Raw genomic sequence first — 113,508 nt, 5'->3', positions numbered from 1 at the left:
CGCGGGCTCAGCGCGGGCTTGCCGCTGCGCGGCGTGCGGCCTGCCGATTCGGCATGCGGGTGCGTGTGCGCGCGGTGGCTGCGGCGCAGGCGGTAGCGCAGCAGCGCCACCTTGGCGCCGTAGCCCATCCACCAGTCGATGATGCCGCCCAGGGTGTTGCCCAGCGTGGCGACGGCGATCACCTGCCAGAACAGGTCGGGCCGGAGCTTGATGTAGGCGAATACGGCGGGTTCGGAACCCAGCGGCAGCAGCGTGGCGGATATCAGGCTGATCATGAAAATGGCCGACAGGCCCACTTTGGGCAAGGCCAGGGTTCCGAGCAGCCAGTCTAGCAGTCCTTCCATGGGGCGGGTTCGTTCTGGTGGGTGGCCGTCGATGATAGCATTGCCTTGAGGCGGGCCAGTCTATTGTCGCTGCGCCAAGCGGCAGATTAGGAGCCGCTGAATAAAACCCGATGCTGGCCCGCGGCTATCTGTGGCGCCGCTGGCACTGAAGGGATCGGTGCGCTCTGCCGCAGCCAGCTGCGCTGGGGCGGAGTGGAGCCAAGGCCGGCATCGGTCTGGATAATGGTTGGACAACTCAGAAATTTAGGCCAGTTTGCGGCGCCGGATGGCGCGGGCATGCTGGCTTTTTTCATTTGCTATGGTTAAACGGCATCCGATCAGGCATCCAGTGCGCATCCGGCGCGCCCGGACGCGGTGAATGGCAGGGCGGGGCCTGGTCTTTTCGCAACCTGGAGGGGAGAGAAGATGAAATCGTATGGCGCGGAGTTTCTGGGCACTTTCTGGCTGGTGCTGGGCGGCTGCGGCAGCGCGGTGCTGGCGGCGGGATTTCCCAATCTGGGCATAGGCTTCGCCGGCGTGGCGCTGGCATTCGGCCTGACGGTGGTGACGATGGCTTACGCGATCGGCCACATTTCCGGCTGCCACCTGAACCCGGCGGTATCCATCGGCCTGTGGGCGGGCGGGCGCTTTCCCGCCGGGCAATTGGCGCCGTACATCGTGGCGCAGGTGCTGGGCGCCATCGCCGCGGGCGCGGTGCTGTACGTGATCGCCAGCGGCGGAGCCGGCTTCGACGTGGCCAAGGGCTTCGCTTCCAACGGCTATGCCGAGCATTCGCCGGGCGGCTATTCGCTGCTGGCGGCCCTGGTGTGCGAGGTGGTGATGACCATGTTTTTCTTATTGGTGATCATGGGCGCCACCGACAAGCGCGCGCCTGCCGGTTTCGCGCCGTTGGCGATAGGCCTGGCGCTGACCCTGATCCACCTGATCAGCATCCCGGTCACCAATACCTCGGTCAACCCGGCGCGCAGCACCGGCGTGGCCTTGTTCGTCGGCGGCTGGGCGGTGCAGCAGCTGTGGCTGTTCTGGCTGGCGCCCATCATCGGCGCGGTGCTGGGCGCGAAGGTGTATCGCCTGATCGCCGGCGAGTCGGAGTAGCCGCCCGCCATCCGGCAACCGCGGCCTAGGCCGCGGTTTTTTTTCGCGCTAAGTAGCTGCCCGCGTGCCGCCTGTTCCGTGTTGTTCAGGGTATGTCAGGTGGGTTGCTGATGTTGCGATAGCTCCCCGGCGGGCATGGGCAGGGGGCGCTGGTCTATCAATAAAGCTCAGGCCGCGCGGCGGCCATTTCCGTCAGTCCGGAGGTCCCGATGCGATTTCATGTTTCGATGATTTTGGCGTGCTCCTGTTTCTATTCTCTGATAGCCGCGGCGTCGGACGGCAAGGCGCTTTACCAGCAAAACTGCGCGGTTTGCCATGGCGCCCACGCTCAGGGCAAGACTGGGCCGCGTTTGGCGGGAGACGCCAGCAAGTGGCGCAAGCAGTTATTCGAGAGGGCCGTGCTGGAGGGCGTGGATGACGAGGGCAAGGCGCTGAAGGCGCCTATGCCTCATTGGGGCAATAGCAGTCTGAAGGAGGATCACGGCAAACCGCCCACCAAGGAGGAAGTGGACGCGATACAAGCCTATCTCAAGACCCTGCATTGAGAAGCGCGGGCGGCATTCGGCCCGCTCCAGACATCTGGACGCATGCCTGTCAGGCCGGCGCAGTCTTGGCCGCGCTCAGCCGCGGCAGCAGGTCGGCGACGATCTCGCAGCAGCGCAGCCGGTCGGAAAAGTCGTGGCAGTCGACCGACAGCATGATCTCGTCCACGCCGGTCTCGTCCAGCAGCTTTTGCAGCCCGGCCTGCACCGTCTCCGGCCCGCCGAACACCGCCGCGCCCAGCCATTCGCCCAGGACGGCGAATTCCTCGCGCGGGCTCCACAGGCCGTCCATGCTGTCCACCGGCGGCGGCAGCGGGCGGCGGTCGCCGCGGATCAGGTTAAGGAATTTCTGGTACGGCGTGGTGGCGAGGCGCTGGGCTTTCTCCTCGCTGTCCGCGGCCAGCACCGGGATGCAGGCCATCGCGTACGGCTGGCTCAGCGCAGGGGAGGGCTGGAACAACTGGCGGTACAGTTTCAGCGCCTGATGCAGCTGGGCCGGGGCGAAGTGGGCGGCGAAGGCGAAGGGCAGGCCCAGCTGCGCGGCCAGCTGGGCGCCGTAGAGGCTGGAGCCCAGCAGCCATACCGGCACGTCGGTGCCGGTTCCGGGAATGGCGCGCACCGCTTGGCCAGCTTGTTCCGGCCCCAGGTAGCCGCGCAGCTCGGCGACCTGCTGCGGGAAGTCGTCGCCGGCGCCCAGCCGGTCGCGGCGCAGCGCGCGGGCGGTGAGCGGATCGGTCCCGGGCGCGCGGCCCAGGCCCAGGTCGATGCGGCCGGGGAACAGCGTCGCCAGCGTGCCGAACTGCTCGGCCACCACCAGCGGCGCGTGGTTGGGCAGCATGATGCCGCCGGAGCCGACGCGTATGCGCTGGGTGTGGGCGGCGATGTGGCCGATCAGCACCGCGGTGGCGGAGCTGGCCACGCCGGCCATATTGTGGTGCTCGGCCACCCAGAAGCGGGTGTAGCCCAGTTGCTCGACATGGCGGGCCAGGGCCGCGCTGTTGCGCAGCGCCTGGGCGGCGTCGCCGCCGGCGACGATGGGCGCCAGCTCCAGCATGGAGAGGCGCGGGGATGGGGAAGGGGTCATTCGATTCTGCCTGTGTTGTCGCGCGCGGACCTGGCCGGCGCGGGGATGAGGCCAGTATACGGAGCGGCGCCGTTCGTCTGAAGTAGGCACTTTCGGGTGGGATAGTTGCCTTTTGGTGCGTATGGTGGTGAAAGGGCCGGCTTGAATTATCCGGGTAAGGCCATATTTGAGAACGATTCCTGTTTAAGAAGGCAAGCATCATGACGAATCGCAGCAATCTGGACATCGTCCGCGCCACTTACGAAGGCAAGTCCGAAGACAATGGCCGCAATCTGCTGGCGGCGCTGGCGCCAGATGCGGAATGGACCGAGGCGGCCGGCTTCCCGTACGCCGGCACTTATGTCGGCCCGCAGGCCATCGTGGAAAACGTGTTCCAGCGGCTGGGCAGCGAGTGGGACGGCTACCGCGCGGCGGTGGACCGGTATTTCGTCGATGGCGACAATGTGGTCGCCCAGGGCTTTTACCACGGCACTTACCGCGCCACCGGCAAGAGCTTCACCGCGTCCTTCGCTCATGTCTATACGCTGAAGGACGGCAAGATCGTCAAGTTCGAGCAGATTGTGGACAGCGCCAAGGTGTGGGAGGCGATGCGTGCCTGATCGCGTCGCGCGATGAAAAACGGCCAGCTCCGAAGGGAGGCTGGCCGTTTTGTTTTGTCCAGGAGGGTCAGACCGGCTGCAGTTGCTCGCCGACGCCGGCGCGCAGCAGGCGCTTCACGATCATTTTCAGTACCACGCCGTACATGGGCAGGAAGAACAGCATGCAGATCAGTACCTTGAAGCTGTAGTCCACCAGCGCGATCTCCACCCAGTTGGCGGCCATGAACGGGTCGCTGCTCTTGTAGAAGGCAATGAAGAAGAAGGACAGCGTGTCGCTGATGTTGCCGAAGAACATCGCGGCCGCCGGCGCCGCCCACCAGGCCCTGAGCTGGCGCAGCCGGTTGAACACCTGCACGTCCAGGATCTGGCCCAGCGCGTAGGCGGCGAAGCTGGCCGCGGCGATGCGGGCGACGAACAGATTGAAATGCTCCAGCGCCTGGAAGCCCTGCCACGCGCCCTGATAGAACAGCGTGGACACCAGGTAGGAGATCGCCAGCGCCGGCACCATCGCCGCCAGGATGATGCGCCGCGCCAGCGGCGCGCCGAAGATGCGCACGGTCAGGTCGGTGGCCAGGAAGATGAACGGGAAAGTGAACGCGCCCCAGGTGGTGTGGAAGCCGAACACGGTGATCGGCAGCTGCACCAGGTAGTTGCTGGAGGCGATGATGGCGATGTGGAACATCGACAGCCGGATCAGCGCGGACAGGCGCTGCCGGTCGGTAAAGGCAAACATGGCTTCATCCTTTTTGCTGAATGGGGTGAGGGAACCCAGTGTGTATCCATCGGCATCGGCCGTTGCGTGTTCGCGCGGGGATGCCGGTCAAGGGGCGAGATCATACTCCGTTTTGTCTATACATGAAAATACTTTTGAATAATCAATGCGCTGGCGGCCTTGTGTGCCATATTTCCGGCACGGAATGATTTGTTGTTTGTTTGACAAAGAAAGCTATAAATATTCTAAGTAAATTCTCGTAAGTCCAGTTTGACGCGCCTGGCCTGCAAGGAGTTGGACATGACCATTACCAAGAGACTGCTGTTGACCACCGTGCTGGCGCTGCTGGCGATGCTGGCGCTGGGCGTGCAGGGTCTGTGGAAACAGCAGCAGGCCAATGACCGCTTCGACTACATGAAGATCAACACCTTCCCCAGCATCCACACGCTGGACGACGCCAAGGAGGCGCTGGCCGACGTGAGGCTGACGCTGGCGCGCAGCGTGGCGCTTTCCGATCCAGCTGCCAAGAAGGCGGAATTCGCCGCGCTGGCGGACCTGGACAAGCGTTTCGACGCGGCGCTGGACAAGTACGAGAAAGATTTGGTTTCCAACGACGCCGACCGCAAGCTGCTGCAGACCGACCGCGAGGACATGAAGCTTTACCGCCAGCAGCGCGACAAATACCTGCAGCTGCTGCAGAGCAACAATGTGGCCGAGGCGGACAAGCTGATGACCGGCGACATGTCCAACGAGGCCAAGGCGCTGAACCAGGCGCTGATCGATCACATCGAATTCAACTACAAGCTGGCCGATCAATTGAGCAAGGACAATGCCGCCGCCTATACCGCCGCATGGTGGCAGTCGGCGATACTGGTGGCGTCGGCCGTTCTGGTGTGCGGCTGGCTCAGCGGCCACCTGTTCCTCAACATCCGCAGCAGCCTGGAGCAGACGCTGAGCGCGATGCAGGCGGTCCGGACGACGCTGGATTTCCGCCTGCGCGCGCCGGTGGCGCGGATGGATGAGATCGGCAAGACCGCCACCGCGTTCAACGAGCTGATGGCCAGGCTGCAGCAAAGCTTCAAGGAAATCCGCCACAGCGTCGAAGAGATGGAGGGCGCCATCGTCCATATGGCGGAGTCTTCCGGCGACATCGCTTCCAGCTCGGTGCAGCAGAGCGAGTCGGCATCGGCTATGGCGGCGGCGGTGGAGCAGGTGACGGTCAGCATCAATCACGTGGCGGACCGCGCGCGCGAGGCCAACCAGCAGGCGCGGGAGGCCGGCGAGATCGCCGACCGCGGCAGCAAGGTGGTGCTGGGCACGGTGGACGGCATCAGCGCGGTGGCGGAGTCGGTGGGCGAAGCCTCCGAGCGCATCGGCAAGCTGCGGGAGGACAGCGTCACCATCGCCACCGTGCTGAGCGTGATCAAGGATATCGCCGATCAAACCAACCTTTTGGCGCTGAACGCCGCGATCGAAGCCGCCCGGGCCGGCGAAATGGGCCGCGGCTTCGCCGTGGTGGCCGACGAGGTGCGCAAGCTGGCCGAACGCACCGCCAGCTCCACCACCGAGATCTCCGCGGTGATAGACAAGATGCAGCAGGGCACCCAGGCCGCGGTGAGCGGCATGCAGGAGGTGGTGACGCGGGTGAACGAGGAGGCGGAAAAGGCGCGCGGCGCCAGCGACGCCATCCAGCAGATCAAGACCAATTCCGAGCACAGCATGCTGCTGATAGGCGAGATTTCCGGCAGCATCGTCGAACAGGGCAGCGCCAGCAACACCATCGCGCAGAAGGTGGAGCAGATCGCGCAGATGGCGGAGGCCAATTCGCGCGCCTCGTCCGACTCGGCCGGCTCCGCGCAGGAGCTGCGCAGCCAGGCCAGCAACATCCAGCGCACGGTGGCGCAATACCAGGTGTGAACCAGACAACGACAGGGATCGGGGAAGATCCGACAGGGCCGCGAGGCCCTGTTTTCTTTGGGCGAGCGGTTTTGCAGGAACCGCGATAAGCAAGCCAGGATTAATTGCTTAGCCGGGCGCGGCGCGCTTGTTAGATTGGAACGGTATTTCCAACTCGTACCAAGTGGACAAGCCATGGCGAAACCGCACGCATTCCTCAGACTGATCCTTTCCGCCGCATTGGCGCTTTCCGCCGGCGCGGCTGCGTCGGCCGACGCGGTCACTGTCGGCTATCAGACCGGCATCGATCCCACCAAGGTGCCGCAGGCGGACGGCGCCTACGAGAAAGCCACCGGCAGCCGCATCAACTGGCGCAAGTTCGACAGCGGCGCCGACCTGATCGCCGCGGTGGCCTCCGGCGACGTGGCCATCGGCAATATCGGCTCCAGCCCGCTGGCGGCCGCCGCCAGCCGCGGCCTGCCGATCGAAACCTTCCTGGTGGCCGACGAGATCGGCTCCGCCGAGGCGCTGGTGGCGCGCAAGGGCAGCGGCATCGCCAAGCCGCGGGACCTGATCGGCAAGAAGGTGGCGGTGCCCTTCGTCTCCACCACCCATTACAGCCTGCTGGCGGCGTTGCGCCATTGGGGCGTGGACCCGGCCCAGGTGAAGATCCTCAATCTGCGTCCCGGCGAGATCGCCGCCGCCTGGCAGCGCGGCGACATCGACGCCGCTTATGTCTGGGACCCCGCGCTCGGCAAGATCAAACCCGGCGGCGCGGTGCTGACCAGCTCGGCCGAGGTGGCCAAGTGGGGCGCGCCCACCTACGACATCTGGGTGGTGCGCAAGGACTTCGCCGCCGCGCATCCCGAGTTCGTGTCCCGCTTCGCCAAGGTGTCGCTGGACGCCATCTCCGGCTACCTGGCCGATCCGCAGGCCTTCATCGCCAACGCTTCCAATATCGCCAAGATCAGCCGGTTGACCGGCGCGGCGGCGCCGGATGTGGTGGCCGGGCTGAAGGGCAACCGCTTTCTGGGCCGCGACGATCAGATCGCGCTGCTGCAGTCGCCGTTCGTGGCGGCGGTGGGCAAGACCGCGGCATTCCTGAGGGCGCAGGGCAAGGTGGAGGCGCTGCAGCCTGACTACGGCCCTTACGTGACCAACCGCTTCGTCAAGACGGCGAGGTGAGCATGGCAGCCTTGACCGCAGACAGGGTGTCGGTTCGCTATCCCGGCCAGGCGCAGCCGGCGTTGGACGGGGTATCGCTGAACGTGGGGCCGGGCGAGCTGGCGGTGGCGCTGGGGCCGTCCGGCTGCGGCAAGACCACGCTGCTCAACCTGTTCGCCGGCTTCCAGTTTCCCGATTCCGGCAGCGTGCGCTTCGGCGGCGTGCCGGTGGCGGGGCCGGGTGCCGAGCGCGCGGTGGTGTTCCAGCAGCACGCCCTGCTGCCGTGGCTGAGCGCGCTCGACAACGTGGCCTTCGGCTTGCGCCTGCGCGGCGTGCCGCGCGCCGAGCGGCGGGAGTTGGCCGGGCGGGCGCTGGCCCAGGTGGACCTGGCCGAGGCCGGCGCCCGCTACCCCTGGCAGCTGTCCGGCGGGCAGAAGCAGCGCGTCGGCATCGCCCGCGCCTTGGCCGGCCGCGCCGGCGCGCTGCTGATGGACGAGCCGTTCGGCGCGCTGGATGCCTTCACCCGCGAGCAGATGCAGGAACTGCTGCTCAAGGTGTGGGCGGAGTCCGGCAGCAGCGTGTTCCTGATCACCCACGACATCGAGGAGGCGCTGTTCCTCGCCACCGAACTGGTGCTGATGTCGCCGGGGCCGGGACGCATCGTCAAGACGCTGCGCCCGCCGTTCAGCCGCCGCTGGCGCGCCGGCGACAGCGCGCGGGCGATCAAGTCCGATCCGGAGTTCATCGCGCTGCGGGAACAACTGCTGGCCGACGTGTTCGCCCAGCGCAAACAGGAGGCATGGGCATGAGCGGCATCGAAACCACCGCGGAGCGGGAGCTGTTGTCCGTTTCTTCCCGCATCGATGGAGGCCCGCGGCCGGGACGCGAGCCGTCCCGGCTATGGCTGGGCGCGGCCAGCCTGGCGGCCCTGCTGGGCGGCTGGTGGCTATTGGCGCATAGCGGCTGGGTGCCGGCGCTGTTTCTGCCCTCGCCGGAGGCGGTGCTGGGCAAGCTGTTTGTCGTCGCCGGACAGGGTTTCATGGACGCCACGCTGTGGCAGCACCTGGAGGCCAGCTTGCAACGCATCGCGCTGGCATTGGTCGCCGCGGTGGCGGTGGGCGTGCCGCTGGGCGCGCTGATGGGGCGCAGCCCGCTGGCACAGGGTTTGCTTGATCCGATGCTGGAGGCATATCGTCCGGTGCCGCCGCTCGCCTACCTGCCGCTGATCGTGATCTGGTTCGGCATCGGCGAGCTGTCCAAGGTGCTGCTGATTTTCCTGGCCATCCTGGCGCCGGTGGCCATCGCCACCCGCCACGGCGTGGCCCAGGTCGGCCGCAACCGGCTGCGGGCGGCGCAGAGCCTGGGCGCCAGCCGTTCGCAGCTGCTGTGGCTGGTGGTGCTGCCGGAGGCGCTGCCGCAGATCCTCACCGGCATCCGCATCGGCCTGGGGGCCGGCTGGTCCACGCTGGTGGCGGCGGAGCTGGTGGCGGCCACGCGCGGCCTCGGCTTCATGGTGCAGTCGGCGGCGCAGTTCCTGGTTACCGACGTGGTGGTGCTGGGCATTCTGGCGATCGCCGCGGTGGCCTTCGCGCTGGAGCTGGGCCTGCGCGCGCTGCAGCGCCGGCTGGCGCCTTGGCATGGACAACAAGGCTGAAGACTGATCGACAAAGATAATAGCGAGGAGATTCGCATGAGTTTGCAATTGACCCGCCTGAGCCCGGCGCTGGGCGCGGTGGTGGAGGGGATAGACCTGGCGCGGCCCTTGGACGACGAGCGGCGCCGGGCATTGAGCGAGGCGCTGCTGCGCCATCAGGTGCTGTTTTTCCGCGGCCAGGACATCACGCCGCTGCAGCAGCGCAATTTCGCGGTGCGCTTCGGCGACCTGCATACCCACCCGATCTACCCGCAGCATCCGGACGCGCGCGAGATCATGGTGCTGGACACCGACGCGGTGGATTTGCAGGACAACGCGGTCTGGCACACCGACGTCACCTTCATCGAAACCCCGCCGCTGGGCGCGGTGCTGGCGGCGCGGCAACTGCCGGAACTGGGCGGCGACACGCTGTGGGCCAGCGGCATCGCCGCCTACGAGGCGCTGTCGGCCAGCCTGAAAGCCAGGCTGGACGGCCTGAGCGCGGTTCACGACTTCGCCAAATCCTTTCCGCTGGCGCGTTACGGCCTGACCGACGACGACCGCCGCCGCTGGGACGAGACCCGGCGCAAGCATCCGCCGATCAGCCATCCGCTGGTGCGCATCCATCCGGAAAGCGGCCGCCGCGCGCTGTTCGTCAGCGAAGGCTTCACCGTCGCCGTCAACGACTTGCCGGAAGCCGAGGGCCAGGCGTTGCTGCAATTCCTGTTCGCCCACCAATCCCGGCCGGAGTTTTCGATACGTTGGCGCTGGCAGCCGGGCGACGTGGCGTTTTGGGACAATCGCTGCACCATCCATTACGCGGTGGACGATTACCGGCCGGCGCGGCGGGTGATGCACCGGGCGACGATACTGGGCGACCGTCCATACTAGGCGCGGCGCGCAAAACGCGGGTTCCGCTCTCAGGCGTTTGCCTGATGGTTTGAGGCGCGCTTCCGGCGACAAAGCCATCCCTCGGGGATGGCTTTGTCGTTTGAGGAGGGCGGAGCCCGGCCCCGCCGGGGGAGGGTTTGAGCGGCGTTCTCCGGGCGATGGCGCGATCCTGCGCGATGAAGCAGTTGAACTCAAAGCCGTTGGGCTTGCCGATCCGCATGCCCGTTTTTTGAAAGTTCCTGTCCGACAACCCGGCTACCATGCGGCAAAGCAATATCGGATGCCAATGGAGTTGAGCTCTGTTAGGTGTGGCTATAGGTTTCATCACTCATCGCATGGGAACACAAATATGTTTACTTCATCGATTTCCACACAGTCCATGTCTCATGTCCAGGCGCATTCCGATGTCGGCGGGCAGCCGGATCGCAGCCTGACCCGGCTGAACGAGGGCGAAAAGCAAACCATGCTGCAGTCCCGCGGCTATAGCGAGATGCTGAAGGAACGCACCGGCCACCACCTGTTGCTGACGGCACATCGCGGCACCGGCCCCACCAGCGTGTTCGGCTCCACCTTTCCGGACAAATACCTGCCGGAAAACAGCCTGCAGGCGATCAAGGCCGCCATCCTGGACGGGGCGGACGCTATCGAGATCGACATCTTCAAGTCCGGAGACGGCAAGGTGGTGGTCACCCACGACGACGAAATCTGGCGCAACGCTTTCGGGGCCGACCGCAGCGGCGCCCAGCTCCCGGCAGGGGAGACCAAGGAGTCTTACCTGGTCGGGCAGAAGACGGTGGCGGAGTTGCAAAAGATCCCGCTCGGCCGCAATGGCGAAACGATGCCGACGCTCGCCGAGGTGATGGAGCTGGTCAACGACGCCAACCAGACGCTGACGCAGTGCGGCAAGAATCCGATCATTCTCAATATCGAGCTGAAAGACGCCGGCGCCGTCACCGAGATGCTGGACCTGCTGGCCGAAGGCTCGAATGGACAGTCCGCCACGCCGCTGGAAAACATCGTGTTCTGTTCGTTCAAGCACGAGGCGCTGAAGGAGTTGAAGGAGCGGGCGGAGCAAAGAGGGATGATGGGCATCAATATCGCGCCCGGCATCAAGACCGCGGATCTGTTCGGCAAGGACAATATGAATCCGGACTTTTCGCTGAAGGATCCCGCCGCGGGCTATCACCCGCAAGCGATGGATAATCTGCGCGCGCTGGTGGAGGGCAACGGCTTCCAGGGCTATGACGGCATTTTGTGGGACCTGCGCCAGCCCATCGTCGATCTGGCGGTGGCCGGCAACAAGGCGATCCATGCGTCGACCTCCGACTTCCGCCAGTATGCCGACAATCGGGACTTCTCCCATGTGCTGCTGGAGTTGAGCAAGCGCGTCGACACCTTCTTCAAGTGCGACAACGTCGACGACGCCCGCAAGGTGCTGCTGGAATCCAGCATTCTGTTGAACGGCATCGGCATCCAGATGATGCACAAGCAGACGGAAAACGGCGAGGACTGTTTCTACTTCTATCGCCCGAGCGACCAGCAGGACATCAGCGGCATCCTGCAGAGCGGCGCCAACAAGCCGATTGCCTACTCCAAGCTGGGACGCGACTGAGGGCGGCCGGCGAGGCGAAACGACAAGGCCATCCCGCGGGATGGCCTTTTTGATCTGCGGCGGCGCGGATCAGCCGACCAAGCGCATCTTGAACTGCTTGCCCTTGATCTTGCCGCGGGATAGCTTGGCCAGCGCGTCTTCGGCGATGGCGCGGTCCAGCGCGACGAAGCTGTTGAACTCGAAGATGTTGATCTTGCCGATCTGGCTGCCGGCGAAGCCGGCCTCGCCGGTCAGCGCGCCCAACAGGTCGCCCGGGCGCAGCTTCTCGCGTTTGCCGCCGGCGATCTCCAGCGTCACCATCGGCGGCAGCAGCGGGCCGCCCGGCGCCGGGGTCAGCTCTTCGACGTCGGCCCAGGTCAGCTCGGCCTGCTGGTAGTTTTCGATCTGCACCAGGCGCTTGGCTTCGCTGTCGGTGGCCAGGGTCAGCGCCAGGCCGTGCTGCTCGCCGCGGCCGGTGCGGCCGATGCGGTGGATGTGCACTTCCGGATCGTGGGTGACGTCGACATTGATCACCACGTCCAGCTCCTTGATGTCCAGGCCGCGCGCCGCCACGTCGGTGGCCACCAGCACGGTGGCGCTCTTGTTGGCGAAGCGCAGCAGGATCTGGTCGCGCTCGCGCTGCTCCAGGTCGCCGTGCAGCGTCAGCGCGTGGAAGCCCTGTTCCTGCAGCTCGCGCACCAGCTCTTTGCAGCGCTCGCGGGTGTTGCAGAAGGCCAGCGCCGAAGTGGGGCGTAGGTGGCGCAGGATGCGGCTGACCGTCTCCAGCCGGGTTTCCGGCTTCACCTTGTAGAACCACTGCTCGATGTGGTCGGCCTTGTGCAGCGACTCCACCTTCACTTCCACCGGATTTTTCAGGAACTGCGCGCTGGCCTTGCGGATGTCTTCCGGATAGGTGGCCGAGAACAGCAGGGTCTGGCGGGTTCTCGGGCAGGCGCGGACGATGCCGACGATTTCCTCGATGAAGCCCATGTCTATCATGCGGTCCGCCTCGTCCAGCACCAGCGTCTTCACGCCGGTCAGGTTCAGCGTTTCGCGGAACAGGTGGTCCTGCAGCCGGCCCGGCGTGCCGACGACGATATGGGCGCCGTGCTCCAGCGAGCCGATCTGCGGTCCCATCGGCGTGCCGCCGGTCAGCGTCACCACCTTGATATTGTCGATGGCGCGCGCCAGGCGGCGGATTTCCTGCGCCACCTGATCGGCCAGCTCGCGCGTCGGGCACATCACCAGCGCCTGCACGCCGAACCAGCGCGGATTGATGCTGGACAACAGGCCCAGGCCGAACGCAGCCGTCTTGCCGCTGCCGGTCTTGGCCTGGGCGATCAGGTCGCGGCCTTCCAGAATGGCGGGCAGGCTGGCGGCCTGGATGGCGGTCATCTGGTGGTAGCCCAGGCTGTCCAGGTTGGACAGCAAGGGAGCGGGCAGGGGCAGGGTGGAAAAAGCGGCTGGTTTCACAATGACTTGGCGCGGTTGGCTAAAGGCTGGGCAGTGTAACAGCAGTGAGGCTCGCGGCCAAATGCCCGGCGCATTTTCGGTTGGAAAAACGCCCGGCGGGCCGGGCGCGGGGAGCACTTCTCTCGTTTTATCAGATGCCGCCGGTTTTGTTGGACGAAGTGATGATTCGCCTATCTTCGGGATTTTGAATCCGCTGCGCGGATGATGGCTTTTCATAGCCGGGGCTGCCTGTCGAGCAGGGAGGGGATATTTGTGTGGCCAAATATCCCCTCCACCCCTAAAAGCCACCCCACAGGCCTGGCCTGCGGCTTCCCGTTGGATCCCGTCAGGCCCGAGGCGCGGCTGAACTCACTACGTGTGAATCTATGATTCGCTCAGTGGTAATTTGCTAACGTCAAATCGCTCAAACAAACAGCCGCTTAATACCTCGGACCTGCCACCCGGCGGCAGGCCTGAAGGGGCAGGGGCTCATCGGATACGCGGTCTCTTGCAGATTAAGCACTAAAAACCGCGCAAAAGATGAGGAGCAGGCAGGTTCCAACCACTCACACCCGGAAACGCGACACTGAGTCGGTCAGCCGCTTGGCCAGCGCCTCCAGTTCCTCGGCCGCGCCCACGGTTTCGCGGATGTCGGCGTCGTTGGCGCGGGCCATGCCGGCGATGGCGTCGATATTGGCGTTCACCGTCTGGCTGGAGCGGCGCTGTTGCTCGGTGACTTCCACGATCTGCCTGAGGCCGCTGCGCACCTCGGCCACCGACTGGTTGGCCGCGTCCAGCACCTCGGCCACGCTGGCGGTGGAGTGGCGGCTGGCTTCCAGCGACTGCAGGCCGGCGCTCACCGCCTGGCGCACCGCGTCGGTCTTGTCGTTGAGCGAGCCGGTGACGGCGTCGATCTCGCTGGCGGACCTGGCCGATTTCTCCGCCAGCTTGCGCACCTCGTCGGCCACCACGGCGAAGCCGCGGCCCTGTTCGCCGGCGCGCGCGGCTTCGATCGCCGCGTTCAACGCCAAGAGATTGGTCTGTTCGGCGATCTCGCGCACTTCCTTGGTCATGTGGGTGATCACGGCGGTGGAGTTGACCAGGTCGCTCTCCGCCTGCGCCATCAGTTGCACCGCGCTTTCCACCTGGCCCACTTCGCGCTGCAGCCGGTGCAGGCTCTGCCGGCCCTGTTCCGAGCGCTGCAGGCTTTCCTCTGCGCCGCTGCTGACATGCTCGGCCTTGCCGGCGATCTCGCCGATGTGGGCGGCCAATTGCTCCACCGCCTCGGCGGCGGCCTGGGACTGGCTGTTCTGGCGGTGGGAGCTGGCGGCCAGCTGGCCGGCGCCGTCCGACAGGCGGCGGGACGATTGCGCCACCGCCTCGGCGCTGTCGCTGACCTGGCGCACCAGGCCGGCCACGGTGCCCAGCATCTGGTTGAACAGGCGGGCGGTGACGCCGATCTCGTCTTGGCTGCGCTCCGGCAAACGGCGGGTGAGGTCGCCCTCGCCCTTGGCCAGCTCGGCCAGGCCCTGGGACATTTCCCGCAGCGGGCGGGTGACGAAGCGGCGGATGAACAGGTAGACCACCGCCAGCATCGGCAGCGAGGCGAACAGCGCGAACAATATGCTCTGGGTGCGGAAGGCGTCGACCGCCGCATACGGCTTCTCCAGCGAAATCCGCATGCTGACCACGCCTAGCGGCGTCTTGTCGGCCACTTGGTGGCAGGCCAGGCAGTTTTTGCCCAGGTAGTTGGCGGAGGCCAGCGCCGGGTAGACCACGCGCAGGTGCTCGCCCAATTGCGGGGTGGATTCTATGGCGATATGCGGTTTGCCGTCGCGCAAGGCCGCGCGCTCGATTTCGTCTCCCGGCCGGGCCTTGTCGCCGGCGCTGCCGGGGCCGAACTGCTTGCTGACCGCGTCGCCGCGTATCACGCGCAAGTCGCGCACCGCCGACAGTTCGCGGATCTGGTCCAGGAACACGTCGCGCTGGCCGACGGTGCCGGTGATCATCATGCCGGTCAGGCCGGCCAGGGTCATCTCGTTCATGCTGTGGGCCAGGTCCTTGGCCTGCTCCACGGCGATCTCGCGGCTGGCCTGGGTTTCCCAGGCGATCAGGCCGCCCCAGGCCAGCACCAGACAGGTCCAGATCGCGCCGGTCAGGCGCAGCCAGATCGGCCAATCGGAAAATTTTCTCATCGCTTCCCGGGGTGGTGGGCCCCGTCTCCATGTGTGTGGCTTCGTTATTGTCGGCCGGATTGCGGACAGTCCCGGCTATGCCGTATGGATTCTGCTGGAGAACGGTAACCGGACTTCTGGTCTGGATCAAACATTGTCCGGAAAACGCTTGCCCTTGGGTTGGCGGCGGATTTCTGCAACAATCGCGCCCTTGCCGCCACGGCTATGGTGAAAATGGAACAGGAATACAGGGAATGGGCATGAGTGACAGCACAAGGCGCGGCGTCGCCATCATCGGCGGCGGTCCGGCGGGCCTGATGGCGGCCGAGGTACTGGCGCAGCGCGGTTATGCGGTGGATGTGTACGACGCGATGCCGTCGGTGGGCCGCAAATTCCTGCTGGCGGGCATCGGCGGCCTCAACCTCACCCATTCCGAACCCTACCCAGCCTTCGTCGGCCGTTATGGCGACCGCGCGGAACAGGTCGAGCCGCTGCTGAAAAATTTCGACGCCGACGCGCTGCGCGCCTGGGCGCATGGCTTGGGGGTGGAGACTTTCGTCGGCAGTTCCGGCCGGGTGTTTCCGCGCGAGATGAAGGCGGCGCCGCTGCTGCGCGCCTGGCTCAGCCGGCTGCGCGAGGCCGGCGCGCGCATCCACGTGCGCCACCGCTGGCAGGGCTGGAGCGCCGACGGCAGCCTGAAGTTCGACACGCCGGACGGCGAACTGGCGGTGCGCGCCGACGCCACGCTGCTGGCGCTGGGCGGCGGCAGCTGGAAGAAGCTGGGCTCGGACGGCCGCTGGATGCCGTGGCTGGCGGAAAAGGGGGTGGCCACCGCGCCGCTGCTGCCGTCCAACTGCGGCTTCGACGCCGGCTGGAGCGATTTCTTCGCCGACAAGTTCGCCGGCGAGCCGCTGAAGTCGGTCGGCCTGGCCTTCCAGGGCGGCGACGGCCGCGAATTCAAGCGCGTCGGCGAGTGCGTGATCACCCAGAGCGGCATCGAGGGCAGCCTGGTCTACGCCTGCTCGGCGCTGCTGCGCGACGAGATCGCCCGCGCCGGCTCCGCCACCTGCTATCTGGACCTGATCCCTGCCTGGGACGAGGCCCGGGTGCTGGCCGAGGTGTCGCATCCGCGCGGCTCGCGCTCGCTGTCCAGCCATCTGCAGAGCCGGCTCAACCTGAAGGGCGCGCGCGCCGGCATCCTGCGCGAATGCCTGGACAAGGAAAGCTTCCAGAACCCGGCCATGCTCGCCGCCGCGATCAAGCGTTTGCCCGTGACCGTGACCGCGGCGCGGCCCATCGACGAGGCGATCAGCACCGCCGGCGGCGTCTGCTTCTCCGCGCTGGACGCGCGGCAGATGCTGGCCGCGCTGCCCGGCGTGTTCTGCGCCGGCGAGATGCTGGACTGGGAAGCGCCGACCGGCGGCTATCTATTGACTGCCTGTTTCGCCAGCGGCCGCGCGGCGGGGCAAGGCATCGCCGACTGGCTGGAGGCGGCAAGATAGTTTTACTTGAGGGCGGCAGGCAGGTCTGACAAAATACCCGGATCGCATTTTTTCGCCCATCCCGGGCGCGATCCGCAACCTGTTTTTCTTGCTTGCCATGAGTGAAAAAAGCAATCCCTGCCAATCCTGCGGCGCGTGCTGCGCCAGCTTCCGCGTTTCTTTCTACTGGGCCGAGGCCGATGACGGCGGCGGCCTGGTGCCCGGCCATCTTACCGAAAAACTCAACGACTGGACCCGCTGCATGCGCGGCACCTGGTCCACCAGCCCGCGCTGCGTCGCCTTGCGGGGCGAAGTGGGCGGCAGCGTCGGCTGCGGCGTCTATCCGCTGCGGCCCAGTCCCTGCCGCGAAGTGGAGGCCGGTTCGGCGCAGTGCCTGAAGGCGCGCGCCAGCCACGGCCTGCCCGCGCTGTGGGAAGCGCCGGTCGCGGCCAACGAGGCCGAGCCGCTGCTGGCCGGCTAGGCCAGGCTAAGGTCGAAGAAAACTTTCAGCCTGGCCGCCGCGGCGGCCACGCAGGGCTCGCGGTCGTACAGGTCGAAGTGCGAGGCCCAGGCGATCAGGCACAGCTCCTTAGGCTCCGCGGCGGCGGCGATGGCCCGCTCGCTGAAGTAGCGGGTGTCGGCCTCGGCCCCGGCTATCATCAGCAGCGGCCGCGGGGCCAGCATATCGATGCGGGCGAAGGCGTCGAAGCCGGCCAGCGCGTCCAGGCCCGACACCACGAAACGGTTTTCCGCGTTGGGGTGGCGGCCGCGCGGCGTGCGGTAGTAGTCGTAGGCCTCGCGCAGCAGCCGCTGCGGCTGTTCGGCCGCGGCCTGCGCCGTTTCCGCCAGCGCGCTGCGGGTGGCGGCGGCTTCGCCGCGGTCCTGGGCGGTGCGGTCTTCGGCAGCGGCGGCGAGCAGGCTTTGCAGCTGTTCGGGCGTGCGGCTGCCGTTCAGGCCTTCGCGCAGCAGGCTGCCCTGGCAGACGGCGTTGACGGCGGCCACGGCCTTGATGCGCGTGTCGGTGCGGGCGGCGAACACCGCGTAGCCGCCGCCGGCGGCGATGCCCAGCGCGCCGATGCGTTCCGGATCGACATCGGGCAGGTTGGACAGATAGCTGACCGCCGACTTGATCCCCTCGGCGCGCGAATGGGGCGTTTCCAGATGGCGCGGCAGGCCCTCGCTCTCGCCCTGGTAGGCGGTGTCGAACGCCAGCGCGAGATAGCCGGCCTGCGCCAGACGCTCGGCGTAGCGCCCGGCCACTTGTTCCTTGACGCCGGTGAACGGGTGGCTGACCACGATGGCCGGGTAGCGCTTCTGTGGCTGGTAATCGGCGGGGCGGTAGAGATGGCCGACCAGTTCCAGGTCTTCGCTGAGAAAAATCACTTCCTGTTTCATATCGTCGTTCTGTTCGATTGCGAGGTTCAACGTGGGATCTGCTCCCAGCCGCCGCCCAGCGCCAGGAACAGATTGACCTGGTCCAGCGCCACTTGCGCGTCCGAGGCGGCCAGCGCCGATTCGTTGCCGGCCAGCGCGCGGTCCGCGTCCAGGCTGGCCAGGTAGGGCGCGCGTCCCGCCGCGTACAGGCGGCGATTGTCCTGCGCCGCGGCGCGGGCGTTGTCGCGCGCCGAGCGCAGGTCGGCGTTGCGCTCCAGGTCCTTGGCGTAGAAGGTCAGCGCGGTTTCGGTTTCGCGCAGCGCGTTCAGCACCACGCCGTCGAAATGGGCGAGCGCCGCGTCGGCTTCGGCTTCGGCCGCCTTCACCCGGGCGCGCGCGCCGCTGTCCGGAATGGTCCAACTGATCAGCGGTCCCAGGCTCCAGCGCCGGGTGCGGTCTTCGCCCGCGTGCTCCAGCAGGCCGGTGACGCCGGCCGACGCGCCCAGGCTGACGCTGGGATAGAGCTGGGCGGCGGCCACGCCGATGCGGGCGGTGGCGGCGGCGAGCTTGCGCTCCGCCGCGCGCACGTCAGGGCGGCGCTTGAGCAGCGCCGCGCCGTCGCCGACCGGCAGCGGCCGCTTCAGCCGCGGCAGGTCGGAGCAGGCGGCGGCGGGCAGCTCGGCCGGCGTCTTGCCCAGCAGCGCGGCCAGGCGGAAGCGGGCGGCGTCCTGTTCCGCCTGCAGCCGCGGCAGCGCGGCGCGCTGGATGTCGGCCTGGGCCTGGGCGCGTTCCACGTCGGTGGCGCGGCCCCGCCCGGCGGACTGCATGCGCTTGGCCACCGCCACGCCGCGGTTCTGCAGGTCGAGTTCATGTTTGGCCACCGCCAGCTGGTGTCCGGCCGCGCAGCCTTGCACATAGGCGCGCACGGTTTCCGCCGCCACCGTGGTCCGCGCCAGGTCCATCGCGGCTTCGGAAGCCTGGGTGCCGGCGCGGGCGGCTTCCTCGGCGCGGGCCAGTTTGCCGAACAGGTCGATCTCGTAGCCTATCTTCAGCCCGCCGTCGCCGACATTGGCCACCGGCAGCTTTTTCTCGATCAAATACGCCTCGCCGGAGTCTTGCGCGCGCTGGACGGCGGCGGACACGCTGGCGTGCGGGTCGCGCTCGGCGTTGACCGATGCCTCCACCGCCAGCGCCTTGCGCAGATTGGCGGCGGCGGCGCGGATGTCGGCGTTGGCGGCCAACGCTTCTGCCACCAGCGTGTCCAGCCTGGCGTCGTCATACAGCCGCCACCAGCCGGCGGGGACGGGCTGCTGGGCGAATGCCGGGGCGCTCGCGGACAGGAAGGCGGCGTTGGCGGCGGGCTTGCCCAGCGCGGCCTGCGATGGCAGATGGTAATCCGGACCGACGGCGGCGCAGCCGGCCAGCGCGCCGGCCAGGACCAGCGCGCTCAGCTTGCGCGCGGCTTTCATGAACGGCCTCCCTGGCGCACCGACACGGTGGCGGTGCGGCCGGCGATCAGCCGGAAATTGGCCGGCACTTCGTCCAGCGCGATCCGGACCGGGATGCGCTGCGCCAGCCGCACCCAGTTGAAGGTGGGGTTGACGTTGGGCAGCAGCGAGGCGCCGTTGCTGCGGTCGCGGTTTTCGATGCCGGCGGCGATGCTCTGCACGTGGCCGCGCAGCTTGCGCGATTCGCCCATGATCCGGATGTCCACCGGCTGGTTGAGCTCCACGCCGCCCAGCTTGGTTTCCTCGAAGTAGCCGTCCACGTGGAAGGAATGGGAGTCGACGATGGACAGCACCGCGCGGCCGCTGGCGGCGTAGTCGCCGGCGCGCGGGGTGCGGTCGTTCAGATAGCCGTCCACCGGGCTTTTGATCGTGGTGCGCTCCAGGTTCAGCCGGGCCAGGCCGACGGCGGCCTCGGCGGCGGCCAGGGTGGCCTCGCCCAACTGCACCTTGGCGTCGCCTTCCTCGCGGGCCTCGGCGGCTACCAGGTCGGTCAGCGAGTGGTTGCGCGCGGCCTCGCGGCGGGCTTGGGCCAGCGTGGCGCGCTGCGCGGCGAGGGCGGCTTCGGCCTGGCGCAGCGCCAGTTCGTAATGCGCGCGGTCCACCACGAACAACACCTGGCCTTTCTTGACCAGCTGGTTGTCCGAGACTTTCACTTCGGTGATCAGCCCGGACACGTCCGGCGCCACCTGCACCACGTCGGCGGCGATATGGCCGTCGCGGGTCCATGGCGCGTCGGTGTAGTAGATCCAGATATGCCGCACCACCACGATGGCGACGGCGACGGTGGCCAGGGTCAGCAGCACGGACCCGGCTTTGCGAATGCGGTTGTTCATGATGTCACCTGTGAAACAGCGCGATCGTGGCGCCCAGCACGATCAGGTAAAGCGCGAAATTGAAGAGGGAGCGGTGCCACACCGCGCGGTACAGGCCCAGGCGGGCCAGCGCGCGGCGCAGCAGGCTGCTGGCGGCGAAGGCGATGACCATCATCACCAGCAGGCTGGGGAAGTAGACCCCGTAGAAATTGACTTCGCCTATCATGGCCGGACTCCTGGAACAGGCGACGCCGGCTGGCAGCCTTCAGCGTCGGGGAACAGCGACACGCGCATCTCCACCAGCGCGCCTCGCGCCTCGCGCGCGGCCGGGGCGGGATCGGCCAGCGTGAGGGCGATGGCCGCGTCCAGCCGGCCCAGCAGCGCATCCGGCGCGTCCAGGTAGCGGTCGGCTTGGGCGCAGGCGCGGAAGTGCTCGCTGACGCCTTGCAGCGCCGCGTCCACCGCCTGGTGGGCGGCGCCGGCCAGGCGGTGCTCGTCGCGCTGCAGGTCCAGCGCGCTGAAGCCCACCCGCAGCTCGCGGAAGCCGGCCGACGGATCGGCGCCGTCTGCGGCCAGGCGCGGCGCCAGCAGCGACAGGCGGTCCAGCATCAGCGCCGTCAGCCGCGCGTAGTCGCCGCCGTGGCGGCCGGCGGCGTTATGCGCCAGATCGCGCCAGTTGGAGCGGATCAGGCGGCGCAGCGTCAGCTCCGCGCCGAAGGGGCGCGTGGTCAGCGTCCACACCAGCGCGAACAGTATGCCGGCCGCGCCGGCCAGATTGCTGTTCAGAAAGGATTGGAAATCGGCGTTGTAGCTTTGCTGCAGGCCGATCAGGTTGGCGGTGAACACCACCAGCAGCATCGCCACCGGGCCGAAGCGCGGCTGGGTCAGCAGCGCGCCGCCCAACAGGAAGGGCGGCGCCAGGCACAGCGCCAGCATTTCGAACTCGTGCACCGCCGGCAGCACGGCGAACAGCAGCAGGCCGGCCAGCATGGTGCATACGGTATTGACGACGAACATGGTGCGCAGCATCGGCGCCGGCTCGTCCATCGAGCCGAACAGGCAGCAGGCTATCGTGCCCAGGATCACCGCGTTGGCGCCGTCCTGCCAGCCCAGCGCGATCCAGACGAGGCAGCCCAGGAAGATGCCCAGCGCGGCGGTGCCGGCGGCGAAGGCCAGCAGGCCGTAGTCGTAGTGGCGGGCCTCCACGCCCACTTCCCAGCGGCGGTAGGCGGGCTTCCAGTCCCACAGCGGCAACCCGCGCGAGATCAGCGCGCGCAGCGTCAGGCAGTCTTGCCACAGGTTGACCAGCGATTTCAGCCGCATCCGCGCGGTGCCCTCCAGCAGCGACGGCCAGCCGCTGTCCGGCGGCGGCTGGTCCAGCCGGCGGCGCAGCGCGCGCGCCTGGCTCAAGAACCATGGATTGTCGGCCGGATAGCCCAGCCAGTCGGACACGTCTGCCATCAGCTGGAGCAAATCCGCGGACGCGCCGCCGGACGTCTTGCGCAGCGCCGCCAGCAGCTCGGACAGCGACGAGAGCAGCGGCGGCAGCATGCTCATCCGCGCGCGCAGCTCGCCTGCGGTGCGCTCGGCGTTGCGGCTGGTGGCGTCGTAGGAGAGGTGGGTGAGCAATTGGTCGAAGGCCAGCAGGTCGGCCGCCAGCCGGTTGCGGCCCGCGGACGGGGGCTGGGGAGCGTTGCCCAGGGTGTCGGTCGCCCAGGCCGCGGCGTCCCTGAGCCAGCCGTCCACGCGCGGGCTGAGCGCGGCGGACACGCGGGTGGGCAGCACCAGCGCGGCGACCACGCTGGCGCAGACGATGCCGAGGGCGATTTCCTCGCTGCGCGCGACGGCGATGTCGAACACGTTTTCCGGCGCGTACACCGCCGACAGCGCGATCAGCGGCATGGTGTAGGCCGGCAGCCGCAGCAGGTAATGACGCGGCGTGTGGTCCAGCATCGACAGGTAGAGCAGGGAGCCGGACCACAGCGCCACCACCAGGCTCAGCAGCACCGGCTCGTTGGCCAGCGGCGGCACCACGAACACCGCCGCCGCCGCGCCCAGCAGGGTGCCGAACACGCGGTACACCGCCTTGGAGCGGGTGGCGCCGATCAGCGGATGTGACACGATGTAGACCGTGCCCATCGCCCAGCTCGGGCGAGGCAGGCCCAGCGCCAGCGCGATGTACAGCGCCAGCATCGCGGCGGCGAAGGTGCGAGCCGAGAACAGCCAGTCGCGTCTAGCGGGCAGCGCGATCATGGCGTTTGTCCAGCATGGGGTCGTTGGGCGGCCGGGTTTGCGCGGCCTGCTCCAGCACGTGGAATACCCGCAGCGCCGCTTCCAGATCGGCCTTGCTGAGCGGCGCCAGCACGCGCGAGCGCAACGCGACCAGCTCCGTTTCTATCTTGCGGCTGAGCTCGCGGCCGGCGTCGGTGAACCACAGCGTTTTCACCCGGCGGTCATGCAGGCCTTGTTCCCGCCGCAACAGGCCAGCCTGGCTCAGCTGGTCTACGATGCGAACCAGGGAGGCGGGCTCCATGCCCAGCTCTTCGGCCAGCGCGCTGTGGCTGACGCCTTCGCCCAGCCGGCCGATGAACAGCAGCGCGGAGCCGCCGGATACCGAAATGCCGTGAACCGTCAGCGCTTCCTGCGCGATATGCCGCCACAGCACGCCCATCGGGCGCAGGCTGCTGGTCAGTCTCAGGCGTAATAGATCGATGTCTTCCATGGTGTTTGCCGGCCGGTAGGCCTGATGAGGATAGTGATGGTGTAAACGGATTGTAGCGGCAATTTTATTAATTAGCAAACTAACTAATTGACAGGCCGACATGGAGCCCGGGCGAGGACAAGGCGGTCTGCGGATATCGGCAAGCAAGGCCCGAACCGGCATAGGCCCGCGCATTGGGGGATTGGCCGCGGACAGGCGGCATTCTGCATGCGGCGGAATTGCCCGTTTCTCAGCTTGTCCATATAAACGTCACTTGAGAGCGGCGAGCTGCCATGCCATATTGTGCATTGCAGCAATTCTGGGAGCGGCTATGTTCAGGCGTGTGGAAGGCGAGCTGTCGCTGAGCCTGGCGCTTCAGGGCGGCGGCGCGCATGGCGCGTTCACCTGGGGCGTGCTGGATGCCTTGCTGGAAGCGGGGCGCTACCGCTTCGACGGCCTGAGCGGCACCAGCGCGGGGGCGATGAACGCGGTGGCGGTGGCGCACGGCTTGTGCCTGGGCGGTCCTGAGGCGGCGAGGGAGACGCTGGCCGCGTTCTGGCTCCGTGTGGGGGAGAGCTTGCCCGGGGAAATGGCGCGGCCCTCGCCATTCAGCATGGACTCAACCGTCTCGCCCAGCCTGAAGATGGCGCTGAAACTATCCCAATGGTTTTCGCCGTACCAGCTCAATCCGCTGGATTACAACCCCTTGCGCGACATCATCGTCTCGCTGTTCGATTTCGAGCGCATCCGGCAGGCCTCGCCGGTGCAGCTGTTCGTGGCCGCCACGCATGCCAACAGCGGGCAACTGAAGCTGTTCCGCAACGACGATCTGTGCGCCGACGCTCTGCTGGCATCCGCTTGCCTGCCTTCGTTGCAACAGGCCGTGATGATAGACGGCGAGCCTTACTGGGACGGCGGCTTCGCCGCCAACCCGGCGATCTTTCCCTTGTTCAAGTTCTGCCGCAGCGATGACATCCTGCTGGTGTTGCTGTCGCCGATGGCGCACGGCGAGACTCCGCGCACGGCCGAGGAAATCCAGCGCCGGGCGATGCTGCTGGGTTTCAACAGCGCTTTTCTGCGCGAGATGCGCTTGTTTGCGCTGCTGCGGGAGATGGCCGACGCGCCGGCTTACCTGCGCGGCCGGCTGGAGCGCCACTTGCTGGCCACGCGCTTCCATTTGATAGAGGCCCATGACTTGCTGTCCGAGCTCGACGCGTCCAGCCGGGCGTTGACCCATGGCCCGTTCCTCGCATGGCTGCGAGACGAAGGGCGTAAGGCGGCGCAGTCGTGGATGGCGGAGCACGGCGGCAAGGTGGGCCGCAGCGCCAGCGTGGACATCAACCGGCTGTTTCTCAAAGCCTGACGGCCTGCCGCTCCGGGCGTGGCAAGGCTGGAATGTTGATGGCATGATTGACGATCCCGGCCCGGAGTCCAGGGCAATCATCCACGCCTGGGCGCCATGCTTTGCCGGCTGGATGCGGAGCGGGAAATCATGGCGCGTGGCAACGCTTTCATGGAGAAGTCGATGCAAAAAACGATTCTGGCCGCGGATCCCTCGGCATCGGAACGGATCGATGCAAGGATCGCCGAACTCGGGGGCTGGCGGGGAGAGGTGTTGAGCGGGATGCGCAGGCTGATTCGCGAAGCGGACCCGGAGATTGCCGAGGAGTGGAAATGGAAGGGCACGCCGGTCTGGTCGCGCGCGGGGATCATCTGCACCGGCGAATCCTACCAGTCGGTGGTCAAGCTGACCTTTCTCAAAGGCGCGTCGCTGGATGACCCGGCCCGGCTCTTCAATGCCAGCCTGGATGGCAACGCGAGGCGCGCGATCGATATCCGCGAAGGGGACGAGATAGACCCGGACGCGTTCAAGGCGCTGGTGCTCGCCGCGGTCGCGCTCAATCTCTCAGCGGCCAAGCCCGGGCCGGGACGGCGCAAGCGCGATCCGGGCCGAGGCGCGCCGGAGGGCCGCCTCTAAGGCGGGTTGGCCAAGCTCCTGACGCCGACGCAGGCAGTGCAAGTCGTACGGCAAGTCGGCGCAACGCAGCATCAGGGGTTTTGTTAGCCGCTCTAAGCCGCGCCATCCCCGCCGCGGCCCGCCTTAGTTGCCGCCGGCCTCCTGCATGGCGGCGGCTTCGCGCAGCTTGTCCTTCTTGCTCTTGCGTTTGCCCTTGATGCCGCCATTGCCGTCCGGGTCGGTCAGCGAGGCGGCCGCGATGGCCGTCTCGGTCGGCTCGAAGCCGGCGATCCGTTCGCGCGGCAGCCGCAGCTGCTGGCGTTTTTCTATCAGCCGGAAATGGGCGGCGCAGTCTGCGCTGACGAAGCTGATGGCTTCGCCGCGGGCGCCGGCGCGGCCGGTGCGGCCGATGCGGTGGGTATAGTCCACCGGCGAGCGCGGCAGGTCGTAGTTCACCACCAGCGGCAGCCGGGCGATGTCGATGCCGCGCGCCGCCACGTCGGTGGCCACCAGCACCCGCAAACGTCCCGATTTGAGATCGGCCAGCGCCTGGCCGCGCTGGCCCTGGCTGCAGTCGCCGTGCAAGGCGGCGGCGGGCACGCCGTTGCGCCGCAGCTTGTCCGCCACCCGGTCGGCGGCCTGGCGGCTGGCGACGAATACCAGCGCCTTGTCCCAATCGCGCGTCGCCAGCAGGTGGCGCAGCAGCAGGGTGCGCTTGCCGGCGTCCACCTCGATCGCGCGCTGGCGGATGTCTGGCGCGGTGGCGGCGGCGTGTTCGATGTCTATCCGCAGCGGCTGCTTCAGCAGTTTTTCCGCCAGCGCGCGCACCGCGGGCGGGAAGGTGGCGGAAAACAGCAGGTTCTGCCGCGCCGGCGGCAACCGGTCCAGCACGCTGCCCAGCTCGTCGGCGAAGCCCAGGTCCAGCAGGCGGTCGGCCTCGTCCAGCACCAGGGTTTTGACGGCGGAAAGACGCAGCGCGTTGTGGTCGAGCAAATCCAGCAGCCGGCCGGGCGTGGCCACCACGATGTCGGCGCCGCCGCGCAGCGCCATCATCTGCGGATTGATCGATACGCCGCCGTAGACCACGGCCACTTTCAGCTTGCGCGGCAGGGACTGGGCGAGGTCTCGCAGGATGTCGCCGACTTGGGCCGCCAGTTCGCGGGTCGGCAGCAGAATCAGCGCGCGCGGCTGTCGCAGGATGGCGCGCGGGCTGTCCAGCCATTGTTGCAGCAGCGGCAGACAGAAGGCCGCGGTCTTGCCGGAGCCGGTCTGCGCGGTGGCCAGCACGTCGCCGCCTTGCAGAATGGCGGGAATGGCGGCGCTTTGGATGGCGGTGGGCCGGACATAGTCTTGTTCCAGGGCTGACTGGACCAGGTCGGGCTGCAGGCCCAGGGAAGCGAATGGCATGAATGAGGACGGCTGTTCAAATATGGGAGACGGGGCACGAGGGCCCGAGGCGGCACGAGTATCGGCCGCGGCGGCCGTCCGGTCAAGAAAGAACAGCGACTTGCCAGCGGGAAACGCCGTTTGCGGTTACTATCTGCTCTCTTCATCCAAAGTAAAGCCATTCGCAGATGCAAACAGAAGTCAAAGAGACGCCCCGCTACGCCATCGTGGCCTCGGTGCAGTTGCCGGAAGTCAGCGACGCCGAGTTCGAGGCCTCGCTCACCGAGCTGAGCGAGCTGGCCAAGACCCTGGGCTTCCAGGTGGTGCAGACTTTTGTGCAAAAGCGCAGCAGCTTCGACCGCACCGCCTATATGGGCGTGGGCAAGCTCGACGAGATCAGCATGTACGTCAAGCGCGGCATCCGCGCCGACGAGCTGGAGGACGAGCCGCAAGAGCTGGACGCCAGCTCGGTGGCGATCGACGCGCTGCTGGTGGACCATGAGATCTCGCCGTCGCAGGCGCGCAATCTCGAGCTGGCGGTCGGCTGCGAGGTGATGGACCGCACCATGGTCATCCTGGAGATCTTCCATCGCAACGCCCGCTCGCGCGCGGCGCGCGCCCAGGTGGAAATCGCCCGTCTCGGCTACATGGCGCCGCGCCTGCGCGAGGCGGCCAAGCTGGCCGGCCCGCAAGGCCGGCAGCGCAGCGGCATGGGCGGCCGAGGGGCCGGCGAATCGCATACCGAGCTGGACCGCCGCAAGGTGCGCGACCGCATCGCCGAGCTGCAGCGCGAGATCGTCGCCATGGAGTTGGAGCGCAAGACGCAGCGCGCGCGCCGCCTGGAGCGGCAGGGCCTGGGCCTGGGCGGCGTATCGCTGGTGGGCTACACCAACGCCGGCAAATCCACGCTGATGCGGGCGCTGACCGGCAGCGAGGTGCTGGTGGCCAACAAGCTGTTCGCCACGCTGGACACCACGGTGCGGGTGCTCCACCCGGAGAGCGTGCCGAGGGTGCTGGTCAGCGATACCGTGGGCTTCATCAAGAACCTGCCCCACGGCCTGGTGGCCTCGTTCAAGTCCACGCTGGAAGAAGCGCTGGACGCCTCGCTGCTGCTGCATGCGATCGATGCCAGCGATCCCGGCTTCCAGCGCCAGCTGGAGGTGACCGACGAGGTGTTGAGGGAAATCGGCGCCGACGACGTGCCGCGCATCCGCGTATTCAACAAGATTGACCATGTCGGCGACGAGGCCGAGCAGGCCGCCTGGACGGCGGAGCTGCGGCAGCGCTATCCCGGCTGCGTGGTGATGAGCGCGCTGCGGCCGGAAGATGTCGCGAGTCTGCGCGCCGCCATTGTTGCTTTCTTCCAGCAAGACCTGGTAGAGGACGAATTGCTGCTGCCGTGGTCGGCGCAGCAGCTGCGCGGCGAAATCTACAGCCACTGCCAGGTGCTGGAGGAGCGCGCCGAGGAGGAAGGCTGCTGGTTCCGCGTGCGCGGCGAGCCGGAAAAGCTGCGCAGCCTGCGCGAGCAGCTTAATCCGGGCTCCCAGGGGCGGGAAAAGGAATACTGGGAGGCCTGAGCGGCCGCCGCAGCGAAAAGAGCCTTGTCGAGCAAGGCTCTTTTGCATTCTCCATCCCGAATGGCGTGCCGCTGGCGCAGCAATCAGACTCCGGCCGGACTGGCTTGGATGCGATCGATCGGCCGACTTCCGCAGCCGGTCAGCCGAGAAGCAACCGCCCAGCCATCGCCACGAACACGCCGCCGAGCAAGCCTTTCTGCAGTTTCGCCGTGGCGCGGCGGCCTTTCAGGCGGCGGGCGAGGCCGCAGGCGGCGAAGGCATAGGCGGTGTCGAAACACAGCCCGACCGCCACCAGGATGGCCGCGAGCAGCGCGAATTGCGGCAGCACCGCGCCGTGCGCCGGCGACACGAACTGAGGCAGGAACAGCGCGCAGAACATCAAGGCCTTGGGGTTGAGCAGATTGGTCAGAAAGCCGCGCGCGATCGCCGCGCGGCCCGATTCCGTCACCGTGGGCGCGCCTTCCGGCGCAGGCTGGGCGCGCACCACCTTCCATGCCAGCCACAGCAGATAGGCCGTGCCTATCCAGCGCACCGCGTCGAACAGCAGCGGGTGGGTCGCCATCAGGGCGGCCAGCCCCAGGCCGGACATCATCACATGCAGGAAGCGCGAGGCGGCGATGCCGAGCGCGGTCAACAGGCCGGCGCCGACGCCACGGCTCGCCGATGTGGCCATCACCAGGGCCATGTCCGGTCCGGGCAGGACATAGACGGCGACCAGGGCGGCAAGGTAGAGCGACAGTACGGACAGGGACAGCATGGCGGGCTCCGGCACAGGATGGCGATGCGGCTAGTGTGCGCCCGGCGGCGTGAAATTGCTTTGCTTTCTCTTGCGTTGTCGAGCTAGATTTGGAAAGACTCTTTCTGTTTATAGGTTTTTTATAAATGAATCTTTCCAAACTGGGCTTGGATGATGTGGATGTTGCCTTGATGTCCCTGTTGCAGAAGGACGGGAGACTGTCCAATGCGAAACTGGCCGAGCAGGTGGCCTTGAGCGAAACGCCGTGCTGGCGCCGGCTGAAGCGGCTGGAGGCCGATGGCTATATCGAAGGATATCAGGCGGTGCTCAGCCGCAAGAAGCTGGGCTACGGCGTGCTCGCCTTCGTGCAGGTCGGCTTCGGCAGCCACATCGGCGACGCGCCGTTGCGTTTCGAGGAACAGGTACAGGCGATCCCGGAGGTATTGTCCTGCCACAACCTGACCGGCGAATGCGACTACCTGTTGCAGGTGGTCGCCGAGGATCTGGAAGCGTTTGGCGTTTTCGTGCGCGACGTGCTGCGCGAACTGCCGGGGGTGTCGTCCATCCGCTCCAGCCTGTCGCTGCGCGAAGTGAAGATGTCGGGCCGGCTGCCGGTGGGGCGCGGATGACGGCTCCGGGCTGAACAGAGGCCCGCGCTTGATCCGACCGCGCGGCCGCGGCGAGCCGGGCGGAAGCTTGCGCATCAGACCGCCTGCAGCAGGCCGATCGGGTTGCCTTCCGGGTCCTTGATCATGGCGAAAGTGTAGCCGTCCACGCTGGTGATGGGCATGTGCGGACTGCCGCCGGCCGCCAGCGCGCGGTCGATGGCAAGCTGCAGATCCTCCACCAGCAGATAGAAGCTATGCCCAGGCTCCATGCCGGCCACGCCGCTCACGGTCTGGCCGATGCCGCCCAGCAAGGCGCGCAATTGCGGCGGGAAGTGGACGTAGGCGAAGCCGGAGCTGCCGCTTTGGTAGCGCCAGCCGAACACTTCGCTGTAAAACGCCTTGGACTGGTCCTGGTCCCTGGCGATGATTTCGAACATCACCGCCGGGTGCCGGTTCTGGCAGCCGAGCTGCTCGGCCCGGGAGGCCTGGCCATCCTGTCCTCGAACGAAACCCTGCTGGCGATGCAGGAAGGTGACCGTGGTGTAGGGACGGCCATCGCTGCTGATGAAGCACTGGCCGTACTCGTCGACGAAACGCGTGAACGCCGCCCCTTTGACATGGGCCAGGAAAGCGTCTTCGCTGGCGTATTCCTCGAAGAACAGCAGGCTGGGATGGATGGCGGGAGGCAGCGATTGCAGGGCGGAGCCGGGGCCGCCTTCGGGCAGCGGGGTGTTGACCAGATAGATCAGCGTGCCCGGCTCCTGCTTCATGACTTGCTGCACATAGGCGGGCAGCGCGGCCAGCACCTGTTCGACGCAACCCTGGCGAATGAACCATTGCGAGACCAGGCTCACATTACCGCTTTGTCTGCTCGTCATGCCTTTTTCCTTTCTTTGGCTCTTCGCGCCTCATACGATGCGATCCGGGTTGTCTTGATCCACGCGCGGCGTTTGGCCGCGCAGCACCGAGTTGCCGCCGTACAGCGTGCGTTGATCCACCGGATCGGGCTCCAGCCAGTGGGTCTCGCTCATTTCGCCGTTCAGGCCGTAAACCGCCAGCGCGTTGTGGTAGACCACCTGCCGTATCGCGGCCTCGCCCAGGCCGTGGGCGGCCATGATGCGCGCCGACTTGGCCACCGCCAGCGGATCGGACACGCCCCAGTCGCAGGCGGAATCCACGATGATGCGTTCCGGGCCATAGCGTTCCACGATGGCGGCCAACCGATCGTTGCCCATCTTGGTGGAGGGGTAGATGGTGAACGCGCACCAATAGCCGCGGTCCAGCACCTCCTGCGCCGTTTCCTCGTTGTTGTGGTCTATCACGCAGCGCGCGGGATCGAAGCCGCAGGCTTCCAGCGTGTCCATGGTCCGCCGGGTGCCGCGTTTCTTGTCGCGGTGCGGCGTGTGGATCATGATCGGCAGGTCGAATTCCTGGGCCAGCTCGATTTGCGCGCGGAAGGCGCGGTCTTCCAGTTCGGTCTGTTCGTCGTAGCCGATTTCTCCCAGCGCCACCACGCCTTCCTTGCCCAGGTAGCGCGGCAGGACGTCGAGCACGGCATCGGCGAGTTCGCGGTTGTTGGCCTCCTTCGGGTTGAGGCCTATCGCGCAGTAGTGGCGGATGCCGAATTGCGCGGCGCGGAAGCGCTCGAAGCCGGTGATGGTCGAGAAGTAATCGACGAAGCTGCCCACGTTGGTGCGCGCCTGTCCCAGCCAGAACGCCGGCTCGATCACGGCGACGACGCCGCTGGCGGCCATCGCCTCGTAGTCGTCGGTGGTGCGGGCGATCATGTGCGCGTGAGGGTCGATCAGCATGCCGCCGGCGTCCGGCGCCAGCCGGCGAAACGCCTGTTTTTCCCCTTGCAGGCTTTCGGCCTGTTTCAGCAGGCCGCGCAGCATTTCCGGGCTCAGGGTCGCTCCGCAGCAGGGGCAGGCCGCGCTGCGTTCGGAAAACATCTCTTCGATTGCGTGCTGGATGTCGCTCATCTTGCTTCCCCCTTGGTTGTGTTTATTCCCGCCACTGGGCCAACTCCGCCCACTCGTCCGCGAACGCCGTTCCGGGCGGCGCGGGCAGCGCCAGCGCGCGCACCGCCTGATGCGGGCTTTCCTGCGCCGCCAGCCGCAAGGCCGGCATCAGGATGGAGCCGTCTCTCTCCGAGGCGAAGCGCTCGCGCAGCAAGGCGTGTCCGCGGGGGGAGGGGGACAACGCCAGCAGGCGCCAGATTTCCGGATTCAGTCCGCGTCCGGCGGCGGCGCGCTCCGCCGCCAGGTCGCACAGTATCTCGCCCAGTTCCTCGTCGGCGCGGCCGGCCAGCCCCTGGATCGGCCACAGCGGCAGGTCCAGGAAGAAGGTTTTGACCAGCATCTGGTTCCACGCCGCTTGCGGCAGCATGGCTTGCGGCCATGGATTGCGCAGGGCGAAGGCTGCGAAGACAGGGCGGATGCCGCTGCGGACCGCCTCGCCCGCCCGCGCCAGCAGGGCCGGGTCTCGCGGATACAGGGCGAATCCCTGGTACAGGGCGATCTGTTCCTGGATGTCTCCCTGGTTCGACAACTCGTCGAGCAGGGCGGCGAAGGCGGCGCCGTCGGGCAGGCGGCCGGCCGCGGCCAGCACCAGGCCCACGCGGGCCGCCTGGTCCACGCTCCAGCGGCTGGCGTCGAATCCGGGCTGCAAGACTAGGGCCGCGCTTTGCTCCGCGCCGCTCAATGCCAGGTCTCGTTTGCCCAGCTTGCGCGGCGCGATGCCCATGGCCTTGAACAGCAAATTCAACGGACGGTCGCTCGCGGTAGCGTGCGCCAGGTCCTGGCATTGCCGGGCGTACCAATCGCCATCGGCGCGGGCGTCCAGCCAGCTTCGCAGCAGGTTCTGCCAGGCTCGCCGGCTGGATTGCCACGCAATCCACGCACCGTCGGGCGATGGGGCTCGAGCCAGCGGATCCGACAGGGACGTCGCCGCAATGTCATGTTGGTCGCGCATGTTCAGGTTCCCGGAATGTAGGTTTGCAGCACGCGGGTGGCGCAGTAGGCCGCCGCGCAGGCGAGGACGGCGCCGGGGGCGGGTTGCGGCAGGCCGGCGGCCAGCGCCAGTCCATCCAGCAGGCTGACGGCGGCGATCATGCCCGCCACCGCCTGTCCGACGGCGCCGGGCGCGGCGCGCTTGAGCAGGCGCGCGACGGCGAACGCCAGCGCGGCGGCCAGGGCGGCGGCCAGCAAGGCGGTCAGCGCCAGCGCTTGCCAGGCCTGGGGCGTCGCATCCGCGGCAAGCCGGGCCAGCGCCAGCAGCGCGTAGGCCAACGGCGCCAGGCCGAGCACGGCCAGCGGCCAAAGGGCGCCGATCCGGTCCAGGCTTTCCTGCTTGGCGGCGTGGCTGAGGCCGACGATGTGCGCCAGCAGCAGGGCGGCGGCGAGGCATAACAGGGGCGGCGTGCCGCCGGCGAAGGCCGAGCCGACGCACAGGCACAGCAGGGCGCGGCAGGCGCCCATCAGCAGCGGGCTGCAGGGATTGTTCTTGTGCCAAATGTTGTACAGCACGATGGAGCAGGCCAGCAGCGCGCCGTAGGCCTGGCTGTAGCTGTTGCCGTACCGCCCCAGCAGCAGCCATCCGGCCAGCAGCATGCCGAAGCCGCAGGCGAAAACCGTTTGCGCGCGCGCCTCGCCGGAAGGGATGGGGCGTTGCGGGCGTTCGCGGGCGTCGATCTCGCGATCGAAGGCGTCGTTGAGATACATTCCTCCCACGTAGAACAGGCACATCGACAGCATCAGGCCGGGCAGGGCCGCCAGCGACTGCGCATCCAGAGGACGACCGCCGGATGCCGAGCCCAGCAGGGCGGCGGCCAGCGCGTTGCTGAGCACGGTGGGCAGATTGGAAACGCGGCCCAGGCGAAGCCAGACCGGCATCGACGAAACGGCTTCACCGCTCATGGCGCAACTCCTTGAGGACAGCATGCAGTTCGAGCGCGATGGCTTGGGCCTTGGGGATTTCGCGCAATTGGGGCGGCAAGACGTCCCAGGTATAGGTTTCCACCTCGAGATGGGCGCTGACGGGCTGCCGGCTCAGCATAGCCAGCACCGCGTCCAGGCTGTCGCGGGTGCTGGCCAGGCCTGCCTCGGGCGGCGCTTGCCAGAACAGCGGCACATGGCAATGCACGCGCCATGCTTCTCCCTGGATGGCATCAGCGGGCAGGGCCAAGGCTTGCGGCAGGTCGGCGTGGCGGCGCAGGCCGTCGGCGCCGCGCCTGACCACCTGGTGCAGGTAGACGCCGTCGTCGAAGGACTGGAGCTGGCGCGCGACGAGCGGGTCCATGGCTTCGGCGCGCAGCGCGCAGGACAACTGGATCTTGGCGACGCGGACGCCGGCGTCCCGCAAGCCTGAGAGCGCGGCGCAGGGGTCTTCGAACTCCACCGCGCCATGGCATACGTCGTAGCAGACGCCCAGGTGGCGTTGCGCCAGCCGCCGCGCCTCGGGCTGCGAGCAGGCGGCCAGCCGGGCCAGCTGCGCCAGATTGTCGTCGGCGAACCAATATCGCCGGAAGAAAAGCAGCGTGTCGGCGGCATTCTCCAGCAGGCAGGCCGGCTCCGGCTCCAGCGCCAGGACGATTTCCTTGCCGGTCGCGCGCATCAGCAGGCTGAGCTCAAGCACAGCCTGGCGCAGTTGCGGCAGACAGTCCGCCATCGCGGTTGCGCGATCCCCGGCGGCGAAGCCCAGCGGCACGGTGGAAATGCTGCCCTCGACGCCATCGGGCAGCAAGGCGGCCAGCGTCCGCGCGCAATGCAGGGTATAGGCGAGGCGCCGGCTGCTGCGCCAGTCCGGCTGATACACGGCCTGTTTGACTGGCCGCTGGTGGAAGTTGCCCCAGGGAAAGGCGTTGATGGTGAACACGTAGGCGCGCAGCGACGCCAGCCGAGCGGCGAAAGCGCGCAGCGCATCTTCGTCGAGCAGGCTTTCCGCCGCCTGGGCGGACAACCGCAGGCCCAGGCCGAAGGGCGCGGCGGAATCCAGCGCCCGCCATTCTTCCAGATGGGCGCGGATCGCCGGCAGGAAGCCGTCCAGGCTGGCCTCGACTTCGGCCAGGCTGTCGCCGGCATGGATATTGGTGCAATAGGACAGGTGCGCGGGCAGGGGCAGGTGGGCCAGCTTCATCGCGCGGCCCCGCAGGCGGCGGCCGCGGCGGTATCCGCGTGCGCGGATGCCGGGGAGGAGGCGAGGCATCGTTGCAGCCAGAGGATGCTGCGCATCACCCGCTCCTCGGCGATGCTGTCCACTTCGCAGCCGCGCCCCAGCTCCGCCAGCAGGGTCACGCACAAGTCGCCGCCCAGGTGTTCGCGGAATTCGTCCAGGCCGCGCAGCAGCGCCAGCCGGCCGTGCTCGTCCCTGGCCAGCAGTTGCTCGTGCCATAGCTCGAAGCCCAGCGCGCGCAGCAGCTGCCAGACGCGCGTTTCGCCGCCCTCCGGCAGCAGGCCGGCCAAGACGGAGTGGCGCGCGTCGCAGGCGACGCCTATGGCCACCGCCTCGCCGTGGTTCAGCGCATGGCCGCTTAGCCGCTCCAGCTTGTGGGCGATCCAGTGGCCATAATCCAGCGGCCGCGCCGAACCCTGTTCGAACGGGTCGCCGCCTTGGGTGATCTGGCGCAGGTGCAGCGCCGCCGAGCGTCGTATCAGTTGCTCCAGATCCCGGGGTTCGAAGCGGGCGAGCGCGTCGGCGCGGGCCTCCAGCCAACGGAAGAATGACGCGTCGCGGATCAGCGCCACCTTCACCGCCTCGGCCATGCCGGCGCGCTTCTCGCGCGCGGGCAGACCGTCTATCAGCGCCGCGTCGTTGATGACGGCCCAGGGCACGGCGAAGCTGCCCAGCAGGTTTTTCTGGCCGTTCCAGTTGATGGCGTTCTTGACCCCGACGCCGCTGTCGGCCTGGGACAGCACCGTGGACGGCAGTCGGATGTGGCGCACGCCGCGATGGAACAGCGACGCGGCCAGGCCTACGGCGTCCAGCGCCGCGCCGCCGCCTATGGCCAGCGCGTAGGAGTGGCGGTCGATATTCCGATCCGCCAGCGCCTGCAGCAGCCGCCACAGTTGCTGGGGATCGTTCTTGCAGGCTTCCCCGCCCGGCACCGGCACGATCTCGCCGATTATCTCCAGGTGGGACGCATGCGCTTGCGCGTAGCCGCGGATGCGTTGCGGCAGTTTCGGACAGGCCCGCAACACGCCGTCGTCGACGAAAACCGCCACCCGGTGCCGCTTGTCGGCTTCGCGGCGGCGCAAGGTTTCAAGCAGGACGGGATTGTCGGCGGCGAAGACGTCGCGGGTGTGGACCACGCTGAAGTCATGGATCAGCCGCAGTTGCCGCGGCGAGTCCGGCTTGTCGTCGGTTTCTGCTCCGCTGTCGTTGGAGAGAGGGCGAAGAGCATCCGTTCCGGTCATCGGCATCTCCTGGTGCGTAAGCCACGCGCTTCGGCAAGCTTGCCGGAACGCGTGGCCATGGGCGGATCAACGGATCAGCATGAACGGCGGCGCCGCCATCAGATTGGACGCGTTGCCGCCGACCGGGCATTGCGCCACCTGCTGCGCCTGCAGCTTCAGCTGATACATCAGGCCCATCGCTTGGTCCATGGCCGCCGGCTTGCCGTTGAACACTTGGTCCAGGCTGGTCAGCAGCATCTGGTAAGTGTCGTAGAAGCGTTGGGCGGCCACTGCCGCCGATGAGCCGGGCAGGTAGTCGCTGACGGCGGCGTTGGGCAGGAAGTTGTAGATCCGGCTCTCGTCCAGCGGCACCGGCGCGCCGTTGTAGGACCAGCCTGAAACAGCTTCGAGGTCCGGCATCAGCTCGCGGCCGTGGAAGATCTCGCCGAACTTGAAATAGTGCGCGTAGCTGCCGTCGCCGTCCCCTGGAAAGACATTCTGAGCCGACGCGCCGCGCTCTGCGGCGCCCTGATGCCGCGGCAGGATGCGCGCGTTCAGCAGGGCGGGTCTGGGCTTGCTCTCCAGGCGTTGGCCTTCCAGATTGCCGCGGTCCTGGTCATCGGTCTGTATGCCTTCACCCTGGATCACGATGGTGTTGATCGCCAGCGCCGCGTCGTCGAGGTTGCGGATCTTGCCCTGGGCCGGCGCGGTCGGCACCGGCGGGAACCATTTGCTGATGTCCAGCTGCTGGTCCAGCCTGGGATTGGAGAACAGTTCCGGATTGCTGGCGTTGGCCAGGGTCAGGCCGATCAGCAGCGCCTGGTAGAACTGGCCGATGGAGCCGAATTCGCCGGGGTTGACCGGCGTAGGCTGCGGCACTTCTTCGCCCGGCAGGATTTCCCCCGGCTTGGTTTCCGGCCGCTCTATCGCCATGAACACGTTTTGCAGTTGAGGTTTGCTCAGCGCGGCCAGTCCCACCTGCAGGTCATTGTCTATCTTGTCCGGCAGCGGCCCCGGATAGACCAGGGAGCGGCCGATGGCGACGATGTCCGGATTGCCGCCGATGGCGATCAGGATGTTGGACGCCAGCGTCAGGTGCAGCATTTCCTCGGTCACCACCGATTGAATCAGGGCCGAGGCCCTCTGGTTGCTGCCGGGCATGATGGAAAACAGGCCGGTCAGATAGGGCGGGATGGTGGAAAACTCGAGCGCTATCGCGGTGTTCACGGCCTTTTTCAGCTCATCCAGGCCACAGCCCTGCAGCAGCTGATTGATGATGCTCTGTTTGATGCGCAGCATATTCGTACCCTTTCAGAATGGAGGCTCGGTTACTTGGCCGGGCAATCGGGCTTGCCGCCCTTGCCATAGCCGACAGCGCCTTCCGGGCAGTCCGCGCGCGAACCGCCGCCCCGGGTGGGGCAGCGCTTGCCGAACATGTCCAGCATGCTGGGGGGGCGTCCCTGCTCCTGCAGCACGCTGTCGAAATACTGGATCAGCGCGCGGCGCTTGCTGCTGGACAGGTCGCGGGTGACCGGCATCTGGTCCGGGTCGTCGTCCGGCTTGTCCAGCACGAACTTGAGGATGAAGGCGTTGGCGTCGGCCTGCTCTTTCTTTGAGAAGTCGAACAGCCCCTGGCTCATCACCGGGTACAGGTTGGCGTATTGCTGCAGAATCGGTTGCACGTCGTCCCAGGTGACCTTGCTGGGCACTACATAGGTGGAGCGGACGACGATCACGTACTGATCGAAGGTCTGCTGCACCGTCGGCTTGCCATTAGCGGAGCTGGGCGAGATGTTGTAGCTGTAGTTGAACAGCTGGCCGTCGATGTAATAGCGCGGATAGCCCATCGCCTGGGGGCCGTTGATGGCGAACTTCACCATGCCGTTGGCGTCGGTGTTGGCGTTGATGGTGTACTGCACCGTCCCGTTGGCGTCGGCGCCGGCCTGGCCCGGGACGAAAGCGAGCTGGCCCGCGGGCACGTTGAAGGTCGGCGGCGCGGCCTTGGGCGTGGTTTCCGGCGGCGTGTCGGTGGGGCAGTCGCCCACATCCACCTGAGCGCCGGTGGACTCGAGCGCCAGCGAGACGGGCGCATTGGCCAGCGGCACGCCGTATTGGGCGACGTAGACATCGGAATCCACGGTATTGGCCGCCGGGTCATTGGGATCGAGGCGCAGCGCGAATTGATCGGCCCGCACTTCCCAGCCGCCATTTCCTTCGCAGCACAGCAACAGGGCGATGCCGGTAATGGGATTGGCCGAGGTCACCAAGGCCAGGGGCAGCTCATTGATGCTGGACAGCATGGATTCGGGGATGGGCACCGCGACGATGCCGCTGCGGCTGAGCAGGTTGGCATTGCTGATGTCTATGGTGGCCAGCGGCTGGTATTGCGAGGCTATCGGGGTGGGGGCGGTTTGTCCCGGTTGCAGATAAGGGCTGGTCGGCAAGGTGGCGGAAGTGAGCTGGGCGATGATCAGCGGCTGTTGCCACAACTGCTTGCTATTGCCTTCCTTGGGCGCCGCAGGATTGCCGCTGCCGCTGCCGCAGGTGATATCGGCCACATAGGTCGTTTCCGGCGTGCCGGCCGGCCTGTTGGGCGAGCCGTCCGCCCGGGGCTGGGCGGGTTGGTAGACCAGCGGCAGCGCATTGCTGAGATCCACGTACAGGGTGCTGCTTTTCGTCTGCTCGTTCGTCACCACTTGCGCGCTGAACCAGCCGACATTGGGGAAATAGTCTTCCGCCTGGTAAGCCGTGGACGGCAGCAGATTGTTGGCCGGAATGAAGCGGCGGCCCAGGATGAAGGACTGCGGCTCGGTTTGATAGGCGGGGCCGATGGCGCCCAGCAGGATGCCGTAGGAGAAGAAGCTTTCGCCCAATGCGTCGTCGTAGCCGTAGGTGGTCAGCCGCAGCGACAGGATATTGCCCTGTTGCTCGCAGATGGTTTTCAAGGCCTGCAGCACCGGGCTGTTGATCTTGTCCAGATTCCATTCCACATTGGTGAGCTGGGTCTGCCAGATGGCGGACGCCGCGCTGTCGCCGTGGATATTGCCCACCCGGTTGAACCACAGGTCGCGGAAGGGATTGGGCGCGTATTGGCCGCGCATCAGCACCTGGCCGTTGGCGGCGCGCAGGGTGATCACCTGCCCGTAAATACAGGAAGCCAGCTGCCAATCCGGATCCAGGTCCACCATCTTCCCGGAAGGCTGGTCGTCGGCATTGCCCACGAATAGGCCGATGGCGGCATCTTCGCCGCTGCTCAGGCATTCCTGGCCATCCGGTCCGAGCGCCGACTGCACGACGCAGTTCTTCAGGCCGAAAATGCCGGTGCCCCAAGGGTTCCACCAGCCGTTGTTGATCGAAATCTTGGCCCCGCCCGCGTCTTCCTGGACGGGCGGCTGGTAACGCGGATCCTGGAAGCGCTCTTCAAACGTGGCGTTGTCGAAATGGCGCGGATCGTTGTTGACGGTGGAGACATCGGACTGGAACAGGCCTGAAAAGGCCAGGCGGGGGTACTGGAGATAACTCATGCAATAGCTCCTTGAAAAGGTTGCTACGGTCTTGAGCGGCTTTGCGATGCGATACGGTATAGATGGCCGGTGCGGGTTGACGCGGCATCAGCTGTAGTTCTAGGGGAGCGTCTCGACAATTTCAATGACATTTAGTTTTTTGAATTCTATTGTGGAGTTCATGAGTATTTTAATTTCACATATGGAATGTGGCTGAGCGTGGCTGAGTAAGCGCCCTGCGTCCAGGCCAGCCATCCGGAGCGAGAAAGGTGGGGATATGCAGCCGCTGCTGTTGCTCAACGTCGTCGGCCTGACATCGCGCCTGATCGGCGAATTCACGCCTCGTCTGGCGGAATTCGCCCGGCAGGGCTTCGTCCAGCCCTTGCGCAACATCGTGCCGGCGGTCACCTGCTCGGTGCAGGCCAGCATGCTGACGGGCCTGACCCCGGAGCAGCACGGCATCGTCGGCAACGGCTGGCTGTTCCGGGAACTGGCGGAGGTCTGGTTCTGGCGCCAGTCCAACCGGCTGGTCGGCGGCGAGCGCCTGTGGGAGGCGGCCAAACGGCACGATCCTGATTTTCGCTGCGCCAACCTGTTCTGGTGGTACAACATGGCGTCCAGCCACGATTTCGGCGCGACGCCGCGTCCCATTTACAAGGCGGATGGCCGCAAGCTGCCCGACTGCCACACCAAGCCCGCAGCATGGCGGGACCGGCTGACGGCGGAGCTGGGGACGTTTCCCTTGTTCCACTTCTGGGGACCGGCCACCTCCATCGCCTCCAGCCGCTGGATCGCGGAAGCCAGCAAGCTGGCGATCGCCGATTTCCGCCCCAGCCTGCTGCTGAGCTATCTTCCCCACCTGGATTACGACCTGCAGCGGCATGGGCCGGATTTGTCGCATCCGGCGGTGCGGCAGTCCTTGCGCGACATCGACGCCGTGGCCGGGGACTTGATCGCCCATGCGCGGGAAAACGGTTACCGGGTGATGCTGGTGTCCGAGTACGGCATCACCCCGGTCAGCCGCGCGGTGCACCTGAACCGCCATCTGCGCGAGGCAGGCCTGCTGCAGGTGCGGCACGAGGCGGGGGCGGAGATCCTGGACCCCAGCCAATGCCGCGCGTTTGCCGTGGCGGACCATCAGATCGCCCATGTCTATCTGCAGCCAGGGCTGGGCGCGCGCCAGATGGCCGAAGTGGAGGACGTGCTGCGATCGATTCCGGGCGTGGCGGGGGTATGGCAGGGGCGGGCGCGCGGCGAGCTGGGGTTGAACCACGAGCGCGCCGGGGATTTGGTCGCGCTGGCCGAGGATGACGCCTGGTTCAGCTATTACTACTGGCTGGACGACGCCAGGGCGCCGGACTTCGCGCGCACGGTGGACATCCATCGCAAACCCGGTTACGACCCGGCCGAGCTGTTCATCGACCCCAACATCCGCTTTCCCAAGCTGGCCGTGGCCAGCCGGCTGGCCAAGCGGATGCTGGGCATGCGCAGCCTGATGGATGTGATCGGCCTGGACGCCGGCATCGTCAAGGGATCGCATGGACTGCTGGCGCGGGACGCCGCCGACGCTGCGCTGCTGATCAGCGATTGCCCGCCTGCCTGCGACGGAGAACTGTCGGTCACCGACATCAAATCCCTGGCCTTGCAGGCGATGTTCGGCGCGGATGCGGCGCAGGCAGGGCAGGAAGCGCGCGGGCTGGTGGGCAGCCCCTGAGCCCTGGCCGGGTCATGGCCGGAGCGGGGCGTCGCCTGCTGGGTTACCGACGCGGGAGCGCGGCAATCCGGTGCCTGGACGCCGGCCAGAGCGGCTCCTCGCATGCGGGATGCGACAGGGGCGCGCGCGTTGGTGGCAAGCGCATAAGCGTTGAGCAAACCAGGGGGATCTGGTTGACACTCCCGCGCCGAACTGAGACCCTTCCCGCTTCAATTTATTTTGCTGCCCGCCATGAAAATCACCGCCAACACCGCCGTCACCCTGAGAATGAAAGTCACCGACAGCCAGGGTCTGGTTTACGACGATGGCAAGAACCCGGTTTCTTACCTGCACGGCGATTACGACAATCTCTTCCCCAAGCTGGAAGCCGCGCTTGAAGGCCAGGAAGCAGGGTTTCAAACCACGCTGGAACTGGCTAGCGAAGACGCCTTCGGCGAACGCGACGAAGCCCTGGTCACCACCATGCCCAAGGCCGAATTCCCGCCCGGCGTCAAAGTAGGCGGCCAGATCCCGCGCCCCGGCCCGGATGGCCAGCGGCGCTACTACTTCGTCACCAAGATCAAAGGCCCGACGGTATTGCTGGACGGCAACCACCCGCTTTGTGGCAAGACCCTGCGCTTCGCCATCAAGGTGTTGGACGTGCGGGAGGCCACCGCCGAGGAAATCGCCCACCAGCATGTGCATGGCGAGCACGGGCATCAGCACTGACATCGTCCGTCTCCCGTAAAAAAAGCCCTCCCCATCCGGGAGGGCTTTGTTTTGCCCGATTCTTGCCTGCCATTGGGAGTGGGAGACCTGCTCACGAGCCGCTTGCCGTTGCAAGCCCAACGTCAAGACCCTGATACGCTCGGCCCCTGATGACCGCATTTCATCGGCGCTGATGGCGGGTATCCTTTCGGTCTAAGCAGGGTGTTATGCTAATGGGCTGGTGTCGGCCAGATGCGGACATTGGCTGTGCATTGATTGGCTATCTTTTTTTTGCTGTCTTGTCGTAACAAGTGTATGGCGTATAAAAATCAAAATCTGTACCGCCGACGCAGCAGTAAACTCTAACTACATCGTCAATTGGGGAGTTCGAATGGATTGGGAAGCTTTGTTTCGTGCATCAACTTCAAGGCTCCAAGCCTCATTAGACGAAGCTCGTGCTGCCGTTGAACATCGAACTATCAAGGGCCACCTTAATGAGATCGCGGTAGCCAACTGGATCAGGCCGCTGCTTCCTGGCTCTGTTGGTGTTACAACCGGCGAAGTAATCGATAGCGAGGGTGGTAGATCCAGACAGGTAGACGTCTTGCTCTACGACATCGCTACGACATCCCGATTTCTGTCTCGAGGAGATGCGGACGTCTTGCCTATCGAGTCTGTTTATGGTGCGATCGAAGTTAAGACCTATCTAAACAAAGCAGAGATCGAGAATGCCTTCGAAAACATGAAGGCCATCAAGGCTCTGAAGAAGATCGCATACCATCCCAATTTCGTATCCACTACAAAGTACCTATATGGTCGGGAATCAATGTATTGGCCACAGCAATTCTTTGTTTTTGCGTATGAATCTGACGGCCTAGATACGGTGCTGGGACATGTTGAACGGCTCAACAATACTCAACCGATAGACCAGCGCATTGATTTGGTCTGCATTCTTGATAAAGGCTTGATCATCAATCTCGCGCCCGAAGGCCTGCAACCAATTCCTATGCCGAACACGAAATTGATCGCAAAACCTAGCTCAAAGGCATTGCTGACTTTCTACTCTGTGCTCGGACACTTAATGGGACAAGCGGTCAGCGAACCAATTGCGATGCATGCATATTTGAAACACCTTCAGCACTGACGAATAAAATGTGTTCGGTTCGATCGCGTGCTGACAAATCTGGAGTGCGAGCGGTGTGATTGCCCTCATTGCTGTTCACTCTGGAGCGGGCGCTTTGGAGAATTATAACGGGATGCTTTGGGTCGATAGCAGCTATACAAGGGGCTACTCGCCCCCCGAAGCAAGACCGATATCGCTTTGGCCCAGCTGCTGGCGGTACTGGCGCGGCGTCAGGCCGGTCAGGGCCTTGAACTGCCGGCTGAAGGCGCTGTGGTCGGCATAGCCGCAGCGCAGCGCCACTTCCGTGATGGCCATGTCCGCGTGCAGCAGCCGGTGGGCGTGCTCAAGCCTGGCCTTGTGTATCATTTGCCGCGGCGACAGGTGGAACACCTTCTTGCAGTAGCGCTCCAGCTGGGCGGCGGACATGCCGGCGATGCCGGTGAGCTCCGCCATGGTGACCGGCTGGCTGAAGTGGCGGCGGATGAATTCGTCCACCGCCACCAGGCGTTTGTAGGCCGGGTGGGTCTTGCTGGCGGCCTGCAGGTCCAGCGAAATGCCGATCAGGCCGATGATCTGGTCTTGCCGGTCGCGCAACGGCCACTTGTAGGTCAGGCACCAGCCCGGCTCCCGGTTCTTGAACAGGTGCAGTTCCAGCTGGCTTTCCAGCACCAGGCCGTCTTGCAGCACCTTGAGATCCTGCGCCGTATACGCCGGCCCCAGCTGGGCCGGGAACACCTCGGCGCTGGTCTTGCCCAGCAGCGGCCGCAAATCCTTCAGCCCGCAGCGCTGCACCAGCGTCTGGTTGGCGCAGAGATAGCGCGCCTGCCCGTCCTTGATGAAGATGGCCGCATTGGGGATCAGGTCCAGCACCGGCAATAGCGGGGCGATGCCCGCCAGCAGCTCGGCTATCGTCGCCGGGCGGATTTCGTCCCGCCAGCGGGCGATTTTTTCCACGGCCGCGTTCGTCATCCCTCCCGCCTTTCCTGTTAGGCCAAGCGCCGCGCCTGCGCGTCGGCGTCCATTGCCGCACCATCACTCCGAATGTTCCCGCGCCCGATCTGGCCCAGGCCCATCGCGCGCGCCAAACCCCCTTGAAACGCAAACTATGCCGATTTCGTCATCGCAACTGATGATAACCATCAAGATTCCTGGCGGCAACGCAGCCATGCTAGCGGGGTGGAATCGAATACGGATGCGGCGCGGAGATTCAATGGAATCAACGGCCTGCGAGACGACGGCGCGGTCGGCCGGACTGGATGGGGTTTCAGAATGGACAAGCGAATGAAGCAGGTGGAGATCATCGACTCCCATACCGGGGGCGAACCCACTCGGCTGGTGTTGAGCGGGTTTCCCGCGCTGGCGGGGGCCACTATGGCGGACAAGCGCGACGCGCTGCGCGAGCGGCACGACCAGTGGCGCCGCGCCTGCCTGCTGGAGCCGCGCGGCAGCGATGTGCTGGTGGGCGCGCTGTATTGCGAGCCGGTGTCGCCCGACGCCGCCTGCGGGGTGATCTTCTTCAACAATACCGGCTACATCGGCATGTGCGGCCACGGCACCATAGGCCTGATCGCCTCCCTGCATTGCCTGGGGCGCATCGCGCCCGGCGCGCACAAGATCGATACCCCGGTGGGGCCGGTGGACGCCGTCTTGCATGAAGACGGCTCGGTGACGCTGCGCAATGTGCCGGCCTATCGCTACCGCCGGCAGGCGGCGGTGGAGGTGCCCGGCCATGGAACGGTGATCGGCGACATCGCCTGGGGCGGCAACTGGTTCTTTCTGGTCGCCGAGCATGGCCTGAGCGTGCGGCTGGACAATGTCGCGGCGCTGAGCGCGTTCAGTTGCGCCACGATGCAGGCGCTGGAAGAGCAGGGCATCACCGGCGCCGACGGCGCGCGCATCGATCATGTCGAGCTGTTCGCCGACGATGAGCAAGCCGACAGCCGCAACTTCGTCATGTGCCCGGGCAAGGCCTACGACCGTTCCCCTTGCGGCACCGGCACCAGCGCCAAGCTGGCCTGCTTGGCGGCCGACGGCAAGCTGGCCGAAGGCGAGCAATGGGTGCAGGCCGGCATCACCGGCAGCCGCTTCGTCGGCCATTACCAGCGCGAAGGCGACTTCATCCGCCCCTACATCACCGGCCGCGCCCATATCACGGCCCGCGCCATGCTGCTGATAGACGAACAAGACCCTTTCGCGTGGGGCATCTGAGCCCGCGCCTCTCATGACCTCTACCACCTGAATGAATGCCGCAAGGAGCAAAACAATGAGCGATAACATTTTCACCGGCTGCATCCCGGCCCTGATGACCCCGTGCACCGCCGATCGCCAGCCGGATTTCGACGCGCTGGTGGCCAAGGGCAAGGAGCTGGTGTCCCTGGGCATGAGCGCGGTGGTGTACTGCGGCTCCATGGGAGACTGGCCGCTGTTGAGCGAAGCCCAGCGCCAGGAGGGCGTGGCGCGGCTGGTGGCCGCCGGCGTGCCGACCATCGTGGGCACCGGCGCCGTCAACAGCCGCGAGGCCGTTTCCCACGCCGCCCACGCCGCCAGCGTGGGGGCGCATGGCTTGATGGTGATTCCGCGCGTGCTGTCGCGCGGCGCGTCCCCGGCCGCGCAAAAGGCGCATTTCTCCGCCATCCTGGCCGCCGCGCCCAAGCTGCCGGCGGTGATCTACAACAGCCCCTATTACGGCTTCGCCACCCGCGCCGACCTGTTCTTCGAGCTGCGCCGCGCCTATCCCAACCTGATCGGCTTCAAGGAGTTTGGCGGCGCCGCCGACCTGCGCTACGCCGCCGAGCACATCACCTCCCAGGACGACGAGGTCACGCTGATGGTGGGCGTGGACACCCAGGTGGTGCATGGCTTCGTCAATTGCAACGCCACCGGCGCCATCACCGGCATCGGCAACGCGTTGCCGCGCGAGGTGCTGCACCTGGTGGCGCTGAGCCGGGCCGCGGCCAGGGGAGACGCCGTCGCCCGCCGCCGCGCGCAGGAGCTGGAATCGGCGCTGGCCGTGCTGTCTTCCTTTGATGAGGGCTGCGACCTGGTGCTGTATTACAAGCACCTGATGGTGCTGAACGGCGACAAGGAGTACGCGCTGCATTTCAACGAGAGCGACGCGTTGAGTCCCGCCCAGCGCCGCTATGCCGAGACCCAGTACGCGCTGTTCCGCGAGTGGTACCGCAACTGGTCGGCCGAGCAGAACGTGGCCTGACATTCCATCCCCGCCGCGCCCCGGGGGGCGCGGCAGTCTACTTGCAGCCGCCGGCAACACCTCGCAGAGCGCCTGAGCCCAGGCGGGATCAGGGGCGTTGTCCGTGGTCCTCAATCGCGCAGGAAACATGATGAATCTGACAGGCAAGATGCTGATCGGCGGGCAGGCTGTGGCCGGCCGCCGCAACATGATACGGGCGCTGGACCCATCCACCGATCAGCCGCTGGAGCCGGGCTATGCCGGCGCGGACCGCGAACAGGTGGAGCAGGCCTGCGCATTGGCCTGGGAGGCGTTTGACGCCTACCGCGAAACCGCGCCGGAGGCCAGGGCGCGCTTGCTCGAAACCATCGCCGAAGAGATAGAAGCGCTGGGCGATGCGCTGATAGAACGCGCGATGGCCGAGACCGGCCTGCCGCGCGCCCGTCTGCAGGGCGAGCGCGGCCGCACCTGCGGCCAGCTGCGGCTGTTCGCCCACACGCTGCGGGCGGGAGAGTGGCTGGACGCGCGGGTGGACCCGGCCATGCCGCAACGCCAGCCGCTGCCGCGCGCCGACCTGCGCCAGCGCCAGGTGGCGCTGGGGCCGGTGGCGGTATTCGGCGCCAGCAATTTCCCCCTGGCCTTTTCGGTGGCTGGCGGCGACACCGCCTCCGCGCTGGCGGCCGGCTGCCCGGTCATCGTCAAGGCCCACAGCGCCCATCCCGGCGCCAGCGAGCTGGCGGGGCGAGCCATCGCGCGGGCGGTGGAAAAATGCCGGCTGCCGGCCGGCGTGTTCGCGCTGCTGTTCGGCGAAGGCCGCGAGGCGGGGCAGGCGCTGGTGGCCGATCCGCGCGTCAAGGCGGTGGGCTTCACCGGCTCGCGCGGCGGCGGGCTGGCCTTGTGCCGGCTGGCGCAAAGCCGCCCGGAGCCGATTCCGGTGTTCGCGGAAATGAGCTCCACCAATCCGGTGTTCCTGTTGCCGGCGGCGCTGCGGGCGCGCGGCGAGGCGCTGGCGCAGGGCTTTGTCGGCTCGCTGACGCTGGGCGCGGGGCAGTTCTGCACCAATCCCGGCCTGATCGTTGCCCTGCAGGGGCCGGCGCTGGATGGCTTCATCGCCGCCGCGGCCGCCGTGCTGAGCCGCAGCCCGGCGCAGACCATGCTGACGCCCGGCATCTTCCGCGCTTACCAGGCCGGCGTGGACGCGCTGTCCGGCCATGCCCGGCTGGCGGCCGCCGGCCTGCCGGCCACCGGGACCAACCAGTGCCAGGCCCAGCTGTGGCTGGCCGAGGCGCGCGACTATCTGGCCAAGCCGGCGCTGCGGGCCGAAGTGTTCGGCGCCGCCGCCCTGATCGTGGCATGCCGGGACGCGGCGGAGCTTGGCCAGCTTGCCGAGCAGCTGGAAGGGCAGCTCACCGCCACGCTGCAGCTGGACGACGGCGATCTGGACCTGGCTCACGCGCTGCTGCCCACGCTGGAGCGCAAGGCCGGCCGCATCCTGGTGAACGGCTGGCCCACCGGCGTGGAGGTGTGCGAGGCCATGGTGCACGGCGGACCGTACCCGGCCACCTCGGACGCGCGCGCCACCTCGGTGGGCACCGCGGCCATCCGGCGCTTCCTGCGGCCGGTCTGCTACCAGGACTTCCCGGACGCGCTGCTGCCGCCGGCATTGCGGCAGGCCAACCCGCTGGCGCTGCGCCGCCTGTTGGACGGCCGGCGGGAGGGCTGAGTCATGGACGCTCTTGCCCCCGGCGCGGCCGTCATCGTGGTGGGCGCCGGCGTGGTCGGCATCGCCGCGGCCTTGCAGCTGCGCCTGGCCGGTTTCGAGGTGGCGCTGCTGGACCGCGGCGAGCCGGCGATGGAAACCAGCTACGGCAATGCCGGCGCCTTCGCCGTCAGCGACGTGATTCCGCTGGCCGAACCCGGCGTGCTGCGCAAGGTGCCGGGCTGGATGCTGGATCCGCTGGGGCCGCTGGCCCTGCGCTGGCGCTACCTGCCCACGCTGGCGCCCTGGCTGCTGCGTTTCCTGGCCGCCAGCCGGCCGCAGCGGGTGGCCGAGCTGACGCAGGCGCTGGCCGCGCTGCTGGGCCGGGTCAACGACGACTACGCGGCGCTGATAGAACGGGCCGGCTTGGGCCATCTGTGGCGGCGGCACGGCAGCCTGACGCTGTACCGCAGCCGGGAGGAGTTCGACGCCGCCGCGCCGGCCTGGGACGACAAGCGCCGCCATGGCGTGCGCTGGCTGGCGCTGGGCCGCGACGCGCTCGGCGAAGGCGAGCCGGTCTTGCGCGAGGAATGGCAGTACGCGGTCCAGGTGCCGGCTTGGTCCCATGTGGACGACCCCTATGTTTTCAGCCGCGGCCTGTTCGACGCCTTCCTCCAAGAAGGCGGCCGCTTTGTGCGGGACGAGGCGCTGGCCACGGCGATGGAAGCCGGCCGCGTCACTGGGGTAGAGACGGCCGGCGGCGGCCGCCTGCGCGCCGACGCGGTGGTGATCGCCTGCGGCGTGTGGAGCGACCGCTTCGTCAAACAGCACCGATACCGCGTGCCGCTGGAAAGCGAGCGCGGCTACCACGTCAACCTGCCCAAGGCCGGCGTGGCGCTGCGCCACTTCATCCAGTGCGCCAGCGAGAGCTTCGTCATCCTGCCCATGGCCCATGGCGGCCTGCGCCTGGCCGGCACGGTGGAGCTGGCGCACCGCGACGCGCCGCCGGACTGGCGCCGCGCCCACATCCTGCTGGACAAGGCCAGGCGCATCGTCGGCGATTTCTCCACCGAAGACATGACGGTGTGGATGGGCAACCGCCCGTCGCTGCCTGACACCCTGCCCATCATCGGCCCTGCGCCGCTGCCAGGGTTATGGTTCGCCACCGGCCACGGCCATTTGGGCCTGACCCTGGCAGCCACCACCGGCGCGCTGCTGCGCGACATGCTGCAGGGCAGGGCGCCGGCGCTGGACATGCGGCCGTATCGGCTATCTCGTTTTTGAACCCGCGGCAGGCCGGCGCAGACCGGCCGCTGCGGGGGAGCGGTAGCAGGGCGGGCCGGGTGGCTTGCCCTGGTCAATGCAGCAATAAAGGAGACATCTCATGGCTTGGAACAAACTGTTTGCGGAAATGAACTGGGTGGTGGCGCTGGGCGGCATGATGGCGCCGTTCGCCATGGCGGCGGCCCATGCCGATACCGTGGTCAAGATAGGCTTCGCCTCGCCGCTGTCCGGCCCGCAGGCCCACTATGGCAAGGACAATGAAAACGCCGCCAAAATGGCGGTGGACGATGTCAACGCCAAGGGCCTGGTGGTGGGCGGGCAGAAGATCAAGTTCGAACTGGTGTCCGAGGACGACCAGGCCGACCCGCGCATCGGCACCCAGGCGGCGCAGCGGCTGGTGGACGCCGGCGTGAAAGCCGTCATCGGCCACTTCAACTCCGGCGTGTCCATCCCGGCCTCGCGCCTGTATTCCGACGTCGGCATTCCGCAGCTGTCGGTGGCCACCAACCCGGCCTATACCCAGCAAGGCTACAAAACCGCCTTCCGCCTGGTGGGCAGCGACAGCCAGATAGGCGGCGCGCTGGGGCAGTTCGCCGTCAAAATGATGAAGGCCAAGAGCATCGTCGCCATCGACGACCGCACCGCCTACGGCCAGGGCATTGCCGACGAGTTCGTCAAGGCGGTGGCCGCCAACGGCGGCAAGGTGACGCGCCGCGAATTCACCACCGACAAGGCCACCGACTTCACCGCCATTCTCACCTCGCTCAAGGCCGTCAATCCGGACGTGGTGTTCTACGGCGGCGCCGACGCCCAGGCCGCGCCCATGGTCAAGCAGATGAAGCGGTTGGGGCTCAAGGCCAAGCTGATGGGCGGCGACATGCTCAACACCCCCACCTTCATCCAACTGGCCGGCGCGGACGCGGCCGGCCACTACTCGGCGGTGGCCGGCGGCGTGCTGAGCGCCCGCCCGGCGGGCAAAGAGTTCGAGCGCCGCTACAAGGCACGTTTCCATCAGGACGTGGTGCTGCTGGGGCCGCAATTCTACGACGGCGTGATGCTGGTGGCCGCGGCCATGAAGCAGGCGGGCTCGGTGGAGCCGGCCAAATACCTGCCCAAGCTGGCCGCCATCCGCTACAGCGGCGTGACGGCGGACTTCGCCTTCGCGCCCAACGGCAATCTGTTGAAAGCGCCGGTGACGCTGTCCACGGTGAAGAACAACGCCTGGGCCGTGGAGACGGTGGTCCGCTGAGCGCGGCCAGGCAAAACGACATTTCCCCCGGCGTACTCCTCCGCCTTCGGGCCGGCTTTCTTCGTGCAGAGGCCGGCTTCTTTTTTTATCGTTTGTCGGCTTGGCTAGGTGACTTGTGGCGGCAAGGGAGCGGCCAGCAATGCTGGCTTGCGGTTTGCTTGCGCGAGATTCTGATGCATCATGGTATCCACGCCGGCAGCTTGTCGGTCTTCGCGGACGAACCAGGCAACGCCCGTACTGGCGACCCTAAGCGGAAATCGGACGCATCGAACAAGTAGCTGAAAAGTGGTCATTCGCAGCGTCGTCACAACCACCCTAACCGGATTTGCTTTGTGCGAGCGGCTAAGACAACAGCGCGAAGCCGCCTAACGTGACTGCCAAAACTCCGGTCACCCTGGCGGCTAGCAATGGCCGCGCGGGCAAGCTCATTGTCATCGATAATAATCAAGAGGCGGAGCTCCTCGAAGGAGAGAGGTGATGGGTAGCCTGTGGCGTATTGCCTACTGTTTGTCATTGCTGGTCGCTCTTGGCGAGAATGCCAACGCCGTTCAACTGCTGACCCACGAAGAGGAGCCTAACAACTTTACCAAGGAAGGGGATATCGTCGGGTTATATCCCGAGGTTGCACACGAAATTCAACACCGTCTCGGACAGCAACTCCCCATTACTATGTTGCCTTGGGCACGAGCCTTTGCAAAGCTGCAAAGTGAGCCGACCACATGTATTCTGGACATGGCACGGACGCCGGAGCGCGAAAACAAATTCCAATGGATTGGACCGGTTACCACCGGACGGTTCGGGTTTTATGCCAAGCGTAGCAATCGCCTTCGCATACACAATCTCGCGGAGGCCAAGGCAGTTGATCGCGTACTCGTTCCCAAGGGTTGGTACACCCATGACTTGCTAAAGAAGCTGGGTTTTAGCAACCTTGAACCAACCATGTCCCCCGAAACGATGGTTGCGATGTTGCTGCACGACCGTGGCAAACTCATGTTTGCAGCTGCATTTACCTTACCCAGACTGCTAGTGAAGGCTGAGGCGCGGTTGGACGATGTCGAAATGGTCATGCTGGTTAACCAAAGCCAGTCCTATATCGCTTGTTCTCTGGATACCCCATCAGAATTTGTCATCGCTTGGCAGCGTATGCTGGTTGCAATGAAGCGGGATGGTACCTTCGGTTCCATGTTTCAAAAATGGCGGCCAGACGATACTCCCCCCGGCATCGCGCCTGAGCCATATATCGCCATCACGAACTAGCCTCGATGTAAGCCCTACGAAAAATGACAAAGCCAGACCGCTCGATACCTGCATTTTTTCTGCAAGCATCTATGCTGAAAGGGCAAGGACATGTTTTGCTCTCCGGCGCAGGCCGGAAACCGAGACTACATGGGGAGGCATAAGATGAAGTTGGACGATTTCAATGTGGTGGCCGACCTGATCGGCATGAAGAAACGTTCGCGCGAGGCGGTGTGGCTGATGGAGGTGGAAGGCATGACAGGCTACTTCGCCGCGCAGCAGATGGACATCAGCGAATCCACCGTATCCCGCGCCCACGCGCGCTTCCGTCGCGCGGTAGGCAAGCTCAACACGCTGTCGGGGCATTTGCCCCTGCGCTGAATAGCCGTTCATTGCAGCACATTGGCCCGGAGCGTTTTTCCTCCGGGCCTTTTGTCGTGGTGGATCATGCCCGGCGGAATTTGGCATACTGGCCGCATCCCGCGCGACAGGAGCTGCGAGCATGGCGATTCGGCACGGCATTGATCTGGACAAGGCGCGCGCGCTGCATGCGCGCGAGACGGCGGATTTCCTGGCGCGCCGCCCGCGCTCCCTGGCGCTGGCGGAGCGGGCCGGCGGGCATTTGCTGTTCGGCGTGCCGCTGCACTGGATGGACGATTGGCCGACGCCGCGCTCACTGTTCCTGGCCGAGGCGCGGGACGCGAGGCTGACCGATGTGGATGGCCATGTCTACGCCGACTTCTGCCTGGGCGACACCGGCGCGATGTTTGGCCACTCGCCGGCGCCGGTGGCGCAGGCCATCGCCCTAGAGTCGGCACGCGGCATGACCGCGATGCTGCCCGGCGAGGACGCGCTGTGGGTGGCGGAGGAGCTGTCGCGGCGCTTCGGCCTGCCGGTGTGGCAGTTCGCGCTGTCGGCCAGCGACGCCAACCGCTTCGCCATCCGCTGGGCGCGGGCGGTCACCGGCCGCGACCGCATCCTGGTGTTCAACGGCTGCTACCACGGCACGGTGGATGATGTCTTCGTCGACCTGGCGGACGGGGAGGCGAGGCCGCGCGCCAGTTTGCTGGGCCAGGTCTACGATCTGACCGAGCATACCCGGGTGGCGGAGTTCAACGACCTGGAGGGGCTGGAGGCGGCGCTGGCCGATGGCCGCGTCGCCTGCGTGCTGGCCGAGCCGGCGATGACCAATATCGGCATGGTGCTGCCCGATCCGGGCTACTGGGAGCAGGCGCAGGCCATCATCCGCCGCCACGGCAGCCTGTTGCTGCTGGACGAAACCCATACCATCAGCTGCGGCCCGGGCGGCTATACCGCCGCGCACGGCTTGCGGCCGGACATGCTGGTGCTGGGCAAACCATTGGCCGGCGGCTTGCCGGCCGCCGCCTACGGCTTCAGCGCCGATCTGGCTGCGCGGGCGCAGCAGGCCAAGCGCGCCGCGCCGCCCGGCCATTCCGGCATCGGCACCACGCTGAGCGCCAACCGGCTGGCCTGCGCGGCGATGCGCGCCAACCTGTCCCAGGTGATGACGGATGACAATTACCGCATCATGCTGGAGCGCGCCGGCCGGCTGGCGCAGGGCCTGCGCGAGCTGTTCGCCCGCTTCGCCTTGCCCTGGTGCGTGACGCAGCTGGGCGCGCGCTGCGAGTTCCAGTTCGCCGCCAGGCCGCCGCGCAACGGCAGCGAGGCCGGCGCGGGGCAGGACGAGGAGCTGGAGCGCTATATTCATCTTTACTTACTGAACCGCGGCCTGCTGATCACGCCCTTCCACAATATGCTGCTGCTCAGCCCGCATACCGAGGATGCCGACGCGCAGCGCCTGCTGGAGGTCTTCGGCGAATGGCTGGAGCAGGCGAGGGCCTGAGCGTCGCTGAGAAAACCCCTGGTCCTGCGTTGCGCCTCCTTGCCGCGCGGCTTGCGCTGTCTGCGTCGGCGCGCCTGGGCTCAGCTGCTTTGCCCTTCGCCGCTCCGAGTGTGTGAGAGGATGGCGCCTTCTGTTAATTTGCGTGTCATCGCCGCGGAGGCGGGAGGCTCGGATGGTATAACCAAGGCACCGGGCCGGAAGGGCCCGCTTGCCGCGAGTGGATGCCATGCGTTTCGCGATTACGCTTTCCGATCGTTTCAAACCAGTGCTGGACGTGTTCCTGCAGGCCGGCTGGCAGCCGCTGAAGGTGTTCTGCACGCCGGTGGACCACCGGATGCACCACAACAAGCTGTCGGTGGCCTTCGCAGAGCAGCGCAAGCTGCCGCTGCAGCTGTCGCCGCTGCGGACGCATGATCTGGCGGAACTGGCCGAGCAGGGCTGCGAGGCGCTGCTGGTGGGCAGCTACAATTGGCGCATTCCCGACTGGACGTCCTACCTGAAGTACGCGGTCAATTTCCATCCTTCGCCACTGCCGCTGGGCCGCGGGCCGTATCCGCAGGTGCGCGCGCTGCTGGACGGGCATCGGGAGTGGGCCTGCACCTGCCACAAGGTGGGCCCGGATTTCGACGCCGGGGACATCCTGGATCAGGAGCGGTTTCCGCTGGGCGAGGCCGACAGCCACCAGATGCTGGATATCAAGCTGCAGCTGGCCTTGCATAGGCTGAGCCACCGGCTGGCGCATGATTTCGACCGCCTGTGGCGCGACGCCAGGCCGCAGGGCGAGGGCGGCAGCTACTGGCCGCTGTGGACCGATCACGACCGGATGCTGGATTTCAGCCGCACCACGGCGGAGCTGCTGCGCCAGGTGCGGGCCTTCGGCGATTTCGAGTGCGCGGCGGTGGTCAACAACGTCACCTTCTTCGTCCACCGCGCCGAGGGCTGGACCGAGACGCACAATTTCGCGCCGGGCAGCCTGATCTATTCCCAGGCCGAGCAATTGCTGGTGGCCACGGCGGACGGCATGCTGCTGATCAGCGAGTGGAGCCTGTACGGGCCGGATGCGGTGACGGGGCGGGGCAGGCGCTGACCAGCGCGCACAAAGAAAATTCTAACTGTTTGGCATGTTTGTGGCGCGGATGACGCGGGATTGTCCTGCGCTTGGTCGATTGATTGACCGGAGCGCGCGATTGTTAAAAACTGCAAACCGTTGCAGGGAGTGATCGGTTGGCGCGTGGCCGCCAGCCGGAAATCGCCGCAGGGGCCCATGCCCGGCGGCGATTGTTTTTGTGCTGGGCGGATGAGGTCGGCGCGCGCGGGCGCGCCGGATGGGGATGATCAGGTTTTTGTTGTTGTTTTGCGTGTTTTGCGCCGCGGTGCTGGCGGCGAGTTGGCATGAGCTGGAAAGCGAGCCGGCGCCGCCGCGGCCCTGCGTGGTCTGCGTGGAGAACGCCGCGGCGCGCGCCGCGCCCCCTGAGCCGCGCGACGGCGTGGAGCGGTTGGCGCAGGCCGCGGAGCTGATGTCGCGTAGCGAGAGCATGCGCGACGCCAAGAAGTGGTTCGCGCTGGACCTGCTGGTGCTGGGCGTGGCGGTGCTGTGTCTGCTGGGCTATCTGCGCGGCCTGCGGGAGCGGGAGGATTTGTAGCCGCCGAGAAAACGGCGCCAAGCCTGAGGCTGGCGCCGTTTTTCATGCCGGGCACGGCTGGCCGCGCGCCGGGGCCGCAAGGTTTACAAGACTTCGCCGGCGTAGTCGGCCAGGCGCGAGCGCTCGCCGCGCTGCAGCGTGATGTGGGCGGAGTGGTCCCAGCCTTTGAAGCGGTCCACCACGTAGGTCAGGCCGGAACTGCCCTCGGTCAGATAGGGGGTGTCGATCTGGCTGACGTTGCCCAGGCAGACCACCTTGGTGCCGGGGCCGGCGCGGGTGATCAGCGTTTTCATCTGCTTGGGCGTCAGGTTCTGCGCCTCGTCGATGATCAGGTATTTGTTGAGGAAGGTGCGGCCGCGCATGAAGTTCAGGCTCTTCACCTTGATGCGGCTGCGGATCAGGTCGCGGGTGGCGGCGCGGCCCCAATCGCCGCCGTCGTCGTCGCTCTTGTTCAGCACGTCAAGGTTGTCCTCCAGCGCGCCCATCCACGGCGCCATCTTTTCCTCCTCGGTGCCGGGCAGGAAGCCGATGTCCTCGCCCACAGGCACGGTGACGCGGGTCATGATGATCTCGCTGTAGATCTTCTGCTCCAACGTCATCGCCAGCCCCGCCGCCAGCGTCAGCAGCGTCTTGCCGGTGCCGGCCTGGCCCAACAGGGTGATGAAGTCGACATTGGGGTCCATCAGCATGTTCAGCGCGAAGTTCTGCTCGCGGTTGCGCGCGGTGATGCCCCAGACGTTGTTCTTGTTGTGGCTGTAGTCCTTCAGCGTCTCCAGCACCGCGGTCTTGCCTTCCACCTTGATCACCCGCGCCTGGAAAGGCTTTTCGCCTTCCTGCCACAGCAGCTGGTTCACGTACAGGTTGGCGCAGTCCGAGCCGGACAGCTGGTAGTAGCTGCGGCCGTGGTCCTGCCAGGACTTGATGTCCTTGCTGTTGCGCTCCCAGAAAGTCTGGTCGATCTCGCGGGTGCCGGTGTACAGCACGTCGGTGTCTTCCAGCACCTTGTCGTTGAAGTAGTCTTCCGCCTCCAGGCCCAGCGCGCGGGCCTTGATGCGCATATTGATGTCCTTGGACACCAGGATGACGGCGCGGCCCTGGTAGTGGCTCTTCAGCGCCATCACGATGCCGAGGATCTGGTTGTCGGCCTTGCCCATGGGCAGCGACGAGGGCAGGGTGCCGTTGATGGCCTGGGTCTGCAGGATCAGCTTGCCGCTGGCGGCGTCGCGGCTGGCGTGCTTGAGGGGGATGCCCTCGGAGATGTTCAGCTCGTTGCCGCTGATGATGTCGTCCAGGAAGCGGCTGGCCTGGCGGGCGTTGCGCGCCACTTCGGACATGCCCTTCTTGTGGGTGTCCAGCTCTTCCAGCGTGATGATGGGGATGAACACATCGTGTTCTTCGAAGCGGTACAGACAGGTGGGGTCGTGCAAGAGTACGTTGGTGTCCAGTACGAACAGCTTGCACGCGGTGGTCTTTTTGCGGCCGGCCATGATGTGGTCCCCTTGTTCATGTTCTGGCCCGGCCGGCTGGCCGGGCGGGTATCGCTTGCTACTTCAGCGTCTTGACGTACGCCAGCACCTCCTCTGCGTGACCGGGCACTTTCACGCCGCGCCATTCGCGCGACACCTTGCCTGAGGCGTCGATCACGAAGGTGCTGCGTTCGATGCCGCGCACCTGCTTGCCGTACATGTTCTTCATCTTGATGACGCCGAACAGCGAGCAGGCGGTTTCCTCGGAATCGGACAGCAGCTCGAACGGCAGCTCCAGCTTGGCCTTGAAGTTCTGGTGGGATTTCAGGCTGTCGCGGGAGATGCCGACGATTTCGGCGCCCAGCGCGGCGAATTCCGGATGGAGGTCGCGGAAAGCCATGCTTTCATTGGTGCAGCCGGGCGTGTTGTCCTTGGGGTAGAAGTAGATCACCAGCGGCTTGCGGCTGGAGGAGAGCTGAAAATCGGCGCCGGCGGTGCCGGGCAGGGTGAAGTCGGGGCAGGGTGTGCCTGTCATGCATAACTCCTGGTAGTGTGCAGGGGTCCGCCTTGTTTTGAGCTTAGCGGATTATCATTGCGGTTGTCACGTTATCCTTCGTCGCGGGGCTCTCCGGCCGGAGGGCGGCGCAAAAGCACCAGCAGCGAGCCGGCGGCGCCGCCGGTTTCCGCCTCGCAAAAGGCCAGCACGTCCGGATGGTGCTGCAGCCAGCTGCGCACCAGCTTCTTCAGCACCGGCTCGCCTTGCGGCGAGCCAAAACCCTTGCCGTGTATCACCTTCACGCACTGCCCGCGGTGGCGGGCGCGGTGGATGAACAGCGCCAGCGCGTCCTGCGCCTGGTGGCGGGTGTAGCCGTGCAGGTCCAGCTGCGCGCACACCGGCCAGTTGCCCTGGCGCAGCCGCTTCAGCGTGGCGGCGGGCATGCCGGGGCGGGCGTATTGCTGCGCCTGGTGCGCGGGTTCGAACCAGCCTATCTGGTGCTGCAGGATTTCCTGGCAGGCGGCCGCGTGCAGCGCCGGGCCCTGGCTGGGCTTGCGCGGGCGGGGACTGGGCTTGGGAGGCTGAGGGTGGTGCCGGCCGTCCGGCTTCAGCGGTTTGACGTCGCCGACCGACTGGCGAAAATCCGCTTCCTCGGGCACTGCGGGCTGCGGCGCGGCCGCCCGCGGCGGGGCGGCCTGGCGCAGCGTCTGGCGAAGTCCCTTCAGAGTGTCCTTGAAGGTCTTCATGATGCAGGACTTCCGGCGCTTACTTCAGGCTGTCGAGGTAGCGCTCGGCGTCCAGGGCGGCCTGGCAGCCGGAGGCGGCGCTGGTCACGGCCTGGCGGTAGATGTGGTCCTGCACGTCGCCGGCGGCGAACACGCCGTCGATGCTGGTGAGGGTGGCGTTGCCGTCGCGGCCGCCCTTGGTGATCAGGTAGCCGGTGCTGTCCATTTCCAGCTGGCCTTTGAAGATGTCGGTGTTGGGCTTGTGGCCGATGGCGATGAACACGCCGGTCAGCGCCAGGTTTTCGCTGCCGCCGTCGTTCAGTTTGACGCGCACGCCGGTCACGCCGCTGTCGTCGCCCAGCACTTCGTCCAGCGTGGCGTTCAGCTTCAGGCTGATCTTGCCTTCGGCGACGCGGCTCATCAGCTTGTCGACCAGGATCTTCTCGGCGCGGAAGGTGTCGCGGCGGTGGATCAGGGTGACGTGCCTGGCGATATTGGCCAGGTACAGCGCCTCTTCGACCGCGGTGTTGCCGCCGCCCACCACCGCCACGTCCTGGTTGCGGTAGAAGAAGCCGTCGCAGGTGGCGCAGGCGGACACGCCCTTGCCGGCGAAGGCCTCTTCCGACGGCAGGCCCAGGTATTGGGCGGAGGCGCCGGTGGCGATGATCAGCGCGTCGCAGGTGTATTCGCCGGCGTCGCCCACCAGGCGGATCGGCTTCTCGCTCAGATGGGTGGTGTGGATGTGGTCGAACAGGATTTCAGTGCCGAAGCGCTCGGCGTGCTGCTGGAAGCGCTGCATCAATTCCGGACCCTGCACGCCTTCCGCGTCGGCGGGCCAGTTGTCCACGTCGGTGGTGGTCATCAGCTGGCCGCCTTGGGCCAAGCCGGTGATCACGACCGGCTTCAGGTTGGCGCGCGCGGCGTAGACGGCGGCGGTGTAGCCGGCCGGGCCGGAGCCAAGAATCAGCAGAGGGCTGTGACGGGGTGCGCTCATGTGTGTTTTCCTGTCGTCGAAAAGGTGGGAATTCAATCACATTCTAACAGTTTTGCTATGCCGCTGGCCGGCATGGCGCTACACTGCAGATTGTGATGCACTTTGCAGCATTTTGAGGAGGTGGGGGTATGGACGCGGTAAGTCAAGTCAGCGCGCAAAATGTCAGCGGCGGCACTCAGGTGTTCGCATTGAAAAAAGCCATGCAGGCCGACGCGCAATCGACGCTGACGCTGCTGCAGGGCGCGGAGCAGTCCGCCCAGCAGATCCAGGCTTCCAATCCGGCCCACCTGGGACAGAATCTGGACGTGCGCGCCTGAGCGGCGCGGCCCGCGCAGCGGGGCTTCGGTTTTTGAAATAAAGGCGACCCTTTGATGGTCGCCTTTTTCCTTGCCTGCCGGCAAGGAGCGCGGAGCGGACGGGCGGCCGGCTGCGCTTATTTTCAAATTTAAATGGAAAATCATGCAATCGTCCGGCTAATTATCAATGAAAACGGCCGGCTCGATAATCGACTCCCACACACCAACAGGAGTCGACATGAACCGTCTTTCCCATCTGATCTCCGCCGGCCTGCTGGCGCTTGCCGCCGGCGCCGCGACGGCGGCCGACGCCTTGCCGCAGCCGGCGCGCGTGTTTTCCGAACGCAAAGGCGGCAGCGCCGCCGCGGTGAAGCTGGCCGCGCTGCGTTACGCCGCATTCTGGAACACCGGAGATCCGCGCTACGCCGAGTTGGCGCTGGACCCGGATTTCCTCGACCGCACGCTGCCGGAAGGCCGCCGCCAGGGCACGGCTGGCCCCTTGCAGGCTTCGCAGACCTTCCGCGCCGCGGTGCCGGATCTGAAAGTGGAGGTCACGGACATGGTGTTGGCCGCCGACCGGGTGGCGTTGCGCCTGCACTTCACCGGCCACTTCAGCGGCAAGTTCGGCGATATCCAGGGCAGCGGCCAGGCGGTGGACTTCCAGGCCTTTGATCTTTACCGGGTGAAGAACGGCCGCATCGCCGAAAACTGGCATCTGGAAGACAACCTGACCTTGCTGAAGCAATTGGGAGCGCTGAAGCCATGAACGCGCCTTCCGATTTTCTGCGGCACAAGACGGTGGCGGTGCTGGGCGGCACCTCCGGCATCGGCAGGGCCGCGGCCCTGGCCGCGTCGGAAGCCGGCGCCCAAGTCTACGTGCTGGGCCGCTCTGCGGCGCAGCCCGGACCCTGGCAGAGCCTGCGGGCCGATGTCACCGATCTGTACAGCCTGCGCAACGCCTTCGCCGGCATCGGCCGCATCGACCACCTGGTCCTGACCGCCGGCGCGCGCGTCGGCTCGCCGCGGCTGGAGGATGCGACGCTGGATGATTTACAGCGGACCTTCGAAGTCAAGTTGTTCGGCGCCCTGCTGGCGGCGCAGCAGGCCTTGCCCTACCTGGCGCCGGATGCGTCCATCACCTTCACTTCCGGATTGCTGTCGCGCAAATATGGCCCCGGCGGCCTGCTCAAGAGCGCGGTCAACGCCGCGCTGGAGGCAGCGGCGAAAAATCTGGCCAAGGAGCTGGCGCCGCGCCGCGTCAACGTGGTCAGCCCCGGCGTGGTGGATACCGAGCTGTGGGGCGAGGCGGGGTCTGAGGGCCGCGCGGCTGCGATGGCGCGCATCGCGTCCGGCCTGCCGCTGGGCCGGGTGGGCCGGCCGCAAGACCTGGCCCAGGCCTATTTGTTCGCGATGGGCAACGCCTTCCTCACCGGCGCGGTGCTGGATGTGGACGGCGGCGGCCTGTTGTAGGCGGAGCATGCGATGAAGAAAACCTTACCGATCAACCGCCGCCAGTTTCTGGCCGGTGCCTCGGCCGGCGGCGCGAGCCTGGCCCTGGCGCAGGGGCAGGCCTGGGCGGGGACGAAGGGAGCGGGAAAAGTGGCGCAAGGCAAACAGGAGCGGACCGGGTTCTGGCCCGGGGACGCCCGGCTGGTGATTTCCATCTCGATGCAGTTCGAGGCCGGCGCGCAGCCGGAACGCGGCGCCAGCGGGCCGTTCCCGCCGCTGGATCCGAAGTATCCGGACCTGCCGATGCAAACCTGGTACGACTACGGCGTGAAAGAGGGCATCCCGCGCATGCTGGACCTGTGGGACCGCGTCGGCGTCAAGGTGACCTCGCACATGGTGGGCCAGGCGGTGGATCGCCATCCGCAACTGGCGCGCGAGATCGTCGAGCGCGGCCACGAGGCGGCCGGACACGGCCAAACCTGGGAGCCGCAGTTTTCGATGACGCCGGCGCAAGAGCGGGCCGGCTACCTGGCCAGCATCGCCAGCATCGAGCGCGCCACCGGCACGCGGCCGATAGGCTTCAACGCCTTCTGGCTGCGCGGCACGCCCAATACGCTGGGCATTCTGCAGGAGCTTGGCTTCGTCTACCACATCGACGACATCAGCCGCGACGAGCCGTTCACGGTGCCGGTGAACGGCAAGCCCTTCATGGTGGTGCCGTACACGCTGCGCAACAACGACATCGTCCGCTACGATGCGCCGGCGCTGACCGTGGACGCCTACCTGGCCGATCTGAAGGCCGAGTTCGACCTGCTGTACCAGGAGGCCGGCCGCCGCCGCCGGATGATGTCGATCAGCACCCACGACCGCATCTCCGGCACGCCGGCGCGGGTGAGGGCGCTGGAGACCTTCATCCGCTACGCCCAGAGCCATCCGGGCGTGCGATTCATGCGCAAGGACGAGATCGCGCGCTTCGCGCTCACTGCGCCCGGTGTGCCGAGGTCTTGACCAGGCGGGCTTTCTTCTTGGCGCCGGCTTTCGCGGCGGCAGTCTTGGGGCCGGCGGCTTTCCGCGCGGCCTTTTTCGCGCGCGGCGCGGCCGGCTTGGCCTGGGCGAGCGCCGCCTTGCCGCGGGCGGCCTTGGTTTTGGCCAGCGTGGGCTTGGGCATCGGCGCGGCAATCGGCTTGTAGCCGCTGAGTTCGGCCACCAGCTTGTTGACGCCGTTGCTCAGGCTCTGGTAGTGAGTGCCGCCGCTGCGGGTGAGGCCCACCCATACCGCCACGTCGTTGCGCGGCGCCAGCGCCGCGTAACCGAGGAAGCCGCCGCCGCCGGCCGTTTTCTGGATGATTTCCGGCGCGTTCGGACCAGGCTCCATCCTTACCCAGGCCAGGCCCAGCTGGTCGGCCTGTCCGGCCACGTCCATGCCGCGCAGGCTGTTCAGGTCGGCGCGCTGGAAGTGCATGCGCAGGGTCTGGTCGCGCAACTGGCGCCTCGCCTCGTTCTGCGGGTAGAGCAGCTCCTGCAGCCAGCGCTGCATGTCGCGCGGCGTGGAGTAGATGCCGCCGCTGCCTATCGCCGCGGTGGTGTCCACGCAGGGGCTGGCGCCGTAGCCTTCCATCAGCCGCGCGCACTGGGCGGGAGTGGGGGTGAAGGTGGTGTCCTTCATGCCCAGCGGGGCGGTGATCTTTTCCCGGAACAGCACGGGATAGGGTTTGCCGGCGGCGCGGGACAGCGCATCGGCCAGCAGGTCGAAGCCCAGGTTGGAATACTGGGCGCGCTGGCCGGGGGCGAGCTTGTTCTTGGTGCCGGACAGCCAGCTCCAGCGTTGCTGGACATTGGGCCAGACGAAGACGGGCGTGTCCTTGGGCTTTTCGCCCGGCATCTCGCGCGGCACGCCGCTGGTATGGGTGGCGAGGTTGAGCAGGGTGATCGACTGTCCCGCCGGCGGCAGGGTGACGCCGGCTGGCGCGTATTTCTGCAGCGGGTCGTCCAGCTTCACTTTCTTGTCCAGCGTCAGCGCGGTCAGCACTTCGCCGGTCATGGCCTTGCTGATGCTGGCGATGCGCACCAGCGAGTCCGCGTTCGGAGCCTGGCGGTTGCCGGAACGGGTCTCGCCGTAGAAACGCATCTGGACCTGCCGCTTGTCTATCACCACCATGGTCATGCCGACTGCCCTGCTGCTCTTGAAAATCTGCTGGCCGTAGCGGTCTATCGGGGACTCGGCCGGTTGCTCGGCGGCCTGCGCCAGGGTAGTAAACAGGGGCAGGCCGAGGCTTAGCAGGGGGAGAATTCTCATTATTGTTCCGTGTTGCTGTTGGGCGCGGGCGGCGCCGATGAATCTTTGCGCTGCATTGTATTGCCGCTTTGGCCGAAACGGTACGGAAAGATTGCTAATTCATGCTAATCGGCGGCTTGAATGCCGGGTTGTCGCCTCGACAGGCGGATGCGGCCGCCAGCAGCCGCGCGGCGAGGCACAAGCCAGGCCCGAGCGCCAGCGCAGGTAAGGTTGCGAGACGGGGCTGCCAGGCTGGGCCCCACATCGCCAGCGGCAATGCGGCGAACAGCGCGCCGCACAGACGGAGCGATGGGGAGGCAGGATGGGGCGGAGCATCTATCATGGAATGACCCGGGAAGGCTGGGCATTAGCCTGATGACGGAGAGAGTGCCGATGAGGTGGCGCATGATGCTGGCTGTCCTGTCGCTTTGCGCGGGCCAAGCGTTTTCCCAGACGCCGGCAGGAAGCGGACGCGGTGCAGGCGAGATTCGGGTGGCCACGTTCGATTATTGCCCCTATGTGTGCAATCCGGATGCCGAGGGCGGCAGGCTGGGCATCGCCGTCGACGTGATCAAGGAAATATACGAGCCGCTTGGCTATCGGCTTGTCTTCCGCAATTCCAATTTCAAGCGCGCGCTCTTGAGCGTCGAGGATGGCTCGTTCGACATCATTCCGATGCTGAATCCCGGCAATTCGAAAGATATCGCGCTGTCCGGCAGCCAGTGGATCAGCCTGGTGCAGACCTTTTACGTGAAGAAGGGCAGCGCCTGGCGGTACCATGGGATCGTGTCGCTGCAAGGGCGGGTGACCGGGTCCATCGTCGGATACAACTATGACAGCGTGTCTCCAGAATACGAACGCTATCTGGAGGCCCACCATAAGGAGAACGACGGCGCCGTCGTTTACGTGGCGTCCGGCGACTCCATCCTGAACGTGCTCAAGCTGATGGAGGCGGGGCGGATAGACGTGTTCAACGAGGATTCGTTCACCGTCGACTACCTGATCGCCAAGCACCATCTGAACGGCAAGTTCGCCAGCGCCGGGGTGCTGGGTTTTCTGCCGCAGTACACCGGTTTTTCCCGGAAGAACCCGCGAACGCCGGAACTGATCGCCGCTTTCGACAAGGGAGTCCGGCGCATCGTCCATTCCGGACGGTTCAACGACATCCTGCTCAAGTACGGCCTGAAGCCGGCCAGCCAGGCGGGCGAAAAGCGCTGAATGCCCGCGCGGGTCAGGCCCGTTCGAACTCGCTCAGCAGAAAGTCTGCTCAGCCGCCGTATCCGCGCCGGCCCCCCAGAAGGTGGCTTCGGAGGCGCCCATCTTGCGGCAGACCTCGGTGATCGTGATACCCGATTCCGTCTGGCGCCACCCGAAGGCGATCTGCTCTTCGGCGAACTTCGATTGTTTCATGACAAATCGCCTGCCCGTATGGCCTTGAATTTGCCAGAAATCTCTATTTTTCGCCGCTGCGGTTTTGGGGAGGAGGTTAATGATTCATGATGATTTTCATAGCTAGGATAAGTTTTTTTTATTTGTTTCAGCGGCTTTTTTAATTAAACCGCGTTTATTTTTTGTTTGGATGATTATTTCTGCAAGTGGAGTGTTTTTTGTTAATGCAAATAAAATCAAAGGGTTGGGATATTAAATAATGCCTGATCGGAGGCTGAGTTAGGGCGGGAGATTTGAGCTGAAAAAGTCAGTATTTAAATATTCAAAACAATTATTCATATTATTTTTGAGATCCATTTGTAATTAATATTTCTTTGTCGGATTGATTTTCTATGTGATAATCGTTTTTGTCTTTGAGTAAATATTTAATGATAAGTATATTCTTAAGGGTGTGAGCCATGTCTGTAACAATCTTCAGTGAGTTTGAGTCAGAAGTGCGTAGTTATTGCCGAGCGTTCCCCGCAGTGTTTTCGCGCGCCAAAGGAGAGTATCTGCTTGCTGAAGATGGGCGGAAGTTTCTAGACTTCTTTGCTGGCGCGGGATCCCTCAACTACGGCCACAATGATGACGATATGATCGAGGCCGCCATATCGTATATGCGCCAAGATGGCGTTCTCAATGGCTTGGACTTAAACACTTCGGCTAAAGCGGAGTTCATCGAAACATTCCGCACCTTGGTGCTGCAGCCTCGCGATCTTAATTACAAGCTTCAATTCACCGGGCCGACTGGCGCGAACGCGGTGGAGGCGGCCATGAAGCTGGCCAGGAAAGTCACGCAACGGCCCGATATCGCCTGCTTCTCGGGCGGCTACCACGGCATGTCCCTGGGGGCGTTGTCGGTGACGGCCAACGCCGTCAAACGGGCTTCGCTGGTGGTGCAGGTTCCTGGGGTGGTGCGTTTGCCGTACGAGGGGGCGATCGAGGGCAGCGTCGCCAGCCAGCTGAGAGTTTTGCAAGACATGCTGTGCCGCCCCGGCTTCGGCATCGATCCGCCCGCCGCGTTCTTGCTGGAATGCGTGCAAGGCGAGGGCGGGGTGAATTGCGCGTCGGCAGAATGGCTGCAAGGGGTGGCAGCGCTCGCCCGCAAGCTTGGCGCCTTGTTGATCGTGGACGAAATTCAGACCGGCTGCGGCCGCACTGGGCGCTTCTTCAGTTTCGAGCACGCCTGCATCGAGCCGGACATCATCTGCTTGTCTAAATCCTTGGGCGGAGGCGGATTGCCGTTCTCGCTCAATCTCATCAAGCCTGAGATCGATATCTGGAATCCGGGTGAGCACAATGGGACCTTCCGCGGCAACAATCTTGCCATGGTCATGGCGACCGCCGCGCTGCGGAAATACTGGGCGACCCCGCACTTTGCCCATGAGGTCGAAGAAAAGGGCTTGGCCGTGGCCGCTTGCTTGAAAAATGCGCTGCAAGCCTTTGATGGCCAGGTTCGCGTAGTTGGCAAGGGGCTGATGATAGGCTTGCGTTTCCAACATGCCGAGCACGCCCGCGAAGCCTCGCGCCGTTTATTCGAGTCGGGCTTGCTGATTGAGGTATGCGGTCCTCGCAATGAGGTGCTCAAGCTGATGCCTGTCTTGACCATGGACAGGCAAGCCATGTTAGCGGCGGCTTCGCGCATCGCCGCTTGCGCCCAGGCTTTGTTAAGCCGCTCTCTCGAATCAGAAACAGCCTGATTCTCCACCCATTTGATTTGACAAGGGCCCGCGCGACGCGATGGCCCTCTGTCGTCACGGCTGTTTCACACCGTAAGCCGTTGCTTTGATGGCATATCACTTTATTCAAGAAGAAGAGAAAAATGCATCAGCCCCAATCGCCCACACGCTATCCTCTTTCGGAAACACAAAAAAGTCGCTGGTTGCAGTATCAGTTAAATCCAGAGTCCTGCGGTGAGTCCAATACGCCATTTTGCGCGCGGGTGCGCGGCTTGACGCCGGACCGTCTGGAGGAGGCGTTGAATCTTTTAGTGCGCAGGCATCCTATGCTACGCGCGGTATTCGGCATTGATCAGGGGGAATTGGCATATCGGATATTGGACGACGTCTCGGTCAAGGTGAGGGTGGTGGACGTCGGCGCGGAGAGCGACGAGGCGCTTCGGCATCGCGTGGCGCGGGATTGCGAACGCGCTTTTGATTTGTCTCGCCCGCCCTTGCTCGCGGCCTATTGGTATGTGCGCGCGGGCCAAGACCCCGTTATGTTGATCTTTTGCGAACATTTGGCGGTGGATGGCTGGTCATATTGGGTGTTGTTGGATGAGTTGGGCTTTGTGCTGGCGGGGGAGCCGCTGGAGGCGCTGCCGCCGCAAGACTTCGCGCACTATGTCCAGTGGCAGCGGAAGTGGCTGGAAGGACCAGTCGCGCAGGCTCAGCGCAGGCATTGGCAAGAGGTTTTATCCGGCGAATTGCCGGTTTTGCAGTTTCCTGTCGGCAAGAGGGGCGCCAAGGGCAGCCAAGTGATCGATCCTGTCGTGCCCGAGTCCTTGGCCAGAAGGTTGAACGATTTGGCGGACAGGCAAGGCAGCGGTTTGTTCGCCATCATGTTGTCCGCCTATCAAATCTTATTGCATCGATACAGCGGTCTGGACGACATCATCATCGGTTCCAGTTTGCCGGGGCGAACGCGCAGCAAATGGGGGCGCGTGGTCGGGGAGTTCGTGAACTCGGTGGCGCTGAGATGCCAGATTGACGGTGCGCTGACCGTGCGCGAACACATCCGCCATACCCAAAAGCTGATTCGGCAAGGCATCGAAAACCAAAAATATCCCTTCGCCAAAGTGCTGGAAAGCCTCGGCGTGGCACGCAATCCGGAGGTGTCGCCTGTTTTCCAGGCCATGATGACGTTTCAGAATACCCGTATGGAGGGGGGGCTGGACAAGCTGTGGGTGGCTGAGAATGACGAAGTCGCCGTTTCCTGGGGGGGCGCGGAGCTTCGGCGCTTCCCCTATCCGCTGATCGGCGACGCCTCCGTGGCTTTTACTCTGGATGTGCTGGTGATCGGCGACCGCATGCGCTGCCCTTTCCGCTTTGATACCGCGCAAATGGATGAAGCCCTGATGCGGCAAATGATTCGGCACTATTTCACATTGCTGGAGGCATTTGCGGATGACGACTCGCAAACGGTGGGCGAGTTACCGCTGCTGTCGCCGGCCGAGCGCGAACAAGTGCTGAATGGCTTCAATGCCACCGCCAGGGATTTTCCGCGCGAGGCCCTGATCCATCAGATATTCGAGGCCCAGGCCGCACGCACGCCAGACGCGCCGGCGCTTGAGCACAAGGGCGTCACGCTGAGTTACCGCGAGTTGGATTGCCGGGCCAATCGCTTGGCCCGGCACTTGCGCGTGCAAGGCGTGCAAGCCGGCGAATTCGTGGCGCTGTGCGCGCAACGCAGCCTGGACATGGTGGTGGGACTGCTGGCGATCCTGAAGGCCGGCGGCGCCTATATCCCACTGGATACCGCCTATCCGGCGGACCGGCTGGCTTACATTCTGGGAGACAGCCAGCCCCTGCTCATCCTGGCGGACGACGCCGGGCAGGCCATTCTGGAACCCTTGCAGCTCGCCACCCGGCTGATCAATCTTGGGCGGCAGGGCGACGCCTGGTCGGCGCTGTCGGCAGACGCGCCTGCTTGTCTGCATCTGAACGCCGGCGACCTGGCCTATGTGATTTACACCTCCGGCTCCACCGGCAATCCCAAGGGCGTGATGATCGAGCATCGCAGCCTGGTCAATTATGTATTGGATGCGATTCGCTGGTTCGAATTGACGCCATCCGATCGGGTTTTGCAGCAAAACTCGCTGAACTTCGACCTTTCGCTGGAAGAAATGCTTCCGGCGCTGTTATCCGGCGCGTGCCTGGTGCTGGCGACTGAGTTGTTTGGCTCCGCGCCGCTGTCCGAGCACCGCAAGCTGGGCATCAGTTTCGTGCATATGACGGCCGCCCATTGGCACACGCTAGTCGGGCAATGGAGCGATGCGCCCTTGCAGGCTTTGCAGTATTTGCAAGGCGTGCGCTTGGTCAATGTCACCGGCGACGCGCTATCCGCGCAAAAAGTGCGGGTTTGGGAAAGCATCCGTCCAGAGTCTACCGGCTTGATCAATACCTATGGACCGACAGAAGCCACGGTCTCTTGCACGGCGACGCGATTGGCAGGGGAGCTGGAGGGCGTCAATGTCACGATAGGCAAACCGTTCGCCAATACCCGCATGTATATCCTGGACGGCAAGTTGCAACCGGTGCCCATAGGCGTGACCGGAGAGCTGTACATTGCAGGCGTCCAGGTGGGGCGCGGCTACCTGAACCGTCCGGAACTGACGGCGGAACGCTTCATCGCCGACCCGTATAGCGCCGATCCGCAGGCGCGGCTGTACAAGACCGGCGACCTGGGGCGCTGGCTGCCGGACGGCAGCATCGAATATCTGGGCCGCAACGACTTCCAGGTCAAGATCCGCGGTTTCCGGATCGAGCTCGGTGAAATCGAGGCCAAGCTGGCGGCCTGCGCCGGGGTGAAGGAGGCGGTGGTGCTGGCGCGGGAAGACGCGCCGGGCGACAAGCGGCTGGTGGCCTACCTGACGGCGCAGCCGGGCGCTGAATTAGAGCCATCGTCGCTGCGGGCGGCGCTGTCGCAGGAACTGGCGGAGTACATGGTGCCGAGCGGCTTCGTGGTGCTGGAGGCCTTCCCGTTGACGCCGAACGGCAAGCTGGACCGCAAGGCGCTGCCGGCGCCGGACGGGTCGCAGCTGTCGAGCCGGGCGTACGCGGCGCCGGAAGGCGAGGCGGAGACGGCGCTGGCGGCGATCTGGAGCGAGCTGCTGGGGGTGGAGCAAGTGGGCCGCCACGACAACTTCTTCGAGCTGGGCGGACATTCGCTGCTGGCGGTGACGCTGGTGGAGCGGATGCGGCAAGCGGGCTTGCACAGCGACATCCGGCAACTGTTCGGCGCAGCCGACCTGGCGGCGCTGGCGGCCAGCCTGAGCGGCGGCTCGGCGCTGGTGGCGGCGCCGGCCAACGGCATCCCGGCCGAGGGCTGCGAGGCGATCACGCCGGAGATGGTGACGCTGACGGCCTTGAGCCAGGCGCAGATCGACGCGATCGCCGCGCAGGTGCCGGGCGGGATGGCCAATATCCAGGACATCTACCCGCTGGCGCCGTTGCAGGAAGGCATCCTGTTCCACCACCTGCTGGGCGGCGAAGGCGACGCCTATCTGGTCCCGACTTTGATTCGCTTGGCTGACAGAGAAAAGGCGCGGCATTTCATCGCGAATGTGCAGCAAGCGGTGGACCGGCACGACATCCTGCGCACCGGGGTGCTGTGGCAAGACCTGCCGGAGCCGGTGCAGGTGGTGTGGCGGCAGGCGCCGGTGCAGGTGGAGACGGTGGCGCTGGACCCGGCGGACGGCCCACTGGCGCAACAGCTGGAAGCGCGCTACCACCCGCGGCGCCACCGGATCGACGTGCGCCAGGCGCCGCTGATCAAGGCGATCATCGCCGAGTCCGGCGCAGGCGAGTGCTGGATGCTGTTGCTGGTTCATCACCTGATCATGGACAACGTTGGTTTGGCCTTGTTGGTGTCCGAAATCCGGCAACTACAGCAGGGGCAAGGCGAAGCGTTGCCATCACCGCTGCCGTTCCGGCAGTTCGTGGCGCAGGCGCGGTTGGGCGTGAGCGCGGCCGAGCATGAAGCCTACTTCCGCGCGCAACTGGGCGAGGTGGACGAGCCGACCTTGCCGTTCGGCCTGCAAGGCTATCAGGGGGTGGGCGGCGATCTCGAAGAGGCGCGTCTCAATTTATCGCCGGAGCTGGCGGAGCAATTGCGGCAGCAAGCGCGGCGTCTGGGCGTCAGCGTGGCTTGCCTGGCCCACCTGGCCTGGGGCCAGGTGCTAGCGCGGGCGTCGGGGCGGACGCAAGTGGTGTTCGGCACGGTGCTGTTCGGCCGGCTGCAAGGTGGCGCAGGTGCGGATCGGGCGCTGGGGCTGTTCATCAACACGCTGCCGCTGAAGCTGGAGATCGGCGCGGCGACGGCGCGGGAAGCGGTGAAGCAGACGCAGCAGGCGCTGACTTCGCTGCTGCGGCACGAACACGCGTCGCTGGCGCTGGCGCAACGCTGCAGCGGGGTGGCGGCGCCGCAGCCTCTGTTCAGCGCCTTGCTGAACTACCGCCGCAGCTCTGACGACGATGTGATGGAAACGGCTTGGGACGGCATTGAGATTGTGTCCAGCCAGGATGGCACCCATTACCCGCTGACGCTGTCGGTGGATGATCTGGGCGCCGGCTTGGCGCTGACGGCGCAGACGCTGTCGAGCGTGGGGGCGGCGCGGGTGTGCGCGATGATGGAGACGGCGCTGGCGTCGTTGGCGGCGGCGCTGGCGTCGGACAGCGGCGAGGCGGTGCGCAGTCTGGACGTGCTGCCGGCGGCGGAGCGCCGGCAACTGTTGGAGACGTTCAACGACACGGCGGCGGACTACCCGCGCGGCGAACTGATCCATCGCTTGTTCGAAGCGCAGGCGACGTCGCGGCCGGAGGCGGAAGCGTTGCGTCATGGCGAGGCTAGCCTGAGCTACGGCGAATTGAACCGGCGCGCCAACCAGCTGGCGCATCGTCTGATCGGCCTGGGCGTGGTGCCGGAAGCGCGGGTGGGCATCTGCTTGGAGCGCGGGCTGGACATGGTGGTGGGCTTGCTGGGCATCTTGAAGGCAGGCGGGGCGTATGTGCCGCTGGACCCGAGCTATCCGGCGGAGCGGCTGAGCTACATGCTGGAAGACAGCGCGCCGGTCGTGGTGCTGACGCAAGCGAGCCTGGCGGAGAAACTGTCGGGCTCGGCGCCGCGGCTGTTGCTGGACGCGCCGGAAGAGCGAGCGAAGCAAGCGGCGCAGCGCGAGGCGAATCCGGCGGTAACGGGGCTGGACAGCGGCAAAGCGGCGTACGTGATCTACACCTCGGGCTCGACCGGCCTTCCCAAGGGCGTGGTCAACGAACACGAGGGCGTGGTTAACCGACTCTGGTGGGCGCAAGAGACCTATCGTTTGACGACGGCTGACCGCGTGCTGCAAAAGACGCCGTTCGGTTTCGACGTCTCGGTCTGGGAATTCTTCCTGCCGTTGCTGGCGGGGGCGCAACTGGTGATGGCCGATCCGGAAGGGCATAAGGATCCGCATTACTTGAGGCAATTGATCGAGGCGGCCGGCATCACCACGCTGCACTTCGTGCCGTCGATGCTGCAAAGCTTTGTCAGCCTGGTGCCGCGCGGCAGCTGCCCGACGCTCAAGCGCATTCTGTGCAGCGGCGAAGCGCTGCCGCACGCCTTGCAGACGCAATGCCTGAGACACTTCCCGCACAGCGAGCTGCACAATCTGTACGGTCCGACGGAGGCTGCGATCGATGTGACGGCCTGGCCGTGCAGCGCCGCGGGACCTAGCAGCTTTGTACCTATCGGCAAGCCGATTTCCAATATCCAGATCCACATCCTGGACGGCGATGGGCAACTGGCGCCGCTCGGGGTGGCGGGCGAGCTGTACATCGGCGGCGCCGGGGTGGCGCGCGGCTACCTGAACCGTCCGGAACTGACGGCGGAACGTTTCATCGCCGACCCTTTCAGCGCCGATCCGCAGGCGCGGCTGTACAAGACCGGCGACCTGGGGCGCTGGCTGCCGGACGGCAGCATTGAATACCTGGGCCGCAACGACTTCCAGGTCAAGATCCGCGGTTTCCGGATCGAACTCGGTGAAATCGAGGCCAAGCTGGCGGCCTGCGCCGGGGTGAAGGAAGCGGTGGTGCTGGCGCGGGAAGACGCGCCGGGCGACAAGCGGCTGGTGGCCTATTTGACGGCGCAGCCGGGCGCGACGCTGGAGGCGGCCGCGTTGCGGGCGGCGCTGTCTCAGGAACTGGCGGAGTACATGGTGCCGAGCGGCTTCGTGGTGCTGGAGGCCTTCCCGTTGACGCCGAACGGCAAGCTGGACCGCAAGGCGCTGCCGGCGCCGGACGGCTCGCAGCTGTCGAGCCGGGCGTACGCGGCGCCGGAAGGCGAGGCGGAGACGACGCTGGCGGCGATCTGGTGCGAGTTGCTGGGGGTGGAGCAAGTGGGCCGCCACGACAACTTCTTCGAGCTGGGCGGACACTCCCTGCTGGCGGTGACGCTGGTGGAGCGGATGCGGCAGGCAGGCTTGCACAGCGACATCCGGCAACTGTTCGGCGCGGCCGACCTGGCGGCGCTGGTGGCCAGCCTGAGCGGCGACTCGGCGCTGGTGGCGGCGCCGGCCAACGGCATCCCGGCCGCGGGCTGCGAGGCGATCACGCCGGAGATGGTGACGCTGATGGCCTTGAGCCAGGCGCAGATCGACGCGATCGCCGCGCAGGTGCCGGGCGGGATGGCCAATATCCAGGACATCTACCCGCTGGCGCCGTTGCAGGAAGGCATCCTGTTCCACCACCTGCTGGGCGGCGAAGGCGACGCCTATCTGCTGTACGACCTGCTGGCCTTCGACAGCAGCGAGCGGCTGAACGGCTTCCTGGCCAGCCTGCAGCAAGCGGTGGACCGGCACGACATCCTGCGCACCGGGGTGCTGTGGCAGGACCTGCCGGAGCCGGTGCAGGTGGTGTGGCGAAGGGCGCCGGTGCAGGTGGAGACGGTGGCGCTGGACCCGGCGGACGGCCCGCTGGCGCAGCAGCTGGAAGCGCGCTACCACCCGCGGCGCCACCGGATCGACGTGCGCCAGGCGCCGCTGCTGCGCGGCTTCGTCGCGGCGGAGGCAGGGACCGGGCGGCAGTATCTGCAATTGCTTTACCACCACTTGGCGATCGACCACACCACGCTGGAGCGATTGCTGGACGAAGTCCGCCAGCTGCAGCAAGGGCAGGGCGCGTCGCTGCCGCCGTCGCTGCCGTTCCGGCAGTTCGTGGCGCAGGCGCGGCTGGGCGTGGGCGCGGCCGAGCACGAGGCCTATTTCCGCGCGCAGCTGGGCGAGGTGGACGAGCCGACGCTGCCGTTCGGCCTGAGCGGCACGCAGGAAGACGGCAGCCGGCAAGAAGAGTGGCGGACGCGGCTGCCGATGGCGCTGGCCGACCAGCTACGGCAGCAAGCGCGGCGTCTGGGCGTCAGCGTGGCCTGCCTGGCCCACCTGGCCTGGGGCCAAGTGCTGGCCCGGGCGTCGGGTCGGACGCAAGTGGTGTTCGGCACGGTGCTGTTCGGCCGGCTGCAAGGCGGGGCGGGGTCGGACCGGGCGCTGGGGCTGTTCATCAACACGCTGCCGCTGAAGCTGGAGATCGGCGCGGCGACGGCGCGGGAGGCGGTGAAGCAGACGCAGCAGGCGCTGACCTCGCTGTTGCGGCACGAACACGCGTCGCTGGCGCTGGCGCAGCGCTGCAGCGGGGTGGCGGCGCCGCAGCCTTTGTTCAGCGCCTTGCTGAACTACCGGCATAGTTCCGGATACGAAGGCGATGCGCCTGATTGGGACGGAGTCGAGGTATTGGTGGGCGAAGAGCGGACCAACTACCCGCTCATCCTGTCGGTGGACGATCTGGGCGCCGGTTTGGCGCTGACGGCGCAGACGCTGGCGAGCGTGGGGGCGGCGCGGGTGTGCGCGATGATGGAGACGGCGCTGGCGTCGCTGGCGGCGTCGCTGGCATCGGACAGCGGCGAGGCGGTGCGCAGTCTGGACGTGCTGCCGGCGGCGGAGCGTCGGCAACTGTTGGAGACGTTCAACGACACGGCGGCGGACTACCCGCGCGGCGAACTGATCCATCGCTTGTTCGAAGCGCAGGCGGCATCGCGGCCGGAGGCTGTCGCGTTGGTTTGCGGCGAGCAGACGCTGAGCTATGGCGAGCTGAACCGGCGCGCCAACCAGCTGGCGCATCGCCTGATCAGTTTGGGGGTGGAGCCGGGCGACCGGGTGGCGCTGGACCTGCCCAGAGGAGCCGATCTGCTGATCGCCATCGTCGGCGTCCTGAAATCCGGCGCGGCCTATCTGCCCTTGGATGAGGGCCTGACGGCGGAGCGGCGGCAATGGCTGCAGGCCGACAGCGGCGCGAAGCTGTCGGTGGACGCCGCCTGGCTGGCGACGCCAGGGACGTGGCCGGAGGAGAACCCGGCGGTCGCCGGCGACGCGGAGAGCGTCGCCTATCTGATGTACACCTCCGGCTCCACCGGGGAGCCCAAGGGCGTGCTGGCGCCGCATCGCGGCATCACGCGGCTGGTCTGCGGCAATCGCTACGCCGCGTTCCAGGCCGACGACCGCATCGCCTGGGCGGCGAATCCGGCCTTCGACGCCAGCACCCTGGAAATCTGGGGCGCGCTGGCGCATGGCGCCAGTCTGGTGGCGATCGATAAGGACACGCTGCTGAGCGCCGAAGCGCTGGGGGCGCGCCTGCAACGCGACCGCATCACCATCCTGTGGCTGACTGCCGGGCTGTTCCAGCGCCATGCCCGAGGCTTGGGCGCCGCCTTGTCCGGCTTGCGCTACCTGATGGTGGGCGGCGATGTGGTCGACCCGCGGGTGGCGGCGCAAGTGCGGCGCGACAACCCGCCGGCGCATCTGCTCAATTGCTACGGCCCGACCGAAACCACCACCTTCGCGACGACGCACGAGATCGGCGCGGAGGCGGAGACGGCGGCCAGCCTGCCGATCGGCAAGCCGATCGGCAATACCCGGATTTACATCCTGGACGGCGACGGCCAACTGGCGCCGCTCGGCGTGGCGGGCGAGCTGTACATCGGCGGCGCCGGGGTGGCGCGCGGCTACCTGAACCGTCCGGAACTGACGGCGGAACGCTTCATCGCCGACCCGTATAGCGCCGATCCGCAGGCGCGGCTGTACAAGACCGGCGACCTGGGGCGCTGGCTGCCGGACGGCAGCATCGAATACCTGGGCCGCAACGACTTCCAGGTCAAGATCCGCGGTTTCCGGATCGAACTGGGCGAAATCGAGGCCAAGCTGGCGGCCTGCGCCGGGGTGAAGGAGGCGGTGGTGCTGGCGCGGGAAGACGCGCCGGGCGACAAGCGGCTGGTGGCCTACCTGACGGCGCAGCCGGGCGCTGAATTAGAGCCATCGTCGCTGCGGGCGGCGCTGTCGCAGGAACTGGCGGAGTACATGGTGCCGAGCGGCTTCGTGGTGCTGGAGGCCTTCCCGTTGACGCCGAACGGCAAGCTGGACCGCAAGGCGCTGCCGGCGCCGGACGGGTCGCAGCTGTCGAGCCGGGCGTACGCGGCGCCGGAAGGCGAGGCGGAGACGGCGCTGGCGGCGATCTGGAGCGAGCTGCTGGGGGTGGAGCAAGTGGGCCGCCACGACAACTTCTTCGAGCTGGGCGGACATTCGCTGCTGGCGGTGACGCTGGTGGAGCGGATGCGGCAAGCGGGCTTGCACAGCGACATCCGGCAACTGTTCGGCGCGGCCGACTTGGCGGCGCTGGCGAGGACAGTCAGCCTGGGACCGATTATGGAAGAGGTGGACTTGTTTGCGGCGCCGGTGCTTGGACAATCGGGCGAAATGATTGAGGAAATCGTGTTATGAATTTGAGTTATCTGACTCTGGAACTGAGCCGGCGCAATATCGAACTGAGCCTGACCGAAGATGCCGACAATCTTCATATCCGCGGAGAAAAGCAAAGCTTGAGCCCGGAGTTGTTGCAACACTTGAAGCAGGCCAAACCGGAATTGATCGCAGGCCTGAAGTCGGGAGCCTATCTTGAGCAAGTCAAGCAAATGGATGCTCTGGCGGGAAGCGCCAGACGTTTTGGCTTAGCCTTCAGTCTGGATCAATGGATGTCGATTTGCTCAAGCGTGGCGGGGGGAGTGGCCAATATCCAGGACATCTACCCGCTGGCGCCGTTGCAGGAAGGCATCCTGTTCCATCACCTGCTGGGCGGCGAAGGCGACGCCTATCTGCTGTACGACCTGCTGGCCTTTGACAGCGGCGAGCGATTGAACGGCTTCCTGGCCAGCCTGCAGCAAGTGGTGGACCGGCACGACATTCTGCGCACCGGGGTGCTGTGGCAAGACCTGCCGGAGCCGGTGCAGGTGGTGTGGCGAAGGGCGCCGGTGCAGGTGGAGACGGTGGCGCTGGACCCGGCTGACGGCCCGCTGCCGCAACAGCTGGAAGCGCGCTACCACCCGCGGCGCCACCGGATCGACGTGCGCCAGGCGCCGCTGCTGCGCGGTTTCGTCGCGGCGGAGGAAGGGACAGGACGGCAGTATCTGCAATTATTGTTCCACCACCTGGCGATCGATCACACCACGCTGGGCTTTCTATTGGATGAAATCCGGCTGCTGCAGCAAGGGCAGGGCGCGGAGTTGCCGCCGCCCCTGCCGTTCCGGCAGTTCGTGGCGCAGGCGCGGCTGGGCGTGAGCGCGGCGGAGCACGAGGCCTACTTCCGCGCGCAACTGGGCGAAGTGGACGAGCCGACCTTGCCGTTCGGCCTGCAAGGCTATTTGGGAGATGGCGGCGACATCGAAGAGGCGCGGCTCAATCTGTCGACAGAGCTGGCGGGCCAATTGCGGCAGCAAGCGCGGCGTCTGGGCGTCAGCGTGGCCTGCCTGGCCCACCTGGCCTGGGGCCAGGTGCTGGCGCGGGCGTCGGGTCGGACGCAAGTGGTGTTCGGCACGGTGCTGTTCGGCCGACTGCAAGGCGGGGCGGGAGCGGACCGGGCGCTGGGGCTGTTCATCAACACGCTGCCGCTGAAGCTGGAGATCGGCGCGGCGACGGCGCGGGAGGCGGTGAAGCAGACGCAGCAGGCGCTGACTTCGCTGCTGCGGCACGAACACGCGTCGTTGGCGCTGGCGCAGCGCTGCAGCGGGGTGGCGGCGCCGCAGCCTCTGTTCAGCGCCTTGCTGAACTTCAGGCACAGTGTGGACGTCGATGGGAACCAAACGGTTTGGGAAGGCATTCAATCGCTGGCGGGCGAGGAGCGCACCAACTATCCGCTGACGCTGTCGGTGGATGATTTGGGCGTCGGCTTGGCGCTGACGGCGCAGACGTTGGCGAGCGTGGGGGCGGTGCGGGTGTGCGCGATGATGGAGACGGCGCTGGCGGCGCTGGCGGCGGCGCTGGCGTCGGACAGCGGCGAGGCGGTGCGCAGTCTGGACGTGTTGCCGGCGGCGGAGCGGCTGCAACTGTTGGACACCTTCAACGATGCGGCGTCGAGCTATCCGGCAGAGGCGCGGATCCACCAGCTGTTCGAAGCGCAGGCGGCGGCGCGGCCGGAGGCTGTCGCGCTGGTTTGCGGCGAGCAGACGCTGAGCTATGGCGAGCTGAACCGGCGCGCCAACCAACTGGCGCACAGATTGATCGCCGAGGGGGTGGGACCAGACGATCTAGTCGGCATTTGCGTCGAACGCAATGTGGAAATGATTGTGGGCCTGCTGGGCGTATTGAAGGCTGGCGGCGCGTATGTGCCGCTTGATCCCGGCTACCCGCCGGACCGTTTGAGCTACATGCTGGCAGACAGTTCGCCTAAAGCGATGCTGACGCAGACTTCTTTGTTGCCCAGCCTGCATGACTGGATAGGCGCGCAAGTGGTATTGGATGACGTGGAGGAAGTCGACAGGCTGTCCCGTCTGCCAGACCATAACCCGGATGCGGCGCGTCGAGGACTGACGTCCTCCCACCTTGCCTACATCATTTACACGTCGGGTTCGACCGGCGCGCCCAAAGGCGTGATGGTGGAGCACCGCCAGGTCGTCCGTCTGTTTGGCGCCACGGATCATTGGTTCCATTTCGGCGAGCAAGATGTCTGGAGTCTGTTCCATTCGTTCGCCTTCGATTTCTCGGTGTGGGAAATCTGGGGCGCGCTAGCGCACGGCGGCAAGCTGCTCATCGTGCCGAAAGACATCGCGCGGTCGCCGGACCAGTTCTACCAGCTGTTGTGCGAACAAAAGGTGACGGTGTTGAATCAGACGCCGAGCGCTTTCCGGCAATTGATCGGTGCCCAGGCGCGCAGCAGCCAAGCACACCATCTGCGCTATGTCGTTTTCGGGGGCGAAGCATTGGAAACGTCGATGCTGGCGCCATGGTATGCGCGCCATATCGATCATGGCCCGCTCCTGATCAATATGTACGGCATCACGGAAACGACGGTACATGTGACCTATCGGCCATTAAGCGCTGAGGATGTGAACAGAAGGGGGGCCAGTCCCATCGGCGTCAAGATTCCAGATCTAAGCGTCTATATTCTGGATGCCAATCGGCAACTGGCGCCGCTCGGTGTGGCGGGCGAGCTGTACATCGGCGGCGCCGGGGTGGCGCGCGGCTACCTGAACCGTCCGGAATTGACGGCGGAACGCTTCATCGCCGACCCGTATAGCGCCGATCCGCAGGCGCGGCTGTACAAGACCGGCGACCTAGGGCGCTGGCTGCCGGACGGCAGCATCGAATACCTGGGCCGCAACGACTTCCAGGTGAAGATCCGCGGTTTCCGGATCGAGCTCGGTGAAATCGAGGCCAAGCTGGCGGCCTGCGCCGGGGTGAAGGAGGCGGTGGTGCTGGCGCGGGAAGACGCGCCGGGCGACAAGCGGCTGGTGGCCTACCTGACGGCGCAGCCGGGCGCGACGCTGGAGGCGGCCGCGTTGCGGGCGGCGCTGTCGCAGGAACTGGCGGAGTACATGGTGCCGAGCGGTTTCGTGGTGCTGGAGGCCTTCCCGTTGACGCCGAACGGCAAGCTGGACCGCAAGGCGCTGCCGGCGCCGGACGGCTCGCAGCTGTCGAGCCGGGCGTACGCGGCGCCGGAAGGCGAAGCGGAGACGACGCTGGCGGCGATCTGGCGCGAGCTGCTGGGGGTGGAGCCAGTGGGCCGCCACGACAACTTCTTCGAACTGGGCGGGCATTCGCTGCTGGCGGTGACGCTGGTGGAGCGGATGCGGCAGGCAGGCTTGCACAGCGACATCCGGCAACTGTTCGGCGCGGCCGACCTGGCGGCGCTGGTGGCCAGCCTGAGCGGCGACGCGGCGCTGGTGGCGGCGCCGGCCAACGGCATCCCGGCCGAGGGCTGCGAGGCGATCACGCCGGAGATGGTGACGCTGACGGCCTTGAGCCAGGCGCAGATCGACGCGATCGCCGCGCAGGTGCCGGGCGGGATGGCCAATATCCAGGACATCTATCCGCTGGCGCCGTTGCAGGAAGGCATCCTGTTCCATCACCTGCTGGGCGGCGAAGGCGACGCCTATCTGCTGTACGACCTGCTGGCCTTCGACAGCGGCGAGCGGCTGAACGATTTCCTGGCCAGCCTGCAGCAAGCGGTGGACCGACACGACATTCTGCGCACCGGGGTGCTGTGGCAAGACCTGCCGGAGCCGGTGCAAGTGGTGTGGCGAAGGGCGCCGGTGCAGGTGGAGACGGTAGCGCTGGACCCGGCGGACGGCCCGCTGGCGCAGCAGCTGGAAGCGCGCTACCACCCGCGGCGCCACCGGATCGACGTGCGCCAGGCGCCGCTGCTGCGCGGCTTCGCCGCGGCGGAGGCAGGGACCGGGCGGCAGTATCTGCAATTGCTTTACCACCACCTGGCGATCGACCACACCACGCTGGAGCGGTTGCTGGACGAAGTCCGCCAGCTGCAGCAAGGGCAGGGCGCGTCGCTGCCGCCGTCGCTGCCGTTCCGGCAGTTCGTGGCGCAGGCGCGGCTGGGCGTGGGCGCGGCCGAGCACGAGGCCTATTTCCGCGCGCAGCTGGGCGAAGTGGACGAGCCGACCTTGCCGTTCGGCCTGCAAGGCTATTTGGGAAATGGCGGCGACATCGAAGAGGCGCGGCTCAATCTGTCGACAGAGCTGGCGGGCCAATTGCGGCAGCAAGCGCGGCGTCTGGGCGTCAGCGTGGCCTGCCTGGCCCACCTGGCCTGGGGCCAGGTGCTGGCGCGGGCGTCGGGTCGGACGCAAGTGGTGTTCGGCACGGTGCTGTTCGGCCGGCTGCAAGGCGGGGCGGGAGCGGATCGGGCGCTGGGGCTGTTCATCAACACGCTGCCGCTGAAGCTGGAGATCGGCGCGGCGACGGCGCGGGAGGCGGTGAAGCAGACGCAGCAGGCGCTGACCTCGCTGCTGCGGCACGAACACGCGTCGCTGGCGCTGGCGCAGCGCTGCAGCGGGGTGGCGGCGCCGCAGCCTCTGTTCAGCGCCTTGCTGAACTACCGGCACAGCGCAGAAGAGAATAGAGACGCGCCGATCTGGGAGGGCATTGAAACGCTGGCGGGCGAAGAGCGTACCAACTACCCGCTCATCCTGTCGGTGGACGATCTGGGCGCCGGTTTGGCGCTGACGGCGCAGACGCTGGCGAGCGTGGGGGCGGCGCGGGTGTGCGCGATGATGGAAACGGCGCTGGCGTCGCTGGCGGCGGCGCTGGCGTCGGACAGCGGCGAGGCGGTGCGCCGGCTGGACGTGCTGCCGGCGGCGGAGCGCCGGCAACTGTTGGAGACTTTCAACGACACGGCGGCGGACTACCCGCGCGGCGAACTGATCCATCGCTTGTTCGAAGCGCAGGCGGCGGCGCGGCCGGAGGCTGTCGCGCTGGTTTGCGGCGAGCAGACGCTGAGCTATGGCGAGCTGAACCGGCGCGCCAACCAGCTGGCGCACCGTCTGATCGGTTTGGGGGTGGAGCCGGGCGACCGGGTGGCGCTGGACCTGCCCAGAGGAGCCGATCTGCTGATCGCCATCGTCGGCGTCCTGAAATCCGGCGCGGCCTATCTGCCCTTGGATGAGGGCCTGACGGCGGAGCGGCGGCAATGGCTGCAGGCCGACAGCGGCGCGAAGCTGTCGGTGGACGCCGCCTGGCTGGCGACGCCAGGGACGTGGCCGGAGGAGAACCCGGCGGTCGCCGGCGACGCGGAGAGCGTCGCCTATCTGATGTACACCTCCGGCTCCACCGGGGAGCCCAAGGGCGTGCTGGCGCCGCATCGCGGCATCACGCGGCTGGTCTGCGGCAATCGCTACGCCGCGTTCCAGGCCGACGACCGCATCGCCTGGGCGGCGAATCCGGCCTTCGACGCCAGCACCCTGGAAATCTGGGGCGCGCTGGCGCATGGCGCCAGTCTGGTGGCGATCGATAAGGACACGCTGCTGAGCGCCGAAGCGCTGGGGGCGCGCCTGCAACGCGACCGCATCACCATCCTGTGGCTGACTGCCGGGCTGTTCCAGCGCCATGCCCGAGGCTTGGGCGCCGCCTTGTCCGGCTTGCGCTACCTGATGGTGGGCGGCGATGTGGTCGACCCGCGGGTGGCGGCGCAAGTGCGGCGCGACAACCCGCCGGCGCATCTGCTCAATTGCTACGGCCCGACCGAAACCACCACCTTCGCGACGACGCACGAGATCGGCGCGGAGGCGGAGACGGCGGCCAGCCTGCCGATCGGCAAGCCGATCGGCAATACCCGGATTTACATCCTGGACGGCGACGGCCAACTGGCGCCGCTCGGCGTGGCGGGCGAGCTGTACATCGGCGGCGCCGGGGTGGCGCGCGGCTACCTGAACCGTCCGGAACTGACGGCGGAACGCTTCATCGCCGACCCGTATAGCGCCGATCCGCAGGCGCGGCTGTACAAGACCGGCGACCTGGGGCGCTGGCTGCCGGACGGCAGCATCGAATACCTGGGCCGCAACGACTTCCAGGTCAAGATCCGCGGTTTCCGGATCGAACTGGGCGAAATCGAGGCCAAGCTGGCGGCCTGCGCCGGGGTGAAGGAGGCGGTGGTGCTGGCGCGGGAAGACGCGCCGGGCGACAAGCGGCTGGTGGCCTACCTGACGGCGCAGCCGGGCGCGACGCTGGAGGCGGCCGCGTTGCGGGCGGCGCTGTCGCAGGAACTGGCGGAGTACATGGTGCCGAGCGGCTTCGTGGTGCTGGAGGCCTTCCCGTTGACGCCGAACGGCAAGCTGGACCGCAAGGCGCTGCCGGCGCCGGACGGGTCGCAGCTGTCGAGCCGGGCGTACGCGGCGCCGGAAGGCGAGGCGGAGACGGCGCTGGCGGCGATCTGGCGCGAGCTGCTGGGGGTGGAGCGAGTGGGCCGCCACGACAACTTCTTCGAACTGGGCGGACATTCGCTGCTGGCGGTGACGCTGGTGGAGCGGATGCGGCAAGCGGGCTTGCACAGCGACATCCGGCAACTGTTCGGCGCGGCCGACCTGGCGGCGCTGGCGGCCAGCCTGAGCGGCGATTCGGCGCTGGTGGCGGCACCGGCCAACGGCATCCCGGCCGCGGGCTGCGAGGCGATCACGCCGGAGATGGTGACGCTGACGGCCTTGAGCCAGGCGCAGATCGACGCGATCGCCGCGCAGGTGCCGGGCGGGATGGCCAATATCCAGGACATCTACCCGCTGGCGCCGTTGCAGGAAGGCATCCTGTTCCATCACCTGCTGGGCGGCGAAGGCGACGCCTATCTGCTGTACGACCTGCTGGCCTTCGACAGCGGCGAGCGGCTGAACGGCTTCCTGGCCAGCCTGCAGCAAGCGGTGGACCGGCACGACATCCTGCGCACCGCGGTGCTATGGCAAGACCTGCCGGAGCCGGTGCAAGTGGTGTGGCGAAAGGCGCCGGTGCAGGTGGAGACGGTGGCGCTGGACCCGGCGGACGGCCCGCTGGCGCAGCAGCTGGAAGCGCGCTACCACCCGCGGCGCCACCGGATCGACGTGCGCCAGGCGCCGCTGCTGCGCGGCTTCGTCGCGGTGGAGGCGGCGACCGGCCGGCATTATTTGCAATTGTTGTTCCACCACTTGGCGATCGACCATACCGCGCTGGAAACCATGCTGCAGGAGATCAGCCTGCTTCAACAAGGACGACAGGCGGAATTAGGGCCGACGACACCATTCCGGCAGTTCGTGGCGCAGGCGCGGCTGGGCGTGGGCGCGGCGGAGCACGAAGCCTATTTCCGCGCGCAGCTGGGCGAGGTGGACGAGCCGACGCTGCCGTTCGGCCTGCAAGGCTATTTGGGGGATGGGGGCGGCATCGAAGAGGCGCGGCTCAATCTGTCGACAGAGCTGGCCGGCCAATTGCGGCAGCAAGCGCGGCGTCTGGGCGTCAGCGTGGCCTGCCTGGCCCACCTGGCCTGGGGCCAGGTGCTGGCGCGGGCGTCGGGTCGGACGCAAGTGGTGTTCGGCACGGTGCTGTTCGGCCGGCTGCAAGGCGGTGCGGGCGCGGATCGGGCGCTGGGGCTGTTCATCAACACGCTGCCGCTGAGGCTGGAGATTGGCACGGCGACGGCGCGGGAGGCGGTGAAGCAGACGCAGCAGGCGCTGACCTCGCTGCTGCGGCACGAACACGCGTCGCTGGCGCTGGCGCAGCGCTGCAGCGGGGTGGCGGCGCCGCAGCCCTTGTTCAGCGCGCTGCTGAACTATCGGCATAGCGTGGAGGACGACGTAGCCGCGCTCGATTGGGAGGGCATTGAAACGCTGGCGAGCGAAGAGCGGACCAACTATCCGCTGACGCTGTCGGTGGACGATCTGGGCGCCGGCTTGGCGCTGACGGCGCAGACGCTGGCGAGCGTGGGGGCGGCGCGGGTGTGCGCGATGATGGAGACGGCGCTGGCGTCGCTGGCGGCGGCGCTGGCGTCGGACAGCGGCGAGGCGGTGCGCAGTCTGGACGTGCTGCCGGCGGCGGAGCGTCGGCAACTGTTGGAGACGTTCAACGACACGGCGGCGGACTACCCGCGCGGCGAACTGATCCATCGCTTGTTCGAAGCGCAGGCGGCGGCGCGGCCGGAAGCGGAAGCGTTGCGTCATGGCGAGGCGAGTCTGAGCTACGGCGAGCTGAACCGGCGCGCCAACCAGCTGGCGCATCGTCTGATCGGCCTGGGGGTGGTACCGGAAGCGCGGGTGGGCATCTGCGTGGAGCGCGGGCTGGACATGGTGGTGGGCTTGCTGGGCATCTTGAAGGCTGGCGGCGCGTATGTGCCGCTGGACCCGAGCTATCCGGCGGAGCGGCTGAGCTACATGCTGGAGGACAGCGCGCCGGCGATGGTGCTGACGCATTCGGGGCTGGCGGCCAAGGCGGCAGGAGCGGCGCCGAGGCTGCTGCTGGACGACGCGGATGAGCAGGCCCGGCTGTCTGCGCTTAGCGGGGAAAATCCGTCGGTAGCGGGGCTTGGCGGCGACAACGCGGCGTATGTGATCTACACCTCGGGCTCGACCGGCCGACCCAAGGGTGTGGTTAGCCTCCATGCCGGGGTGTGTCATGTGGCCAGCCAGCAGGCGGACATCGCCGGGTTTGGGGCGGGAAGTCGCGTGCTGCAATTCGCCTCTTTCAGTTTCGACGCCAGCGTTTGGGAGTGGGTAAGCGCTTTGATCCACGGGGCATGCCTGTACCTGTATCCGCGTGAAGAGTTGATGCCGGGCGAGCCCTTGTTGCAGACGTTGAACCGGGACCGGATCAGCCATGCGCTCTTGCCGGCCTCCGCCTTGCAGATGATGGAGGCGAATGCTGTTGTGCAGCGGATGAGCTTGCTGGTCGGCGGCGAGGCCTGCCCGGTGGGCTTGGCTGAATCGTGGGCGGCGCAGCACAAGCTGCAGAACGTGTATGGTCCGACCGAAACCACAATTTTTGTGACGGCCCAGCCATGCGCGACGAACATGAATGGACGGCTGCCGATAGGCAAGCCCATCGCCAATACCTATGCCCGCATTTTGGATACGCACGGCCAACTGGCGCCGCTCGGGGTGGCGGGTGAAATCCATATCGGCGGGGTCGGGGTGGCGCGCGGCTACCTGAACCGTCCGGAACTGACGGCGGAACGCTTCATCGCCGACCCGTATAGCGCCGATCCGCAGGCGCGGCTGTACAAGACCGGCGATCTGGGGCGCTGGCTGCCGGACGGCAGCATCGAATACCTGGGCCGCAACGACTTCCAGGTCAAGATCCGCGGTTTCCGGATCGAGCTGGGCGAAATCGAGGCCAAGCTGGCGGCCTGCGCCGGGGTGAAGGAGGCGGTGGTGCTGGCGCGGGAAGACGCGCCGGGCGACAAGCGGCTGGTGGCCTATTTGACGGCGCAGCCGGGCGCGACGCTGGAGGCGGCCGCGTTGCGGGCGGCGCTGTCTCAGGAACTGGCGGAGTACATGGTGCCGAGCGGCTTCGTGGTGCTGGAGGCCTTCCCGTTGACGCCGAACGGCAAGCTGGACCGCAAGGCGCTGCCGGCGCCGGACGGCTCGCAGCTGTCGAGCCGGGCGTACGCGGCGCCGGAAGGCGAGGCGGAGACGACGCTGGCGGCGATCTGGCGCGAGCTGCTGGGGGTGGAGCGAGTGGGCCGCCACGACAACTTCTTCGAACTGGGTGGACACTCCCTGCTGGCGGTGAGGCTGGTGGCAAGCATTGCAGGCCGCATGCCTTACGCCGCCAGCTTGCAGGATGTTTACGCTTTCCCTTCCCTGGCCGAGCTGGCGCGCCGATTGAGCGCGGGGGGCGGGAACGACGCTGCCATACGGGTGGGGGGACAGGGCGAAGAGGAGCGCTTGTTTATCCTGCACGAACTTCATGGCGGCATCGCTTATGCCAGAGATCTGGCCGAACACCTCGGACAGGGGCGTTCCATCTATGCCTTGCCTGGGATTGATGAGCATGGAAACTTGCTGGCAGAGCCAGACATGGGCGTGCTGGCGCGCATGCACGCGGCTCGGATAAGAAGCTTGCAGGCGAAGGGGCCGTATAGCCTGGCAGGCTGGTCGGTCGGCGGCACGATCGCGCATGCGGTGGCCGCGGAACTGTCCGCTCAGGGGGAGGAGATCGCCTTCCTGGGGCTGATCGATAGCATGCCGGACTATTCCAGCCTCGCGGCTAGGCTGGAGCAGCGGCAACAGGCCGAGCAAAACGAGCGTGTCGCCATGCTGTTCCTCTGGCTGGAGCTGGAGCATGGCTATGACGAGGCTGGGCTGGCCAGCTTGCGCCGCTTGCCGAATCCAGACGAGATGCTGTCAACCGCGCTTAAGGAGGTTGGGAGGCCGGCGGCCGGGACGCTAACGGAAGAGTGGTCGCATCTGACCACCCGCTGGATGACGCTAAAAGCCGCGCTTTCTTATCAGCCGAAGCGTTTGGCTGCGCCCACGGTTTTGTTCGTGGCTACCGACTCTCTTGCCGCGAATTTGGATCAAGGATGGCGTCAGTCATGCCCTGATCTGACGGTGGAGACAATCAAGGGGGATCATTACAGCATATTGCAGATGCCTGCGATTCGGGCGCTGGGGGAGGCGTTCAGAAAACGATTGGCAGAGGAGGCTTGATCCTGACGATGGGTAGGGCGGCTGACCGGGACAAGCCTCCCCTTCCAGCCGCCCGTCTGGCGGATTGCGTTTTAATTTCAAATGAATAGAATATGCAATTCAAAAAATCAAACGTCACAGTGAGGCGAGATGACAGGCAAATGTGCAGTGCGCTCCGCTATCGGCTTCGGTTTGGCCGTGGCTTGGCTCACATCCGCCCTGGCCGCAGGCACGGCCGCGGATCTGGCTTCGAGTCGGACCTATGCGGTCTTGCAAAAAGGCGAGGCGGTTTTTCAGGAAAACGCCAAGCTCGCGCCGAATGGTGTATTTCAATATCGACTGTATCTCAACGGCGTTTCCAATGCGTCCGCGCCGACGCTAAAGCTGTCGGGCAGGGGCGGATCCAAGGCGGTGCCGCTTGGCGCGAGGCAGGTTTTCTCTCTGCCGGGAACGGCGGAAAAGTCGGATGCCTCATTGAAATTGATGGTGTCGCCGGCGAGCGAGAACATCAACTGGCGAGCGGAGGTGAGCACACCGGGCCTGCCGGCAGGGACCAGGCGATTGGGCGATCTGCGTTTGGAGTGCTTGGTGGATGTCAAAAGCAATCTGAATGGGCTGAATGAAGGCAAGGTCGACTGCATGCCCGCCGCGGCTAAGGAGGCTTACTGCATGGAGGATATGCACAATTGCGCCAAATATGTGCCAGCCGCAGTCGGCGCGGCGGTTTTGGATGCGATCAAAGGGGTTGCTAGGTTGGAAGTGGAGAACGACCCTTACGAGGCCAAGCCATTCAGTTATTTGTTCATTGCCGACAGACCTTTATTTTCCATTTCCTTGCAGCAGGGCGGGCGCAGGCTGGTATTGCCGACAGAGTGGCTTTATGGACTGCGGCAGCAACGGAGTCCGTTCTTCCACTGGCCTTACCCAAAGCAATATCTTTATTCGCTTCCGCTGAGCGATGCTTCTTGGTCTAACGATGCGCTGGTGGTCTTCGAATATATGGATCCAGTTTGAGCCGGGGAGGGAGAGCATGGCGCTAAGGATGGGGATGAGGCCAGCTGGAAGGCTGTTTGGCGTAATGGCGCTGGGTATTTTGTTGTCGGCCTGCGCCAGCGTCGGCAATGCCAAGCTGGAGGATGTCGACGAACCGTATGTCAAGCAAGCCTTGTCTCGGGGCGAAGGCACCAAGCAAGGAATGGTGGACTTATTTGGCCAGCCGCAGCGGAAGATCAGCTTTGATGGCGACAATGAAATTTGGGTGTATAGCTACCGGCAGTACAAGGCCAAACTGCAAAACCTCACCAATGTGAGTGTTTTGTTCCGCGGGCAGAATAATTACAGCAAGGAATTGGTGTTGTTGTTCGACAAGTCAGGAAAAGTGAGGCAATGGAAATTGTCGGCTAGCGAGGAAAGCGTGGGTACCGGATTCGCGACTCAGCGATTGCCGGCGGAAAACTAGGCATGGCTTGTCCATGATGGGCTGAATGGCGGCGATTTATCTGCCAATAGGATGAAAGGCTGATGACGGTGAAGCGATGGATGGTGCAGGATAGCGTGGGCAGCGGAGCGGCGCTGGCGAGTCTCGAAGGCGAGGAGACTGGCCGGCTTTGGCTAGCGGCCCAGCCGGAGCATGGATTCCAGACCTTGCAAGGCTTGGCTTATGCGCTGGCGCGCGAGGTGCGCCGTTTGCAGCCCGATAGCCCTTATCGGCTGGCGGGAAAAGGCGTTCTGGGCGCGCTGGCTTATGAAGTGGGCTTGCAGTTGCGAGGCATGGGGCAGACTGTAGCCTGCGTTGCGCTGGAGGGCGCGCCGGCATGGGTTCGACAGTCCGAAGCGCTGGCGGTCGAGCGGTCGCAAGCCAGTTTGCCGGCATGGTTGCGCCGCTGCCTTTCATCCTATGTCCCCGAACCGGGCGATTTTCCATTGCAGCCAACGAATATGCCGGCATCCGCCGAGGCTTTCTGGCGCGCTCTGGGCGCGCAAGCGAGCGCGCGAGTCCCTGCTCACCAGCCGCTGGTGATGCTCAGGCAGGGACGGCAATCGTTGCCGCCATTGATTTGCGTGCCGGGCGCGGGTGCCAGCGTGGTGGATTTCTTCGCGCTTTCTAGCGCGCTTGCCTATCAAGGGAGCGTGTATGGGCTGCAGCCAAGGGGGCTGGATGGCAGACAGCCTCCGCATGTGACGGTCGAGGATGCGGCGCGGTCGTATCTGGACGCGCTGCGGGCGAACGCGCCAGGGCCAGTGCATTTGCTTGGGCATTCCTTCGGCGGCTGGATCGCGCATGAGCTGGCGGCGCAATTGCAAAGCGCGGGAACCCGCGTGTTGTCGTTGACCGTGCTGGACAGCCGGGTGCCGAATGATGCGCCAGGCGAGTATGGCCAGCGCGAAGTGCTGAGCAGGCTGATTGCCTTATATCAGCAGGGTTGCGGAGAGCCGCTCAGACTCGATGCGGCGGAATTGGCGGAGCGAAGCGCGGAGGAGCAAAGAAAGGCTTTGCATGGCGAATTGCTCAGAGTCGGCATTCTGCCTTCTCGCAGCTCCCCGGATATCTTGAGCGGGGTGCTCAGAACCTTTGCTTGCGCTTTGCGAGCCGGATACCGGCCAGAGCGCTTGTATCAAGGCCCCAGCCGGCTGGTGCTGGTCAAACCGTCGGAAGCGCGTTCGTCAGAAGAGGCGACGTCGCGCGAGCAATGGATTGCGGGTTGGCGCAGATGGCTTCCCGACTTGGTGTTCTGGGAGGGGCCGGGCAATCACATCACCTTGTTGCGGTCGCCTCAGGCTGGGCACTTGGCGGCATGGTTGGACGAAATGCTGTTCGACATGAAAGCGGTGCACTCGTGAGCTTGGTGCTGAAGCGATTTCGATCCTTGGGCGCCGCGTTTGCTTGCATGTGGCTGAGCGAGATGATTACGGGCTTGGGCAGTCTATTGCTGCAATTCGCGCTAGGCGTGTGGATTTATCAAAAGACGGGCTCGGTCGAGGACTTTTCTTTTGCCTTATTGACGGGAACCTTGCCTGCGTTTTTGTTGCTGCCCATCGCCGGCGCTTGCGCGGATCTATTGGATCGAAGAAAAGTGCTGATTGCCTGCGATTTCCTACTATTGCTGCTGATTGGTGTTTTATCTTTCATGATCTGGCTGGATGCGCTGCTGGTTCCGGCTGCGATGGCGATGAATGGACTTGTCGCTTTGATCCACCTCTTCCGTAGGCCATCATACCAAGTGGCATTGAGCCGGCTGCTGCCCGTCAACCAGCTGAGCCAGGCCAATGGATTGCGGACCCTGAGCGATGGGCTGGTGCAACTCGCGGGACCGATGTTGGCCGGCGCGCTGATGTTTCAGTTCGGGCTGACGGGCATTCTGCCTTTGGAGACGCTGCTGATTGCGGCCGCGGTTTTGCTGGTGCTGCGAGCCATGCGGGGAGCGACGGAGCCGGCGGCCGCAGGCAACACGGTTGGCCGCTTGTGGCGGCACAGCCGCTCCAGTCTGAGCAAAACGATGGCCTATCTGAACGGGCAGAGAGCGATGTTCGGTTTGCTGATCTATATGCTGTTGCAGGTGGCGCTGATCACGCTGGTTTCCAGCATGCTGACGCCGCTGGTGCTGGCCCGGCACGGCAGCGACACGCTGGGGATGGTGATGGGGTGCGGCGCTTTCGGCGCGATCGGCGGCGCGATCGCGGTCACCATCTCGAATCCCAAGCGTCGGCTGATGCGCTGGATCATATTGTCGGATCTGTTGTTGGCGGTCGCGGTGGCCATGGCCGGCTTCGTGGAAAAGCCCCTGTTGTGGGCGCTGGCCGCCATGGCGGCGATGGCATGCGGCAGCGTGTCCAACAGCTGCACTTTGAGCCTTTGGATGCGCAAGACGCCGCTGGACTGGCGGGGCAGCTTGTTCAGCCTGTTGGCTTCGATCAACCTCGCCGCGGTTTCTGCGATGCTGCTGGCGGGTGGCGTACTGGTGGAGAGAGTGCTCGCGCCTGCGATGATGCCTGGCGGCGGCTTGGCGGATCTGCTCGGAGGCTGGTTGGGGATTGGACAAGGACGAGGCGTAGCCTTGCTCTTTGTGTTGTGCGGCATCGGCAGTTTGGCGATCTCGGTGTTTGCCCTGCTGGGCACCAATCTGGCTCAACTTGACGATATGGTCGAAGACGCGCCAATAGGCCTGAGCGAGTCAGTGGCCTGAGCAGGCCTGCTGACGGGCTGGCGCCGACGGTGAGCGGTCGAGCCTGTCCCGCTGCAAACGGCCAGCGCGCTGCCCGCATGAGCGAAGGCCATGCTTTGGCGCGCATGGGGCAATCTCTTTGCACGCCGGCTGCGTGACGCTGAGACAGACGCCGCGCATCGCGCGGCAAGTCGGCGGACCGGCGTTCCGCGGCACTTGAAATGGCCGACGAGGGAGGTGTCGGGAATGCTGTGTGCTGAGGTCGGTTGAGAGCGGCCCACCAAACCCCTGATGCTGCGCTGGCTTGCCGTACTGCTTGTACTGTCTGCGTCGGCGCGCCTTGTCTCTGCCGTAAAATTGAGTGTTGTTAGCCACTCTAGGCGGCGAACTGATCCAGCAGGAAATCTATCAGCCGCCGTATCCGCGCCGGCTGCAGCCGGTGGCCGGGGTAGAGCAGGTGCAGCGGCGCGGGCTCGATGAAGTAGTCGTCCAGCACCGTCGTCAGCCTGCCGGCGGCGAGGTCGTCGGCGATGTCCAGCCGCGACTTGTAGGCGAAGCCGTGACCCTGCACCGCCCAGCGGCGCAGCACCTCTCCGTCATTGCTCTGGCGCACGCGCTCCAGCCGCAGCGAGCGGATTTCCCCCTTGTCCCGGTAACGCCATTCATTCATCGGGCCATGGCCGGTGGTCAGCGTCAGCGTGGGCAGGCCGGCGAGGTCTTGGGGATGCGATGGTTGGCCCAGCTTTTCCAGCAGCGACGGCGCGGCGCAGACCACGCGGCGGCTGGCGGCCAGCTGGCGCGCCACCAGGCTGCTGTCGGCCGGCTGGCCGTAGCGGATGGCGAGGTCGATGTCGTCGCCGATCAGGTCGGCCGGAGTGTCGCTGAGCGACAGCGAGAAGTGCACGGCGGGATGCTCGGCGCCGAAACGGTCCAGGCAATCCAGCAGCCGGTTGCGGCCCAGATCGGACGGCGCGGACAGGCGGATCACGCCGCTCAATTCCTGTTGCGCCTGCTGCAGCCGGTGTTCGCCTTCCTCCAGCAATTCCAGCGCCTGCCGGCAGTAGGCGAGATAGGTCTCCCCGGCCTCGGTCAGGCGCAGGCGGCGGGTGGTGCGCTGGAACAGGCGGGCGTTCAAGGCCGCCTCCATGCGCTGGATGCAGGCGCTGGCGGCGGCGGGGGACAGGCCGTGCTTGCGGCCGGCGGCGGAAAAGCTGCCAAGCTGGGAGGCGTCCTGAAACAGGCGCAGGTCGGCCAGACGGTCGAACGGCATCGGTCATTCCTTGCAAAACGAAACAGGCCATGCCGCAGCGGCATGGCCTGTCGACGGGTATCGCCTGAGTTTACAGCGTTTCGGTGTTGGCCAGCAGCCAGTCGCGCGCCGCGCCGTCCACCAGCGGCAGCAGCCGCGCGCGCACCTCGGCGTGATAGCCGTTCAGCCAGGCGATTTCCGGCTGGGTGAGCAGGGAGAGGTCGATGCAGCGCCGGTCTATCGGACACAGCGTCAGCGTCTCGAACTTCAGGAAGTCGCCGAACTGGTTCCGTTCCGAGGCCACGTTCAGCACCAGGTTCTCGATGCGCACGCCCCATTGGCCGGCGCGGTACACGCCCGGCTCGATCGAGGTGATCATGCCTTCCTGCATCGCCATGTGCGGCTCCGGCACCGCGCGCGAGATGCTTTGCGGGCCTTCGTGCACATTGAGGAAATAGCCGACGCCGTGGCCGGTGCCGTGGCCGAAATCGATGTCGTGCTGCCACAAGGGCGCGCGGGCCAGCGCGTCCAGCATCGGCGACAGCGTGCCGCGCGGGAAATGGGCCATCGACAGTGCCATCGTGCCCTTCAGCACCAGGGTGAAGTCGCGCTTCTGAGCGGCGCTGGGCGTGCCGACGGCCACCACGCGGGTGATGTCGGTGGTGCCGCCCAGGTATTGGCCGCCGGAGTCGATCAGCAGCAGGCCATCGCCCTGGATCTCGCTGTGCGCTTCCGGAGTGGCGTGATAGTGCGGCAGCGCGCCGTTGGCGTTGAAGCCGGCGATGGTGCCGAAGCTGGGCGAGACGAAGCCGGGGCGGCGCGCGCGGGCGGCGGTGATCTCGTCGTCTATGGTCAATTCGGTGATGCGGGCGCGGTTGACGTTGGCCTCGAACCAGGCGAAGAACTCGGCCAGCGCGGCGCCGTCCTGTTCCATCGCGCGGCGCACGTGCTCGGCCTCGGCCGCGCTCTTGCGCGACTTCATCAGCGTGCTGGGATTGATCGCCTCGATCACTCGCACGCGGTCGGCCACCGCCCGGCGCAGGCCCAGCGTGACGCGGCGCGGGTCGATCAGCAGCGCGCCGCCGGGCAGCGCCGACAGCGCAGGTTTGGCGGCCGCGTAATCCGCGATCCGGACGCCGTCGGCGGCCAGCTGGGCGGCGAGGGCGGCGTCTATCTTGCCCGGCGCGACGAACAGCGTGGCGTTGTCTGTCTCGATCAAGGCGTGGGCGATGAATACCGGGTTGTAGCTGACGTCGGCGCCGCGCAGATTGAACAGCCAGGCGATGTCGTCCAGCGTGGAGATGAAGTGGCGGTCCGCGCCGGCCTCGCGCATCGCTTCGCGCACGCGGGCGAGCTTGGCGGCGCGGCTTTCCGGCGCGTAGTCGCCGTCATGCTGGTAGACGGCGGCGGCGGGCAGCGCCGGCCGGCCGGCATAGACCGCGTCTATCAGATCCAGATCGGCGCGCACGATGACGCCGCGCGGCTCCAGCGCCGCTTGCAAGGCCTTGGCGGCGGCCAGGCCCAGCACGTCGCCGTCCACCGCCAGCGTCTGGCCGGTTCGCAGATTGTCGGCCAGCCATTGCAGGTGCAGGCTGCTGGCGGCGGTGTCTATCTTCATCAGCTGGATGCCAGTGCCGGCCAGTTCCTGCTCGGCCTGAACCCAGTAGCGGCTGTCGGCCCACAGGCCGGCGAAGTCGGCGCCGACGATCAGCGTGCCCATCGATCCGGTGAAACCCGACAGCCACTGGCGCGCCTGCCAGCGCTGGGGCAGGTATTCGGAAATGTGCGGGTCGGACGAGGGCACCAGACAGGCGTCGGCGCCGGCGTTCTTCATCGCGGCGCGCAGCGAGGCGATGCGTTGCGGAATGGTGTCCAGTTGCGGGGTTGCTACGGTGTTCATGCCGGCTCCGGTTGGGTGTTTGCATGCATTCTGTAAGCAAAGGAAAAGCCGCGCAAGTGGATGAGCGCGGCTCATGGCTGGCATGCGGGCCCGCAGCCGGGGCCGCGGGCTGGGGAAATGGAGGTCAGCGGTGCTTGACGCGGCGGTGGCCGGGGCGGCCGGCGACATTGCACAGCTGGATCAGGGTGGACAGAAAATGCTTCATCATGGATTCCTTTGTCGTTTTCGCTCTCTGCCTGGCAAGAAAATCGGCTCGCTTTGGCTGGAATGGAAATGATAATGGCATTCCGCGTTTTGGCAAGAAATTTGATGGCGCGCCGGATGTTGCGCGCATTTTTGTTGCGTTTCCGGCATTCCCGTCGATTCCTACTATACTGAGGCCGGTGTCGGTCATGCCGACGCTCGACTAAATCAGGAGCGAATCATGAGCAAATCCAGACACAGCAGCAAAGAAGCCAAGAAGCAGCCGTTGATGACGCCGAAGGAGAAACGGGCGGCCAAGCACCAGAAGAAGCATGCGCCGGACGCTCCCGTCATCGTTCCTCACTAGGCGTCTTTCTCATTGACGCCACGCCGGCCCACGGGGCCGGAACGGCCGGCCATCTGACCGGCGAAACGGATAAACCTCCTGCCTTCCGCGACAGGAGGTTTTTTCATGGCCGGATGGCTTCGCCGGACAGGCGTGCCGCCAGCTCGGCGTAATCGTAGCTGGTGATCTCGTAGCCATTGCCGTCGGGGTCGGAAAAATACATCGACCAGGATGCTTCGTGATCCACCGCTTCCGGCGGCTCGCCCAGCTCCTGCCGCAGATGGGCGCGCCATTGCAGGAAGCCCTCCGCATCGACGCCCAGCGCGATCACGGATCCCGGCGCGACATCGGGGCGCTCGAACAACGCCAGCTTGAGCGTGCCGGCCGCGTTGGCGACAGTCAGCGGGCCGCGTCCCGGGCTCCAGAACTCCAGCTCCGGCACGCGGGACAGGCCCAGCACGCGGCGGTACCAGGACTCGGCGGCGGCGCGGTCGCGCGCGTAGACGTGGATGTGGTCTATGCCATGGATGCAGGGTGTCATGTCTGTGGCTCCTCGGTAAGGGCGCTGACGCGCATGCGTTGGGCCAGCCGGGCGACGCGCCGGCCAAGATAGCGGGCGGTGGCCAGATCGGAGGGGTGCAATTTGCCGTCCGGGCTGTGCGCGGTGGCGCCGAGTTGGCAACCCAGACGGTTGAGTCCCTCCGGGCTGTAGCCGGCGGCGATGTCCAGTCCGCACCACAGCATGCCGTGTTGGGCGGCCAGCGTGGCGAAGCAGGCCAGCGTGCATTGCTGGTCGCCGTTCAGGTTGCCGCCTATGGTGAAGCCGGCGGCGATCTTGTCCGCCCAGGCCTGGCGGCACCAGCCGGCGCTGCTGGCGTCGGCGAAGGCCTTGAACTGCGCGGCTGGGCCGCCCATGAAGGTGGGGCTGCCGAAGATGATGGCGCTGGCGTCCTGAAGCTCGTCGGCGAAGGCCTGGATCGGGTAGCGGCCATGCCGGATGTGTTGGGGCAGGATGCGCAGCAGGCGGGCGGGGCCGTATTCGGAAGCGCCGTCCCGGATGGCCTCGGCCAACTGGTGGGTGCTTTCGCCGCTGGAATAATAGACGATCTGGATATGGCTCATGTCGTTCGCGTGATCAATGGCGGTGATGCTAGTATCAAAGTTCAAGTTAACTTGAAGTCAATGCGGAAATGGAAGAAAGCACCATCACCATAGGCCGACTGGCCAAGCGGACCGGGGTGGCGGCCAGCGCCTTGCGCTTTTACGAGGCGCGGGGCCTGATCCACAGTGTGGGCGAGGCGGGCAAGACCCGGCGCTACCGGCGCGACGCGATCCGCCGGGTGTCCTTCATCCGCGTCGCCCAGGCGATGGGCATGAGCCTGCAGGACATCGGCGCGGCGCTGGCCGACCTGCCTTCGCAGCGCACGCCGACGGCCGACGACTGGGCGCGGATCTCGCAGGCCTGGAAGCCGCTGCTGCAGGAACGGATAGACGCGCTGTGCCGGCTGCGCGACCAGCTGGACAGCTGCATAGGCTGCGGCTGCTTGTCGCTGGAGCGCTGCAAGCTGTACAACCCGGACGACAAGGCGGGCGAGCAGGGCTGCGGACCGCGTTTTCTGCTGGATGAAAAAGCCTGAGCCGCGTGGCGGCGTCCGCTTGGGTTTACAGCGCCTTGCGCAGGAAAATCCGACTGGCGCCCGGCGGATCGCAGGGGATCTCCCCGAAAACCTGCCAGCCGTGCCGCTGGTAGAAGCCCGGGGCTTGGAAGCTGATGGTGTACAGCACGGCATGGCGGCAACCGCGTCGCCGGCCTTCGTCTTCGAACGCTTGCAGAATGCGGCTGCCCAGTCCCTGTCCGCGCAGCGGTTCGGGCAGGTGGAACAGTTCCAGAAACAACAGGCCCAGCGAGCTGCGGCCATAGGCGCCGCCCAATGTCTCGCCGGTGGCGGGGTCGCGCGCCAGCACCGCCAGCGGCTGGCGGTCGGCATAGCCGGTGTGTTGGTCGTTGTACTGGTTCAGGCCGGCAGCGATCGTTTTCTCCGCTTCCGGAGCGGCTTGATCGCATATGAAAAGTTCGGGTGTCTGCATCGAGAGTGTGATTGCCTTGTTATTGCAATGACATTTTGTCTGCTTGACGGAATGTAAGCAATCGAGGAAAAGGGAATGAGTGTCAGGATGCGGAGCCTTCGCGGCGGCGAGGCGTTCTTGACCGGGCGCGAACGCGCAATGCTTGATGGGCGATGTTTTGCAAGGATGTTATTTAATGGATGCTGTGTTCTTCGATTTCGATGGCGTGTTGACCACCGATAAATACGGTTCCGACACCACCAATCGTTATCTGGGCGAAGCCACCGGGCTTGGATTTGATAGGATCGACCAAGCGCTGGAGCGTTACAACGACGACTTGTTGCTGGGCAGGCTGGGGCACCCTGATGTCTGGTCTGCGCTATGCTGCGAATTGGGTCTGGAAATGGATTACAACTTGCTTGATGCGGCTTTCCGCAGCACGCCGATGAACGAAGGGGTACTGGCGCTGGCGAGAAGGCTGCAGGGGCGTTTCCGGCTGGGCATTATTACGGACAATAAATCGGACCGAATGGACTGTTTGCGCGCGATGCACGAACTGGACGCGTTGTTCGATCCCATCGTGGTATCGGCTGCGGTGGGTGCGAACAAGTCTGGAGGGGAAATTTTCCAACATGCGTTGGCGTTGTGCGGGCTGCGGCCGGAGCGGAGCCTGTTCATCGATAACAGCCGGCGCAATCTGGAAGTGGCGGCGGGCTTGGGGATGGCGACGCTCTTCCACGACGATGTCCGCAACGACGTGCTTGCGCTGCGCCAAGCGCTTGAGCGCATATTGGGCATCAGCCTGGCCTAAACGATTGGGCAAAACAAAACCCGCCGGATTCGGCGGGTTTCGTACTTGCGAAGCGGGCGTTTACGGACGCTCGACCGCCAGCGCCACGCCCATGCCGCCGCCGATGCACAGCGTGGCCAGGCCCTTCTTGGCGCCGCGGCGCTGCATTTCGTGCAGCAGGGTCACCAGCACGCGGCAGCCGGAGGCGCCGATCGGGTGGCCCAGCGCGATGGCGCCGCCGTTGACGTTGACCTTGTCCGAGCCCCAGCCCAGCTCCTTGGCCACGCCCAGCGCCTGAGCGGCGAAGGCCTCGTTGGCCTCCACCAGGTCCAGGTCTTCCACCGTCCAGCCGGCCTTGGACAGCGCCTTGCGGGTGGCGGATACCGGGCCGATGCCCATGATTTCCGGCTCGCAGCCGGTCAGCGCGTAGCCCTTGATGATGGCCAGCGGCTTCAGGCCCAGCTGATCGGCCTTTTGCGTGGACATCAGCAGCACAGCGGCGGCGCCGTCGTTGATGCCGGAGGCGTTGCCGGCGGTGACCGTGCCGTCCTTCTTGAAGGCCGGGCGCAGCTTGGCCAGGCCGTCGGCGCTGGCGTCGTGCTTGATGAACTCGTCGGCGTCGAAGGCCAGCGGATCGCCCTTGCGCTGCGGCACCAGCACCGGAACGATCTCGTCCCGGAATTTGCCGGCCTTCTGGGCGGCGGCGGCGCGCTGCTGCGACTGCAGCGAGAAGGCGTCCTGCTCTTCGCGGCCGATGCCGTATTTGGCCGCCACGTTCTCAGCGGTGATGCCCATGTGGTAGGCGTTGTAGGCGTCGGTCAGGCCGTCGTTGACCATGGTGTCCACCAGTTGGGCGTTGCCCATGCGGAAACCGTCGCGCGAGCCCGGCAGGATGTGCGGGGACAGCGACATGCTTTCCTGGCCGCCGGCGATGACGATGTCGGCGTCGCCGGCCAGGATGGCCTGGGCCGCCAGATGCACGGCGCGCAGGCCGGAGCCGCACACCACGTTCAGCGTGGTGGCCGGAGTGGTGACCGGCAGGCCGGCCTTGATCAGCGCCTGGCGGGCCGGGTTCTGGCCGCTGCCGGCGGTCAGCACCTGGCCCAGGATCACTTCGCTGACGTCTTCCGGTTTGACGCCGGTCTTCTCCAGCAACGCCTTGATCACAGTGGCGCCCAGCTCCGGCGCCGGAATCTTGGCCAAGCCGCCGCCGAAGCTGCCGATGGCGGTGCGCTGCGCGGCTACGATTGCTACTTCCATGTCTTTCTCCTTTTGTTGCGGCCCTCGTCGGGAGCGGATCATGCCGCTCCGGGGCGTTCGAATAGGGTTGTCATTGCAGGCTGGCGGCGACGGACGGCATGGCCTTGGCCAGCACATAACTGCCCGGCGCCGCCAGCAGCGGCGGGAATTCCTTGTTGCCCAGGCTTTTGGGCGCGGCCACTTGCTTGCCGGACTGCGGCGCCAGCCAGGCGTCCCAGTCCTTCCACCAGCTGCCGGGGCGGCTTTCCGCGCTTTCCAGCCATTCCTCGGCGTGCAGCGGCAGCGTGTCGTTGGCCCAGTAGTTGCGCTTGTCCTTGGTGACCGGGTTGATCGAGCCGGCGATGTGGCCGGACGCGCCCAGCACGAAGCGGCGGCTGGGCGCGCCCTGCAGGTATTTCAGGCCGGAGAAGGCGGAGCTCCACAGCACGATGTGGTCGTCGCGCGCGGCGAACATGTAGACCGGCACGTCGATCTTGGCGATGTCGATCGGCACGCCGCACAGCGTGATCGCGCCCGGACGCACCAGCGCGTTGTTCATGTAGAACTGGCGCAGCAGGAAGGTGTGCATCGGCAGCGGCAGATCCACCGCGTCGTTGTTCCAGAACAGCAGGTCGAACGGCGCCGGGGTCTTGCCCAGCAGGTAGTTGTTGACCACGTAGTTCCACACCAGGTCGTTGGCGCGCAGGCTGGCGAAGGTGCGGCCGATTTCCTTGCCGCTGATGATGCCGCCGCTGGCCATCTTGGCTTCGCGGCCGGCCACCACGCTCTCGTCGATGAAGAAGGAGATCTCGCCCGGTTCGGCGTGGTCGATCAGCGAGGTCATGAAGGTGGCGGAGTCGAAGTATTTCAGCCCCTTGGCCTGAGCCACGCACAGCGCGGTGGTGAGGATGACGCCGCCGACGCAGAAGCCCAGCACGTTCATCGTCGGCTGCTTGGTGATTTTCTGCACCGCTTCCGCCGCGGCGAACACGCCTTTCTCGATATAGGTTTCCCAGGTGAAGTGCTTCATCTCGGCGACCGCGGAGCGCCAGCTGATCAGGAACACGCGGTAACCCTGGGCGACGAAGTGGCGCACCATGGAGTTGTCCGGCTGCAGGTCCATCAGGTAGTACTTGTTGATGCAGGGCGGCACGAACAGCAGCGGCTTCTCGTAGACCTTGTCGGTGGTCGGCGTGTACTGGATCAGCTCGATCAGTTCGTTGCGGAACACCACCTGGCCCGGGGTGACCACCAGGTTCTTGCCGATCTCGAACTTGCTCTCGTCCGACATCGAGATGTGGCCCTTCTGGAAGTCGTCCAGCATGTTCTTCATGCCCTCGACCAGGCTTTCGCCCTTGGTCTCGATCGCGCGCTTGACCACGTCGGGGTTGGTCAGCATGAAGTTGCTGGGGGACATCGCGTCCAGGTACTGGCGGGTGGCGAAAGCCAGCTTGTCCTTGGCGTCCTCGTCGAGCTGGGTCTTGTCCACCAGCTCCATCATCCACTTGGAGGTCTGCAGATAGCTCTGCTTGAGGAAGTTGTAGAACGGGTGCTCGTTCCATTCCGGCGACGCGAAGCGGCGGTCGGCCGGCTTGGCGCCCGCTTCGGCGGCGGCTTCCTGGCCGGCGGCCTGGCCGAGGAATTGCGACCACAGATTGAGCTGCTGCTGGTAAAGCGAGGACTGGAGAGCGAACAGCTGGTTGGTCTGGTTCATCAGCTGCGCCCAGGCGCCGGCGAAGGGATGGGCTGCGCCGTCGGGGGCTGGAGGCTGCGACAGCGAGTTGACGAACTGCTGCATCCATTGCTGGTTGGCCTCGGAGAGGCTGGCGAAGAAACCTTCCAGCGCGGCGGTACTATTCTGGGACAAGATGAATCTCCTGAAACGTGCAAATCGTTGTCGAAGCCTGTCTGAATGCCTGGACTGCATGGTCAAGCGGATGTACCTGCGACTGTAACAGGGTTGCATGACATTTTCACGCCGTCCGGCGGCGAAATCCGCCATAAGGCGGGCATGGGCCGAAGTTTGTTGCTGCAACGCACAAACTGTAATAGGGCGCGCGCGGCTTGCCGGTATGGATTCGGCATCGCTTGTGGGATAATCGACTCCGGAATTCAGGGAGAATTGCAATGTCGAGTGTAAAACTTGGCTTACATGCCATCCGCGTCGGCAATATTTTCTGCATAGGCCGCAATTACGCGGCGCATGCCGCCGAGCTGGGCAACAAGGTGGAGGACGAGCCGCTGGTATTCCTGAAGCCCACCTCGGCGTTGCTGGACGAGTCCTCGCCGATACGGCTTCCGGAATATTCCGGCGACGTGCACCACGAGTGCGAGCTGGTGGCGCTGATAGGCAAGGGCGGCGACGACATTCCGCCGGAGAAGGCGCTGGATCATGTGGCCGGTTATGGAATAGGGCTGGATCTGACCGCGCGCGACGCGCAGGCGGAGGCCAAGCGCAAAGGCCAGCCGTGGACCAAGGCCAAGGGCTTCCGCGGCGCGGCCTGCGTGTCGACGCTGGTGCCGGCGGCCAGGGTGGAGGATCCGCAGCGGCTGAAGTTCGAGCTGCGCGTCAACGGCCAGCTGCGCCAGCGCGGCGACGCCGGCCTGATGCTGTTCACGCTGGCCGAGCAGATCAGCTACCTGTCCAGGCTGTACGGCCTGTCCGACGGCGATCTGATCTTCACCGGCACGCCCGAAGGCGTGGCGCGCATCGAATCCGGCGACCAGCTGGACCTCAGCCTGCACGGGCAAGTGTCGGCGCATTGGAAGGTGGCATGATGGCAAGGCAGGAAGAGCGGGACGACGACAAGGTGCGTCTGGACAAGTGGCTGTGGGCGGCGCGCTTCTTCAAGACGCGCCAGCTGGCGCACGAGGCGCTGGAACTGGGCCGGGTGCTGGTCAACGGCGAGCGGGTGAAGGCCTCGCGCGTGGTGAAGGAGGGCGACAGGCTGTTCCTGAGGCTCAACCAGCTGGAGTACGACGTGGAGGTGCTGCAGTTGGCCACCCAGCGCCGGCCGGCCAAGGAAGCCGCGCTGATGTACCGCGAGGACGCCGCGTCCATCGCCGCCCGCGAGGAGCGGACGCTGCTGCTGAAGGCCGAGCGCGCCAGCTTCCCGCATGGCGACGGCCGGCCCACCAAGAAGGCGCGCCGGGAAATTTCCCGCTTCAAATCGTCGTTTTAGCCGTTGCCGGGCGGCGCCGGTCCGGTTCTGGCACCGGGCAGCGCCAGGCGTCAAACCATCAGAAAGATGAGCATGCAGTCGCTGTTGCCGTTCGCTTCGTTCTACTTCACCTATTTCACCTTCCAGGGCATGTTCAGCCCGTTCTGGGGCCTGTACCTGCAGTCGCTGTCGTTCAGCGCCTGGCAGATCTCGGTGCTGATGGCGCTGTCCACGCTGGCGCGCATCGTCGCGCCGGGTTTCTGGGGCTGGCTGGCCGACCGCAGTGGCCGGCGCCGCAACATCATCGTCACCACCTCCATCCTGTCCGCCGCCAGCTTCTGCCTGGTAGGACTGCACAATGGCTTCTGGTGGATCTTCGTCAGCCTGGCGGTGTCGCATTTCTTCTGGGCCGCCGCCTTGCCCTTGGTGGAGGCCAGCACCGCCTACCTGACGCGCGACAATCCCGGCCGCTACAGCCGGGTGCGGGTATGGGGATCGATAGGCTTCGTCTGCCTGGCGATGACGGGCGGCTATCTGCTGGACTGGCTGGGCATCGCGGCGACGCCGTGGATCGTTTCGGCGCTGTTGGCCGGCGTGGCGCTGGCCGCGTTCAAGGTGCCGGAGGTGGTGCCGCAGGGCAAGCCCAAGCCGGCCGGGCCGATCTGGGACACGCTGAAGAAGCCGGCGGTGATGGCGCTGTTCGCCTGTTGTTTCCTGCAGGCCTTCGCGCATGGTCCGTATTACACCTTCTATTCGCTGGGCCTGAAGGCTTTCGGCTACGACAAGGCGGCGGTCGGCGTGCTATGGGCGCTGGGGGTGGTGTTCGAGGTGGGCGTCTTCATGCTGATGCCGCGCATCATGCGCCGCTTCGGGTTGGAGGCGCTGATGCTGGCCTCCCTGCTGGCGGCGGTGCTGCGCTTCGGCCTGATTGCCGCCTGCCTGGCCTCGCCGGCGGTGGCGGCCTTCGCCCAGGCCCTGCACGCGCTCACTTATGCCTTGCACCACGCGTCGGCCATCGGCCTGATCAACCGCATGTTCGCCGAGCAGCACCACGGCCGCGCGCAGGGCTTGTACATCGTGGCGTCCTTCGGCGTCGGCGGCAGCGGCGGCGGGTTGATCGGCGGGCTGGTGTGGCCGCATGGAGGTGTGCTGCCGACTTTCGCGATGTCGGCGGCGGCGGCGCTGATCGGCGTGCTGGTCTGCCTGCGCTGGCTGAAGCCTGCGGGCAGGCTCAGAGCAGCATCACCAGCTTGAATTCCGGCGCGCTGGCCGGCCGCAGCGTGATCTGCCGCTTCTGCAGGCGGCCGAGCAGCGGATGGTGGAAGCCGCGTTCGCCGCCTTCGCGCTCCAGCACGTCTTGCTGCTGCCACAGGCGATCGAAATCCGGGCTTTCGCGGCGCAGCCGCTCCAGCATGCCGGCGGTTTCGGCGTCGTCCAGCTGCTGGCCCAGGTCGGCCCGCAATTCGGCGACCACGCGGCGGGCGCGTTCCGGCCAGTTGTCGATGAAGCCGCGGGATTCCGGCATCAGGAAAATGAAGTCCAGCTGATCTCGGCTGGCGTCCGGCCGGCCCAGCCAGTCGCAGAACAGTTCTTCGGCCGCCCGGTTCCAGGCCACCGCGCGCCAGAGCCGGTCCAGCACATAGGCCGGCATGTCGATGCGCGGCAACATCTCTTCCAATATCTCCCGCGCCTGCGGATTGGCGTCCGCGCGCTTTTCCTGCGGATTCTTCAAGCCAGCCAGATCGAACAGGTAGTCGGTTTCCGCGCCGGATAGCTGCAATGCCGCCGCGAGGCGGCTCAGCGTCTGCGCCGACACCGATTCGCTGCGGCCCTGTTCCAGCCAGGTCAGCCAGGTGGCGCTGATGCCGGCCAACTGCGCCACTTCCTCCCGGCGCAGTCCCTTGGCGCGGCGGCGCAGTCCGGCGGGCAGGCCGGCCTGCTGCGGCGTCAGCTTTTCGCGGTGGGCGCGCAGGAAGGCGCCCAGCGGGGTCGAAACGGCATCCATAGGCTTATCCTGTTGGTTTTTATACCAGTATAACTGCTTATCTTGTAACAGGATCAAAGCTGTTCGAATATGCAGTCAACGACGACCCGAGGAACCGCAACATGACCGCGCAAACCTTGTACGACAAACTCTGGAACAGCCACGTGGTGCGCGAGGAGGCCGACGGCACCGCGCTGCTGTACATCGATCGCCACCTGGTGCACGAAGTGACCAGCCCGCAGGCCTTCGAGGGCCTGAAGCTGGCCGGCCGCAGGCTGTGGCGCGTGGATTCGGTGGTATCCACCGCCGACCACAATACGCCTACCGACCACTGGGACCAGGGCATCCAGGACCCGATCTCGCGCCAGCAGGTGGAAACGCTGGACGCCAACATCAAGGCCTTCGGCGCGCTGGCTTATTTCCCGTTCAAGGACAAGGGGCAGGGCATCGTCCACGTGATGGGTCCGGAGCAGGGCGCCACGCTGCCGGGCATGACCGTGGTGTGCGGCGACAGCCACACCTCCACTCACGGCGCTTTCGGCGCGCTGGCGCATGGCATCGGCACCTCTGAGGTGGAGCACGTGATGGCCACTCAGTGCCTGGTGGCCAAGAAGTCGAAGAACATGCTGGTGCGGGTGGACGGCCGGCTGGGCGCCGGCATCACCGCCAAGGACGTGGCGCTGGCCATCATCGGCAAGATCGGCACCGCCGGCGGCACCGGCTACGCGATCGAGTTTGGCGGCGAGGCGATCCGCGGGCTTTCCATGGAAGGCCGGATGACCTTGTGCAATATGGCGATCGAAGGCGGCGCCCGTTCCGGCATGGTGGCGGTGGACGACAAGACCATCGAATATGTCAAAGGACGGCCGTTCGCGCCCAAGGGCGAGCAGTGGAACCAGGCGGTTGCCTACTGGAATACCCTGCATTCCGATGACGGCGCGCATTTCGACCAAGTGGTGGCGCTGGATGCCGCCGACATCCAGCCGCAGGTCACCTGGGGCACGTCGCCGGAAATGGTGGCGGAGGTGGGCGGCAAGGTGCCGAACCCGGCCAATGAAAGCGATCCGGTCAAGAAGGCCGGCATCGAGCGCGCGCTGGCCTACATGGGCCTGGAAGCGGATACGCCGATAGAGCAGATCCCGGTGGACGTGGTGTTCATCGGCTCCTGTACCAACAGCCGCATCGAGGATCTGCGCGAGGCCGCCGCGGTGGCCAAGGGCCGCAGCAAGGCCGGCAACGTCAAGCAGGTGCTGGTGGTGCCGGGCTCCGGTCTGGTCAAAGCGCAGGCCGAGGCCGAAGGGCTGGACAAGATCTTCGTCGCCGCCGGTTTCGAGTGGCGCGAGCCGGGGTGTTCGATGTGTTTGGCGATGAACGCCGACAGGCTGTTGCCCGGCGAGCGCTGCGCCTCGACTTCCAACCGAAATTTCGAAGGCCGGCAGGGCCAGGGCGGACGCACCCACCTGGTCAGTCCTGCGATGGCCGCCGCCGCCGCGGTGGCGGGCCGCTTTGTCGATGTGCGCCGCTTGGCGGCGGGCTAGGCTGCGTCGGCGGGGAGCAAAAAACTGCGGCGCGTGTCAGACAGGCATGGAAGGTTGCCCGGCGATTTCGCTAGAATGCCTGCTTATCTTGTCTGACAGCCCGGCTGTCCCCAAAGGAGCGGAAATATCATGAAAAAAACGATGGTTTGTCTGAGCCTGGCCCTGCTGCTGGCTGGCTGCAACACCGTGCAAGGCATCAAGGCCGACGCCAAGGAAGGCGGGCAGGCGGTGGGCCACGGTTTGCAGAAGGCGGGACAGGCGGTCGGCAACGCGGTGGAGAAGAGCGGCGAAGCGATCAAGCGCACCGCCGAGTGATCCCCGCGCCATCCTGAACAGGGAGCGCATTATGAAAGCATTCACCACTTTGCAGGGCCTGGTCTGTCCGCTGGACAGGGCCAATGTCGATACCGACGCCATCATTCCCAAGCAGTTCCTGAAGTCGATCAAGCGGTCCGGCTTCGGGCCTAACCTGTTCGACGAATGGCGTTACCTGGATCATGGCGAGCCGGGCATGGACAACGCCAAGCGTCCGCTGAATCCGGACTTCGTGCTGAACCAGCCGCGCTACCAGGGCGCGCAAGTGCTGCTGGCGCGCGAGAACTTCGGCTGCGGCTCCAGCCGCGAGCACGCGCCGTGGGCGCTGGACGACCAGGGTTTCCGCGTGGTGATCGCGCCCAGCTTCGCCGACATCTTCTTCAACAACTGCTACAAGAACGGCCTGCTGCCCATCGTGCTGGCGGCGGACATCGTCGACCAGCTGTTCCAGGAGTGCGAGGCGGCGCCGGGCTACAGCCTGAAAGTGGACCTGGCGGCGCAAACGGTGTTCACGCCGTCCGGACAGGCCTTCCTGTTTGACATCACCGAACACCGCAAGCACTGCCTGCTGGGCGGCCTGGACGAAATCGGCCTGACCCTGCAGCATGCCGACGAGATCAAGGCTTTCGAAGCCAGGCGCCGAGTCGAGCAGCCCTGGCTGTTCGCCTGAGGCGATGCCATGGCGTACCGCTGCCCGGTAGCCTGTCCGCGTCATCAGCACGGATAAAACATCCGCGCGGCGCGGGGCTGCCGGCGAAGGCGCCGGTTCAACCCAGCATTAACTACAGGAAGAGACGACTCCATGCCCAAGCGCCTTGCCGCATGCAGCTGCGGCCAGCTCACCGCCCAGGTCGAAGGCGAGCCGGTGCGCGTCTCCATCTGCCATTGTCTGGCTTGTCAGCGCCGCACCGGCAGCGTCTTTGGCCAGCAGGCCCGTTTTTACCGCAAGGACGTCGCCATCGCCGGCCATTCCACCGCCTACGTCCGCGTGGGTGATGAGGGTTCACGCGTCACCTTCCATTTCTGCCCGGCTTGCGGCGCCACCGTGTATTACGAACCGGAAGGAATGGAGGCGTTTGTGGCGATACCGGTGGGCGCATTCGCCGACCCGGGCTTTCCGCCGCCGAGCGTGTCGGTTTACGAGGACAGGAAGCATGGGTGGGTGGTGGTGCCGGAGGAGGCCGAGCATTTCGCGTAAGGCTGGCAGGCCATGCCGTCCAGCTTCCGGACGCGTCGGTGCAAGACCCGGCAGCCTGGCCTGGTCGAAAAAGGATTTTCGGATGCGGCGAATCGCCGGCATCCATTGCCGAGGGAGGCGCGACATGGGGCAGCGCTATCAGGAGCTGCAGGACTCGCACCGCGCGTTCATCGCCGGGCAAAAGCTGTTCTTCGTTGCCACCGCCATGCCGGATGGCCATGTCAACTTGTCGCCCAAGGGCATGGACTCGCTGCGGGTGCTGGGGCCGAACCGGGTGGCTTGGCTGAATGTGACCGGCAGCGGCAATGAGACGGCCAGCCACATCAAGCGCAGCTCCCGCATGACCTTGATGTTCTGCGCCTTTGAGGGCAAGCCGCTGATCCTGCGTCTTTATGGCCAGGCGAGGGCGGTTCATCAAGGCGATGCCGACTGGGACGGCTGTTATGGCCTGTTCCATCCCTTGCCGGGCGCGCGCCAGATATTCTTGCTGGACGTGGAGCTGGTGCAGGCTTCCTGCGGCATGGCGGTGCCTTACTATCAATACCAGGGCGAGCGGGAGCAGTTGAACGACTGGGCCCGCGCCAAGGGAGAGCCGGGCATTCGCTACTACTGGCGCAGCCGGAACGGCGTGAGCCTGGATGGCCTGCCGACCGGCATCGTCGAGAAAAGCGGCATGGTCCCGCTGGACAAGGCGACGCAGGAATGAAAACGGAGGGGGGATCGCCATGAGCGGCCGCGGCTGGATGGCCTGGCTATATCGCCGCCCGCTGGCGGCCTTTCTGCTGCTTGGCCTGAGTTTTTTGTTGTTCGGCGCGGGCACCGTCAATCTGGCGCTGCTGTTGCAGTTGAATTTGAGATTGTGGCTGGACGCCGGCTGGCAGGCGGCGATGGACGGCGCGCTGCGCCAGTTGGGAGAGCTGCTGTTGTCCGGCTATGCCGCGATGGCGGCCTACATCGTGTTCAAATGTTGCGAAAAGGCGCTGGTGGATCGCTTGACCCGGCGCGATGAAGAGAAACGGAAATAAGGAAGAAACCATGAAGATCGCCATTCTGCCGGGAGACGGCATCGGCCCCGAAATCATCGCCCAGGCCGAACGCGTGCTGGAGGTGCTGCGTCGCGACGGTCTGAAGATCGAAACCGAGCATGCGCCGCTGGGCGGCGCCGCTTACGACCAGTACGGCGTGCCGTATCCCGAGGCCACGCAGAAACTGGCGCGCGAAGCCGACGCCGTGCTGCTGGGCGCGGTGGGCGGCCCCGCCTACGACAAGCTGGACCGTCCGCTGCGCCCGGAGCGCGGCCTGCTGGCGATCCGCAAGGACCTCAACCTGTTCGCCAACCTGCGGCCGGCCATCCTGTATCCGGAGCTGGCCAACGCCTCGACGCTGAAGCCGGAAGTGGTGGCCGGGCTGGACATCATGATCGTCCGCGAGCTGACCGGCGACATCTACTTCGGCCAGCCGCGCGGCATCGCCGTCAACGAGCTGGGCGAGCGCGAGGCCTACAACACCATGCGCTACAGCGAGAGCGAAGTGCGCCGCATCGCCCACGTGGCCTTCGGCATCGCCATGAAGCGCAACCGCAAGCTGTGCTCGGTGGACAAGGCCAATGTGCTGGAAACCACCGAATTCTGGAAGGAAATCATGATCGAGGTGGCCAAGGAGTATCCGCAAGTGGAGCTCAGCCACATGTACGTCGACAACGCCGCGATGCAGCTGGTGCGCAACCCGAAGCAGTTCGACGTGATGGTCACCGGCAACATCTTCGGCGACATCCTGTCCGACGAGGCCTCGATGCTGACCGGCTCCATCGGCATGCTGCCGTCCGCCTCGCTGGATCAGAACAACAAGGGCCTGTACGAGCCCAGCCACGGCTCGGCGCCGGACATCGCCGGCCAGAACCTGGCCAACCCGCTGGCCACCATCCTGTCCGCCGCGATGATGCTGCGCTACAGCTTCGGCCAGGAAGCCGCCGCCCGGCGCGTGGAGGACGCGGTGAAAAAGGTGCTGGCCCAGGGCTACCGCACCGCCGACATCTACGAAGCCGGCTGCGAGAAGGTCAGTTGCTCCGGCATGGGCGACGCGGTGGTGGCGGCGATGTGACGCCGTTGGTCCGCTGATTGACGCGCGTGGCGCGATCCGCTGAAGGATCGCGCCATTTTTTATATAGATGGTCGGTTGTTGATTGGCGTTTTAAATCCTTGATTCCACAGTGAAGTGCAATTTTCATGCTCGAATGCGAATAAAATATTTTCACTTTCCGCTAAACTTTCGCCGCAAATCCAGGATAAGGCTGTTCGACACAACAGACTTTTGATGGGGTAGCGGTATGGTTGCAGTAGTGGCGGGTACGGGACTGGGTTTGCGCAACGGCTCGCTGGCGGCGCTGGGCGCATCAGGCCAGCTGGGCGCCGCGGCGTTCGGCCGCGGCGGCGAGCGGGTCTACGTCAACGCCGGCAACGGCAACCTGATCCTGCAGCACCAGGACGAGTTCCTGGCCGGCGGCCTGCCGCTGGGCCTGATCCGCACCTACAACAGCCAGGGCCTGTCCGGCGCGCTGAACACGGCTGGCAGCAGCGTCCACCGTCTGGCCGAGGACAGCAGCGACACCCTGTACGCCTACGACGCGGCGCGCGGGCTGTACGTGTCGCAACGCAGCGACAGCGGCGCCGACGACACCTTGCGCGGCGACGCCCAAGGCTGGACCTAGACCGACGGCGCCAGCCAGGCGCAGGAGCGCTACGACGCCGGCGGCCGCATCGTCAGCCTGAAGCGCGCCGGCGGCGAAGCCTTGTTTGTCGACTACGACGCCCAGGGCCAGCTGAGCCAGCTGCGCACGGTGTACCTGAAAGACGGCCAAAGCCAGACGCTGACCCGCACCCGCTACGGCTACGACGCCCAGGGGCGTTTGAGCAGCGTCACCACCGATCTCACCCCCGACGACAACAGCGTGGCCGACGGCCAGGTCTACACCACCCGCTACCTCTACGACGGCGCCAGCCGCCGGGTGGCCAGCCTGCAACAGAGCGACGGCAGCCAACTCGACTTCAGCTACGTCCAGGTCGGGTCCGACTACCGGATCCAGACCGTCAGCGACGTGCGCGACGGCCAGAAGCTGACCACCCGCTTCGACTACGACGCCGGCGGCGGGCGCACCACCGTCACCGACGCCGCAAACCAGGCCACCCAGTTCGACTACGACAACGGCCAGCTGCGCCGCCTCGCCGGCGGCGGGGTGGAGCAACGCTACAACTACGACAGCCACGCCCGGGTCAGCGACGTCACCGACGGCCGCGGCCAGAGCAGCCACTACGACTACGACGCCGCCGGCAACCGCGTCGGCGCGCGCGACGCGCAGCAACGGCAAACCAGCCGCCGCTACAACGCGCAGAACCAGCTGATCAGCGAAACCATCGCCGGCGTCGGCACCACCCGCCGTATCTACGACGCCAGCGGCCTGCATCTGCGTTTCAGCGTCAGCGCCGAAGGGCGGGTGCCGGCAAGTACCTGCTCAACTGCTTCGCGCTTGAGGGCCTCTGGGAAAGTACGTCTGGTCTTGGTCATGAACACTGCTCCTTGGTGGGGATTATCCACCTTAAGTTAGTGTCCATGGGGATCGGGACAGACCATTGGCGAAGACGCGGGGGCGATGAAGGAGATGAGGGCGCGGATGCGTGAACGGGCCGGAAAAGCCTAGCGACCGAGAGTGCAACCGCAAGTGGGTACACGCCAAGGATTGACCTAACTGATAGCTTTGTCCCACAGCGAATGAGAGCACCGGATGTGCGGTACCTATACCGAGGCTACGGTGACGTACACTATCTTGACGCCGTTATTGACTCGGAAGGTACGCTTGGCTTTGACATTCGCGCTGGAGGTAATAGCGCAACCCTCAGTGGTGGCAAAGATATGTTTTACGGGTTGATGAACCGTTTGAAGCAGGATGGAGTGCAAGTAAATCAGATACGTGGAACTTGGCTCGACGGAGATGGCAGCGTTAACTATGAAACGTACCGACAATTGACATCTGGTGCGAACCCATTGACGCCAGAGCAGGCGGCATTTTCAACTTGGACGGGTCAGCAAGCCAAAGGGTTCGGTTATACCCAGGTTGTTAAGCTTCAAGATTACGGAGTCGATGTTAAAGTCTGGTTTGGCAAGCCCAACTAAGGAAATAAGGACCATTCAGATGGCAATTCAGCCTCAAGAGTTTACGTCAGCGGATGCTGATGTTTGGAGAGCCAAGCTAAGTACCTATTTGTCGGTGAGTAGGTTGCTGCGCGACCTTTCTGCGGAGTATGGGGTGTCGCGAAATGATGCCGGAGTACTGCTTTATGAGCTCTTTGATAGTTTTTCGCTAGACGACATTTCCTACGTATGGAAGTGGGACTTCGATGGAAGTGGCAAGGGACTCTCGGACGAGGGGCTGGATCAGCGACTTGGTCACTTGTTGGGTAAGTGACGGTACGTTAGAACTGTTGGGACAGAGAGGGCGTAGCTCCAAAAGGTGAGTTGCCGCTATTCTGGTTGTCGCAACCAGGTGGTCTTAACGCCACGGAAGGTAAGCAAGTAGTTAGATGGGATAGCAGGGCCGTAGGTTGGGCTTCAGTTCATTCTCCCCAAGCTATGGTTCTGGCCGCGCGGGCAAAGTTCAAGAAACGGCCCTCTCTGCCAAGCTGAGTTGGATCGTGAAGGTTCATTGTGGGCCTGGCATGGTCCCAAGTATGGAACTCGGAGTGTAAAGCCTGGACTGAAGACTTATCCGCTACCTAGGTCTGGAACTATGCCACGCTCCTTGAAACACTTGCTGATCATCGTCGCGCTGATGGTGGCCGTCGGTTTAGCCTGCCTGGGTGCAGCCGCCTTGATCGGTTCCCATGTCGACGCGAACGGTGTGCTGCGAGAGTCCTTTGCGTTGATCGCCGGCGGCAGCTTTCTGATCGTTGCCAGTGCCGTGGTCGCTGCCACCTATTTGATGTGGCAAGGGTTGGCGGCCTGCTTTGCCCGCAAGCGCAGGTTTTACCGCTAATAGGGCCGTAGATACCGCCTTTCACTTCAAGCGGCTATGCGGAAACTGGTCCATCTGTGCTTGAGCGTGCTGAAACACGCAACCTTACCGGGCCGACTACGCCGGAGCCGCTTGAAGTGAAAGGCGGTATCTATGGTCCTATCGCCCCGGAGACATCTACAAAGCCGGCTGCGAGAAAGTCAGTTGTTCCAGCATGGGCGACGCGGTGGTGGCGGCGATGTAAGAAGCGGGATGGGCGGGCGGGGACATGCCCGCTCTGACTCTCCTATCCACGGTCATGCAGCGCTAGCGCGGCAGCCTTGCGCCAGCGCGGATCGGCGCGTAAGCCATCTTCTTGCCAGCAGGCGTGTACAAGCTTGATGACATGGTCGTTCTGTTGCTGGCAGGCACGGCGTTTCAATTCGTCCCAGTGGGGCGGTGAATCCGTTTGGGGCAAACCGTGAGGTTTGGGGTCATCCGAGATCATCGCCAGCAGCGCGCTGCGTGTCACGACGTCTTGCATTGGCTCGCTGTCCGGCAGGAAGGGGCTGAGAATGCGCAGCGCTCTGAGCGCGGGCAAGTCAGGCGCAAACGCCAGGGCCGTAGGTTGGGCTGAGCTTGCGAAGTCCAACGTTCACCGCGATACATGGCGATCAATATTTATGGGGTCGTGCATTTTGTCGGTAAGCGTTGGGCTTCATTTCATTCAGCCCAACCTCCGGCCCTATCAGAAGAACAAAACAGAGCGACCTGGGGGGTGAATAATGGTCAATAACTTTACTTACCTGGATTGGGTGAAATACTTGCCGGCTAGCGATGCTGGATATGCTCAGTGTTCATGCCTGGTTTGTAGTTCCATCGGCCTTTCTTATCAGTACTTTGGCTTTGCTGATAGTGAATTCGGCTGGAAATTGATTTGGTGTCGATCGTGCATGAATGGTATTCGAATTTCCAGGACGAGAGTTCCTGCTGAGGTACAGCCTCTTATTGCTGGCGAGGATCAAGAGCAGTTTCTCAATCAGCACTCAGAAATTAACCTGATCGCATAGTTGAATCGGACCAAGCCTTTCGTGGGAAGGTTCGGTGTTTAAAATGCGGCGGTTGCAACATTGGAGAGGGCCGTAGGTTGGGCTGAGCTTGCGAAGCCCAACGTTTGCCGCGATATATGGCGATCAATATTTATGGGGTCGTGCATTTTCTCGGTGAATGTTGGGCTTCATTTCATTCAGCCCAACCTACGGCCCTGTTGTTCTCTTTGGAGGACGTTACGACCCAAAGACAATTGTGCCGATTATTGATGTCCGATTTCCATAATGGGAGATATGAAAGTGATCATTAAGGAAGTGATGGCTTCCCGGCTCGGTATTGAGCCAGCTCATATCCGGTCCTACGAACTTGATGGGCTAGTGTACCTGACTTGGGCTGATAGCTTAGTGGTAGGGGCGCAATGTAGGATTTGCTACTCTATAATTTGGGTTGATCAGCGAGTAAACCCAGTTCTGAGTGAGCCTAAACCTAATGTGGTTCCAGATTATGGGGGCGGGTATTATGAGTATCAGAAAGAGAAAGTTCACCGATTTTTAGCATCAATGCCTGCTTGTCCTAAATGCGGCGGAGAGGATTTTGATCGATTTATTAATAATGTAAATTATCCACGTTTTCAGAGTGGTAAGGAATTTCCAAAGGGTGTTGTTAGCTCGGATCTAATTAAAGAGGATGCTAGTGCTGTTCTGGTTTATTTTGTTGAGTAATTTTTAATGGGTGGAGCCGTAAATTGGGCTGAGCTTGCGAAGCCCAGCGCTCATTGCGATATATGGCGATCAATATTTATGGGGTCGAGTATTTTCTCGGTAAACATTGGGCTTTGTTTTATTCAACCTAGACTACAGTTATGGCCGAGCGGGCAAAGCTCAAGAAACAGCCCTCTCTGCCAAGCTGAGTAGAATTGTGAAGGTTCATTGTGAGCCTAGCATGGCCCCAAGCATGGAACTCGGAGCGGAAAACCTGGACTGAGAACTTATCCGCTACCTAGGTCTGGAACTATGTCCTGTTCTTTGAAATCCTTGCTGATCATCGTCGCGCTGATGGCGGCCGCCGGTTTGGCCTGCTTGGGCGCGGCCGGTTTGATTGGTTCCCATGTCGACGCGGGCGGCGTGCTGCGCGAGCCCTTCGCGCTGAT

96 protein-coding genes and 2 pseudogenes (2 of these 98 only partly in view) are annotated in these 113,508 nt (G+C 65.6%); 61 read left to right on the top strand and 37 right to left on the bottom strand.

Annotated features, from left to right (window positions below; translation table 11 throughout):
* On the bottom strand, positions 1-344 hold the 5' portion of the coding sequence (locus CV_RS14035) for a YqaA family protein (protein WP_011136412.1). It extends 223 nt beyond the left edge of the window; 344 of the gene's 567 nt are visible here — the first part of the coding sequence; its start codon is at positions 342-344; its stop codon lies off the left edge, out of view.
* A gap of 405 nt (positions 345-749) precedes the next feature.
* Between CV_RS14035 and aqpZ the strand changes: the two genes are divergently transcribed.
* Together aqpZ and CV_RS14025 are read left to right on the top strand one after the other, a co-directional pair.
* On the top strand, positions 750-1,439 hold the full coding sequence (gene aqpZ / locus CV_RS14030) for an aquaporin Z (protein ID WP_011136411.1): 690 nt from the start codon (positions 750-752) through the stop codon (positions 1,437-1,439).
* 209 nt (positions 1,440-1,648) lie between these two features.
* Complete coding sequence (locus tag CV_RS14025) at positions 1,649-1,984, top strand: c-type cytochrome (RefSeq protein ID WP_011136410.1); 336 nt, start codon at positions 1,649-1,651, stop codon at positions 1,982-1,984.
* Positions 1,985-2,033: 49 nt separating this feature from the next.
* Here CV_RS14025 and CV_RS14020 read toward each other — a convergent pair whose 3' ends face one another.
* On the bottom strand, positions 2,034-3,065 hold the full coding sequence (locus CV_RS14020) for an LLM class flavin-dependent oxidoreductase (RefSeq protein WP_011136409.1): 1,032 nt from the start codon (positions 3,063-3,065) through the stop codon (positions 2,034-2,036).
* 200 nt (positions 3,066-3,265) lie between these two features.
* On the opposite strand from CV_RS14020, the gene CV_RS14015 reads away from it, so the two are divergent.
* Positions 3,266-3,664 carry a nuclear transport factor 2 family protein gene (locus tag CV_RS14015; protein ID WP_011136408.1) on the top strand — a complete coding sequence of 133 codons (399 nt, stop codon included), beginning with the start codon at positions 3,266-3,268 and terminating at the stop codon, positions 3,662-3,664.
* A gap of 67 nt (positions 3,665-3,731) precedes the next feature.
* On the opposite strand, the gene CV_RS14010 is transcribed toward CV_RS14015, so the two are convergent.
* Positions 3,732-4,397, bottom strand: coding sequence for a 7-cyano-7-deazaguanine/7-aminomethyl-7-deazaguanine transporter (locus tag CV_RS14010; RefSeq protein WP_011136407.1), 666 nt, complete (start codon positions 4,395-4,397; stop codon positions 3,732-3,734).
* 279 nt (positions 4,398-4,676) lie between these two features.
* On the opposite strand from CV_RS14010, the gene CV_RS14005 reads away from it, so the two are divergent.
* From CV_RS14005 to CV_RS22250, 6 genes are all read left to right on the top strand, one after another.
* Positions 4,677-6,293, top strand: coding sequence for a methyl-accepting chemotaxis protein (locus CV_RS14005; protein WP_011136406.1), 1,617 nt, complete (start codon positions 4,677-4,679; stop codon positions 6,291-6,293).
* A gap of 174 nt (positions 6,294-6,467) precedes the next feature.
* On the top strand, positions 6,468-7,457 hold the full coding sequence (gene tauA / locus CV_RS14000) for a taurine ABC transporter substrate-binding protein (RefSeq protein ID WP_011136405.1): 990 nt from the start codon (positions 6,468-6,470) through the stop codon (positions 7,455-7,457).
* 2 nt (positions 7,458-7,459) lie between these two features.
* Complete coding sequence (gene tauB, locus CV_RS13995) at positions 7,460-8,245, top strand: taurine ABC transporter ATP-binding subunit (RefSeq protein ID WP_011136404.1); 786 nt, start codon at positions 7,460-7,462, stop codon at positions 8,243-8,245.
* Positions 8,242-9,090: a taurine ABC transporter permease TauC gene (gene tauC / locus CV_RS13990; RefSeq protein WP_011136403.1), complete on the top strand. Its 849-nt coding sequence runs from the start codon at positions 8,242-8,244 to the stop codon at positions 9,088-9,090. Before tauB ends, tauC begins: the two co-directional genes overlap by 4 nt.
* A 36-nt stretch (positions 9,091-9,126) precedes the next feature.
* Positions 9,127-9,960 carry a taurine dioxygenase gene (gene tauD, locus CV_RS13985; protein WP_011136402.1) on the top strand — a complete coding sequence of 278 codons (834 nt, stop codon included), beginning with the start codon at positions 9,127-9,129 and terminating at the stop codon, positions 9,958-9,960.
* A gap of 379 nt (positions 9,961-10,339) precedes the next feature.
* Positions 10,340-11,572: a glycerophosphodiester phosphodiesterase gene (locus CV_RS22250; RefSeq protein WP_052278840.1), complete on the top strand. Its 1,233-nt coding sequence runs from the start codon at positions 10,340-10,342 to the stop codon at positions 11,570-11,572.
* 69 nt (positions 11,573-11,641) lie between these two features.
* On the opposite strand, the gene dbpA is transcribed toward CV_RS22250, so the two are convergent.
* On the bottom strand, positions 11,642-13,024 hold the full coding sequence (gene dbpA, locus CV_RS13975) for an ATP-dependent RNA helicase DbpA (RefSeq protein WP_011136400.1): 1,383 nt from the start codon (positions 13,022-13,024) through the stop codon (positions 11,642-11,644).
* 545 nt (positions 13,025-13,569) lie between these two features.
* Positions 13,570-15,198 (bottom strand): methyl-accepting chemotaxis protein, encoded by a 1,629-nt coding sequence (locus tag CV_RS13970; RefSeq protein WP_043596349.1) that lies wholly within the window; start codon positions 15,196-15,198, stop codon positions 13,570-13,572.
* A gap of 239 nt (positions 15,199-15,437) precedes the next feature.
* Between CV_RS13970 and CV_RS13965 the strand changes: the two genes are divergently transcribed.
* Both CV_RS13965 and CV_RS13960 read left to right on the top strand, forming a co-directional pair.
* Entirely contained in the window at positions 15,438-16,679 is a 1,242-nt protein-coding gene (locus CV_RS13965) for a TIGR03862 family flavoprotein (protein WP_043598067.1), read from the top strand.
* A gap of 97 nt (positions 16,680-16,776) precedes the next feature.
* Positions 16,777-17,139, top strand: coding sequence for a YkgJ family cysteine cluster protein (locus CV_RS13960; protein WP_043596347.1), 363 nt, complete (start codon positions 16,777-16,779; stop codon positions 17,137-17,139).
* On the opposite strand, the gene CV_RS13955 is transcribed toward CV_RS13960, so the two are convergent.
* The 6 genes from CV_RS13955 to CV_RS13930 are packed head-to-tail and all read right to left on the bottom strand — an operon-like array spanning position 17,136 to position 23,074.
* A complete protein-coding gene (locus tag CV_RS13955; protein WP_011136396.1) occupies positions 17,136-18,083 on the bottom strand; it encodes an alpha/beta hydrolase in 948 nt (315 codons plus the stop codon). The two genes, CV_RS13960 and CV_RS13955, sit on opposite strands and share 4 nt — an antisense overlap.
* Complete coding sequence (locus tag CV_RS13950; protein WP_043596345.1) at positions 18,080-19,501, bottom strand: efflux transporter outer membrane subunit; 1,422 nt, start codon at positions 19,499-19,501, stop codon at positions 18,080-18,082. The genes CV_RS13955 and CV_RS13950 overlap by 4 nt, the downstream gene beginning before the upstream one ends.
* The gene (locus CV_RS13945; protein ID WP_011136394.1) at positions 19,498-20,373 is read right to left on the bottom strand and encodes an efflux RND transporter periplasmic adaptor subunit; all 876 of its coding nucleotides are present in this window, start codon (positions 20,371-20,373) and stop codon (positions 19,498-19,500) included. The genes CV_RS13950 and CV_RS13945 overlap by 4 nt, the downstream gene beginning before the upstream one ends.
* 4 nt (positions 20,374-20,377) lie before the next feature.
* Positions 20,378-20,578 (bottom strand): DUF1656 domain-containing protein, encoded by a 201-nt coding sequence (locus tag CV_RS13940; RefSeq protein ID WP_011136393.1) that lies wholly within the window; start codon positions 20,576-20,578, stop codon positions 20,378-20,380.
* On the bottom strand, positions 20,575-22,605 hold the full coding sequence (locus CV_RS13935; RefSeq protein WP_043596342.1) for an FUSC family protein: 2,031 nt from the start codon (positions 22,603-22,605) through the stop codon (positions 20,575-20,577). The genes CV_RS13940 and CV_RS13935 overlap by 4 nt, the downstream gene beginning before the upstream one ends.
* Positions 22,586-23,074, bottom strand: a complete 489-nt coding sequence (locus CV_RS13930; RefSeq protein ID WP_011136391.1) for a MarR family winged helix-turn-helix transcriptional regulator — start codon at positions 23,072-23,074, stop codon at positions 22,586-22,588. Before CV_RS13930 ends, CV_RS13935 begins: the two co-directional genes overlap by 20 nt.
* Before the next feature lie 310 nt (positions 23,075-23,384).
* Between CV_RS13930 and CV_RS13925 the strand changes: the two genes are divergently transcribed.
* The gene (locus CV_RS13925; RefSeq protein WP_011136390.1) at positions 23,385-24,416 is read left to right on the top strand and encodes a patatin-like phospholipase family protein; all 1,032 of its coding nucleotides are present in this window, start codon (positions 23,385-23,387) and stop codon (positions 24,414-24,416) included.
* A gap of 129 nt (positions 24,417-24,545) precedes the next feature.
* The gene (locus CV_RS13920) at positions 24,546-25,031 is read left to right on the top strand and encodes a DUF1801 domain-containing protein (RefSeq protein WP_011136389.1); all 486 of its coding nucleotides are present in this window, start codon (positions 24,546-24,548) and stop codon (positions 25,029-25,031) included.
* Positions 25,032-25,154: 123 nt separating this feature from the next.
* Here CV_RS13920 and CV_RS13915 read toward each other — a convergent pair whose 3' ends face one another.
* On the bottom strand, positions 25,155-26,417 hold the full coding sequence (locus CV_RS13915; protein ID WP_011136388.1) for a DEAD/DEAH box helicase: 1,263 nt from the start codon (positions 26,415-26,417) through the stop codon (positions 25,155-25,157).
* A gap of 167 nt (positions 26,418-26,584) precedes the next feature.
* Between CV_RS13915 and hflX the strand changes: the two genes are divergently transcribed.
* Entirely contained in the window at positions 26,585-27,973 is a 1,389-nt protein-coding gene (gene hflX / locus CV_RS13910; protein WP_011136387.1) for a GTPase HflX, read from the top strand.
* 139 nt (positions 27,974-28,112) lie between these two features.
* On the opposite strand, the gene CV_RS13905 is transcribed toward hflX, so the two are convergent.
* Positions 28,113-28,730 (bottom strand): LysE family translocator, encoded by a 618-nt coding sequence (locus CV_RS13905; RefSeq protein WP_011136386.1) that lies wholly within the window; start codon positions 28,728-28,730, stop codon positions 28,113-28,115.
* A 125-nt stretch (positions 28,731-28,855) separates the two neighbouring features.
* Here CV_RS13905 and CV_RS13900 point away from each other — a divergent pair, with 125 nt between their 5' ends.
* Positions 28,856-29,338, top strand: a complete 483-nt coding sequence (locus tag CV_RS13900; protein ID WP_011136385.1) for an Lrp/AsnC family transcriptional regulator — start codon at positions 28,856-28,858, stop codon at positions 29,336-29,338.
* Between the two features lie 74 nt (positions 29,339-29,412).
* Here the strand turns inward: CV_RS13900 and CV_RS13895 are convergent, their stop codons facing one another.
* The 8 genes from CV_RS13895 to CV_RS13860 all read right to left on the bottom strand — a co-directional run bounded on the left by CV_RS13895 (position 29,413) and on the right by CV_RS13860 (position 39,233).
* Positions 29,413-30,195 carry a VOC family protein gene (locus CV_RS13895; protein WP_011136384.1) on the bottom strand — a complete coding sequence of 261 codons (783 nt, stop codon included), beginning with the start codon at positions 30,193-30,195 and terminating at the stop codon, positions 29,413-29,415.
* A gap of 30 nt (positions 30,196-30,225) precedes the next feature.
* On the bottom strand, positions 30,226-31,299 hold the full coding sequence (locus tag CV_RS13890) for a TatD family hydrolase (protein ID WP_011136383.1): 1,074 nt from the start codon (positions 31,297-31,299) through the stop codon (positions 30,226-30,228).
* Positions 31,300-31,321: 22 nt separating this feature from the next.
* On the bottom strand, positions 31,322-32,290 hold the full coding sequence (locus tag CV_RS13885; RefSeq protein WP_052278839.1) for an EboA domain-containing protein: 969 nt from the start codon (positions 32,288-32,290) through the stop codon (positions 31,322-31,324).
* Between the two features lie 2 nt (positions 32,291-32,292).
* Entirely contained in the window at positions 32,293-33,234 is a 942-nt protein-coding gene (locus tag CV_RS13880; protein WP_043596337.1) for a UbiA family prenyltransferase, read from the bottom strand.
* Positions 33,224-34,453 (bottom strand): metabolite traffic protein EboE, encoded by a 1,230-nt coding sequence (gene eboE, locus CV_RS13875; RefSeq protein ID WP_011136381.1) that lies wholly within the window; start codon positions 34,451-34,453, stop codon positions 33,224-33,226. Before eboE ends, CV_RS13880 begins: the two co-directional genes overlap by 11 nt.
* The gene (locus tag CV_RS13870; RefSeq protein ID WP_011136380.1) at positions 34,450-35,730 is read right to left on the bottom strand and encodes a 3-dehydroquinate synthase; all 1,281 of its coding nucleotides are present in this window, start codon (positions 35,728-35,730) and stop codon (positions 34,450-34,452) included. The genes eboE and CV_RS13870 overlap by 4 nt, the downstream gene beginning before the upstream one ends.
* A gap of 66 nt (positions 35,731-35,796) precedes the next feature.
* Complete coding sequence (locus tag CV_RS22245; RefSeq protein WP_011136379.1) at positions 35,797-37,008, bottom strand: ferritin-like domain-containing protein; 1,212 nt, start codon at positions 37,006-37,008, stop codon at positions 35,797-35,799.
* Between the two features lie 29 nt (positions 37,009-37,037).
* A complete protein-coding gene (locus CV_RS13860; RefSeq protein ID WP_011136378.1) occupies positions 37,038-39,233 on the bottom strand; it encodes a hypothetical protein in 2,196 nt (731 codons plus the stop codon).
* Positions 39,234-39,489: 256 nt separating this feature from the next.
* Between CV_RS13860 and CV_RS13855 the strand changes: the two genes are divergently transcribed.
* The 3 genes from CV_RS13855 to CV_RS23595 all read left to right on the top strand — a co-directional run bounded on the left by CV_RS13855 (position 39,490) and on the right by CV_RS23595 (position 42,757).
* Positions 39,490-40,926, top strand: coding sequence for a nucleotide pyrophosphatase/phosphodiesterase family protein (locus CV_RS13855; protein WP_011136377.1), 1,437 nt, complete (start codon positions 39,490-39,492; stop codon positions 40,924-40,926).
* A 231-nt stretch (positions 40,927-41,157) separates the two neighbouring features.
* A complete protein-coding gene (locus tag CV_RS13850) occupies positions 41,158-41,634 on the top strand; it encodes an FKBP-type peptidyl-prolyl cis-trans isomerase (protein ID WP_011136376.1) in 477 nt (158 codons plus the stop codon).
* Between the two features lie 370 nt (positions 41,635-42,004).
* Positions 42,005-42,757, top strand: a complete 753-nt coding sequence (locus CV_RS23595) for a DUF6602 domain-containing protein (protein ID WP_011136375.1) — start codon at positions 42,005-42,007, stop codon at positions 42,755-42,757.
* Positions 42,758-42,901: 144 nt separating this feature from the next.
* Here CV_RS23595 and CV_RS13840 read toward each other — a convergent pair whose 3' ends face one another.
* The gene (locus CV_RS13840) at positions 42,902-43,705 is read right to left on the bottom strand and encodes an AraC family transcriptional regulator (protein ID WP_011136374.1); all 804 of its coding nucleotides are present in this window, start codon (positions 43,703-43,705) and stop codon (positions 42,902-42,904) included.
* Positions 43,706-44,017: 312 nt separating this feature from the next.
* Here CV_RS13840 and CV_RS13835 point away from each other — a divergent pair, with 312 nt between their 5' ends.
* From CV_RS13835 to CV_RS13790, 10 genes are all read left to right on the top strand, one after another.
* Entirely contained in the window at positions 44,018-44,944 is a 927-nt protein-coding gene (locus CV_RS13835; RefSeq protein ID WP_011136373.1) for a 4-hydroxyproline epimerase, read from the top strand.
* A 55-nt stretch (positions 44,945-44,999) separates the two neighbouring features.
* Entirely contained in the window at positions 45,000-45,947 is a 948-nt protein-coding gene (locus CV_RS13830; protein ID WP_011136372.1) for a dihydrodipicolinate synthase family protein, read from the top strand.
* 127 nt (positions 45,948-46,074) lie between these two features.
* Positions 46,075-47,649, top strand: coding sequence for an aldehyde dehydrogenase (NADP(+)) (locus CV_RS13825; protein WP_227590041.1), 1,575 nt, complete (start codon positions 46,075-46,077; stop codon positions 47,647-47,649).
* Positions 47,650-47,652: 3 nt separating this feature from the next.
* The gene (locus tag CV_RS13820) at positions 47,653-48,909 is read left to right on the top strand and encodes an NAD(P)/FAD-dependent oxidoreductase (RefSeq protein WP_011136370.1); all 1,257 of its coding nucleotides are present in this window, start codon (positions 47,653-47,655) and stop codon (positions 48,907-48,909) included.
* Positions 48,910-49,009: 100 nt separating this feature from the next.
* A complete protein-coding gene (locus tag CV_RS13815) occupies positions 49,010-50,158 on the top strand; it encodes a branched-chain amino acid ABC transporter substrate-binding protein (RefSeq protein ID WP_011136369.1) in 1,149 nt (382 codons plus the stop codon).
* Between the two features lie 477 nt (positions 50,159-50,635).
* Positions 50,636-51,415 carry a substrate-binding periplasmic protein gene (locus CV_RS13810; protein ID WP_011136368.1) on the top strand — a complete coding sequence of 260 codons (780 nt, stop codon included), beginning with the start codon at positions 50,636-50,638 and terminating at the stop codon, positions 51,413-51,415.
* A 144-nt stretch (positions 51,416-51,559) separates the two neighbouring features.
* Positions 51,560-51,775, top strand: coding sequence for a sigma factor-like helix-turn-helix DNA-binding protein (locus CV_RS13805; RefSeq protein ID WP_043596331.1), 216 nt, complete (start codon positions 51,560-51,562; stop codon positions 51,773-51,775).
* A 121-nt stretch (positions 51,776-51,896) separates the two neighbouring features.
* Positions 51,897-53,258, top strand: a complete 1,362-nt coding sequence (locus CV_RS13800; protein ID WP_011136366.1) for an aspartate aminotransferase family protein — start codon at positions 51,897-51,899, stop codon at positions 53,256-53,258.
* Between the two features lie 226 nt (positions 53,259-53,484).
* Positions 53,485-54,345 (top strand): methionyl-tRNA formyltransferase, encoded by an 861-nt coding sequence (locus CV_RS13795; protein ID WP_011136365.1) that lies wholly within the window; start codon positions 53,485-53,487, stop codon positions 54,343-54,345.
* A gap of 244 nt (positions 54,346-54,589) precedes the next feature.
* A complete protein-coding gene (locus CV_RS13790) occupies positions 54,590-54,901 on the top strand; it encodes a hypothetical protein (RefSeq protein ID WP_043596329.1) in 312 nt (103 codons plus the stop codon).
* A gap of 83 nt (positions 54,902-54,984) precedes the next feature.
* On the opposite strand, the gene CV_RS13785 is transcribed toward CV_RS13790, so the two are convergent.
* The 4 genes from CV_RS13785 to trxB all read right to left on the bottom strand — a co-directional run bounded on the left by CV_RS13785 (position 54,985) and on the right by trxB (position 58,582).
* Positions 54,985-56,388, bottom strand: a complete 1,404-nt coding sequence (locus tag CV_RS13785) for a PhoH family protein (protein ID WP_011136363.1) — start codon at positions 56,386-56,388, stop codon at positions 54,985-54,987.
* A 58-nt stretch (positions 56,389-56,446) separates the two neighbouring features.
* Positions 56,447-56,902: a peroxiredoxin gene (locus CV_RS13780; RefSeq protein ID WP_011136362.1), complete on the bottom strand. Its 456-nt coding sequence runs from the start codon at positions 56,900-56,902 to the stop codon at positions 56,447-56,449.
* Between the two features lie 71 nt (positions 56,903-56,973).
* Positions 56,974-57,609: a Smr/MutS family protein gene (locus CV_RS13775; protein WP_011136361.1), complete on the bottom strand. Its 636-nt coding sequence runs from the start codon at positions 57,607-57,609 to the stop codon at positions 56,974-56,976.
* Between the two features lie 19 nt (positions 57,610-57,628).
* Positions 57,629-58,582, bottom strand: coding sequence for a thioredoxin-disulfide reductase (gene trxB / locus CV_RS13770; protein ID WP_043596327.1), 954 nt, complete (start codon positions 58,580-58,582; stop codon positions 57,629-57,631).
* A gap of 128 nt (positions 58,583-58,710) precedes the next feature.
* Here trxB and CV_RS13765 point away from each other — a divergent pair, with 128 nt between their 5' ends.
* The 4 genes from CV_RS13765 to CV_RS13750 all read left to right on the top strand — a co-directional run bounded on the left by CV_RS13765 (position 58,711) and on the right by CV_RS13750 (position 61,335).
* The gene (locus CV_RS13765) at positions 58,711-58,899 is read left to right on the top strand and encodes a putative motility protein (RefSeq protein WP_011136359.1); all 189 of its coding nucleotides are present in this window, start codon (positions 58,711-58,713) and stop codon (positions 58,897-58,899) included.
* A gap of 217 nt (positions 58,900-59,116) precedes the next feature.
* A complete protein-coding gene (locus CV_RS13760; protein ID WP_011136358.1) occupies positions 59,117-59,644 on the top strand; it encodes an ester cyclase in 528 nt (175 codons plus the stop codon).
* Positions 59,641-60,348: an SDR family oxidoreductase gene (locus CV_RS13755; protein ID WP_011136357.1), complete on the top strand. Its 708-nt coding sequence runs from the start codon at positions 59,641-59,643 to the stop codon at positions 60,346-60,348. Before CV_RS13760 ends, CV_RS13755 begins: the two co-directional genes overlap by 4 nt.
* A 12-nt stretch (positions 60,349-60,360) precedes the next feature.
* On the top strand, positions 60,361-61,335 hold the full coding sequence (locus CV_RS13750) for a polysaccharide deacetylase family protein (RefSeq protein ID WP_011136356.1): 975 nt from the start codon (positions 60,361-60,363) through the stop codon (positions 61,333-61,335).
* On the opposite strand, the gene ampH is transcribed toward CV_RS13750, so the two are convergent.
* The gene (gene ampH / locus CV_RS13745; protein ID WP_011136355.1) at positions 61,307-62,623 is read right to left on the bottom strand and encodes a D-alanyl-D-alanine-carboxypeptidase/endopeptidase AmpH; all 1,317 of its coding nucleotides are present in this window, start codon (positions 62,621-62,623) and stop codon (positions 61,307-61,309) included. The two genes, CV_RS13750 and ampH, sit on opposite strands and share 29 nt — an antisense overlap.
* Before the next feature lie 384 nt (positions 62,624-63,007).
* Here ampH and CV_RS13740 point away from each other — a divergent pair, with 384 nt between their 5' ends.
* Positions 63,008-63,820: a substrate-binding periplasmic protein gene (locus CV_RS13740; RefSeq protein ID WP_158303323.1), complete on the top strand. Its 813-nt coding sequence runs from the start codon at positions 63,008-63,010 to the stop codon at positions 63,818-63,820.
* 75 nt (positions 63,821-63,895) lie between these two features.
* Here the strand turns inward: CV_RS13740 and CV_RS23825 are convergent.
* Positions 63,896-64,012 (bottom strand): annotated as a pseudogene (locus CV_RS23825) (transposase); the annotation flags it as partial.
* A gap of 437 nt (positions 64,013-64,449) precedes the next feature.
* Between CV_RS23825 and CV_RS13730 the strand changes: the two are divergent.
* The 8 genes and pseudogenes from CV_RS13730 (at position 64,450) to CV_RS13700 (ending at position 90,375) form a co-directional block, all read left to right on the top strand.
* Entirely contained in the window at positions 64,450-65,730 is a 1,281-nt protein-coding gene (locus CV_RS13730) for an aspartate aminotransferase family protein (protein ID WP_011136351.1), read from the top strand.
* A gap of 122 nt (positions 65,731-65,852) precedes the next feature.
* A complete protein-coding gene (locus tag CV_RS13725) occupies positions 65,853-75,551 on the top strand; it encodes a non-ribosomal peptide synthetase (RefSeq protein WP_080509030.1) in 9,699 nt (3,232 codons plus the stop codon).
* Between the two features lie 269 nt (positions 75,552-75,820).
* Positions 75,821-77,140, top strand: a pseudogene (locus tag CV_RS24405) (condensation domain-containing protein); the annotation flags it as partial.
* A complete protein-coding gene (locus CV_RS13720) occupies positions 77,123-86,212 on the top strand; it encodes a non-ribosomal peptide synthetase (RefSeq protein WP_370448039.1) in 9,090 nt (3,029 codons plus the stop codon). The pseudogene CV_RS24405 and the gene CV_RS13720, both read left to right, overlap by 18 nt.
* 147 nt (positions 86,213-86,359) lie before the next feature.
* Positions 86,360-87,205 (top strand): hypothetical protein, encoded by an 846-nt coding sequence (locus CV_RS13715; RefSeq protein ID WP_011136348.1) that lies wholly within the window; start codon positions 86,360-86,362, stop codon positions 87,203-87,205.
* A 16-nt stretch (positions 87,206-87,221) separates the two neighbouring features.
* Entirely contained in the window at positions 87,222-87,650 is a 429-nt protein-coding gene (locus CV_RS13710; RefSeq protein WP_011136347.1) for a hypothetical protein, read from the top strand.
* Positions 87,651-87,712: 62 nt separating this feature from the next.
* Positions 87,713-89,032: an alpha/beta fold hydrolase gene (locus CV_RS13705; RefSeq protein WP_011136346.1), complete on the top strand. Its 1,320-nt coding sequence runs from the start codon at positions 87,713-87,715 to the stop codon at positions 89,030-89,032.
* Complete coding sequence (locus tag CV_RS13700; protein WP_158303322.1) at positions 89,029-90,375, top strand: MFS transporter; 1,347 nt, start codon at positions 89,029-89,031, stop codon at positions 90,373-90,375. Before CV_RS13705 ends, CV_RS13700 begins: the two co-directional genes overlap by 4 nt.
* A 355-nt stretch (positions 90,376-90,730) precedes the next feature.
* Here CV_RS13700 and CV_RS13695 read toward each other — a convergent pair whose 3' ends face one another.
* Entirely contained in the window at positions 90,731-91,624 is an 894-nt protein-coding gene (locus CV_RS13695; RefSeq protein ID WP_011136344.1) for a LysR family transcriptional regulator, read from the bottom strand.
* A 70-nt stretch (positions 91,625-91,694) separates the two neighbouring features.
* Positions 91,695-93,479, bottom strand: a complete 1,785-nt coding sequence (locus CV_RS13690; protein ID WP_011136343.1) for an aminopeptidase P family protein — start codon at positions 93,477-93,479, stop codon at positions 91,695-91,697.
* A gap of 230 nt (positions 93,480-93,709) precedes the next feature.
* Between CV_RS13690 and CV_RS23590 the strand changes: the two genes are divergently transcribed.
* Positions 93,710-93,913 (top strand): hypothetical protein, encoded by a 204-nt coding sequence (locus tag CV_RS23590; protein ID WP_147296152.1) that lies wholly within the window; start codon positions 93,710-93,712, stop codon positions 93,911-93,913.
* Between the two features lie 14 nt (positions 93,914-93,927).
* Positions 93,928-94,053 carry a hypothetical protein gene (locus tag CV_RS24285; protein ID WP_254894025.1) on the top strand — a complete coding sequence of 42 codons (126 nt, stop codon included), beginning with the start codon at positions 93,928-93,930 and terminating at the stop codon, positions 94,051-94,053.
* A 103-nt stretch (positions 94,054-94,156) separates the two neighbouring features.
* Here the strand turns inward: CV_RS24285 and CV_RS13685 are convergent, their stop codons facing one another.
* Both CV_RS13685 and CV_RS13680 read right to left on the bottom strand, forming a co-directional pair.
* Positions 94,157-94,573, bottom strand: a complete 417-nt coding sequence (locus CV_RS13685) for a VOC family protein (RefSeq protein ID WP_011136342.1) — start codon at positions 94,571-94,573, stop codon at positions 94,157-94,159.
* Positions 94,570-95,154: a flavodoxin family protein gene (locus CV_RS13680; protein WP_011136341.1), complete on the bottom strand. Its 585-nt coding sequence runs from the start codon at positions 95,152-95,154 to the stop codon at positions 94,570-94,572. Before CV_RS13680 ends, CV_RS13685 begins: the two co-directional genes overlap by 4 nt.
* Before the next feature lie 68 nt (positions 95,155-95,222).
* Between CV_RS13680 and soxR the strand changes: the two genes are divergently transcribed.
* Positions 95,223-95,669 carry a redox-sensitive transcriptional activator SoxR gene (gene soxR, locus CV_RS13675; protein ID WP_011136340.1) on the top strand — a complete coding sequence of 149 codons (447 nt, stop codon included), beginning with the start codon at positions 95,223-95,225 and terminating at the stop codon, positions 95,667-95,669.
* Between the two features lie 25 nt (positions 95,670-95,694).
* On the opposite strand, the gene CV_RS13670 is transcribed toward soxR, so the two are convergent.
* On the bottom strand, positions 95,695-96,120 hold the full coding sequence (locus tag CV_RS13670; protein WP_011136339.1) for a GNAT family N-acetyltransferase: 426 nt from the start codon (positions 96,118-96,120) through the stop codon (positions 95,695-95,697).
* 175 nt (positions 96,121-96,295) lie between these two features.
* Between CV_RS13670 and CV_RS13665 the strand changes: the two genes are divergently transcribed.
* Positions 96,296-96,910, top strand: a complete 615-nt coding sequence (locus CV_RS13665) for an HAD family hydrolase (protein ID WP_011136338.1) — start codon at positions 96,296-96,298, stop codon at positions 96,908-96,910.
* 60 nt (positions 96,911-96,970) lie between these two features.
* Here CV_RS13665 and CV_RS13660 read toward each other — a convergent pair whose 3' ends face one another.
* Entirely contained in the window at positions 96,971-98,149 is a 1,179-nt protein-coding gene (locus CV_RS13660; RefSeq protein WP_011136337.1) for an acetyl-CoA C-acetyltransferase, read from the bottom strand.
* A gap of 70 nt (positions 98,150-98,219) precedes the next feature.
* A complete protein-coding gene (locus CV_RS13655) occupies positions 98,220-99,926 on the bottom strand; it encodes a PHA/PHB synthase family protein (RefSeq protein ID WP_011136336.1) in 1,707 nt (568 codons plus the stop codon).
* 329 nt (positions 99,927-100,255) lie between these two features.
* On the opposite strand from CV_RS13655, the gene CV_RS13650 reads away from it, so the two are divergent.
* The 3 genes from CV_RS13650 (at position 100,256) to CV_RS13640 (ending at position 102,543) form a co-directional block, all read left to right on the top strand.
* Positions 100,256-100,906, top strand: coding sequence for a fumarylacetoacetate hydrolase family protein (locus CV_RS13650; RefSeq protein WP_011136335.1), 651 nt, complete (start codon positions 100,256-100,258; stop codon positions 100,904-100,906).
* Entirely contained in the window at positions 100,906-101,310 is a 405-nt protein-coding gene (locus CV_RS13645) for an RNA-binding S4 domain-containing protein (protein ID WP_011136334.1), read from the top strand. Before CV_RS13650 ends, CV_RS13645 begins: the two co-directional genes overlap by 1 nt.
* Positions 101,311-101,382: 72 nt before the next feature.
* Positions 101,383-102,543 (top strand): MFS transporter, encoded by a 1,161-nt coding sequence (locus tag CV_RS13640; protein ID WP_011136333.1) that lies wholly within the window; start codon positions 101,383-101,385, stop codon positions 102,541-102,543.
* Here the strand turns inward: CV_RS13640 and CV_RS13635 are convergent.
* A complete protein-coding gene (locus CV_RS13635) occupies positions 102,521-103,294 on the bottom strand; it encodes a helix-turn-helix transcriptional regulator (protein ID WP_045050808.1) in 774 nt (257 codons plus the stop codon). The genes CV_RS13640 and CV_RS13635 overlap by 23 nt on opposite strands.
* A gap of 101 nt (positions 103,295-103,395) precedes the next feature.
* On the opposite strand from CV_RS13635, the gene leuC reads away from it, so the two are divergent.
* From leuC to CV_RS13580, 11 genes are all read left to right on the top strand, one after another.
* Positions 103,396-104,811 carry a 3-isopropylmalate dehydratase large subunit gene (gene leuC / locus CV_RS13630; RefSeq protein WP_011136331.1) on the top strand — a complete coding sequence of 472 codons (1,416 nt, stop codon included), beginning with the start codon at positions 103,396-103,398 and terminating at the stop codon, positions 104,809-104,811.
* A 129-nt stretch (positions 104,812-104,940) separates the two neighbouring features.
* The gene (locus CV_RS13625; RefSeq protein WP_011136330.1) at positions 104,941-105,126 is read left to right on the top strand and encodes a hypothetical protein; all 186 of its coding nucleotides are present in this window, start codon (positions 104,941-104,943) and stop codon (positions 105,124-105,126) included.
* A 31-nt stretch (positions 105,127-105,157) separates the two neighbouring features.
* Positions 105,158-105,796 carry a 3-isopropylmalate dehydratase small subunit gene (gene leuD, locus CV_RS13620; protein ID WP_011136329.1) on the top strand — a complete coding sequence of 213 codons (639 nt, stop codon included), beginning with the start codon at positions 105,158-105,160 and terminating at the stop codon, positions 105,794-105,796.
* Between the two features lie 132 nt (positions 105,797-105,928).
* The gene (locus tag CV_RS13615; protein WP_011136328.1) at positions 105,929-106,324 is read left to right on the top strand and encodes a GFA family protein; all 396 of its coding nucleotides are present in this window, start codon (positions 105,929-105,931) and stop codon (positions 106,322-106,324) included.
* 82 nt (positions 106,325-106,406) lie between these two features.
* On the top strand, positions 106,407-107,030 hold the full coding sequence (locus CV_RS13610) for a pyridoxamine 5'-phosphate oxidase family protein (protein WP_218567026.1): 624 nt from the start codon (positions 106,407-106,409) through the stop codon (positions 107,028-107,030).
* 19 nt (positions 107,031-107,049) lie between these two features.
* Positions 107,050-107,349 (top strand): hypothetical protein, encoded by a 300-nt coding sequence (locus CV_RS13605; protein WP_011136326.1) that lies wholly within the window; start codon positions 107,050-107,052, stop codon positions 107,347-107,349.
* A gap of 10 nt (positions 107,350-107,359) precedes the next feature.
* Positions 107,360-108,424 (top strand): 3-isopropylmalate dehydrogenase, encoded by a 1,065-nt coding sequence (gene leuB / locus CV_RS13600; protein WP_011136325.1) that lies wholly within the window; start codon positions 107,360-107,362, stop codon positions 108,422-108,424.
* Between the two features lie 226 nt (positions 108,425-108,650).
* Complete coding sequence (locus CV_RS13595; protein WP_011136324.1) at positions 108,651-109,031, top strand: DUF6531 domain-containing protein; 381 nt, start codon at positions 108,651-108,653, stop codon at positions 109,029-109,031.
* A gap of 81 nt (positions 109,032-109,112) precedes the next feature.
* Complete coding sequence (locus tag CV_RS24330) at positions 109,113-109,925, top strand: RHS repeat protein (protein WP_011136323.1); 813 nt, start codon at positions 109,113-109,115, stop codon at positions 109,923-109,925.
* A 320-nt stretch (positions 109,926-110,245) separates the two neighbouring features.
* A complete protein-coding gene (locus CV_RS23585) occupies positions 110,246-110,491 on the top strand; it encodes a hypothetical protein (RefSeq protein WP_148206062.1) in 246 nt (81 codons plus the stop codon).
* A 634-nt stretch (positions 110,492-111,125) separates the two neighbouring features.
* Positions 111,126-111,350: a DUF3955 domain-containing protein gene (locus CV_RS13580; protein ID WP_043596312.1), complete on the top strand. Its 225-nt coding sequence runs from the start codon at positions 111,126-111,128 to the stop codon at positions 111,348-111,350.
* A 265-nt stretch (positions 111,351-111,615) separates the two neighbouring features.
* Here CV_RS13580 and CV_RS23580 read toward each other — a convergent pair whose 3' ends face one another.
* Positions 111,616-111,852 carry a hypothetical protein gene (locus CV_RS23580; protein ID WP_147296150.1) on the bottom strand — a complete coding sequence of 79 codons (237 nt, stop codon included), beginning with the start codon at positions 111,850-111,852 and terminating at the stop codon, positions 111,616-111,618.
* A gap of 799 nt (positions 111,853-112,651) precedes the next feature.
* Here CV_RS23580 and CV_RS23575 point away from each other — a divergent pair.
* Entirely contained in the window at positions 112,652-113,080 is a 429-nt protein-coding gene (locus tag CV_RS23575; protein WP_147296149.1) for a hypothetical protein, read from the top strand.
* A 291-nt stretch (positions 113,081-113,371) separates the two neighbouring features.
* On the top strand, positions 113,372-113,508 hold the 5' portion of the coding sequence (locus CV_RS13575; protein WP_011136316.1) for a DUF3955 domain-containing protein. It continues 109 nt past the right edge of the window; 137 of the gene's 246 nt are visible here — the first part of the coding sequence; the start codon lies at positions 113,372-113,374; the stop codon falls past the right edge of the window.

It is taken from the genome of Chromobacterium violaceum ATCC 12472 (assembly GCF_000007705.1).
Classification (GTDB): Bacteria; Pseudomonadota; Gammaproteobacteria; order Burkholderiales; family Chromobacteriaceae; genus Chromobacterium; species Chromobacterium violaceum.
This window is presented reverse-complemented; position numbering and strand designations above follow the sequence as displayed.

What these genes read in the sequence shown, in the direction of transcription:
- CV_RS13695 (WP_011136344.1), bottom strand. Translation starts at nt 91,624, where the DNA reads ATGCCGTTCGACCGTCTGGCCGACCTGCGCCTGTTTCAGGACGCCTCC.
- CV_RS13750 (WP_011136356.1), top strand. Translation starts at nt 60,361, where the DNA reads ATGAAGAAAACCTTACCGATCAACCGCCGCCAGTTTCTGGCCGGTGCC.
- CV_RS13935 (WP_043596342.1), bottom strand. Translation starts at nt 22,605, where the DNA reads ATGATCGCGCTGCCCGCTAGACGCGACTGGCTGTTCTCGGCTCGCACC.
- CV_RS23595 (WP_011136375.1), top strand. Translation starts at nt 42,005, where the DNA reads ATGGATTGGGAAGCTTTGTTTCGTGCATCAACTTCAAGGCTCCAAGCC.
- CV_RS13815 (WP_011136369.1), top strand. Translation starts at nt 49,010, where the DNA reads ATGGCTTGGAACAAACTGTTTGCGGAAATGAACTGGGTGGTGGCGCTG.
- CV_RS13825 (WP_227590041.1), top strand. Translation starts at nt 46,075, where the DNA reads ATGATGAATCTGACAGGCAAGATGCTGATCGGCGGGCAGGCTGTGGCC.
- CV_RS13640 (WP_011136333.1), top strand. Translation starts at nt 101,383, where the DNA reads ATGCAGTCGCTGTTGCCGTTCGCTTCGTTCTACTTCACCTATTTCACC.
- CV_RS13660 (WP_011136337.1), bottom strand. Translation starts at nt 98,149, where the DNA reads ATGGAAGTAGCAATCGTAGCCGCGCAGCGCACCGCCATCGGCAGCTTC.
- CV_RS13830 (WP_011136372.1), top strand. Translation starts at nt 45,000, where the DNA reads ATGAGCGATAACATTTTCACCGGCTGCATCCCGGCCCTGATGACCCCG.
- CV_RS13880 (WP_043596337.1), bottom strand. Translation starts at nt 33,234, where the DNA reads ATGAGCGGTGAAGCCGTTTCGTCGATGCCGGTCTGGCTTCGCCTGGGC.
- CV_RS13925 (WP_011136390.1), top strand. Translation starts at nt 23,385, where the DNA reads ATGTTCAGGCGTGTGGAAGGCGAGCTGTCGCTGAGCCTGGCGCTTCAG.
- CV_RS13650 (WP_011136335.1), top strand. Translation starts at nt 100,256, where the DNA reads ATGTCGAGTGTAAAACTTGGCTTACATGCCATCCGCGTCGGCAATATT.
- CV_RS24285 (WP_254894025.1), top strand. Translation starts at nt 93,928, where the DNA reads ATGAGCAAATCCAGACACAGCAGCAAAGAAGCCAAGAAGCAGCCGTTG.
- leuD (WP_011136329.1), top strand. Translation starts at nt 105,158, where the DNA reads ATGAAAGCATTCACCACTTTGCAGGGCCTGGTCTGTCCGCTGGACAGG.
- tauD (WP_011136402.1), top strand. Translation starts at nt 9,127, where the DNA reads ATGAGTTTGCAATTGACCCGCCTGAGCCCGGCGCTGGGCGCGGTGGTG.
- leuB (WP_011136325.1), top strand. Translation starts at nt 107,360, where the DNA reads ATGAAGATCGCCATTCTGCCGGGAGACGGCATCGGCCCCGAAATCATC.
- aqpZ (WP_011136411.1), top strand. Translation starts at nt 750, where the DNA reads ATGAAATCGTATGGCGCGGAGTTTCTGGGCACTTTCTGGCTGGTGCTG.
- CV_RS13655 (WP_011136336.1), bottom strand. Translation starts at nt 99,926, where the DNA reads ATGCAGCAGTTCGTCAACTCGCTGTCGCAGCCTCCAGCCCCCGACGGC.
- CV_RS13940 (WP_011136393.1), bottom strand. Translation starts at nt 20,578, where the DNA reads ATGATAGGCGAAGTCAATTTCTACGGGGTCTACTTCCCCAGCCTGCTG.
- CV_RS14015 (WP_011136408.1), top strand. Translation starts at nt 3,266, where the DNA reads ATGACGAATCGCAGCAATCTGGACATCGTCCGCGCCACTTACGAAGGC.
- eboE (WP_011136381.1), bottom strand. Translation starts at nt 34,453, where the DNA reads ATGAAGCTGGCCCACCTGCCCCTGCCCGCGCACCTGTCCTATTGCACC.
- CV_RS13670 (WP_011136339.1), bottom strand. Translation starts at nt 96,120, where the DNA reads ATGCAGACACCCGAACTTTTCATATGCGATCAAGCCGCTCCGGAAGCG.
- CV_RS13740 (WP_158303323.1), top strand. Translation starts at nt 63,008, where the DNA reads ATGATGCTGGCTGTCCTGTCGCTTTGCGCGGGCCAAGCGTTTTCCCAG.
- CV_RS13890 (WP_011136383.1), bottom strand. Translation starts at nt 31,299, where the DNA reads ATGAGCGACATCCAGCACGCAATCGAAGAGATGTTTTCCGAACGCAGC.
- CV_RS13705 (WP_011136346.1), top strand. Translation starts at nt 87,713, where the DNA reads ATGACGGTGAAGCGATGGATGGTGCAGGATAGCGTGGGCAGCGGAGCG.
- CV_RS13610 (WP_218567026.1), top strand. Translation starts at nt 106,407, where the DNA reads ATGCGGCGAATCGCCGGCATCCATTGCCGAGGGAGGCGCGACATGGGG.
- CV_RS13615 (WP_011136328.1), top strand. Translation starts at nt 105,929, where the DNA reads ATGCCCAAGCGCCTTGCCGCATGCAGCTGCGGCCAGCTCACCGCCCAG.
- CV_RS13780 (WP_011136362.1), bottom strand. Translation starts at nt 56,902, where the DNA reads ATGACAGGCACACCCTGCCCCGACTTCACCCTGCCCGGCACCGCCGGC.
- CV_RS13895 (WP_011136384.1), bottom strand. Translation starts at nt 30,195, where the DNA reads ATGACGAGCAGACAAAGCGGTAATGTGAGCCTGGTCTCGCAATGGTTC.
- CV_RS13965 (WP_043598067.1), top strand. Translation starts at nt 15,438, where the DNA reads ATGAGTGACAGCACAAGGCGCGGCGTCGCCATCATCGGCGGCGGTCCG.
- CV_RS13775 (WP_011136361.1), bottom strand. Translation starts at nt 57,609, where the DNA reads ATGAAGACCTTCAAGGACACTCTGAAGGGACTTCGCCAGACGCTGCGC.
- CV_RS13760 (WP_011136358.1), top strand. Translation starts at nt 59,117, where the DNA reads ATGAACCGTCTTTCCCATCTGATCTCCGCCGGCCTGCTGGCGCTTGCC.
- CV_RS23585 (WP_148206062.1), top strand. Translation starts at nt 110,246, where the DNA reads ATGAACCGTTTGAAGCAGGATGGAGTGCAAGTAAATCAGATACGTGGA.
- CV_RS13860 (WP_011136378.1), bottom strand. Translation starts at nt 39,233, where the DNA reads ATGAGTTATCTCCAGTACCCCCGCCTGGCCTTTTCAGGCCTGTTCCAG.
- CV_RS13730 (WP_011136351.1), top strand. Translation starts at nt 64,450, where the DNA reads ATGTCTGTAACAATCTTCAGTGAGTTTGAGTCAGAAGTGCGTAGTTAT.
- CV_RS13820 (WP_011136370.1), top strand. Translation starts at nt 47,653, where the DNA reads ATGGACGCTCTTGCCCCCGGCGCGGCCGTCATCGTGGTGGGCGCCGGC.
- CV_RS13950 (WP_043596345.1), bottom strand. Translation starts at nt 19,501, where the DNA reads ATGAAAGCCGCGCGCAAGCTGAGCGCGCTGGTCCTGGCCGGCGCGCTG.
- CV_RS13680 (WP_011136341.1), bottom strand. Translation starts at nt 95,154, where the DNA reads ATGAGCCATATCCAGATCGTCTATTATTCCAGCGGCGAAAGCACCCAC.
- CV_RS13915 (WP_011136388.1), bottom strand. Translation starts at nt 26,417, where the DNA reads ATGCCATTCGCTTCCCTGGGCCTGCAGCCCGACCTGGTCCAGTCAGCC.
- tauA (WP_011136405.1), top strand. Translation starts at nt 6,468, where the DNA reads ATGGCGAAACCGCACGCATTCCTCAGACTGATCCTTTCCGCCGCATTG.
- CV_RS14025 (WP_011136410.1), top strand. Translation starts at nt 1,649, where the DNA reads ATGCGATTTCATGTTTCGATGATTTTGGCGTGCTCCTGTTTCTATTCT.
- CV_RS13885 (WP_052278839.1), bottom strand. Translation starts at nt 32,290, where the DNA reads ATGCGCGACCAACATGACATTGCGGCGACGTCCCTGTCGGATCCGCTG.
- leuC (WP_011136331.1), top strand. Translation starts at nt 103,396, where the DNA reads ATGACCGCGCAAACCTTGTACGACAAACTCTGGAACAGCCACGTGGTG.
- tauC (WP_011136403.1), top strand. Translation starts at nt 8,242, where the DNA reads ATGAGCGGCATCGAAACCACCGCGGAGCGGGAGCTGTTGTCCGTTTCT.
- CV_RS13625 (WP_011136330.1), top strand. Translation starts at nt 104,941, where the DNA reads ATGAAAAAAACGATGGTTTGTCTGAGCCTGGCCCTGCTGCTGGCTGGC.
- CV_RS13900 (WP_011136385.1), top strand. Translation starts at nt 28,856, where the DNA reads ATGAATCTTTCCAAACTGGGCTTGGATGATGTGGATGTTGCCTTGATG.
- CV_RS13810 (WP_011136368.1), top strand. Translation starts at nt 50,636, where the DNA reads ATGGGTAGCCTGTGGCGTATTGCCTACTGTTTGTCATTGCTGGTCGCT.
- CV_RS13905 (WP_011136386.1), bottom strand. Translation starts at nt 28,730, where the DNA reads ATGCTGTCCCTGTCCGTACTGTCGCTCTACCTTGCCGCCCTGGTCGCC.
- soxR (WP_011136340.1), top strand. Translation starts at nt 95,223, where the DNA reads ATGGAAGAAAGCACCATCACCATAGGCCGACTGGCCAAGCGGACCGGG.
- CV_RS13755 (WP_011136357.1), top strand. Translation starts at nt 59,641, where the DNA reads ATGAACGCGCCTTCCGATTTTCTGCGGCACAAGACGGTGGCGGTGCTG.
- CV_RS13785 (WP_011136363.1), bottom strand. Translation starts at nt 56,388, where the DNA reads ATGGCCGGCCGCAAAAAGACCACCGCGTGCAAGCTGTTCGTACTGGAC.
- CV_RS13795 (WP_011136365.1), top strand. Translation starts at nt 53,485, where the DNA reads ATGCGTTTCGCGATTACGCTTTCCGATCGTTTCAAACCAGTGCTGGAC.
- CV_RS23580 (WP_147296150.1), bottom strand. Translation starts at nt 111,852, where the DNA reads ATGCAAGACGTCGTGACACGCAGCGCGCTGCTGGCGATGATCTCGGAT.
- CV_RS22250 (WP_052278840.1), top strand. Translation starts at nt 10,340, where the DNA reads ATGTCTCATGTCCAGGCGCATTCCGATGTCGGCGGGCAGCCGGATCGC.
- CV_RS13645 (WP_011136334.1), top strand. Translation starts at nt 100,906, where the DNA reads ATGGCAAGGCAGGAAGAGCGGGACGACGACAAGGTGCGTCTGGACAAG.
- CV_RS14005 (WP_011136406.1), top strand. Translation starts at nt 4,677, where the DNA reads ATGACCATTACCAAGAGACTGCTGTTGACCACCGTGCTGGCGCTGCTG.
- CV_RS13870 (WP_011136380.1), bottom strand. Translation starts at nt 35,730, where the DNA reads ATGACCGGAACGGATGCTCTTCGCCCTCTCTCCAACGACAGCGGAGCA.
- CV_RS13930 (WP_011136391.1), bottom strand. Translation starts at nt 23,074, where the DNA reads ATGGAAGACATCGATCTATTACGCCTGAGACTGACCAGCAGCCTGCGC.
- tauB (WP_011136404.1), top strand. Translation starts at nt 7,460, where the DNA reads ATGGCAGCCTTGACCGCAGACAGGGTGTCGGTTCGCTATCCCGGCCAG.
- CV_RS13605 (WP_011136326.1), top strand. Translation starts at nt 107,050, where the DNA reads ATGAGCGGCCGCGGCTGGATGGCCTGGCTATATCGCCGCCCGCTGGCG.
- CV_RS13850 (WP_011136376.1), top strand. Translation starts at nt 41,158, where the DNA reads ATGAAAATCACCGCCAACACCGCCGTCACCCTGAGAATGAAAGTCACC.
- CV_RS13920 (WP_011136389.1), top strand. Translation starts at nt 24,546, where the DNA reads ATGGCGCGTGGCAACGCTTTCATGGAGAAGTCGATGCAAAAAACGATT.
- CV_RS13835 (WP_011136373.1), top strand. Translation starts at nt 44,018, where the DNA reads ATGAAGCAGGTGGAGATCATCGACTCCCATACCGGGGGCGAACCCACT.
- hflX (WP_011136387.1), top strand. Translation starts at nt 26,585, where the DNA reads ATGCAAACAGAAGTCAAAGAGACGCCCCGCTACGCCATCGTGGCCTCG.
- CV_RS13665 (WP_011136338.1), top strand. Translation starts at nt 96,296, where the DNA reads ATGGATGCTGTGTTCTTCGATTTCGATGGCGTGTTGACCACCGATAAA.
- CV_RS22245 (WP_011136379.1), bottom strand. Translation starts at nt 37,008, where the DNA reads ATGCTGCGCATCAAACAGAGCATCATCAATCAGCTGCTGCAGGGCTGT.
- CV_RS13960 (WP_043596347.1), top strand. Translation starts at nt 16,777, where the DNA reads ATGAGTGAAAAAAGCAATCCCTGCCAATCCTGCGGCGCGTGCTGCGCC.
- CV_RS13805 (WP_043596331.1), top strand. Translation starts at nt 51,560, where the DNA reads ATGAAGTTGGACGATTTCAATGTGGTGGCCGACCTGATCGGCATGAAG.
- CV_RS13970 (WP_043596349.1), bottom strand. Translation starts at nt 15,198, where the DNA reads ATGAGAAAATTTTCCGATTGGCCGATCTGGCTGCGCCTGACCGGCGCG.
- CV_RS13790 (WP_043596329.1), top strand. Translation starts at nt 54,590, where the DNA reads ATGATCAGGTTTTTGTTGTTGTTTTGCGTGTTTTGCGCCGCGGTGCTG.
- CV_RS13710 (WP_011136347.1), top strand. Translation starts at nt 87,222, where the DNA reads ATGGCGCTAAGGATGGGGATGAGGCCAGCTGGAAGGCTGTTTGGCGTA.
- CV_RS13945 (WP_011136394.1), bottom strand. Translation starts at nt 20,373, where the DNA reads ATGAACAACCGCATTCGCAAAGCCGGGTCCGTGCTGCTGACCCTGGCC.
- CV_RS23590 (WP_147296152.1), top strand. Translation starts at nt 93,710, where the DNA reads ATGGATTCCTTTGTCGTTTTCGCTCTCTGCCTGGCAAGAAAATCGGCT.
- CV_RS13840 (WP_011136374.1), bottom strand. Translation starts at nt 43,705, where the DNA reads ATGACGAACGCGGCCGTGGAAAAAATCGCCCGCTGGCGGGACGAAATC.
- trxB (WP_043596327.1), bottom strand. Translation starts at nt 58,582, where the DNA reads ATGAGCGCACCCCGTCACAGCCCTCTGCTGATTCTTGGCTCCGGCCCG.
- ampH (WP_011136355.1), bottom strand. Translation starts at nt 62,623, where the DNA reads ATGAGAATTCTCCCCCTGCTAAGCCTCGGCCTGCCCCTGTTTACTACC.
- CV_RS13685 (WP_011136342.1), bottom strand. Translation starts at nt 94,573, where the DNA reads ATGACACCCTGCATCCATGGCATAGACCACATCCACGTCTACGCGCGC.
- CV_RS13725 (WP_080509030.1), top strand. Translation starts at nt 65,853, where the DNA reads ATGCATCAGCCCCAATCGCCCACACGCTATCCTCTTTCGGAAACACAA.
- CV_RS13595 (WP_011136324.1), top strand. Translation starts at nt 108,651, where the DNA reads ATGGTTGCAGTAGTGGCGGGTACGGGACTGGGTTTGCGCAACGGCTCG.
- CV_RS14020 (WP_011136409.1), bottom strand. Translation starts at nt 3,065, where the DNA reads ATGACCCCTTCCCCATCCCCGCGCCTCTCCATGCTGGAGCTGGCGCCC.
- CV_RS13765 (WP_011136359.1), top strand. Translation starts at nt 58,711, where the DNA reads ATGGACGCGGTAAGTCAAGTCAGCGCGCAAAATGTCAGCGGCGGCACT.
- CV_RS13855 (WP_011136377.1), top strand. Translation starts at nt 39,490, where the DNA reads ATGCAGCCGCTGCTGTTGCTCAACGTCGTCGGCCTGACATCGCGCCTG.
- CV_RS13800 (WP_011136366.1), top strand. Translation starts at nt 51,897, where the DNA reads ATGGCGATTCGGCACGGCATTGATCTGGACAAGGCGCGCGCGCTGCAT.
- CV_RS14010 (WP_011136407.1), bottom strand. Translation starts at nt 4,397, where the DNA reads ATGTTTGCCTTTACCGACCGGCAGCGCCTGTCCGCGCTGATCCGGCTG.
- CV_RS13635 (WP_045050808.1), bottom strand. Translation starts at nt 103,294, where the DNA reads ATGGATGCCGTTTCGACCCCGCTGGGCGCCTTCCTGCGCGCCCACCGC.
- CV_RS23575 (WP_147296149.1), top strand. Translation starts at nt 112,652, where the DNA reads ATGAAAGTGATCATTAAGGAAGTGATGGCTTCCCGGCTCGGTATTGAG.